The sequence below is a fragment of the Actinomadura sp. NPDC048021 genome, from assembly GCF_040653135.1.
GTDB classification, from domain to species: domain Bacteria; phylum Actinomycetota; class Actinomycetes; order Streptosporangiales; family Streptosporangiaceae; genus Spirillospora; species Spirillospora verrucosospora.
This window is the reverse complement of sequence record NZ_JBEZJQ010000004.1, coordinates 227,900-341,081: the sequence shown is the minus strand read 5'-3', so window position 1 is coordinate 341,081 and position 113,182 is coordinate 227,900. Positions and strand designations below refer to the sequence as shown.

Annotated in this window: 108 protein-coding genes, 3 pseudogenes and 1 other annotated feature (2 of these 112 cut by a window edge); of the genes and pseudogenes, 62 read left to right on the top strand and 49 right to left on the bottom strand. The window is 70.4% G+C overall.

Features of this window, described 5'->3' with window-relative positions; genetic code table 11:
* Positions 1-1,166 carry the 3' portion of an FUSC family protein gene (locus AB0C87_RS09745; RefSeq protein ID WP_360577104.1) on the top strand. Its footprint begins 280 nt before the window's first position, so the window shows 1,166 of its 1,446 coding nt (coding positions 281-1,446); its start codon lies beyond the left edge, outside the window; its stop codon occupies positions 1,164-1,166.
* A 242-nt stretch (positions 1,167-1,408) separates the two neighbouring features.
* Here the strand turns inward: AB0C87_RS09745 and AB0C87_RS09740 are convergent, their stop codons facing one another.
* The gene (locus AB0C87_RS09740; RefSeq protein WP_353833650.1) at positions 1,409-1,963 is read right to left on the bottom strand and encodes an NADH-quinone oxidoreductase subunit NuoB; all 555 of its coding nucleotides are present in this window, start codon (positions 1,961-1,963) and stop codon (positions 1,409-1,411) included.
* Between the two features lie 84 nt (positions 1,964-2,047).
* Between AB0C87_RS09740 and AB0C87_RS09735 the strand changes: the two genes are divergently transcribed.
* On the top strand, positions 2,048-2,974 hold the full coding sequence (locus AB0C87_RS09735; RefSeq protein WP_360577103.1) for a LysR family transcriptional regulator: 927 nt from the start codon (positions 2,048-2,050) through the stop codon (positions 2,972-2,974).
* A 254-nt stretch (positions 2,975-3,228) separates the two neighbouring features.
* Positions 3,229-5,172 carry a twin-arginine translocation signal domain-containing protein gene (locus AB0C87_RS09730; protein WP_360577102.1) on the top strand — a complete coding sequence of 648 codons (1,944 nt, stop codon included), beginning with the start codon at positions 3,229-3,231 and terminating at the stop codon, positions 5,170-5,172.
* On the opposite strand, the gene AB0C87_RS09725 is transcribed toward AB0C87_RS09730, so the two are convergent.
* The gene (locus AB0C87_RS09725; protein WP_360577101.1) at positions 5,162-7,171 is read right to left on the bottom strand and encodes a PQQ-binding-like beta-propeller repeat protein; all 2,010 of its coding nucleotides are present in this window, start codon (positions 7,169-7,171) and stop codon (positions 5,162-5,164) included. The genes AB0C87_RS09730 and AB0C87_RS09725 overlap by 11 nt on opposite strands.
* 157 nt (positions 7,172-7,328) lie before the next feature.
* On the opposite strand from AB0C87_RS09725, the gene AB0C87_RS09720 reads away from it, so the two are divergent.
* The 8 genes from AB0C87_RS09720 (at position 7,329) to AB0C87_RS09685 (ending at position 15,136) form a co-directional block, all read left to right on the top strand.
* Positions 7,329-8,072, top strand: coding sequence for an amidohydrolase family protein (locus tag AB0C87_RS09720; RefSeq protein ID WP_360577100.1), 744 nt, complete (start codon positions 7,329-7,331; stop codon positions 8,070-8,072).
* A complete protein-coding gene (locus AB0C87_RS09715) occupies positions 8,069-8,854 on the top strand; it encodes an amidohydrolase family protein (RefSeq protein WP_360577099.1) in 786 nt (261 codons plus the stop codon). The genes AB0C87_RS09720 and AB0C87_RS09715 overlap by 4 nt, the downstream gene beginning before the upstream one ends.
* Before the next feature lie 497 nt (positions 8,855-9,351).
* Complete coding sequence (locus AB0C87_RS09710; RefSeq protein WP_360577098.1) at positions 9,352-10,608, top strand: sugar ABC transporter substrate-binding protein; 1,257 nt, start codon at positions 9,352-9,354, stop codon at positions 10,606-10,608.
* Positions 10,609-10,693: 85 nt separating this feature from the next.
* Positions 10,694-11,653 (top strand): sugar ABC transporter permease, encoded by a 960-nt coding sequence (locus AB0C87_RS09705; RefSeq protein ID WP_345174191.1) that lies wholly within the window; start codon positions 10,694-10,696, stop codon positions 11,651-11,653.
* A 5-nt stretch (positions 11,654-11,658) separates the two neighbouring features.
* Positions 11,659-12,489: a carbohydrate ABC transporter permease gene (locus AB0C87_RS09700; protein WP_345174092.1), complete on the top strand. Its 831-nt coding sequence runs from the start codon at positions 11,659-11,661 to the stop codon at positions 12,487-12,489.
* Positions 12,490-12,495: 6 nt separating this feature from the next.
* Entirely contained in the window at positions 12,496-13,191 is a 696-nt protein-coding gene (locus tag AB0C87_RS09695) for an amidohydrolase family protein (RefSeq protein ID WP_345174093.1), read from the top strand.
* Positions 13,188-13,964, top strand: a complete 777-nt coding sequence (locus tag AB0C87_RS09690; protein WP_345174094.1) for an amidohydrolase family protein — start codon at positions 13,188-13,190, stop codon at positions 13,962-13,964. Before AB0C87_RS09695 ends, AB0C87_RS09690 begins: the two co-directional genes overlap by 4 nt.
* Entirely contained in the window at positions 13,961-15,136 is a 1,176-nt protein-coding gene (locus tag AB0C87_RS09685; RefSeq protein WP_360577097.1) for a DegT/DnrJ/EryC1/StrS family aminotransferase, read from the top strand. Before AB0C87_RS09690 ends, AB0C87_RS09685 begins: the two co-directional genes overlap by 4 nt.
* Here the strand turns inward: AB0C87_RS09685 and AB0C87_RS09680 are convergent.
* Positions 15,118-16,089, bottom strand: coding sequence for an LLM class flavin-dependent oxidoreductase (locus AB0C87_RS09680; protein WP_360577096.1), 972 nt, complete (start codon positions 16,087-16,089; stop codon positions 15,118-15,120). The genes AB0C87_RS09685 and AB0C87_RS09680 overlap by 19 nt on opposite strands.
* Positions 16,090-16,199: 110 nt before the next feature.
* On the opposite strand from AB0C87_RS09680, the gene AB0C87_RS09675 reads away from it, so the two are divergent.
* Positions 16,200-17,315, top strand: coding sequence for a dipeptide epimerase (locus AB0C87_RS09675; RefSeq protein ID WP_360577095.1), 1,116 nt, complete (start codon positions 16,200-16,202; stop codon positions 17,313-17,315).
* Positions 17,316-17,335: 20 nt separating this feature from the next.
* Positions 17,336-18,298, top strand: coding sequence for a dihydrodipicolinate synthase family protein (locus tag AB0C87_RS09670; protein WP_353832749.1), 963 nt, complete (start codon positions 17,336-17,338; stop codon positions 18,296-18,298).
* A 131-nt stretch (positions 18,299-18,429) separates the two neighbouring features.
* Here AB0C87_RS09670 and AB0C87_RS09665 read toward each other — a convergent pair whose 3' ends face one another.
* Entirely contained in the window at positions 18,430-19,611 is a 1,182-nt protein-coding gene (locus AB0C87_RS09665; protein ID WP_353832748.1) for a DegT/DnrJ/EryC1/StrS family aminotransferase, read from the bottom strand.
* Between the two features lie 159 nt (positions 19,612-19,770).
* On the opposite strand from AB0C87_RS09665, the gene AB0C87_RS09660 reads away from it, so the two are divergent.
* From AB0C87_RS09660 to AB0C87_RS09645, 4 genes are all read left to right on the top strand, one after another.
* A complete protein-coding gene (locus AB0C87_RS09660; RefSeq protein WP_345174101.1) occupies positions 19,771-21,000 on the top strand; it encodes an HTH domain-containing protein in 1,230 nt (409 codons plus the stop codon).
* A gap of 311 nt (positions 21,001-21,311) precedes the next feature.
* Entirely contained in the window at positions 21,312-22,241 is a 930-nt protein-coding gene (locus AB0C87_RS09655; protein ID WP_360577094.1) for an alpha/beta fold hydrolase, read from the top strand.
* Positions 22,242-22,272: 31 nt separating this feature from the next.
* Positions 22,273-22,728, top strand: coding sequence for a transcriptional regulator (locus AB0C87_RS09650; RefSeq protein ID WP_345174103.1), 456 nt, complete (start codon positions 22,273-22,275; stop codon positions 22,726-22,728).
* A gap of 9 nt (positions 22,729-22,737) precedes the next feature.
* Entirely contained in the window at positions 22,738-23,550 is an 813-nt protein-coding gene (locus AB0C87_RS09645) for a class I SAM-dependent methyltransferase (RefSeq protein ID WP_360577093.1), read from the top strand.
* A gap of 353 nt (positions 23,551-23,903) precedes the next feature.
* Here the strand turns inward: AB0C87_RS09645 and AB0C87_RS09640 are convergent, their stop codons facing one another.
* The 5 genes from AB0C87_RS09640 to AB0C87_RS09620 form a co-directional block, all read right to left on the bottom strand.
* The gene (locus AB0C87_RS09640) at positions 23,904-24,509 is read right to left on the bottom strand and encodes a response regulator (protein ID WP_353832744.1); all 606 of its coding nucleotides are present in this window, start codon (positions 24,507-24,509) and stop codon (positions 23,904-23,906) included.
* Positions 24,506-25,636 (bottom strand): histidine kinase, encoded by a 1,131-nt coding sequence (locus AB0C87_RS09635; RefSeq protein ID WP_360577144.1) that lies wholly within the window; start codon positions 25,634-25,636, stop codon positions 24,506-24,508. The genes AB0C87_RS09640 and AB0C87_RS09635 overlap by 4 nt, the downstream gene beginning before the upstream one ends.
* A 5-nt stretch (positions 25,637-25,641) precedes the next feature.
* A complete protein-coding gene (locus tag AB0C87_RS09630; RefSeq protein ID WP_360577092.1) occupies positions 25,642-26,652 on the bottom strand; it encodes a hypothetical protein in 1,011 nt (336 codons plus the stop codon).
* Positions 26,653-26,750: 98 nt separating this feature from the next.
* Positions 26,751-27,335 (bottom strand): dihydrofolate reductase family protein, encoded by a 585-nt coding sequence (locus tag AB0C87_RS09625; protein WP_360577091.1) that lies wholly within the window; start codon positions 27,333-27,335, stop codon positions 26,751-26,753.
* A 336-nt stretch (positions 27,336-27,671) separates the two neighbouring features.
* Positions 27,672-28,280: an XRE family transcriptional regulator gene (locus tag AB0C87_RS09620; protein WP_360577090.1), complete on the bottom strand. Its 609-nt coding sequence runs from the start codon at positions 28,278-28,280 to the stop codon at positions 27,672-27,674.
* A 112-nt stretch (positions 28,281-28,392) separates the two neighbouring features.
* Here AB0C87_RS09620 and AB0C87_RS09615 point away from each other — a divergent pair, with 112 nt between their 5' ends.
* Together AB0C87_RS09615 and AB0C87_RS09610 are read left to right on the top strand one after the other, a co-directional pair.
* Positions 28,393-29,211 (top strand): MBL fold metallo-hydrolase, encoded by an 819-nt coding sequence (locus AB0C87_RS09615; protein WP_360577089.1) that lies wholly within the window; start codon positions 28,393-28,395, stop codon positions 29,209-29,211.
* A 48-nt stretch (positions 29,212-29,259) separates the two neighbouring features.
* The gene (locus tag AB0C87_RS09610) at positions 29,260-29,556 is read left to right on the top strand and encodes a hypothetical protein (RefSeq protein ID WP_360577088.1); all 297 of its coding nucleotides are present in this window, start codon (positions 29,260-29,262) and stop codon (positions 29,554-29,556) included.
* Positions 29,557-29,824: 268 nt separating this feature from the next.
* Here AB0C87_RS09610 and AB0C87_RS09605 read toward each other — a convergent pair whose 3' ends face one another.
* Complete coding sequence (locus tag AB0C87_RS09605) at positions 29,825-30,187, bottom strand: hypothetical protein (protein ID WP_360577087.1); 363 nt, start codon at positions 30,185-30,187, stop codon at positions 29,825-29,827.
* Between the two features lie 866 nt (positions 30,188-31,053).
* Here AB0C87_RS09605 and AB0C87_RS09600 point away from each other — a divergent pair.
* From AB0C87_RS09600 to AB0C87_RS09590, 3 genes are all read left to right on the top strand, one after another.
* Positions 31,054-32,115 carry a YihY/virulence factor BrkB family protein gene (locus AB0C87_RS09600; RefSeq protein WP_360577086.1) on the top strand — a complete coding sequence of 354 codons (1,062 nt, stop codon included), beginning with the start codon at positions 31,054-31,056 and terminating at the stop codon, positions 32,113-32,115.
* Between the two features lie 765 nt (positions 32,116-32,880).
* Positions 32,881-34,215 carry a multicopper oxidase family protein gene (locus AB0C87_RS09595; RefSeq protein WP_360577085.1) on the top strand — a complete coding sequence of 445 codons (1,335 nt, stop codon included), beginning with the start codon at positions 32,881-32,883 and terminating at the stop codon, positions 34,213-34,215.
* A gap of 27 nt (positions 34,216-34,242) precedes the next feature.
* On the top strand, positions 34,243-34,413 hold the full coding sequence (locus AB0C87_RS09590; RefSeq protein WP_360577084.1) for an FAD-dependent oxidoreductase: 171 nt from the start codon (positions 34,243-34,245) through the stop codon (positions 34,411-34,413).
* A gap of 16 nt (positions 34,414-34,429) precedes the next feature.
* Here the strand turns inward: AB0C87_RS09590 and AB0C87_RS09585 are convergent, their stop codons facing one another.
* A complete protein-coding gene (locus AB0C87_RS09585; RefSeq protein ID WP_360577083.1) occupies positions 34,430-36,784 on the bottom strand; it encodes a LuxR C-terminal-related transcriptional regulator in 2,355 nt (784 codons plus the stop codon).
* 337 nt (positions 36,785-37,121) lie between these two features.
* Entirely contained in the window at positions 37,122-37,523 is a 402-nt protein-coding gene (locus AB0C87_RS09580; protein WP_360577082.1) for a histidine kinase dimerization/phospho-acceptor domain-containing protein, read from the bottom strand.
* A 349-nt stretch (positions 37,524-37,872) separates the two neighbouring features.
* Here AB0C87_RS09580 and AB0C87_RS09575 point away from each other — a divergent pair, with 349 nt between their 5' ends.
* A complete protein-coding gene (locus tag AB0C87_RS09575; protein WP_360577081.1) occupies positions 37,873-39,285 on the top strand; it encodes a PLP-dependent aminotransferase family protein in 1,413 nt (470 codons plus the stop codon).
* A gap of 25 nt (positions 39,286-39,310) precedes the next feature.
* Here AB0C87_RS09575 and AB0C87_RS09570 read toward each other — a convergent pair whose 3' ends face one another.
* The 8 genes from AB0C87_RS09570 to AB0C87_RS09535 form a co-directional block, all read right to left on the bottom strand.
* Positions 39,311-39,676: a cupin domain-containing protein gene (locus AB0C87_RS09570; protein ID WP_345174124.1), complete on the bottom strand. Its 366-nt coding sequence runs from the start codon at positions 39,674-39,676 to the stop codon at positions 39,311-39,313.
* A 25-nt stretch (positions 39,677-39,701) separates the two neighbouring features.
* Positions 39,702-40,664 carry an MBL fold metallo-hydrolase gene (locus AB0C87_RS09565; RefSeq protein ID WP_345174126.1) on the bottom strand — a complete coding sequence of 321 codons (963 nt, stop codon included), beginning with the start codon at positions 40,662-40,664 and terminating at the stop codon, positions 39,702-39,704.
* A gap of 1 nt (position 40,665) precedes the next feature.
* Positions 40,666-42,264, bottom strand: a complete 1,599-nt coding sequence (locus tag AB0C87_RS09560) for an FAD-dependent monooxygenase (RefSeq protein ID WP_360577080.1) — start codon at positions 42,262-42,264, stop codon at positions 40,666-40,668.
* Entirely contained in the window at positions 42,261-42,671 is a 411-nt protein-coding gene (locus AB0C87_RS09555; protein WP_345174129.1) for a Rid family hydrolase, read from the bottom strand. The genes AB0C87_RS09560 and AB0C87_RS09555 overlap by 4 nt, the downstream gene beginning before the upstream one ends.
* A complete protein-coding gene (locus tag AB0C87_RS09550; protein ID WP_360577079.1) occupies positions 42,668-44,293 on the bottom strand; it encodes an NAD(P)/FAD-dependent oxidoreductase in 1,626 nt (541 codons plus the stop codon). The genes AB0C87_RS09555 and AB0C87_RS09550 overlap by 4 nt, the downstream gene beginning before the upstream one ends.
* 23 nt (positions 44,294-44,316) lie before the next feature.
* The gene (locus AB0C87_RS09545; RefSeq protein WP_360577078.1) at positions 44,317-45,882 is read right to left on the bottom strand and encodes an amidohydrolase; all 1,566 of its coding nucleotides are present in this window, start codon (positions 45,880-45,882) and stop codon (positions 44,317-44,319) included.
* 125 nt (positions 45,883-46,007) lie between these two features.
* Positions 46,008-46,793, bottom strand: a complete 786-nt coding sequence (locus AB0C87_RS09540; protein ID WP_360577077.1) for an SDR family oxidoreductase — start codon at positions 46,791-46,793, stop codon at positions 46,008-46,010.
* A complete protein-coding gene (locus tag AB0C87_RS09535; protein WP_345174134.1) occupies positions 46,793-47,503 on the bottom strand; it encodes an SDR family NAD(P)-dependent oxidoreductase in 711 nt (236 codons plus the stop codon). The genes AB0C87_RS09540 and AB0C87_RS09535 overlap by 1 nt, the downstream gene beginning before the upstream one ends.
* A gap of 193 nt (positions 47,504-47,696) precedes the next feature.
* On the opposite strand from AB0C87_RS09535, the gene AB0C87_RS09530 reads away from it, so the two are divergent.
* Genes AB0C87_RS09530 through AB0C87_RS09505 form a run of 6 tightly spaced genes read left to right on the top strand, consistent with a single transcriptional unit; the run spans position 47,697 to position 54,455 of the window.
* Positions 47,697-48,743: an ABC transporter substrate-binding protein gene (locus tag AB0C87_RS09530; protein ID WP_345174137.1), complete on the top strand. Its 1,047-nt coding sequence runs from the start codon at positions 47,697-47,699 to the stop codon at positions 48,741-48,743.
* Positions 48,740-49,579 carry an ABC transporter permease gene (locus AB0C87_RS09525; protein WP_345174138.1) on the top strand — a complete coding sequence of 280 codons (840 nt, stop codon included), beginning with the start codon at positions 48,740-48,742 and terminating at the stop codon, positions 49,577-49,579. The genes AB0C87_RS09530 and AB0C87_RS09525 overlap by 4 nt, the downstream gene beginning before the upstream one ends.
* A complete protein-coding gene (locus AB0C87_RS09520) occupies positions 49,576-50,370 on the top strand; it encodes an ABC transporter permease (protein WP_360577076.1) in 795 nt (264 codons plus the stop codon). The genes AB0C87_RS09525 and AB0C87_RS09520 overlap by 4 nt, the downstream gene beginning before the upstream one ends.
* Before the next feature lie 5 nt (positions 50,371-50,375).
* Positions 50,376-51,533 (top strand): polyamine ABC transporter ATP-binding protein, encoded by a 1,158-nt coding sequence (locus AB0C87_RS09515; protein WP_353832754.1) that lies wholly within the window; start codon positions 50,376-50,378, stop codon positions 51,531-51,533.
* The gene (locus AB0C87_RS09510; protein ID WP_360577075.1) at positions 51,526-53,736 is read left to right on the top strand and encodes a N,N-dimethylformamidase beta subunit family domain-containing protein; all 2,211 of its coding nucleotides are present in this window, start codon (positions 51,526-51,528) and stop codon (positions 53,734-53,736) included. Before AB0C87_RS09515 ends, AB0C87_RS09510 begins: the two co-directional genes overlap by 8 nt.
* Positions 53,733-54,455, top strand: a complete 723-nt coding sequence (locus AB0C87_RS09505) for an FCD domain-containing protein (protein WP_353832722.1) — start codon at positions 53,733-53,735, stop codon at positions 54,453-54,455. Before AB0C87_RS09510 ends, AB0C87_RS09505 begins: the two co-directional genes overlap by 4 nt.
* Here AB0C87_RS09505 and AB0C87_RS09500 read toward each other — a convergent pair.
* Positions 54,407-56,362 carry a primary-amine oxidase gene (locus tag AB0C87_RS09500; protein WP_360577074.1) on the bottom strand — a complete coding sequence of 652 codons (1,956 nt, stop codon included), beginning with the start codon at positions 56,360-56,362 and terminating at the stop codon, positions 54,407-54,409. The genes AB0C87_RS09505 and AB0C87_RS09500 overlap by 49 nt on opposite strands.
* Positions 56,363-56,484: 122 nt before the next feature.
* On the opposite strand from AB0C87_RS09500, the gene AB0C87_RS09495 reads away from it, so the two are divergent.
* Genes AB0C87_RS09495 through AB0C87_RS09480 form a run of 4 tightly spaced genes read left to right on the top strand, consistent with a single transcriptional unit; the run spans position 56,485 to position 61,887 of the window.
* Positions 56,485-58,197: a thiamine pyrophosphate-binding protein gene (locus AB0C87_RS09495; protein WP_360577073.1), complete on the top strand. Its 1,713-nt coding sequence runs from the start codon at positions 56,485-56,487 to the stop codon at positions 58,195-58,197.
* A complete protein-coding gene (locus AB0C87_RS09490) occupies positions 58,197-59,639 on the top strand; it encodes a hypothetical protein (protein WP_360577072.1) in 1,443 nt (480 codons plus the stop codon). Before AB0C87_RS09495 ends, AB0C87_RS09490 begins: the two co-directional genes overlap by 1 nt.
* The gene (locus AB0C87_RS09485) at positions 59,636-60,493 is read left to right on the top strand and encodes an arginase family protein (protein ID WP_360577071.1); all 858 of its coding nucleotides are present in this window, start codon (positions 59,636-59,638) and stop codon (positions 60,491-60,493) included. The genes AB0C87_RS09490 and AB0C87_RS09485 overlap by 4 nt, the downstream gene beginning before the upstream one ends.
* Positions 60,490-61,887 (top strand): aldehyde dehydrogenase family protein, encoded by a 1,398-nt coding sequence (locus tag AB0C87_RS09480; RefSeq protein ID WP_360577070.1) that lies wholly within the window; start codon positions 60,490-60,492, stop codon positions 61,885-61,887. Before AB0C87_RS09485 ends, AB0C87_RS09480 begins: the two co-directional genes overlap by 4 nt.
* Positions 61,888-62,295: 408 nt before the next feature.
* Here AB0C87_RS09480 and AB0C87_RS09475 read toward each other — a convergent pair whose 3' ends face one another.
* Entirely contained in the window at positions 62,296-63,159 is an 864-nt protein-coding gene (locus tag AB0C87_RS09475) for an SDR family NAD(P)-dependent oxidoreductase (protein WP_353832717.1), read from the bottom strand.
* 147 nt (positions 63,160-63,306) lie between these two features.
* Positions 63,307-64,092, bottom strand: a complete 786-nt coding sequence (locus AB0C87_RS09470; protein ID WP_360577069.1) for a helix-turn-helix domain-containing protein — start codon at positions 64,090-64,092, stop codon at positions 63,307-63,309.
* A 376-nt stretch (positions 64,093-64,468) separates the two neighbouring features.
* On the opposite strand from AB0C87_RS09470, the gene AB0C87_RS09465 reads away from it, so the two are divergent.
* Entirely contained in the window at positions 64,469-64,675 is a 207-nt protein-coding gene (locus tag AB0C87_RS09465; protein ID WP_345174159.1) for a hypothetical protein, read from the top strand.
* Positions 64,672-64,848 carry an LLM class flavin-dependent oxidoreductase gene (locus AB0C87_RS09460; protein WP_360577068.1) on the top strand — a complete coding sequence of 59 codons (177 nt, stop codon included), beginning with the start codon at positions 64,672-64,674 and terminating at the stop codon, positions 64,846-64,848. Before AB0C87_RS09465 ends, AB0C87_RS09460 begins: the two co-directional genes overlap by 4 nt.
* Before the next feature lie 351 nt (positions 64,849-65,199).
* Here the strand turns inward: AB0C87_RS09460 and AB0C87_RS09455 are convergent, their stop codons facing one another.
* Both AB0C87_RS09455 and AB0C87_RS09450 read right to left on the bottom strand, forming a co-directional pair.
* Entirely contained in the window at positions 65,200-65,643 is a 444-nt protein-coding gene (locus tag AB0C87_RS09455; protein WP_345174164.1) for a group II truncated hemoglobin, read from the bottom strand.
* A gap of 85 nt (positions 65,644-65,728) precedes the next feature.
* Positions 65,729-65,980 (bottom strand): hypothetical protein, encoded by a 252-nt coding sequence (locus AB0C87_RS09450; protein WP_360577067.1) that lies wholly within the window; start codon positions 65,978-65,980, stop codon positions 65,729-65,731.
* A 73-nt stretch (positions 65,981-66,053) separates the two neighbouring features.
* Between AB0C87_RS09450 and AB0C87_RS09445 the strand changes: the two genes are divergently transcribed.
* A complete protein-coding gene (locus AB0C87_RS09445; protein WP_345174167.1) occupies positions 66,054-66,179 on the top strand; it encodes a hypothetical protein in 126 nt (41 codons plus the stop codon).
* A gap of 12 nt (positions 66,180-66,191) precedes the next feature.
* Here the strand turns inward: AB0C87_RS09445 and AB0C87_RS09440 are convergent, their stop codons facing one another.
* Entirely contained in the window at positions 66,192-66,854 is a 663-nt protein-coding gene (locus AB0C87_RS09440) for a TetR/AcrR family transcriptional regulator C-terminal domain-containing protein (protein WP_360577066.1), read from the bottom strand.
* A 247-nt stretch (positions 66,855-67,101) separates the two neighbouring features.
* Between AB0C87_RS09440 and AB0C87_RS09435 the strand changes: the two genes are divergently transcribed.
* The 6 genes from AB0C87_RS09435 (at position 67,102) to AB0C87_RS09410 (ending at position 74,874) form a co-directional block, all read left to right on the top strand.
* On the top strand, positions 67,102-68,478 hold the full coding sequence (locus AB0C87_RS09435) for an MFS transporter (RefSeq protein ID WP_360577065.1): 1,377 nt from the start codon (positions 67,102-67,104) through the stop codon (positions 68,476-68,478).
* 362 nt (positions 68,479-68,840) lie between these two features.
* Positions 68,841-70,406, top strand: coding sequence for an ABC transporter substrate-binding protein (locus AB0C87_RS09430; protein ID WP_360577064.1), 1,566 nt, complete (start codon positions 68,841-68,843; stop codon positions 70,404-70,406).
* Entirely contained in the window at positions 70,403-71,587 is a 1,185-nt protein-coding gene (locus AB0C87_RS09425; RefSeq protein WP_360577063.1) for a hypothetical protein, read from the top strand. The genes AB0C87_RS09430 and AB0C87_RS09425 overlap by 4 nt, the downstream gene beginning before the upstream one ends.
* Position 71,588: 1 nt before the next feature.
* On the top strand, positions 71,589-72,521 hold the full coding sequence (locus AB0C87_RS09420; protein WP_360577062.1) for an ABC transporter permease: 933 nt from the start codon (positions 71,589-71,591) through the stop codon (positions 72,519-72,521).
* Positions 72,518-73,324: an ABC transporter permease gene (locus AB0C87_RS09415; RefSeq protein ID WP_360577061.1), complete on the top strand. Its 807-nt coding sequence runs from the start codon at positions 72,518-72,520 to the stop codon at positions 73,322-73,324. The genes AB0C87_RS09420 and AB0C87_RS09415 overlap by 4 nt, the downstream gene beginning before the upstream one ends.
* The gene (locus AB0C87_RS09410; protein WP_360577060.1) at positions 73,321-74,874 is read left to right on the top strand and encodes an ABC transporter ATP-binding protein; all 1,554 of its coding nucleotides are present in this window, start codon (positions 73,321-73,323) and stop codon (positions 74,872-74,874) included. Before AB0C87_RS09415 ends, AB0C87_RS09410 begins: the two co-directional genes overlap by 4 nt.
* A gap of 12 nt (positions 74,875-74,886) precedes the next feature.
* Here AB0C87_RS09410 and AB0C87_RS09405 read toward each other — a convergent pair whose 3' ends face one another.
* Entirely contained in the window at positions 74,887-75,729 is an 843-nt protein-coding gene (locus tag AB0C87_RS09405) for an alpha/beta hydrolase (RefSeq protein WP_360577059.1), read from the bottom strand.
* The gene (locus tag AB0C87_RS09400) at positions 75,713-76,597 is read right to left on the bottom strand and encodes an alpha/beta fold hydrolase (protein WP_360577058.1); all 885 of its coding nucleotides are present in this window, start codon (positions 76,595-76,597) and stop codon (positions 75,713-75,715) included. The genes AB0C87_RS09405 and AB0C87_RS09400 overlap by 17 nt, the downstream gene beginning before the upstream one ends.
* 144 nt (positions 76,598-76,741) lie before the next feature.
* Here AB0C87_RS09400 and AB0C87_RS09395 point away from each other — a divergent pair, with 144 nt between their 5' ends.
* The 4 genes from AB0C87_RS09395 to AB0C87_RS09380 are packed head-to-tail and all read left to right on the top strand — an operon-like array spanning position 76,742 to position 81,202.
* Positions 76,742-77,917: a CoA transferase gene (locus tag AB0C87_RS09395; protein WP_360577057.1), complete on the top strand. Its 1,176-nt coding sequence runs from the start codon at positions 76,742-76,744 to the stop codon at positions 77,915-77,917.
* The gene (locus AB0C87_RS09390) at positions 77,914-78,936 is read left to right on the top strand and encodes an NADPH:quinone oxidoreductase family protein (protein WP_360577056.1); all 1,023 of its coding nucleotides are present in this window, start codon (positions 77,914-77,916) and stop codon (positions 78,934-78,936) included. Before AB0C87_RS09395 ends, AB0C87_RS09390 begins: the two co-directional genes overlap by 4 nt.
* A complete protein-coding gene (locus tag AB0C87_RS09385) occupies positions 78,933-80,321 on the top strand; it encodes an MFS transporter (RefSeq protein ID WP_360577055.1) in 1,389 nt (462 codons plus the stop codon). Before AB0C87_RS09390 ends, AB0C87_RS09385 begins: the two co-directional genes overlap by 4 nt.
* Positions 80,322-80,365: 44 nt before the next feature.
* On the top strand, positions 80,366-81,202 hold the full coding sequence (locus tag AB0C87_RS09380) for an IclR family transcriptional regulator C-terminal domain-containing protein (protein ID WP_353832977.1): 837 nt from the start codon (positions 80,366-80,368) through the stop codon (positions 81,200-81,202).
* Here the strand turns inward: AB0C87_RS09380 and AB0C87_RS09375 are convergent.
* The 7 genes from AB0C87_RS09375 to AB0C87_RS09345 all read right to left on the bottom strand — a co-directional run bounded on the left by AB0C87_RS09375 (position 81,174) and on the right by AB0C87_RS09345 (position 88,535).
* Positions 81,174-82,193, bottom strand: a complete 1,020-nt coding sequence (locus tag AB0C87_RS09375) for an amidohydrolase family protein (RefSeq protein ID WP_360577054.1) — start codon at positions 82,191-82,193, stop codon at positions 81,174-81,176. The genes AB0C87_RS09380 and AB0C87_RS09375 overlap by 29 nt on opposite strands.
* Positions 82,190-83,656: an AMP-binding protein gene (locus AB0C87_RS09370; protein ID WP_360577053.1), complete on the bottom strand. Its 1,467-nt coding sequence runs from the start codon at positions 83,654-83,656 to the stop codon at positions 82,190-82,192. Before AB0C87_RS09370 ends, AB0C87_RS09375 begins: the two co-directional genes overlap by 4 nt.
* Positions 83,653-84,174 (bottom strand): hypothetical protein, encoded by a 522-nt coding sequence (locus tag AB0C87_RS09365; protein WP_360577052.1) that lies wholly within the window; start codon positions 84,172-84,174, stop codon positions 83,653-83,655. Before AB0C87_RS09365 ends, AB0C87_RS09370 begins: the two co-directional genes overlap by 4 nt.
* Positions 84,175-84,196: 22 nt before the next feature.
* A complete protein-coding gene (locus AB0C87_RS09360) occupies positions 84,197-85,765 on the bottom strand; it encodes an amidohydrolase (protein WP_360577051.1) in 1,569 nt (522 codons plus the stop codon).
* The gene (locus AB0C87_RS09355; protein WP_353832972.1) at positions 85,762-86,178 is read right to left on the bottom strand and encodes a Rid family hydrolase; all 417 of its coding nucleotides are present in this window, start codon (positions 86,176-86,178) and stop codon (positions 85,762-85,764) included. Before AB0C87_RS09355 ends, AB0C87_RS09360 begins: the two co-directional genes overlap by 4 nt.
* A gap of 50 nt (positions 86,179-86,228) precedes the next feature.
* A complete protein-coding gene (locus AB0C87_RS09350; RefSeq protein ID WP_353832971.1) occupies positions 86,229-87,659 on the bottom strand; it encodes an aldehyde dehydrogenase family protein in 1,431 nt (476 codons plus the stop codon).
* Positions 87,660-87,761: 102 nt separating this feature from the next.
* Positions 87,762-88,535 (bottom strand): enoyl-CoA hydratase/isomerase family protein, encoded by a 774-nt coding sequence (locus tag AB0C87_RS09345; RefSeq protein ID WP_360577050.1) that lies wholly within the window; start codon positions 88,533-88,535, stop codon positions 87,762-87,764.
* Positions 88,536-88,690: 155 nt separating this feature from the next.
* On the opposite strand from AB0C87_RS09345, the gene AB0C87_RS09340 reads away from it, so the two are divergent.
* Positions 88,691-89,455, top strand: coding sequence for an SDR family NAD(P)-dependent oxidoreductase (locus tag AB0C87_RS09340; RefSeq protein WP_360577049.1), 765 nt, complete (start codon positions 88,691-88,693; stop codon positions 89,453-89,455).
* Positions 89,456-89,505: 50 nt separating this feature from the next.
* Here AB0C87_RS09340 and AB0C87_RS09335 read toward each other — a convergent pair whose 3' ends face one another.
* Together AB0C87_RS09335 and AB0C87_RS09330 are read right to left on the bottom strand one after the other, a co-directional pair.
* On the bottom strand, positions 89,506-89,703 hold the full coding sequence (locus AB0C87_RS09335; protein WP_360577048.1) for a tautomerase family protein: 198 nt from the start codon (positions 89,701-89,703) through the stop codon (positions 89,506-89,508).
* A 27-nt stretch (positions 89,704-89,730) separates the two neighbouring features.
* The gene (locus tag AB0C87_RS09330; RefSeq protein WP_360577047.1) at positions 89,731-91,410 is read right to left on the bottom strand and encodes an MFS transporter; all 1,680 of its coding nucleotides are present in this window, start codon (positions 91,408-91,410) and stop codon (positions 89,731-89,733) included.
* Between the two features lie 261 nt (positions 91,411-91,671).
* Between AB0C87_RS09330 and AB0C87_RS09325 the strand changes: the two genes are divergently transcribed.
* From AB0C87_RS09325 to AB0C87_RS09315, 3 genes are all read left to right on the top strand, one after another.
* Positions 91,672-92,373 carry a 4-oxalocrotonate decarboxylase gene (locus AB0C87_RS09325; protein ID WP_360577046.1) on the top strand — a complete coding sequence of 234 codons (702 nt, stop codon included), beginning with the start codon at positions 91,672-91,674 and terminating at the stop codon, positions 92,371-92,373.
* 374 nt (positions 92,374-92,747) lie between these two features.
* The gene (locus tag AB0C87_RS09320; protein WP_360577045.1) at positions 92,748-94,004 is read left to right on the top strand and encodes a histidine kinase; all 1,257 of its coding nucleotides are present in this window, start codon (positions 92,748-92,750) and stop codon (positions 94,002-94,004) included.
* Positions 93,992-94,642 (top strand): response regulator transcription factor, encoded by a 651-nt coding sequence (locus tag AB0C87_RS09315; RefSeq protein ID WP_360577044.1) that lies wholly within the window; start codon positions 93,992-93,994, stop codon positions 94,640-94,642. Before AB0C87_RS09320 ends, AB0C87_RS09315 begins: the two co-directional genes overlap by 13 nt.
* A gap of 214 nt (positions 94,643-94,856) precedes the next feature.
* Here AB0C87_RS09315 and AB0C87_RS09310 read toward each other — a convergent pair whose 3' ends face one another.
* Together AB0C87_RS09310 and AB0C87_RS09305 are read right to left on the bottom strand one after the other, a co-directional pair.
* Positions 94,857-95,216 (bottom strand): hypothetical protein, encoded by a 360-nt coding sequence (locus AB0C87_RS09310; protein ID WP_360577043.1) that lies wholly within the window; start codon positions 95,214-95,216, stop codon positions 94,857-94,859.
* Between the two features lie 400 nt (positions 95,217-95,616).
* Positions 95,617-96,972 carry an MFS transporter gene (locus AB0C87_RS09305; protein WP_360577042.1) on the bottom strand — a complete coding sequence of 452 codons (1,356 nt, stop codon included), beginning with the start codon at positions 96,970-96,972 and terminating at the stop codon, positions 95,617-95,619.
* A 62-nt stretch (positions 96,973-97,034) separates the two neighbouring features.
* On the opposite strand from AB0C87_RS09305, the gene AB0C87_RS09300 reads away from it, so the two are divergent.
* The gene (locus AB0C87_RS09300; RefSeq protein ID WP_360577041.1) at positions 97,035-97,769 is read left to right on the top strand and encodes a helix-turn-helix transcriptional regulator; all 735 of its coding nucleotides are present in this window, start codon (positions 97,035-97,037) and stop codon (positions 97,767-97,769) included.
* Here the strand turns inward: AB0C87_RS09300 and AB0C87_RS09295 are convergent.
* The 5 genes from AB0C87_RS09295 to AB0C87_RS09275 all read right to left on the bottom strand — a co-directional run bounded on the left by AB0C87_RS09295 (position 97,759) and on the right by AB0C87_RS09275 (position 99,622).
* Positions 97,759-97,869, bottom strand: coding sequence for a hypothetical protein (locus tag AB0C87_RS09295; RefSeq protein ID WP_360577040.1), 111 nt, complete (start codon positions 97,867-97,869; stop codon positions 97,759-97,761). The genes AB0C87_RS09300 and AB0C87_RS09295 overlap by 11 nt on opposite strands.
* Positions 97,842-98,105 carry a hypothetical protein gene (locus tag AB0C87_RS09290; RefSeq protein WP_360577039.1) on the bottom strand — a complete coding sequence of 88 codons (264 nt, stop codon included), beginning with the start codon at positions 98,103-98,105 and terminating at the stop codon, positions 97,842-97,844. Before AB0C87_RS09290 ends, AB0C87_RS09295 begins: the two co-directional genes overlap by 28 nt.
* A 2-nt stretch (positions 98,106-98,107) precedes the next feature.
* Positions 98,108-98,374 (bottom strand): hypothetical protein, encoded by a 267-nt coding sequence (locus AB0C87_RS09285; RefSeq protein WP_360577038.1) that lies wholly within the window; start codon positions 98,372-98,374, stop codon positions 98,108-98,110.
* Positions 98,375-98,967: 593 nt separating this feature from the next.
* Positions 98,968-99,492, bottom strand: a complete 525-nt coding sequence (locus AB0C87_RS09280; protein WP_360577037.1) for a transposase — start codon at positions 99,490-99,492, stop codon at positions 98,968-98,970.
* Positions 99,464-99,622, bottom strand: a complete 159-nt coding sequence (locus AB0C87_RS09275) for a hypothetical protein (RefSeq protein WP_360577036.1) — start codon at positions 99,620-99,622, stop codon at positions 99,464-99,466. Before AB0C87_RS09275 ends, AB0C87_RS09280 begins: the two co-directional genes overlap by 29 nt.
* Positions 99,623-99,798: 176 nt before the next feature.
* Here AB0C87_RS09275 and AB0C87_RS09270 point away from each other — a divergent pair, with 176 nt between their 5' ends.
* Positions 99,799-100,851, top strand: a complete 1,053-nt coding sequence (locus AB0C87_RS09270) for a CPBP family glutamic-type intramembrane protease (protein ID WP_360577035.1) — start codon at positions 99,799-99,801, stop codon at positions 100,849-100,851.
* A gap of 607 nt (positions 100,852-101,458) precedes the next feature.
* On the opposite strand, the pseudogene AB0C87_RS09265 reads toward AB0C87_RS09270, so the two are convergent.
* Positions 101,459-101,692: pseudogene (locus AB0C87_RS09265) on the bottom strand (hypothetical protein); the annotation flags it as partial.
* Positions 101,693-101,898: 206 nt separating this feature from the next.
* Positions 101,899-102,840: a hypothetical protein gene (locus AB0C87_RS09260; protein WP_360577034.1), complete on the bottom strand. Its 942-nt coding sequence runs from the start codon at positions 102,838-102,840 to the stop codon at positions 101,899-101,901.
* 434 nt (positions 102,841-103,274) lie between these two features.
* Here AB0C87_RS09260 and AB0C87_RS09255 point away from each other — a divergent pair.
* Positions 103,275-103,570: pseudogene (locus AB0C87_RS09255) on the top strand (IS3 family transposase); the annotation flags it as partial.
* Positions 103,328-103,459: a sequence feature (AL1L pseudoknot), on the top strand. Its footprint overlaps the pseudogene before it by 132 nt.
* Before the next feature lie 723 nt (positions 103,571-104,293).
* Here the strand turns inward: AB0C87_RS09255 and AB0C87_RS09250 are convergent.
* Positions 104,294-104,803, bottom strand: a complete 510-nt coding sequence (locus tag AB0C87_RS09250; RefSeq protein WP_360577033.1) for a hypothetical protein — start codon at positions 104,801-104,803, stop codon at positions 104,294-104,296.
* 213 nt (positions 104,804-105,016) lie between these two features.
* Positions 105,017-105,541: a hypothetical protein gene (locus AB0C87_RS09245; RefSeq protein ID WP_360577032.1), complete on the bottom strand. Its 525-nt coding sequence runs from the start codon at positions 105,539-105,541 to the stop codon at positions 105,017-105,019.
* Between AB0C87_RS09245 and AB0C87_RS09240 the strand changes: the two genes are divergently transcribed.
* The 8 genes and pseudogenes from AB0C87_RS09240 to AB0C87_RS09205 all read left to right on the top strand — a co-directional run.
* Entirely contained in the window at positions 105,536-106,063 is a 528-nt protein-coding gene (locus AB0C87_RS09240) for a glycosyl hydrolase-related protein (protein WP_360577031.1), read from the top strand. The two genes, AB0C87_RS09245 and AB0C87_RS09240, sit on opposite strands and share 6 nt — an antisense overlap.
* 280 nt (positions 106,064-106,343) lie before the next feature.
* Positions 106,344-107,159, top strand: a complete 816-nt coding sequence (locus AB0C87_RS09235; RefSeq protein WP_360577030.1) for an SDR family NAD(P)-dependent oxidoreductase — start codon at positions 106,344-106,346, stop codon at positions 107,157-107,159.
* A gap of 124 nt (positions 107,160-107,283) precedes the next feature.
* Positions 107,284-108,162 (top strand): helix-turn-helix transcriptional regulator, encoded by an 879-nt coding sequence (locus AB0C87_RS09230; protein ID WP_360577029.1) that lies wholly within the window; start codon positions 107,284-107,286, stop codon positions 108,160-108,162.
* Between the two features lie 63 nt (positions 108,163-108,225).
* Entirely contained in the window at positions 108,226-108,681 is a 456-nt protein-coding gene (locus AB0C87_RS09225) for an aldo/keto reductase (RefSeq protein WP_360577028.1), read from the top strand.
* 92 nt (positions 108,682-108,773) lie between these two features.
* Positions 108,774-109,094 carry an aldo/keto reductase gene (locus AB0C87_RS09220; RefSeq protein ID WP_360577027.1) on the top strand — a complete coding sequence of 107 codons (321 nt, stop codon included), beginning with the start codon at positions 108,774-108,776 and terminating at the stop codon, positions 109,092-109,094.
* Positions 109,095-109,135: 41 nt separating this feature from the next.
* Entirely contained in the window at positions 109,136-110,581 is a 1,446-nt protein-coding gene (locus AB0C87_RS09215) for an MFS transporter (protein WP_360577026.1), read from the top strand.
* A gap of 324 nt (positions 110,582-110,905) precedes the next feature.
* Positions 110,906-111,460 (top strand): pentapeptide repeat-containing protein, encoded by a 555-nt coding sequence (locus tag AB0C87_RS09210; protein ID WP_360577025.1) that lies wholly within the window; start codon positions 110,906-110,908, stop codon positions 111,458-111,460.
* Positions 111,402-111,602 (top strand): annotated as a pseudogene (locus tag AB0C87_RS09205) (IS5/IS1182 family transposase); the annotation flags it as partial. The gene AB0C87_RS09210 and the pseudogene AB0C87_RS09205, both read left to right, overlap by 59 nt.
* Positions 111,603-112,058: 456 nt before the next feature.
* Here AB0C87_RS09205 and AB0C87_RS09200 read toward each other — a convergent pair.
* A complete protein-coding gene (locus AB0C87_RS09200; RefSeq protein ID WP_360577024.1) occupies positions 112,059-112,862 on the bottom strand; it encodes a TIGR03619 family F420-dependent LLM class oxidoreductase in 804 nt (267 codons plus the stop codon).
* A gap of 97 nt (positions 112,863-112,959) precedes the next feature.
* Between AB0C87_RS09200 and AB0C87_RS09195 the strand changes: the two genes are divergently transcribed.
* A protein-coding gene (locus AB0C87_RS09195; protein ID WP_360577023.1) for a LysR family transcriptional regulator crosses the window boundary here: on the top strand, positions 112,960-113,182 show its 5' portion. It continues 746 nt past the right edge of the window; 223 of the gene's 969 nt are visible here — the first part of the coding sequence; it begins with the start codon at positions 112,960-112,962; its stop codon lies beyond the right edge, outside the window.

Sequence of the window (113,182 nt, the reverse complement as noted above, 5' to 3'; positions counted from 1 at the left end):
CCGCCTTCGTGCTGCTCGTCACGTCCGCCATCTGGATCCGCAGGTTCGGGCGCCATTTCGCGCGCGCGGGCACGCTGATGACGCTCCCGGCCGTGGCCCTTCTCGTCGTCCCACACATGCAAACAGCGGGAGACGTCGTGTGGGTGCCGGTCATGGCACTGATCGCGTGGCTCTGGGTGACGGCGTTCCAACTGATCGCCGACCGCGTGGCCACGACCAGACCTGCCAGCATGAAGGGACCGGCGCGACGGAGCCCGGTCAGTGGACGGATGGCCGCCCAGATGGCGGTCGCCCTGGCCGCCGCGTTCACCGCAAGCCACGTGCTCTTCCCCGGCCACTGGTCTTGGGCCGTCCTTACCGCGTTCATCGTGTGCAACGGCGCCCGCGGACAGGGAGACGCGTTGTACAGAGGCTTTCTGCGCACGATCGGAGCAGCCGGTGGCACCCTTCTGGCCACCCTCTTGGCAGGAGTGTTCGGTCCGGGGAACCGGTGGTCCGTCGCGCTCATCTTCGTCGTGCTGGGTGTCGCCGTCTGGTCGCGTCCCAAGAGCTACGCGTACTGGGCCGGTGGGATCACGGCGGCCCTGGCCCTGCTGTACGGGTATTTCGGGCAGTCCGCGATGTCCCTGCTCTGGACCCGGATGGCGGCCGTCGTCGCCGGAGCGTTCATCGGTGTCGCGTCCGCCTGGTTCGTGCTGCCGTTTCGTTCCGGAGACGTCCTGCGGCGCCGCTCAACTGCGGCACTCGCCTTCTTGCCCCGGGCCCTCCAGGGTGACCCAGGGGCGATGGAAGGGTTCGAGCGGTCCGTCGCTGACGTGGACAAGCTCTACCCACCGCTACGAGCGCATCGGGCCATCACCCGGCAGCGCCCGCACGAGGCCGACGCGGTCGACCACCTGCGCGGAATCCTGGGTCACCTCCGCGCCCTGCCCACCGACGGCACCGCCCGCGAGAAGATCGACACCGCGGTGGCCGGTATACGCGAGCTCTATGCGCCGGCTACGCGCTCGCTGGAATCTCCGGGTGCAGCCCGCCCGGACGCTCGGCGCTGGAAAGCGCCATGGTCAGCCCGGCGCCAGATGGACTGCCGATCGGCGGAAGACGGCGGCCGGGGCATCCCGGATACCGGTGACCCGAGATCCGGGCGCGCCCCCGCGCCTCGATGAGGCGGTGCCCCTCATCGACCGGCCGCACGCTCCCTACATATCCGCCGCCGCGGTCCGCTGATCGGTCAGGTGCCCGGCGTTCCCTCGGCCAGATCTGGCTTGACCTCTGCCCGGCCGACCCGGCGCCGCCGTCGAACTCCGTCCCGTGCACCCGGGTGTTCGCCGCCGGTTCTCGCGAAGAACCTGTCGCCGCCAAGGATGCGGTCATTGGAATACCAGGCCCCGAAGCGGCGGCCCGCTGTTCACTCTGCGGCGGAGCGCTCGTTGACCAGCGGAAGTCCTGTGAGGACGGCTCGTTCCTCCATCTGTACCTCGGCGCGGCGGTGCGCGCCCAGCTTGCTGTTCTCCACCTTGTCGTGCAGCTTGACGATGGCGTCGAGCAGCATCTCCGGGCGAGGTGGGCAGCCGGGCAGGTAGACGTCCACAGGCACGATGTGATCGACGCCCTGCACGACGGCGTAGTTGTTGAACATTCCGCCGGACGAGGCGCACACGCCCATCGCGATGACCCACTTCGGCTCGGTCATCTGGTCGTACAGCTGCCGCAGCACCGGCGCCATCTTCTGGCTCACCCGGCCCGCGACGATCATCAGGTCGGCCTGGCGGGGTGTTGCCGAGGCGCGTTCCATGCCGAACCGCGAGAAGTCGTGGCGCGGGTCGCCGACGGCCATGAGTTCCATGCCGCAGCAAGCGAGGCCGAAGGTCATCGGCCACATCGACGACTTACGCGCCCAGCCGGCCATCGTCTCGACGGTCGTGAGCAGGAAGCCGCTGGGAAGGTGTTCTTCGAGTCCCATAGTCCTTCCAGGCTGGCTCTGCCGGAGGAGACGATCAAGGACGGATCGCGGCACGATCGTTAAGTGGGACGACACAATGAGCACATGGAGATGCGTGAGATCGAGGCGTTCTTGCAGGTCGCCGGGGAGCTGCATTTCACTCGCGCGGCCGGGCGACTGGGCGTGTCCACCTCGCGCGTGAGCCAGGCGGTGCGCGCGCTGGAACGCCGGGTCGGCGCTCCGCTGTTCGAGCGGACGAGCCGGCAGGTCCGGCTGACGCCACTGGGCGAACGTCTGAGCGCCGAACTGCGGCCCGCGTACGAACGGATGAAACGGGCGCTGGACGAGGCACGAGAGAGTACGAGTACCCAGGTACTGCGTGTCGGTGTTGCGACCAGCCTGCTCAGCGCCGTGGTCGACGGGCCGGTCCAGGCGTTCGAACGGGCCCGGCCGCACTGCGCCGTGGTGCGTTCCGCGCATCCCAACACCGACCCGTCGCGCTGGGGGAAGGACTGGCCGGTGGACGTCTTCGTCGGCTGGCTGCCCGCCGACACCGCGGAAGTGGAGGCCATGGGCCTCGCCGTCGGTCCGGCGTGGCTCCTCCAAGAGCGGGCCGCGCTGGTGCCGACCGGGCACCCGCTGGGGCGACGCGCCGTCATCGACGCCGAGGAACTGGCCGGTCACGAGATCCTGTATCCGAGCGGCATGCGGCAGCAACTCGCCGATCTGTGGATCCCCCGCGCCACTCCTGGCGGTGTCCCACTGCGCCGGGTACCTCGGCACAGGTCCGGGTCGCTCGAAGAGGCGATCGTCCTGGTCGCCAAGGGCGATGTGATCCACCTGACGGTAGGTGGGGTGCGTCCGGACAACCCTCACGTCGTCACAGTGCCGGTGTCGGGCATGCCACCAATGATCTGTGCGCCCTTCTGGCCGACCGGTACCGACAGCGCCATGGTCCGCGACTTCGCGCAGATCTCGGGGGCGAGCAGGCTCCGATCGAACTCGCGAGGGCGCACGGCTCGATCGGAGTAAGCCCGTCTGCCGACTTCAGTGGGCGGGCGGGCCATCGCGGTGCGGGCGCCGGGAAATTTGCGCCCTCGGGGTGAGCCTGTCTTGGCCGAACGCTGGGTTCGCTCATCTCGGCGCCTTCCCAGACGGTGATGGCGAGATCCAGGGGAACACCGCGATCCATCCTCCGGCACTTCCAGGGATTTGGGCCCTGACCGAAAGACAGGTGAGCGCTAGTGTGAGGAGAGACTTCCGGTCCTGACCGAAAGGTTCTCCTCGTGATCCAGCGTCGCCAGTTCCTCCAGACGGCCGCGACGGCCGCCGTCGCGGGCGGTACGCCCCTCTTGTCCCCCCGGCTCGCAAGCGCCTCGGAACGGCCCCCGAACGAGGTGGAGGGGACCGTCACCGACCTCGGCCCGGCCAGCGTCACCACCCCGCTCGGCAACGGCGAGTTCGTGAACGGGGTGCTCTACGCCGGCACCCGCGGCCTGTCCCCCAACGTCGTCGGCGCGTACGACCTGCCCGAGGACTCCGTCACCGCCCACGTCGACATCCCGACCGGCATCGGCGTCTGGGCCATGTGCAAGGTCGGCACGGACGTCTACGTGGGCACGCACAGCCAGTCCGACCTCTACCGCCTCGACACGCTGACCGGATCGGCGTCCAAGGTGGGCGCGTACTCCTACCACTTCATCTGGAACCTCGCCGCGTCTCCCGACGGCAAGGTCTTCCTGGCCATCTCCGAGCCGGGCCGCGTGGTGGAGTACGACCCGGCCAGCGGTGAGAGCCGCGACCTCGGCGTCACGGTCGAGGGCGAGGCGTACGTGCGCAGCATCGCCGCCGACGAGACCACGATCTACGCGGGCGTCGGCGCGCACGCCCACCTCGTGACGATCGACCGCGCCACCGGCGCCAAGCGCGACATCCTCCCGGCCGCACTCGCGGGACGCGACTTCGTGGCAAGCCTCGACGTCTCCGGCACGCACATCGCGGGCGGCATCTCGTCCAACGGGGAGGTCCTGGTGATGTCCAAGGGCGACCCCGCCGACCACCGCATCATCACCACGTCCGAGAAGTACGTCCCGTCGGTGCTCCTCCACGACGGCTTCGTCTACTTCACCGGACGCCCCTCGGGCATGCTCTACCGCTGCGCACTCGACGGCGGCGAGGTGGAAGCGCTCGGCATCGCGCAACCGGAGGCCGCCACGCACCGGCTGCTCGCGCACGAGGGGAAGGTGTACGGGGTGCAGGACGGCGCGGTCCTGGTGTTCGACCCGGTCACCAAGGCGCTCGACTACGTCAACCTCGTCCAGCGCGGGTTCAGAGCCGCGCCGGAGCAGCCGATGTCGGTCCATTCCGACGGCAGGCGCGTCTATGTGGGAGGCAAGGGCGGTGCCGACGTCCACGACCTCACCGCCGGCACCCGCACGCGTCTCGGCATCCCCGGAGAGCCCAAGACCGCGCTGACCGTGCGCGACCGCACCTACCTCGGTGTCTACACCCAGGGGCTGCTCTACTCGCACCGGCCGGGCGACGCCGAGGCGACCCTGCTCGCCAAGACGGGGAACCAGCAGGACCGGCCGCGCGATCTGGCGTACGACCCGGCGACGGGCCTGATCGCGATGACGACGCAGCCGGAGCCGGGGCACGTCAACGGCGCGCTGTCGCTCTACTCGCCGCGCACCGGACGGTTCGAGACGCACCGCCCGGTGGTCGAACGGCAGAGCCTCTACGCGGTGACGTGCCGGCGGGGCGTCGCCTACATCGGCACCAACATCCAGGAGGGGCTCGGCCTGCCGCCCGTGACGACGACCGCGCGGCTCGCCGCGTACGACCTGCGGCGCCGCAGGCTGCTGTGGCAGGTGGAGCCGGTGCCCGGGGCGAAGGTCGTCCCCGGTGTCGCGCACACCGACCGGGCCGTCTACGGCGTCACCGACACCGGGGTGCTCTTCGAGTTCGACCTGCGCCGCAGGAAGGTGACCCGCACGGTGAAGGTCGGCGCGCGCGGTTCCGACCTCCACATCGTGGGCCGCAGCGCGTACACGACGGACGGCCAGGCCGTCTACAAGATCGACCTGGCCGCCCTCACCGTCAGGGCCATCGCCGGCGGACTGGCCGGCGAGTGGTTCGGCGGCGAGCCCAAGCTCGCCCTCGACCCCTCGCGCCGCGCGCTCTACGGGGTGAAGGGCCGCGATCTGGTCCGCATCGCGATCACGGAGTGACCCTGGCGGGGACCGTCAGTGCAGGGCACCGGGGATCGAGCCTGATCCGGGCCAGGTCGCGGCCGATCAGAGCCCAGGCGTCCCACGAGCCGGGCTCGAAGGCCAGTTGCGGGTCGGTGTACCACTCGTCGCCGAGGCCGGTCGCGACGAGCTTGGCCTCGGTGCCCAGTACGTGGACGTTGCCCCCGCCGAAGTAGGTCGAGGTGAACACCCGTCCGCGATGCACTTCGATCTCGCCGTACCCGGGCAGCGGGCCCCGGTGCGTGATCGTCCGGGTGGCGAGGTCCATCGCGAACCAGCTCGCGGTGCGCTTGTAGACCCCGTACAGGACGCCGTCGTGCACCTTGACGTCCTGGAACGTCCGGTAGCCGGGAACGGGGTCGACCTGCCAGAGGACCTTGCGGGTGGCGAGGTCGAACGCGGCGACCGACGCGGACGTCCTGGTCGGGGGCGTTCCTCCGCCGCCGAGCACGTCACCCCCCAGGTAGACGACACCGTTGGCGGAGTCGAGGGAGAGGCTCATCAGAGCCTGGTCGGGGATGACGTCCACGTACACCTGCTTGTCGCCGGTGTCCGGATCGACCACCGACAGCGCGCCCTTGAGGTTGGCGCCGAGCGGCGCCGTCGCGACGAGCAGCTTGTCGGTGCGGGGGTCGTACTCCAGATCCCACGGGCGCTGCTGCCCCTGCCCGAGGTAGCCGAGGCTCCGGATCCGGCCGGTTCCCGGGTCCAGTTCGATGATCTGCCCGCTCGGATAGATCGCGGCGTACACCTTGCCGCCGCGCCGGACCATCGCCTTCGGCTCGCCCGGCACCCACAGCCTCCGCTGCCCGCCCGTGCGCAGGTCGCGTACGGTCACCGAGTAGTGCCCGCCGACGTAGAGCTCACGGCGGCCCGGGTCGAGCAGGATCGACTGGGGCCGTTCCGAGCCGGTCGTCAGGCCGGCCCCGATGAGGTCGGTGTAGGTGACGGCCTTCGTGGTCAGGTCCATCGTCCACATGCCGCCGCTGCCGGCGAATCCGGTGAGCCGGTCGCCGTCCGGTACCAGCCTGCGCGTCTCCTCACCGAGCCGCGGCGTGCCGAGCTCGGTCGGCGAGGCGTCGCCGGTGCGGTAGCGGTAGACGGTGCCGTTGGGCCGGGACGCCAGGTAGGCCGTGCCGTCGGCGCCGAAGGCGATGGTGTCGAGGGTGACGCCGCCGAGGTCGACCGAGCGCGGATCGGTACCGTCCTTGCGCACGTCGAGGAGCGTCGTGCCGCTCGCGGCGAGCACGCGGTCGCCGTGCTCGGCCACCGCGCCGATCCCGGTGGTGCCCTGCGCCAGCTCGCGCACGGAGCCGTCCGAGCGGCGAATGGCGACGAGCTTGCCCTTGTCGAGCAGCCCCGCGTAGACATTGTCGGCGTCCGCCGTGACGGCCCGGACGTAGCGTTCGCCTGCGGCGAGCACGCCGAAGTCGCGCACGGCGCCGGTCGCGGGCGCGTACTCCCAGACCCTGCCGTCGGGGTAGGTGCCCGCGTAGATCGTGCCGTCGGGCGCGGTGGCCAGGCTCCAGACGAAGCCGCCGTTGCGGCCGAACGAGCGCAGGTGCTTCACCTCGCCCGTCGCCGGGTCGAAGCTGTAGAGGTCGGGCACCGGGTAGGTGCCGATGTAGATCTTGCCGCCGGACACGGTGGTGGCCCAGGCCCCCTCGGCCTCCCCGGCGGCGGGCGCGTCGGGCAGCCGGACCTCGCGGATCACCTTCCTGGTGGCGAGGTCGATCTCGGCGAGCAGCGGCGGCTTCAGGCCGCGGGTGACGACGTACGCCCTGCCGTCGTGCACCGTGGCCCCGACGATCGCGCCGGTCAGTGACGCGGGGCCGAACGTCGTGTAGCCCGGCGCCGTGCAGGACGCCGGCGAGGCGGTCGCCGCGAGGGCCCCGGGGGCAGGGGGGATCGCGGTTGCGGCCAGGAGGGCAGAGACGATCACGGCCCGGGCCCGGCGGCGGGAACGGCTGGAAGGCATGCCGTACCTCCTCAGTAGACTTATGGCCTGGACCGTAAACAGAGGTGTCGATGCTCGTCAACGGTTTCTCGCCCTTGCTCCCAGGAAGACCCCCGCTTAGGGTCATGACCGATATCGGAAAGATGGGGGTTCGATGACGGCATTCTCGACGGATCGCTTGATCGGTGAGCTCACCGTCACGCTCGATCTCGACGTCCTCGTCGGTGCCCATCCGGATCGGGACGGCCCGTCCGGCGCGCCCGATGAGGTCCTCGGCACGCTGGCCGCGCACCGGGTCACGGGCGCGGCGGTGGCGAGCCTGCGCGCCGCGCTGTTCGACATGGCCTCGGGCAACGACGAGGTCCTCGCCCTGGCGGCCGAGCGTCCCGAGGTGGTGCCGGTCGGCGCCCTCGACCTGCGCGACCCGATCGGCGCCGCGGCGGAGATCGACCGGCTGGCCGCCCTGTCGGTACGGGCGGTGCGGCTGTTCCCCGACGAGCAGAACGTCGAGGCCGGATTCCCGTCCGTCCGACACGTCGCCGAGCGCGCCGCCGCGCACGGGCTCGTCATTCTCACTGGCGGGGACGTGCGGCGGTTCTGGCGGCCGTTCGGCGGCCTCGGGGCCACCGTCGTCTTCCTCGACACGCACTTCTACCACCTGGGCGACTTCCTGGTGGCGGCGGCCGACGAGCCCGGGTTCCACACCTCCACCCGCCTCCTCAACTCCCCCGACGCGCTGGAGACCGTGGCCGCCCACCTCGGCGCGGACCGGCTGGTGTTCGGCTCGCGCACGCCGCACACCGAGACGACCGTGCCGCTGCTGCGCCTGGCGACCGGCGGCCTCGACGCCGCCGGCGTCGCCGCCGTGGCGGGCGGCACCGCCCGCCGCCTCCTCGGACTCGCCCCCGGAGCCGCCTCGTGATCATCGACGTGCACGCCCACTGGGGCCCGTGGTTCTTCACCATGGACGTGACCGGCCTGAGCCTGCGGGCCATGGACCGCTACGGCATCGACATGGCGATCGTGTCGGCGACCGAGGCCGTCATCTACGACGCGCCGCGCGGCAACCGCGCGCTGGCGGAGGTGCTGGAGACGACCGACCGGCTCTACGGGTACGTGACGGTCAACCCGCGGCGGCTCGCCGACGCCGAGAAGGACCTCACCGCCTACCTGCCCACCGGGCGGTTCGTCGGCGCGAAGATCCACACCGACTACACCGGGTCGCCGGTGACCTCGCCGCAGATGCGCGACGCCCTCGCCCTGGTCGCCTCGCTCGACTGCCCGGCGCTCGTGCACACGTGGGGGACGTCGGTGCTCGACCTCGCCGCGCTCTGCGCGCAGACCCCGGGCCTGAAGGTGATCGCGGGCCACATGGGCGCGGACGGGTACCGCCACGCGATCGAGGCGGCGAACGGCTGCGACCGGGTCTACCTCGAACCGTGCTGGTCGCAGGCTCCGGCCGGGCGGTTCGCCGAGGTGGCGGCGGCCGTCGCTCCCCGGCAACTTCTCTTCGGCACCGACTCGACTCTCATCGACCCGGCCTCGGCGTTCGGCGCGGTCGCGGCCGCCGACCTCTCCGACGAGGTGGCCGAACGGGTCGCCTGGCGCAACGCCGCCGAGCTGTTCGGCCTGCCGTCACCCCGCTCTCGGAACGCGGACGGCGTCCTGGACGATCCGGAAGACCTTTCCCCACGCCTCTCCTAGGGCTTCGCCGCGGCTCCCTATGAACGCCGTGCCGGATGCCGCCGCGCCCTCTCGGGCACGCCGCGCACCGTCGGGCGCCTGAAGGGCATGTGCGGCATGGTGCCGCGAGCGGCTCGGTCGTCATCGGCCCTGACCGAAAGCGGTGAAGTCGCCGACACGAGCCCGCACGCCCTCGATCCGGACGCCGGAAGGACCCCCCCGGCACCCGGCATCGCCGCACCCGCGCGCGCGGTTGCGTCCGCGCGCCTGGCCGGCGGCGAGATCTGCGAGCTCGCCCCGGTCACGCCCGGATCGGCGCGCCCGGTGGCTCATCCGAACCGCGGTGTCCGACGCGCGGCGGCGGACCACCGGATTCCGGTGGCGGCGCGGAGATGTTCCGGATCACTCGCAGGCATTGACACCCGAAATCCTGCACGGCTACTTTCGGCCTAGACCGTTATTGCCTCCTCGCTCGCCCCCTGCCCCCGCGTCACCTCGAACTAAGGGGTCCCGTCTCGATGAAGATCAGTCGCAGCCGCCTCACCGCGTCGATCACCCTGCTCACGCTGGCCACCGGGCTCACCGCCGCCTGCGGCGGCTCCGGAGGCTCCGACAAGTCGCTGACCCTCTGGATGTATCCGGTCATCACCGACGTCCAGGCGAACAACGCGTACTGGAAGAAGATCGAAACGGACTTCGAGGCCGCCCACTCCGGCACCGACCTCAAGATCGAGCTCCAGCCGTGGGACGGGCGCGACACCAAGGTCGCCACCGCGCTGTCCGGCGGCAAGGGCCCCGACGTCGTCCTGCTCGGCCCCGACCAGGTCCCCCAGTACGTCGCCAACGGCACGCTCAAGCCGGTCGACGACGCGGTGGCCACCACCAAGAGCGCCTTCCTGCCCAACGCGCTCAGCGCGCTCAGCGTGGACGGCAAGCTCTACGCCGTCCCGATTTACCACACCGTGACCAGCATGATCTTCAACAAGAAGCTGCTGGCGAAGGCGGGCATCAGCTCGCCGCCGCAGACGTGGGACGAGATCAGGGCGGCCGCGCCGAAGCTGAAGGCCAAGGGCTACGCCACCCTCGACTACTCGGCGTCCTCCGAGGCCTCGCTCAACATGAACTTCTACCCGCTGCTGTGGCAGGCGGGCGGCAGCGTCTTCACCCCGGACGGCGAGAAGGCCGCTTTCAACAGCCCGGAGGGACTGGAGGCGCTCACGTTCCTCACCGACCTCTACAAGGAGGGCGCGATACCGAAGAGCGCGCTCACCAACAAGAACGTGGTCGCCGACCAGGCGCTCGGCAGGCAGCAGGTCGCCGCCGGTCTGATGAACGTGCCGGCCGACGCCGAGATCGCCGCGAAGACCTGGGGTCAGGAGAACGTCGTCGTCGGCCTGCCGCTGGAGGGCAGGAAGCGCGTCGGCTTCGGCATCCCCGGCGGCCTGGCCGTCAACGCCAGGTCCAAGCACACCGCGGCGGCCGAGAAGTTCCTCAAGTTCATGATCGACCCGAAGCAGATCACCAGCCTCGGCACCGCGTCGGGCTTCCTGTCCCCGCGCACCGACGTGAAGGTCCCGCCGCCCAACCCGCGCGCCGCCAAGTTCGCCGAGGCCCTGCAGTACACCTACCCGGGGGACGCCAACCCGGCCGCCCGGCAGGTCATGGCGCTGCTGCGCACCGAGATCCAGGCCGCGCTCACCGGCAAGAAGACGCCGAAGCAGGCCCTGGAGGACGCCGCGAAGCAGGCGGACGACCTGCTGGCGAGGCAGCGGTAGCCGACCGGAGATGAACGCGAACGAACGGCCAGGTCCGGGCGGCCGCGGCGGCCCGGACCACGGACTCGTGGAGGCGTCTGTGCCCATGTCCAGCGCGGCTCCCGTCGCCCCTCCCCGAGGCGGCGACGCCGGGAGGGCCACGGCGGCGAGCGGCACGTCGCCGCCGGGCGGAGCCGGGCGGGCCCGGCGGCGCCGGCAGGCCCGGGCCGGACTGCTCTTCGCGGCCCCGATGCTCCTGCTGTTCGTGGTGTTCAGGTTCGGGCCGGTGCTCGGGGCGGTCTTCCTGTCGCTGACCGACTACCGGCTGAACGGCGAGTGGACGTTCGTCGGAATCGAGAACTACACCCGGCTCGGCGGCGACGATCTGTTCCGCGAGAGCCTCACGGTCACGCTGCTGTACGTGGTGGTCTTCGTGCCGCTGACCGTGCTGATGTCGCTGGGCACCGCGGCGATGCTGCACCGGGTGGTCTGGCGGCGCGGGCTGTTCCGCGGGATCTTCTTCCTGCCGTACGTCACCAGCATCGTGCTCGCCGCCGTGATCTGGAAGTGGATCTACGACGCCGAGGACGGGCTGGTCAACGGGCTGCTCGGGCTCGCCTCACTCGGTCCGGTCGACTTCCTCGGGAACGGCGGGCTGGTCCTCCCCTCGATCGCGCTCACCTCGGCGTGGAAGGGCTTCGGCTACTCGATGCTGATCCTGCTCGCCGGGCTGCAGGCGATCCCGCGGTCCTTCACCGAGGCGGCCATGATCGACGGGGCCGGGCCGTGGCAGCGGTTCCGGCACATCACCCTTCCCCTGCTGCGGCCGGTGCTGTTCTTCGTGATGGTGATCGAGACCATCAGCGCGTTCCAGGTCTTCGACGCGATGTACGTGATGACCGGCGGCGGCCCGGTGCGCTCCAGCTACTCCCTCGTCTACATGCTCTACGACTCGGGCTTCAAGTTCTTCGACTTCGGCTACGCGAGTGCGATCGGGCTGGTGATCTTCGTGTTCGTGCTGGGCGTCTCGCTCGTCCAGCGCCGGTTCCTCGGCAAGGAGGACTGACCGCCATGGCCTCGTCCCGCACCGCGGCGCGCACCGGGCGGCTCACGCTGCCGGTGCTGCTGGTGCTCACCGCGATCGTCACCATCACCCCGTTCGCCGCCATGGTGCTCGTCGCGTTCGCCCCCGAGAGCGGGCAGACCTTCCCGGACGCACTGCTGCCGGACAGGATCACCCTGGCGAACTTCGAGCAAGTGCTGTCCAGCTCCGACGTCCCGCGCTGGACGCTCAACTCGCTGGTCTTCTCGTTCGTGTCGGTCGTGCTGATCCTGCTGTTCGCGTCCATGGCGGGCTACGCCTTCGCCAAGAAGCGCTTCCCGGGCCGTGACGCGGTCTTCTGGGCGCTGCTCGCCACGCTGATGGTGCCGTTCCAGGCGACGCTCATCCCGTCCTACATCCTGGTCTCGCGGCTGGGCGGCGTGGACACCTACTGGGGCATGATCGTGCCGACGCTGGCCAACGTGCAGGCGATCTTCCTCATGCGGCAGTTCATCGTGCAGCTCCCGGACGAGCTCTTCGAGGCCGCCGAGATGGACGGCGCCTCGGAGTGGCGGATCTTCACCACGATCGTCCTGCCGCTGGTGCGGCCCGCGCTCGCCACCCTGGGCGTCTTCGTCTTCCTCTGGCACTGGAACGACTTCCTGTGGCCGCTGGTCATCGGGCAGTCCGGTGAGATGCAGACGCTCACCGTCGGGCTGGCGACGCTGCAGAGCGAGAACGTGCCGATCAACCAGGTCATGGCGGGCGCGACCATCACGGTGGTGCCGAGCCTCCTGGTCTTCGGCCTGCTCCAGCGTTACCTCACCGACAGCATCGCGATGACGGGTCTCAAGGGCTGACCGCCCATGGTCATCGACATCGACCGGGTACTCGGCCCGATCCCCGGGGACGACGTGGCGAGCGTGGACGAGCAGGGCCTGGTCGCCGAACTCGACAGGCTCCGCATCGACCTGGCGTGCGTCGTGCACTCCCACGCGCTCTTCTACGACCCGACCTCCCGCCAGCCGCGAACGGTGTCCGACCGGCTCGTGCAGGTGCCCGTCCTCGTGCCGGGACCGCTCGGCACCGGCGGCACCTCGGCGCGGCTGGTGCGGCTCTGCCCGGCCGAGCACCGCTTCGCGCTCACCGGCCCCCACGGACTGGCGCTGGCCGGCGACCTGTCCGACCAGGGCACGGCAGTGCTGCTGGGCTGGAATTCGGCCACGTTCGAGGAGATCCACCGGCTCGCGACGCGCTGCCCCCGGCTGCGCCTCATCCTCATCGACACCGGTTACCGAAGCCTGCGGGAGCTGGCCGACCTGATGGACGCCCACGCCGGGATCGGCGTCGACACGGCGACGCTGAACGGGCATCAGAGTGTCGAGTGGCTCGTCCGCCGTTACGGCGCGCACCGCGTGTGGTTCGGCACGGGCGCGCCGGCCGGCGACGACGCCGGGCCGCGCTTCCAGCTGGACCATCTCGACCTGCCCGACGCCGACGTCGCGCTGATCGCCGGCGGCAACGCGCGTGCCCTGCTCGGGCTCGGTCGTGACGGCCGATGAACGATCCGGACGCCTGGCGCGGCAGGGTCGTCGACGCCCACGGCCACCTCGGCGGCTGGTTCAACTTCGCCATCCCCGACACCTCGACCGAGAGTCTGGTCGCGCAGATGGACCGCTGCGGGGTGGCCGCGATGTGCGTCTCGCATCTGCTGGGCGTCGGCCCGGACGCCCGCGCAGGCAACGCCCTCCTGCTCGCGGAACTCGTCCGCTGGCCCGGCCGGTTCCTCGGTTACGCCGTTTACGACCCGCATGACCCGGAGGCTCCCGGGCGGGTGCGCGACCTCCTCGACGAGCCCGGCATGATCGGGGTGAAGCTGCATCCGGACACGCACGGGCACCCGCTCGACGGTCCCGGCTATGAGCCCGCGTTCGCCGTCGCCGCCGCGACCGGCTCGATGGTGCTGTCGCACGGCGAGTACGGCTCGCCCTGGTCCGACCCGGCGCGCTTCGCGACCGTCGCCGGACGGCATCCGGCCGTCCCGCTGCTGATGGGCCACGCCGGGCTGTGGCCGTCCGGCTTCGCCGCCGCGGCGGACGTCGCGCGGCGGTGCCCGAACGTGGTGCTGGAGATCTGCGGCTCGCGGATGACCGCCCGGCATCTGGCGCGGCTGGTGGCGGACGTCGGTGCGGACCGCATGGTGTTCGGCTCGGACGCGCTCTTCCTCGATCTGCGCGTCGGCCTCGGACGCGTGGTCCTGGCGCCGCTCGACCCGGCCGACCGCGACCGGCTCCTCTTCGGCACGATGACCCGGCTTCTGGAAGGAGCACGATGAGGCTGGCCCTTCACGGCGGTACACCCGTCCGCACCTCCGGCTGGCCCGCCTGGCCGCCGCCCGCCACCCCCGAGCAGCGCGCGCTGCTGCTGGAGGTGCTGGACGGCGGTGCGTGGGGCGCGACGGACGGGACCAAGGTCACCGAGTTCGCGACGGCGTTCGCCGCCTCCGCGGGCACGGAGTACGGCGTCTGCACGGTGAACGGCACGGTCGGCCTCTTCCTCGCGCTGCGCGCCCTCGGCGTCGGCCCCGGCGACGAGGTGATCGTGCCCGCCTACACGTTCGTGGCCAGCGCGACCTCGGTGGTTCTCGCGGGCGCCCGGCCCGTTCTCGCCGACGTCACCCCGGACACGCTGCATCTGGACCCGGCGGCGGTGGAACGCGCGATCACAGCGCGCACCAGGGCGATCATGCCCGTGCACCTGGCCGGCGCTCCCGCCGACACCGAGAACCTGGAGGCGTTCGGGATCCCGCTCGTGGAGGACGCCGCGCAGGCGCACGGCGCCGCGCGGCACGGGCGCCCGGCCGGGTCGCTCGGCGCCGTGGCCTGTTTCAGCTTCCAGTCGAGCAAGGCGATGACCGCCGGGGAGGGCGGCGCCGTCGTGACCGGCGACCGGGCGCTGTACGAGCGGCTCTGGTCGCTGCACAACGTCGGGCGGCGGCTCGGCGGCGGCTGGTACGAACATCCCGGAATCGGCTGGAACCTGCGCATGACGGAGTTCCAGGCGGCCGTGCTGGCTCCCCAGCTCGCGCTGCTCGACGGGCAGGTGGCCGCCCGCGAGCGCGCCGCCGCGTACCTGGCCGAAGAACTCGCGGCGGTCGGCGGGCTGAGCCTGCTGCCGGGACCGGAAGGGACGACGCGGCACAGCAGGCACCTCGGCATCGTGCGCTACACGCGGGCGGAGTTCGGCGGTCGTTCCAAGGCCGACTTCATCGCGGCGATGGCGGCCGAGGGCGTCCCGCTGGACGCCGGATACCGGTCGCTGTCCCGCGAGGCCGCCCTCCGCCCGTACGCGGGCGGGGCGTCCTGCCCGGCGGCCGAGGCCGCCGAAGACTCGGTGGTCTGGCTCCGGCAGAACCTGCTGATGGCGGACGACGACGCGCTCGCCGACATCGTGTCCGCCGCGGCCAAGGTCAGGCACGAGTTTCGGACTCAGCCGGAAATGATGTGACCGAAAGACTCGATGGCGCGAAGGGCGTCCGCCTGCGGCATCCCGGGCGGCTGGACGCGCAGCACGACCCCGTCCGCGCCCATCGCCGCGTAGTGCTCCAGCCGCTCCGCGCACTGGCCGGGCGAGCCGATCACGCTCCGGTCGACGATCTCGTCCCAGCCCTGCGCGTAGCGGCCCGCGTCCGAGGACGTGCGCTTCCAGCCCGTGTACGCGTCGTACAGGTCGCGCAGCGGGGCCTCCAGCGTCTTGCGCGCCTCCTGCGACGTCTGCGCGCAGTAGCCCTCGCGGCAGACGATCACCTCGGCGCCGAGCGTGCCGGGGCCTCGCTCGTACGCGCGGTACGCCTCGATCTTCCCGGGGAGGTCGGCGTTGAGCTCGTTGAACGAGGTCGTCCAGCCGTCGCACATGCGCGCCGTCCGCTCCAGCACGGCCGGGACCCGGCCGCCGTTCCAGAGCCTCGGGCGCGGCCCCTGGACGGGACGCGGGGCGAGGAACGCCTCCTCGACCTGCGTGAACCTCCCGTCGAACGTCACCTTGTCCTCCGTCCACAACCGGGTGAGGAGCTCCACGCACTCCTCGAAACGGGCGACCCGCTCGCGCTGGGCGACGCCGAAGAGGGCGAACTCCTCCGGCCGGTAGCCGAGCACGAACCCGGCCGTCAGCCGCCCGCCCGACAGCACGTCGATGTGCGCGAGCGTCTGGGCCAGCACGACCGGGTGGTAGAACGGCGCGACGATCCCGGCGGTGGCCAGCCCGATGCGCTCGGTGTGCGCCGCGATCCAGGTCAGCGAGGTGAGGATCTCGTGATAGCCGGGCCGGTGCAGGTGGCGCTCGCCCAGCACGACCCATTCGAAGCCGGCCTGTTCGGCGAGCCGTGCCTGCTCGACGGCGTCGTCCAGGGACGGGCGGTCCGCCGCGTCACCGTACAGGTTCAGATACAGGCCGAGGCGCATGGGGCCGCCCTCCAGTCGTCGGTGGCATTGACATCGACCGAGCACGCTACTTACGGTCTAGACCGTAAATCATTTGCCCTCTCATTGCGACCCCAGCAGAGGAGTCAGCCTTGAGCGTCGCCCTCCCCCGGCCCGGCGAGCGCCCGTCCGCGACCGGGGGCCCGATCACCGCGATCCGCACGCGCGTCGTCCGGGCCCCCTACCGCCGCCCGTTCCAGATCAGCAGCGGCGTCAGCACGGAGCTGATCAGCCTGGTGGCGGAGGTGGAGACGGCGGACGGAGCGATCGGCGTCGGCGAGACCTCGCCGATGACCGCCTACACGGGCGAGACGCTGGCGGGCGTCGCCGCGGCCGTCGAGGAGCACCTGAGCCCCGCCCTGATCGGCCTCGATCCCCTCGACCGGGCCGGGGCGCATGTCGCGATGGACGTCGCGCTGCGCGGCCAGCACGTCGCCAAGGCCGCCCTCGACATCGCGCTGCACGACCTGGCCGGGCGGCTCGCCGGATGGCCGGTCACCGCGCTGCTCGGCGGCCGGGTGCGCGAGCGCGTCCCGATCGCCTGGGTGGTCGGCCTCGGCACGCCGGACGAGATGGCGGCGGAGGCCGCGGACTACGCCGGGCGCGGGTTCCGGCACATCAAGGTCAAGGGCGGTCACGACCCCGAGCGCGACCTCGACCTCGTGCGCACCGTCCGGGCCGTGCTGCCCGCCGACGCCGAGTTGTGCCTGGACGCCAACGAGGGCTACGACCTCTCGGCGCTGCCCGTGCTGGCCAGGATGGCCGAGGCCGGGCTCTCCCTGCTGGAGCAGCCGCTGCCGCACTGGGACCTGGGGGGGCTGGCCCGGCTCCGCGAGCGCCTGGACGTCCCGGTGATGGTGGACGAGAGCATGCAGTCGCCGCAGGACGCGCTGGAGATCGTGCGGCGCGGCGCCGCCGACGTGCTCAACATCAAGATCCTCAAGGTGGGCGGGCTGCACCCCGCCCTGCGGATCGCGGCCATCGCGGAGGCGGCCGGGCTGGCGGTCAAGGTCGGTTCCATGCCGGAGCTGGGCGTGGCGACGCTGGCCGCGCTGCACCTGGCCTCCGCGCTGCCGGGCGCCACCGTACCCGCGGACCTGGTGGGGCCGCTGCTGGTGCGGGAGGAACCGCTCGCGCCCTCGGTGTTCACCGCCGTCGACGGATGGGTGGACGTCCCGACCGCCCCCGGCCTCGGCCACGACCTGTGACCCGGAACGGAGACCCGACGATGCACGCCCTCGTCGACCGGCTGCGCGGCACCCTCCTGCCCGCCGTGGTGACCCCGATGGACCGGCAGGGCGTCGTGGACCACGACGCCCTCGCGGCGTACGCCGGCCGGATCGCCGCGGAACCGATCGGCGGCGTGGCCGTGTGGGCCCACACCGGGCGCGGGCTCCACCTCTCCGCCGACGACCGCGCCAGGGTGCTGACGACGTGGCGGCTGGCCACCGCGGCGCCGATCGTGGCAGGCGTCGGCGTTCCGCGCTCGGTCTCCGCCCCGACCCTGGCCGCGGCCTCGGACGCGACGGTGGCGATGGCGGTGCGGGCGGCGGAGCTCGGTGCGGACGCCGTGATGGTCTACCCGCTGGCCGCGCTCCGCGAGGAGCCCGACGGGCACGACCAGGCCGTGCGGCTGCACGAGCGAGTGGCCGCCGAGAGCGGACTGCCGCTCGTCGGGTTCTATCTGCACGCGGAGGCGGGCGGCTACCCGTACCCGCCCGAGTTGATCCGCGACCTGCTGGCGCTCCCCGCGATGCTGGGCGTGAAGACGGCGACGCTCGACAGCGCCATCGGATGCCAGGAGGCGATCTGGGCGGGCCGCGGCACCGGCAAGCTGTCCATCACCGGAGAGGACCGCATGTACGGGCCCTCGTTCATGTGGGGCGCCGACACCGCGCTCGTCGGCATCGCCGCGGCACAGACCGAGCTGAGCGCACGCGTGCTGCGGGCCTGGACGGGACATGACCACGCGGCGTTCGTCGAAGCCTCCAATCGGCTCGACCGGTTCGCGGCGGCGACGTTCTACGCGCCGATCGAGGGATACGTGCAGCGCATGCTGTGGGCGGCCGTCTGGGAGGGGCTCATCCCCGAGGCCGCGGCGCACGACCCGTACGGCCCCGCGCTGCCGCCCTCGGAACGCGACCGGGTGATCGCCTGCCTGGAGGACCTGCGCGCCACCGCGGCGCACTGACCAGCCGGATCCGGCGCGGGAACGGGCGGCGGGAGGCGCAGTGGGCGCCCTGCCGCCCGTCTCCGGCCGGACGCTATGCCGCCGGAACCGTGTCGATCGTGCCCGCGGAGCCCGGCGAACGGGCCCGCCTCTTACGCGAGCCGGGCGTGCACGCGGCGCACCGCGCGGGCGATCGCCTCCACGTGGTCGGCCGTGTAGCCCTCGTTCCAGTGCAGGATGACCAGCGTCCGGTCGATGAGCCGCTCCGCGCTCGGGCAGAGCCCGGCCGGATACGACCGGCCCTCCAGCGGGAAGCGCGAGGAGCCGTAGACGGGCTCGGCCGCGAGCGCCGGATTGGCGTACAGAGGGCGCTCCAGATATCCCGCGACCGCCGGGACGCCCTCCGCGGCGAGCTCCTCCGCCCAGACGCGGTTGCCCGGGTCGTCCGGCACCGTGAACGGGAACAGCCACCACGCGTGCCCCTCCGGATCGGGAAGGCCGATTCCGGTCAGGTCCCGGAGCGAGGACAGGAGCTGCCCGGCCCGTTCGGCGCGGCGGGCGACGACCCCGGCGGCCTTGGCGAGCTGGGCGCGCGCCACCGCGGCCACGAGCTCGGTCATGCGGTAGTTGAGGCCGAGCGACAGGTGCAGCCGGCCGATCGTCCGGTCCCAGCCCTTGTCCATGAACAGCCGCATGCGCCGGGCCAGCTCGTCGTCATCGGTGCAGCACAGACCGCCGTCGCCTGCGGTGATGTGCTTGTACTGCTGGAAGCTGAAGCAGGCGATGTCGCCGACCGTGCCGAGCAGGCCACCCCCGGGGGTGGTGCCGAGCCAGGCCTGCGCGCAGTCCTCGATGAGGAGCAGGCCGTGCCGGTCGGCGACCGCGCGGAGCCCGGCGAGGTCGGCGGGCGCGCCGAAGAGGTGCACCGCGATGATCGCCCGGGTGCGCGGCGTGACCGCCGCCTCGGCCGCGGCGGGGTCCAGGTTGCCGGTGGCCGGATCGACGTCGGCGAAGACGGGCACGCCGTTCTGCGCGAGGATCGGCGCGACGGTTCCGAAGTCGGAGATGGGGGTGGTGATGACCTCGTCCCCGGGGTCGAGGCGGACCGCCGCGACGGCCAGGTGCAGCGCCGCCGTGCCCGAACTCGACGCGATCGCCGCGCGGCGGCCGTACAGCGCGGCCATCTCGGCTTCGAGGGCGCGCGCCTCGGTGCCGAAGGTGCTGCACAGCACGGCGCTGTCGAGGACGCGCAGCACCGCCCGCCGCTCCTCGGCTCCGATCGTCCGGCCGCTCGGACCCAGCGCATCGGGGAACCGCTCGCCGTCCGTGCCCATGCCTCTCCCCGTCCTCACGTCCCACCTATTTTCGGTCTGGGCCGAAAGTTATTTCACCCTAGGATGTCCGTCAAGAGGCCGAGCCAGGAAGGAACGAAGCCCGACGGGGGTGCACTAACCTGAACGGTTGAGGGCTGGACCTAAATAGAGGAGCCGAGAGTGCCCATCACCATCGGGGTCGTGGGTCCCGAAGACCTGGTCCACCGCGCCGTCGCGGTGGGCTCTGAGATGGGCGGCGCCGTCATGACCGGCCTCCCCTACCGGCACGAGGGCGAGGCCGTGGAGGTCGTCGCGACCGCCCCCGAGGAGGTCGACGCGTTCCTGTTCACCGGCGTGGTCCCTTACACCCTGGCCACCGCCGCGGGCGTGGTGACGCGGCCCTCGATGTACGTCTCCTATGACGGCGCGACACTGCTTCGGGCACTGGTGGAGCTCCTGCGCCTGGGCCACGACGTGACGCGCGTGTCGGTCGACACCCTCCGCCGCGCCGAGGTGCTGGAGACCCTCACCGAGGCCAAGCTGCCGACCGACCAGGTCCAGGTGCTGCCCTACAAGGCAGGCCTCACGTCAGAGGACATCGTCGCGTTCCACCGCAACGCGCGCGACCGGCACGGCACCCGGGTGGCCATCACCTGCCTGGGCTCCGCCTACAACGTGCTGGAGCCCCTGATGCACACGGTGCGGCTGGCCCCGTCGCGCTTCTCGATCCGCTCCACCATCCAGGCCCTCATCCTGACCGCGGTCGGGCAGCAGGTCGGCGACGCCCAGGTCGCGCTGGGCCTGATCGAGCTTCCCGGCCCGGACGACACCCTGGCGGCCGACGTGGTGACGCTGGGCGGCAGCCTCGCGCCGCTGCCCGGCGGGCGCCACCTGATGGTGACCACGCGCGGCCTCCTGGAGCAGGCCACCGAGCAGTTCACCCGGCTGCCGCTACTCGACCGGCTCGCCGCCCGGCACCCGAGCGTGCACATCGGCTTCGGCATCGGCCGCACGGCGGCGGAGGCGGAGTCCCTGGCCAAGCGGGCCCTCGGCAGGGCCGCGGCGATCGGCGCCTCGGTGGGCGTGGTCGCGATGGCCGACGACGTCGACATCGTGATCGAGCCCGCCGACGGCGACGAGCCCCCGGCCGAACGTGGCGTCGAGAGCCTGCCGCTGCTGGCCCGCCGCGTCGGCCTCAACGCCCAGACGCTGGCCCGGCTTCGCGAGCTGGTCGCAGACCGGCCGGACGGCCTGACCGCGCACGACGTCGCCGAGCACCTGGACGTGCAGCAGCGTACGGCGCGGCGCGTGCTCAAGCGCCTGGAACGAGCCGGGATCGCCACGCCGATCGGCAGCCAGCAGCAGGGCCGCACGGGCCGCCCACCGACCGTTTACCGCGTGAACCTCTAACACCGGCTCACCGGTTTCCTTTTACTCCGGCGCCCGGCCCTTAGTGCCCGCCCCCGCGCAGGCCGTCGCCCGGTGCGTCGCGAACAGCCGCTGCTGACGCGGGCGCGGACCGGGAGCCATGCCGGTCAACCGGCCCCGGTCGGTGGAGCAGGCATGCAACCGCCAGGTCGCCACAACGGGCCGAGTCCAGGATGACCTCGAAGGCCGGCCCGGACAGTGAAGGAGCTCAACGCGGAGTGGTACGAGGGTTGCGATCGCTAGTTGTTTCAGTCATAGTTGAAATAACTAGCCACCTCAATCCGGAGCAAGCTGTGGAACACGTGACTTTCAACAGCCTCGGCACCCGCTGTGCGGGCGATCTCTACCTGCCCGAGACGAGCGGCCCGGTCCCCGGGCTGGTGCTGGGGCACAGCGGGGTGATGGTCAAAGAGGCGCTGGCGTTCTTCGCGCCGTACTTCACCAAGGCCGGCTTCGCGGTGCTGGCCATCGACTACCGCACGGTCGGCTCCAGCGAAGGCGAGCCGCGCGGCCTGGACTACCCGGAGCGGCAGGTGGAGGACTTCCGCAGCGCGGTGTCCTACCTGCAGACCCGTCCCGAAGTGCAGCCGGAGCGAATCGGCGTGTGGGGGGTGAGCGTCGGCGGCTCGGTGGCCACCCAGGCAGCCGTGCTCGATCGGCGCATCAAGTGCGTCGTCGTGCAGAGCCCCAGCGTGTGGAACGGATGGCGGTACCTGGAACGCCTCCGGGGCCGTGCTGGTGTCCACGCGCTTCGCGACCGACTGCAGCAGGACTGGCAGCGGCGTTACGAAGGCGGGCAGAGCGCTCGCGTGCCGCACCTGACGCTGGAGGGCGACAGTGTGAAGGACACGCCGGACATGTCGACCCGCCTGTTCCCCGCCTACCGCAATGAGAAGACCCTCGACTCTGCCGAGCACCTGCTCACCTTCGCGCCGGAGAACCTCATCCACCGGCTCGCGCCGACCCCCCTGCTGATGATCGCCAACGGCGGCTGGGACCCGTACCACATGCTCGAAGAGGCGCAAAGCGCCTTCGCCAGAGCGGGCGAGCCCAAGCGGCTCGCGGTGCTGCCCTACGACGTGCTCGGCCTCTACACCGGCCCGGGCCTGGAGGAGGCGATGGCGCTCGCGATCGACTGGTTCGACCTCTACCTGCGCAAGACCAGGCTCCCGGGCATCACCCCGACACCCACCTATGAGTCGGTGGCCGCCATGACAGAGTGACCGCCACACGATCAACAACGGAGGTTCGACGATGAGCGCTGAGGAACAGCAGGACCGGTTGCTCCGCTGGGTGGAGCGGGTGGCCGCCTTCTGCGTCGAGGAGTGGGGGCTGCCGCCCATCACCGGACGCATCCTCGGCTGGCTCATGATCTGCGATCCGGCGGAGCAGTCCGCCGGGCAGATCGCGGAGGTCATCCAGGCGAGCCGCGCCTCCCTCACCTCGAACATGCGGTTTCTCACGGCCATCGGCCTGGTCAAGAAGGTGAGAAGGCCGGGCGATCGCGTCTCCTACTACCGCATCGAAGACGACGCCTGGCAGAAGGTCATCCAGCGCAAGCTCGAAAGCCTGAGCGCGTTCGGTGAGATCGCCGACGAAGGGATCGACATCGCGGGCGGCGAGAGGCACCGCACCGAGCGCATCAAGGCCGCCCACGAATCCCTGACGTGGCTGCAGAACCTCGCGGCCCGTCATCCGCTACGCCGTTAAGGAAGCCCCATGCAACGCTGGCAACCCAAGCTCGGGCTGATCCAGGAAACACTGCTGCTTACCCTCCACGCCAGAGCCCTGGACGCCGGACTGCCCAGCCCGATCCTCGGCGACACGCTTTCCGCCGACCTGGCCGGCAAGATCGACTACGACTTCGACAAGCTGAAGGTCAAGCCCAGCCTCGTCCTCACCACCGCACTACGCGCCAAGAAGCTCGACGACGTCGTCCGCTCCTTCATCGAAGCCCACCCCGGATGCGTGGTGCTCGACCTGGGCTGCGGCCTGGACACCAGGATGCTGCGCTGTGATCCCCCGCCCGGCGTCGACTGGTACGACATCGACTTCCCCGCAGTGGTCCACCTCAGGGCCGACTGCCTGCCCGGCCGCTCCCACCTGGTCGGAGCCGACCTCACCACCTCCGACTGGCTCACCGCCATCCCCGGCGACCGGCCAGCGATGATCGTCGCCGAGGGGCTGCTCCCCTTCATGCCCGGCGACTCCTTCCAGGAGATGACCCGCGCGTTGGCCGGCCATTTCCCTTCGGGCGAGCTCGCGCTCAACGGCTACACCCGCTTCGCCGCCTGGGCCATGAAGTACCACCCGACCATCAAGGCCCTCGGCATCAAAGCCGCCCAGGGCTTCGACGACCCACGCGAACCAGAGTCCTGGGACGCCGGCCTCGAACTGATCGAAGAGCAGATCCTCACCCGCGCACCCGAAGTAGCCCGATTCCCGCAACCCCTACGCGCGCTCACCCGTCTCACCGCCCGCAGCACGGCCCTGTCTCGGCAAGGAGCCCGCATTCTCCGCTACCGATTCTGAGCGGCGACGGTGGTGACAAGCGACGCGTTGAGACCGGCTGCGATGGCGTCCTCGCGGCGTAGGCCGCGAGGACGAGTACTGCCGCCCCGCGCACCACAAGGCCGACACTGCCGAGCTTGCACCCACCCAGACGCTGGGCGGTGAGGCGCCGTCGCCGCCACTGCCGAGGAGGCCGGCGCGGAACGGCTTCTGGAGGTCGCCGAAGCCGTCATCGCCTTGGTCACCCCCTCGGTGCCCTACCGGCCAAGCTCTTCGCCAGCGAGTTCTACGCAGCCTCGCCAGCGGTCAAGCCGTGGCCATCGCTGTCCAGCAAGGCGAGGTCGCACTCGAATTCGCCGGTCTGGCCGGCTCGTCTAGAGCCAGCCAGCGTCGCGGGAGATGCGGATGGCGTCGATGCGGTTGCGGGCTCCGACCTTGCCGATCGCGTTCGAGAGGTAGTTGCGCACGGTGGCCTGCGACAGCGACAGCTCGCTGGCGATCTGGGTCACCGGCACGCCGGTCGCGGCGACGCGCAGAACCTCGGTCTCGCGGACGGTGAGGGGGCTGCTGCCGGTTTCGAGGGCGGCGGCGACGAGGTCGGGGTCAATGACCCGTTCGCCCCGGGCGATGCGGCGGATGCCGTCGGTGAGGGTCTGGGCGGGGGCGTCTTTGACGATGAAGCCCTGGACGTGGACCTTCAGCGCCCTCAGGAGGTTGCCGGGCTGGCTGAGCCCGGTGAGCACAAGGGTGCGGCAGCCGGGCAGCTTGTCATGGAGATGCTCAGCCGCCGTCAGCCCGTCCAGTCCGGGCATGTCGATGTCCAGCACCGCGACGTCGGGCCGCACGCGCAGTGCGGTGGCGACGACCGTGTCCCCGCGCTCCAGTTCGGCGACGACCTCCATATCGTCCTCCAGCGTCAGCAGCGCGACGAGCGCACTGCGGATCATGTGCATGTCCTCGGCGATCAGGACGCGGATCACGTGGCCTCCTCGGGGACCTCGACGCGGAACCGGAACCGTCCGTCGCGGACCGTGGCCGACACTGTTCCCGAGACCGCCCGGGCCCGTTCGGCGACACCGCACAAGCCCGAGCCGTGCTCGGCGGTCCCGCGGACACCGTCGTTGATGATCTCCAGCCGTACCGTGCCCTGATGGCGCGACAAGCTGATGGCGCAGGAATGGGCCTGGCTGTGCCTCAGCAGGTTGGTGGTTCCTTCGCGGATCGCCCAGGCCAGTGCACTCTGGACGGGAACCGGAAGAGCCGGCAGTTCGGCCACGTCCAGGCGGGTGTGGACTCCCGCGGCTCCGAGCAGGGCGGCCGCCCCGTCGAGCTCAGTGCTCAACGACACGGCGTGCTCGTCACGGGCGATGGCGCGCGTGTCGCGCAGCGCCTCCCGGGCCACCTCGGTCAGGCTTTCGATCTCGGCGCCGGCCGCGGCGGGGTCCTTGGCGAGCAGCCGCAGCGCCAGGTCGCCCTTCAGGGAGATCGCCGACAGGCTCTGGCCGAGCAGGTCGTGCAGGTCGCGCGAGAGCCGCACGCGTTCCTCCCCGACGGCGCTGGCGGCCAGCTCAGTCCTGGTGGCGTACAGCTCGTTCACCAGCTGCACCAGCCGCGTCCCGCCGATCAGCGCACCCGCGTACATGGCGGGCATGGCGACGCTGTAGACGCCGATGACGACGGCCAGCGTGGTCGTGGACCCGGGCAGGGACATCGCGCCCAGCACGCCGACCAGCTCGGTGATGAGCAGCTGTACGCCTGCCACTACCCATTTGGCCCGGCCGCGCAGCAACATCGCCGAGGCGATGACGAACATGCCCAGCGCCTCCCAGTCCTGCCCGAACCACAGCAGCGGGACGTTGGCCAGAAGGACAAGCGCGGTGAGGGTCCAGGGCCATCCCCTCGGCAGCTCTCCGCGAGCGGCATGCAGGCTGTGCCGCAGCTGCAGGGCTCCGATGGTGGACGCCAGCGGGACGGCGAGGAGCGGGCTGTGCCGTGTGCCCTCGCTCAGGCCGACCGTCGTGTAGAACGGCGCCTGGGCGGTCCACAGCACGATGAGCGCGACCAGGGGCCAGTGGGGGCGCCGCATCACCCAAGCCGGCGGGATCATTCCGCTCACGCGGCCACCTCGATCGTCTCGGCCGAGTCGTCGGTGCGCAGTTCCAACTGGACCCGGCCACCGTGGGAGGAGACCGTGATCACGCACGCGCGGGCCGTGCGGTCGCGCAGCAGGCGGGTGACCGTGGAGCGCAGGGCCGCTCGCGGCCGATCGCCGATCGTCGCCTGGATCGGGCCCCGCGGCAGGTCCAGGCGAGTCGTGATGCCCGCGACCGACAGCAGCGCGGCGGCGGTCTCCAGTTCGGCGCGTAGCGAGGGCCGCCGATAGCCCCGCACGCGCTGTCTGGCCTCGGCGAGGGTGGCCCTGGCGTCCTCGGAGAGCCGGGTCATCTCTGCCTCGAGACGGTCTTGATCACTCTGCGCGAGCAGTTCGCGGCTCCGTTCTCCCCGGGCGGCGATCGCCGCCAGCGCGGAACCGAGCGTGGAGCCCAGGTCGTCGTCGATCCGGCGGCGTTCCTGCGCGACCGCCTGCTGGGCCAGCGCCTCACGGGCCGACTGCAGGCGGATGAGCGCCGCGGCCAGCCAGACCAGCAGGAGCAATGCCGTACTGCCGCACATCAGGGTGAACCACACCCATGGCGCCTCCGTCAACGCCAGCCCCATCGCGTAGCCCACAGGGGCAGACGCCAGGACCAGCGCGACACTCACCGCGTAAGACCAGCGGCTGGGCAGTACCAGGACCGCCGATACGATCAACGCCACATAGGCCCGCACCCACGTGGCCCCGGCCAGCGGTGTCGCCCCGAGAATCACGACCGCCATGGCCGCCAGCGTCCAGAGCCCGGCCGGCGGTCGGGCGCCACGGGCCGCGTGCCAAAGATGACGCAGGTGAAGCGGTAGATAGGCCGCGGTCGCGGCCAGGCTCCAGAGCGCTGCGCGGGTGCCGCCCGGATAGCCGAAGGCGAGAGCCACCTGCAACGTGGGGAACAAAGCGCTGCAGGCGACCGCGCCGCCCGGCGCCAGTCGGACGACGCGGTCGAGATGCCAGCGCTGCTCGTACCCGTCCACCACCTGGCCTCCCGTCGCGGACGACCAGGGTAGGGGCTGCGGCAGAACGGCGACGTCCACTGATGACCAGAGCCGGGCGGATATGAGCGGAAAGCTCATCAGGCGACGGACGCCTCGTATCGCAGCACGACACTGTCGGAGCCGTCGAGCCTGCGGACTCCCGCGAGGTTCAACCGGCCCGACGCGCCGGTGAACAGGGGCGTGCCCGCGCCCAGCGCCGCGGGGCCGACGACCAGGTGCAGTTCGTCTACCAAGCCAGCCTGAAGGAGCGCGTTCCAGGTGATCCGGCTGCCGAAGGTCACCAGGTCGCCTTCGGTCTGCTGCTTGAGCTCCTTGACCCGGGACTCCGCCTCTCCCCGCCCGATCACCGTGGTCTGCTCCGACCAGGGTGCGATGTCGTCACCCGTCAGAGAATCGGAGATCACGTTCACCTTGATGCGCCCGTAGATTCCGCCGAACTCCTGGTTCACCGTCGAGGCCTCGGGGTTGCCCGCCTGGGCGGGCCAGAACCCCATGAACATCCGGTACGAGTCGGCGCCGAGCAGCAGGGCCTCGGCCGCCCGCAGACGTTCCAGGTTGTAGGCGTCGAACGCGGCGTCCATCTCCAGTACGAGCGGGTTGCCGTCGTTGTCGGCGTAAAAGCCGTCGAGAGACATGATGTTGCAGACCACCAGCCTGGCCATGGGGGTACTCCTTGCAATGAGGTTTCCTGGTCCCCGTACCTTCGCCGCAATCACGGCCGGTCAGTAGATGCAAATGTCACCAGGAGCACCGTGAATCTCGCTGACCAAGCTCGCCGGGGGCTGCGGTCTCCCAGGCCCGCGCCGTCTCTGACGTCTCCAGCCGAGGTGAGCGGTCAGTCTCCAACTCGCCGTGGCACGTGCGCCAACTCGTCCCAGCCTGGCTCGTTACCCGCAGCAAGGGCGCGGTGGCTGGTGTCCGGGTCGGGGTGCCGCGACCATCTGGCCGGAATGGAACGCTTAGCCGCCTGCCGCAGGTCAGGGATGTGCTGCAGCCGATCAGGTTCTCCGCGAGATGACCATGATGTATTCGCAGGGGGCGTTCGTTCGGTTGGCGAAGCCGTGCTCTGCGTCGGCTTGGACGAACAGGGAGTCGCCTGTGTTCAGGGTCTCGCTGATCCCCCCGATCGCGACGGTCAGGGTGCCTTCGAGCACCACGATCTGTTTCTCCGTACCGGGCGGATACGCGGGCAGCAGCCCGGTCGAGACCTGCGCCGGAAGATAGTGGACGATCACCTCGGCTCCTCCCGCGCCCGGGGCCGCCGACACTATGTGCCGCTCGAAGCCGGTCTCCGGGTCACGGAAAACGGGACGGTCCTTCTTGCGCAGGGCGATGGCCACACCTGACACGGCAGCGGTCGGTGCACCGATCAGGTCCGACAGCGACGCGTCGAGCGCGTGGGCGATCCTGGACGCCACGCCGATCGTCGGGCTCTTCTCACCGCGCTCGACCTTGGACAGCATCGCCCGGCTGACCGACGACTGTGCGGACAACTGCTCCAGCGTCAGGCCCGCCTCCTCGCGACGGCGCCGCACGTTACCGCCGAACGCGCCGGCCAGGTCATCACCGTGCTGTGATTCGGCCGCGTCTCTGTCCTGCTCGACCACTGTGCTCCTCAATCGACGAGTACCTCGCCGCCGCAGTGTATGGTTTCTTCTAAAGAAGACATGAGTCTTCTATCGGAGACGCACGTCGTGCGCCCTACATGACAGAGGTTCCATGCGTTTGATCTCGAGTGGCCGGCACCACGCCACCTTCGCATTCGGCGACCTGCAGGTGGTCTCGTTGCGAGACGGGTACATCGACATGCCACCGACACGGCTCCGCGACGAGGAGGGGCGCCCGCTCGACGAGCTGCCGGCCGCCGTCCCCCTGGCCGACGACAACCTGCGGCTGTCGGTCAACGCCTTCTTCGTCACCGACGGCACGCGATCGGTTCTCATCGACACCGGTGCGTCCGACGTCTGGCACGACCCCACCATGGGATTGATCTACGACGCGCTCGACGAAGCGGGAATCGATCGTGCGCAGATCACCGACGTGGCCATCACCCACAAGCACGAAGACCATGTGAGCGGCCTGATCACACCGAACGGTTCGGAGGCGTTCACCGCACTCGAGCGTGTATGGATCGGCGCGGGCGACGCCTCGGTGTTCACGGGGCGGCTCCAGCCGATCCGTGACAGGGTCGTGCCGGTGGCGGAGAAGGTCGCGATCAACGAATGGGCCACTGCGGTCCCGACACCGGGCCACACACCCGGTCACACCGTCTACGACATCAGGAGCGGCACCGGTCACCTTCTCGTCTGGGGCGACACCGTTCACGTTCCCACGCTTCAATTCGAGCAGCCGAACGTCTCCTGGGAGCTCGACGGCGACCAGTCCCAGGCCCGCGCCGCGCGAGGGGCGCTCCTCGATCAACTGACCCGACCACACCACTTCGTGGCCGGCGCCCACCTCGACTCCCCCGGCATCGCCCGCGTAACCCCCTCCGGCGACGGTTATGCGCTGGAATACCTCGCACCACCGATCGGCTGATCGAGCCTCTCGGCTCCCGGCCGCACTCGCGATGGCGGGGTCCGATTCATGTCCGAGCAGACCAGGCCGGGAGCCGACGCCGTGGTCGCCGACCTCAAACGCCGACCGCCCCGCAAGGTCAGGCTGGGCGGGCCGAAGTTGCTGCTCGGCGTGCCATTGATGGTCTTCCAGGAAATCGCGGCAGCTGATCCGGTGATGTGGGGCGCGGTCGCAGGTGGTGACGGTGCCGCCGGGCTGGACGGTGGAGGTTGCCGCCTCGCGGGTCATGGCCAGGTAACGCACGGCTCGTTGGTCATGGGACAGGCGGGGCGGCACGCAGCAGCACGTCCCGCCATGCGCGGATGAGCGCGAAGCCGAAGTCGGTGAACGCCGTGCCGTATCAGCGGGCCTTCCCGGGCGATCAGACGGTGCGACGTAGCAGCGCTGAACGCCTCCAGACGATCCAGGTGACCTGCCAATCGCGCCGGGCCAAAGCAGGACGTGGGGCCACCCCGGGCGCCCGGCCTGTTGGGCATGCCGCCAAACAGACGACAGCTCAACCCGGCTGGTGGACCTGAGGGAACATGCAGCGAGCACGCAACCCACCTTCAACCACACAGAGTGTCCCGGGGGGTCAGAAGCCGCCCCAGCGAACATACCCAGAAAGTGAGTCGTCCGCCCGAAGCACCGAGGCCGCTGAGCCTTGCGGGGTCAGCACAAGCTTCCAGTCGCCATCCCACCTCACGGTCGTAGTCATGGCTGTATGTCCGCCGTGCGCCGGGTCGCGCGACACCGTTCCGATCACTGCATTCTGCGTGGTGTACGAGACGATCCGGAAGCCCGCAATCTGCGCCGCCTCCGCAGCCGGTACGACCTGGTGAGACCCCCGCGTCTGCGCATAGGTCGCCTTGCCCGCGTCCGAAGCAACCTGCTGTCTCAGGATCTTCTGCCAACCAGCCGCCCGCTCGAGTCGCACCCTGATTTGGACCGCGGCCATCAGTGCCCCACTGGGCGTGTGCGTGTAGCAACGCGCGACTTCTCCTTGGACCGTCATTGGCCCGGCTGACGGAGAGAACGGCACTGCAACGCCCTTGAAACGTTTCCAGAAAACCCCCGCGGGCGCCTTCCGGGGGACGCTCCGTTCGATGTCATTTTCGTTGAGAGAACATGCGCGGATATTTGCACCACTCGTGGGCGGACGTATGGGGCTCGTCGTCACAGCCTCCGTCTCCTCATTCCCCTTCTCACCACAACCGGCAGCGACCAAGACGCCAAGGCCGACGACGGTCGCCAGACAAGTCTTTCTGAACATGTGAGCGTCCATTTCGCAACGTGGACCGGAATGGTCGAATCGACATGCTAGAGCATTTGACCGGGCGGCGGTGGCGAGGCGGGAGGGCCTCGTTGCAATGTTTGGTTAGGCCAGGCCGCCGGCCGGGATCCGATATCGACATGTAAGGCGCTGGTCTTTGCCGGGCGAGGCGACGCCCACGTGCGCGTTCCTACCACTCCTGCCTGTACTGGCGGGTAGGTACTCGTTAGGCATGACGAAACGCCTGGGAGATGTTGAGGCCGGCAGACCCCCCCACCGGGCCGCGCCCTCGCTGATCAGGCAGGCGCGAGTAGGGTTCGGGCAGCTCGCGGCGGCGCTGTTCCAGGCGGCGTTCGCGAATCCACGCGGCGACCGCGCGGCCTCGCTCCTGGAACAGTTCCCCTGGCGTCCTCGCAGAGAGGCCACACCCTCAGCCATTTGCTTCTTGGGGGCGCGTCGCGTGGGCGGCCGGTGGCCGCAGGTGGCATTGACCTGAGTCCCGGGAACGCGGAGCAGGGCGGGTGATATCAGGGCAAAGGTACGGTTGCGCCGTGACATCGGTGACTCTCGTGCCCCAGACGCGGACCATGAGCGGCGAGGAGCTCTCGGCTGGCGATGCCTGGACCACCCTGCGCGAGTACGGCGTGTGGCGCCTGGCCCGGGACTCCTGGATCCGGTTCAGGTACGGGGATGGCATGAGCCATTCCAGGGCGCTGGCCTTCCAGATGTGCCTGTCGATCGTTCCCGGTGCCATCGCCCTGGTCGGGCTGAGCTCGGTCGCCCACCAGGAGCAGTTGGGCCAGGTGATCGAGCTGACGCTGAGCCGACTGGCCCCCGGCGGGGACACCGATGCCGTCCGGGAGGTGCTCGGCGAGCAGCGGCGGAGCCGCGACGCGCTGGCCCTGTGGCTGGGGCTCGCCACCGCACTGGCGTCCCTGACCAGCACGATGGCTCAGATCGAGCGCGGCGCGAACCGGATCTACGGCATGAAACGCGACCGTCCGTTCCACCGCAAGTACGGCAGAGCGGCGATGCTGGCCGTCACGGCGGGCGCGTTCATGGTCTCCGGCTTCACGGTCATGGCCGGCGGCGACGCCATCGGAGGCGCTCTCGCCGAGGTCTATGGCTGGGGTGACGGTCTGCGCACCTCATTCGACCTGGGGCGCTGGCCGCTGGGCTTCCTGCTCGCGCTGGCCTCCACCTCGGTGCTGTTCCGCGCCTCTCCCCGCCGCAGGCAACCCGGCCACACGTGGTTGGCCTTCGGCGCGCTTGTCACCATGGCGCTCTGGACCCTGTTCACATTCTGCTTGGCGTTCTACACCGGCCAGCACACCACGTTCGGCAGCACCTATGGTCCGCTCACCGCGGTGATGGCGCTGCTGCTGTGGTCGTTCCTCAGTTCGATCGCGCTGTTCTTCGGCCTGGCGTCCGCCGCCCAACTGGAGGCCTACCGCGGGCGCTGCCCCGTCCCCGCCCCACCGGACCCTGGTCCGACCGCCGAAGAGGAACGCGAGCCACTGGTGGGCGCCGTCGGCTCGGCACTCATCACCTCGATCCGCGGCCTCATCGACCTGCTCAGGCGACTCCGGCTCCGCAAAGACCAGAACCCCTGAGGGTCCTGGGCCGGTTTGCTCCCCGCATTGCATCAGTTGCGACGTCATGGTGCGGCGCGCAACTGCGAGCCGTGCTCGTTGCGGGGTGGAGTGCCGAGCCGTCGAGAAAGTGGTGATGCCGTTCGTCGATACGCCGCTGACCGTTCCGAGGGGGCGCGCGGAGCCAGGGCCTTTGGGGGGCGGCGGGTCGCCGGTGTGGGCGGCCAGCGTGCGGCGGTCAATGTGCCCTCTCGACCATGGGAGCGCAGTACGCCATCACCACGCCAGGTCGTGGTGCGTCGGATCCTGCGGCACGTAGAGAGCGGTCGCGCTGTGTACGTCGCCGCCGCCGAACATGGTGTTCTCGAACGTCATCGTGCGCCTTCCGCGGAAAGAGGAAGAGGGATCCAGTCTCAGAGTCGGGCGCTCCTGCGGCGGGCCACGCCGGAGGAGGCCAGGCGGGTCATCGGGGACGCGCCGAGGTGAGGTTCTGTCTCCGGGCTCTCCCCAGGCGATCGGGTGGTTCGGGCGCAGGCCTTTCAGCTCCGGCGGCGCGCTCGGGGCGGTGGCCGTCGCCGGCCTGACGGCGGCCAACGCGCCGGCCCGGCGTCCACCGCGCACCGGCGCGGAGCTGAGCAGCCGGGTTCGGCTGCCGCCGCCGTTCCAGGTGCCGCTGCCGCTGCCGCCAGTGCTGAAGCCGGTCGCCACGACTGGCGGCATCGATCGGTACGAGATCACCCAGCGCGAGGTGACCGCGGAAGTCCTGCCCGGCGTGCGGACGCCGCTGTGGACCTACGAGGGCACTTCCCCGGACCGACGATCGAGTCGCGACGCGGACGGCCGGTCAGCGTGCGGCACCGCAACGAGCTGCCGGTGCCGACCGTCGTGCACCTGCACGGCGGCAGGACCCCGGCCGCCTCCGACGGATATCCGACCGACCTCGTCCTGCCGGACGGATGGCCGGACGCGGTCCAGGGCGGGCACGGGATGCACGGCATGTCGGGCGGCATGGGCGGCGCGCGGGGCATGCATGACCCGCGCGCGGTGCCGTCCCGGCTCACGCGGGACTACACCTTTCCGCTGGACCAGCGGCCGACGCTGCTCTGGTACCACGACCACCGGATGGACTTCACCGCCCCCGCGATCTGGCGGGGCCTCGCCGGGCTGCACATCGTGCCCGACGACGCCGAGGAGGCGCTCGGCCTTCCGTCCGGCCCGCGCGAGCTGCCGCTCATGATCGGGGACCGGGCGTTCCACGCCGACGGCACGCTCGCCTACCCCTCCCTCGACCCGGCGCTGCGCACGGAGCCGGGGGTGGAGGAGCCCTACCTCGCGGGCGTCCTCAGGGACGTGATCCTGGTGAACGGCGCGCCGTGGCCCGTGCACGAAGTCGATGCCGCCCGGTACCGGCTGCGCGTCCTGAACGCTTCGAACGCCCGGCACTACGAGCTGGAAGCGGTCGCCGAGGACGGCCGCCGGTTGGACCTGATCCAGGTCGGCGCCGACCAGGGGCTGCTCGCCGGACCGGTCCGCCACCGGTCGCTGCCGATCGCACCGGCCGAACGCTACGACGTGGTCGTCGACTTCTCCGGCATCCCAGTCGGCGGGCTGGTCAAGGTCGTCAACCGGCTGGGTTCCGGGCGGACCCGGGACGTGATGGCCTTCCGCGTCGCGCGCAAGGCCCCGGACGACAGTCGCGTCCCCCGCGTCCTGTCGACCGACCTGCCCACCTGGAGCCGGTCGGACGCCGCGCGGGTGCGTGACTTCTCCTTCCGCGCGGGTCGCATGAACGGCGGCCACGGATGGGTGATCGGCGGGAGGCCGTTCGACCCCGCCCGCACCGACGTCACCGTCCGGCTCGGCGACGTGGAGGTCTGGTGGCTGGTCGCCGACATCCACCACCCCGTCCACCTGCACCTGGTCGGATTCAAGGTGCTTTCGCGCAGCGGGAGGGCGCCACTGCCCCATGACGCCGGACTCAAGGACACCGTCTCCCTGCGGCCAGGCGAGTCAGTGGAAATCCTCACCCGCTTCGACGGCTATCGCGGCCGCTACCTCTTCCACTGCCACAACGCCGAACACGAGGACATGGGGATGATGGCCAACTTCGAAGTGCTCTGACCCCGCCCTCCACCTACAAGGAGCGTCATGCCCGAACACGCCGGAATCGTCATTATCGGCGCGAGCCTCGCCGGAGCCAAGGCCACGCAAGCCCTGCGGCGGGATCACGGCTACGACGGTCCGATCACTCTCGTCGGCGACGAAGTTCATCGGCCCTACGAGCGCCCTGGCCTGTCCAACCACAGCAGATCCGGCTGATCGCTCCGTCTGGTCACTATCGGGAAGCGTTCCGGTGCTCAAGAATCCAGGCGGCGATCTGTACGCGAGAGTTGAAACCCAGTTTGACGAGTATGTTCTCGACGTGGCCCTCCGCGGTGCGTTGAGCGACGACGAGCCTTGCGGCGATCTCTTTATTGCTCATGCCCTCCGCGACGAGCTGGGCGACTTCCAGCTCACGTCTTGTCAGTACGGAAGGAGTGCTGGGATCCGGCGGCTCGGCTTGCGTCTGCACGGGGCTATCTGGGTCCAGCGCATAGGCAATCGCCTCGTCGAAGTCAAGACCTGCCCCAAATCGAAAGGCCGTGGCGTACTTCTCATGCCGTAGAGCAGAACGCAATTGCCTTTCGCAAGTTTCGTGGGCAAGGGCATACGGCCGGAATTTCTCCAGAGACAGACCCAAGGACCGCCGGAGGGCGTCGGCAACGCCGAGCAGGCAAGCGGAGCGTTCGTACTGCTTCTGGGCGGAGGCAGCCCAAGCCAGCGCCTCAAAACTCCAGACGGGACTGTACCGATAGCCTATTACATAGTCTATGTGGAGACTGTCCTTGAACAATGCGCCGGCCTGTTCGATGTCACCGGCTCGCCAACAGTCGATACCGACGACCCATCGCCCCATGGAAATCTCGCCTGGGGCATCCGCGGATTCGGCCATCTTCAGGCACTCGGCGGCGAGATCAGCCGAGCCGTCACACCCGAGAAATGCTGCGGAAGTAGCCAGGTAGAAAGACGCGAAGAAGGCTTCGTTCACACTTCCGTTATCGGCAAGCTTTTTCTGGTTCTCGCGATACCAGTCGCGCGCTTCAGTCAACTCGCCTATTGCACGTGGGAGATCCCCGGTCAAGAAGGAGGCCCGCCCCAAGAGCAGCTTGAGAAGGGCCTGCGACCGACCATCGTCAGAATGTGCGATTTGCTCTCGACATTCATTCATCATGGGGAGGGCGACATCGATCTCCCCTTGCATCAGCGCGAAGGTCGCATCCACGGCCAACGCTTCGAATCTCGCCGGACTCGACCGTTTATTCTTCCGGAGCGCCTGGTCGAGCCAGTGACGGGCCTCGCTGTGAGCTCCATTGAAGACCCAGTATCCGTAGAGCTTGGTGGCGATGTCCAGGCTCGCCTCAGTCCGGTCGGTATCAGCCAAGGAAAAAGCCAGTGCGGCACGCAGGTTCGGCAGTTCCTGGCGCATCATGGCAAACCAATCACCCTGCCGCTGACTGAACCAATTAAGATTTGCCCGTTCGGCGAGTTGCCGGTAGTAGTCGCGGTGGCGGCGGCGATACGCCGTTTGCGCACCGCTTTCATCCAGGCGCTCTTGGCCATAATGGTTAAGAGTTTCAAGCAGTCGATACCGTGCTATTTTGTCATCGTCTTCGCGAATAAGAATCGATTTCTCAAGGAGGCTCGTCACAAGACCGAGGACATCTTCGTGCGCGATACCGTCTCCTGAGCAGACCTGTTCGGCGGCATCGAGGTCGAATCCGGCGGGAAACACGGACAACCGCGCCCACAGCGTCTGCTCCGCCGAGGAGCACAGATCGTAGCTCCAGTCGACCGTGGCTTTCAGCGTTTGGTGGCGAGGCAGGGCGGACCGGTATCCCTGGGTCAGGAATCGGAAACGATTGTCCAGTCGGTCGACAATCTGTTCGAGTGACAGGGCCCGGAGTCGAACTGCCGCCAATTCCAGCGCGAGCGGGATGCCCTCAAGCTGGCGACACAGCCTCGCCAGCATGGAGCTGTTCTCGGAGCTGATCACAAACTCCGGCCGAACCGCCCTCGCACGTTCCATGAAGAGCATCACAGACTCGTACTGGGCCACCGTACGCGGAGTCACCTGTTCGACCCGGTCCGGTACCGACAACGGAGCGAGCGCCATCACCACCTCCTCCCTGGCCCTCAGGGGCTCCCGGCTGGTCGCCAGGATCCGCAGTCCCCCGGCCCCACCGAGGAGCTTCTCGACCAGGGGCGCACACGCTTCGAGCAGATGTTCGCAGTTGTCCAGCACCAGAAGCAGGCGCTTACCCTGCAGAAAATCCACCAGGGTCTCGGCCGAAGATCGCACTGACCGATCTCGCAGCCCCAAAGCGGCTGCGACGTTGCGCGCCAGCAAGTCACCGTCTTGCAGCGCCGCCAGTTCTACTAGCCAGACACCGTCCGGGAACGCCCGCCGGACCTCGGCTGCCACCCGTATCGCCAGCCGTGTCTTGCCGACCCCGCCGACACCGGTCAACATCAACAACCGCGTGTCGGAAAGCAGCCTCTTCGCCTCGACCACCTCCCGCCTGCGGCCGACGATGCCCATCGCGTCGGGCGGGAGGCTACCGACCACCTGCGGCGATGCGTCTTGAGCCATAGTTCATGCTAATCGGGAACCCCGAGACGAAAAGCCTCTCACCAGGAGCTTTACGAATTTTCATGGTTACTCAAGTGTGTATCGGGGCCTTGGCGGCTGGTGTGACGCATGAGACCCGTGTGTCAGCGATGACGCGTCGTACCGCTGCCGCCTCCCTATCGATGACGCCCGGCCCACCCCTCCTCCCTAGATATCGACGCCGGATGAGGCTTTGATGACGGTTGCCGACCGAGTTCGGAGTCGGGGCCGCGACCACGCATCGCCACGCGACCGAGGCGAGACTTGCTGAACCAGTGCTCAGGTTGTCGGACGAGTGAACGTGTCGTAGGCGAGGAGCTCAGGTGTCGCGCCTGGCAGCGCCATCAGGTCCCAGGTCAAGAGCTCTCCCACGACCGCCTGGGCAACCATCTTCCTGGGAAGGCACTTGCACGCCGCATCCCCGGCTGCTCGAGGACAGAAAGTCGGTCACGTTCCGCTCCAGGGCCAGCACGTAACGCATCGCCGCCCGCAAAGTGACAGAAGGATCAAGATCCTCGGGATACATCAGCGCCTCTTCCAGGTGTAGTCGAAGCGCGGTCAGCGGTGTGCGCAGGTCGTGGCTCAGGTCGCGCGAAGTTCGCCGGGCGAGGTCGTCTGCACCCAGGCATTCGAGAGGGGCCTTGGTCGTCGCAACGTCACGGATCTCGACCACCTGGCCTCCGGATGCATGGGGCGCGCTTTGCGTCTGGTGCTGGCTCATGGTTCGGCCTTCCGTCAAGCTCATCTGCTTACCGGTCCAGCGTGCCTTCAGGGCAGAGGTCGCGGCGGGGGGTGAAGTACGGGTATCACTACCTAGATCTAGTGCAAGATCGGGTGTCCGACCGGGACGGGGATCGCCTCCCGGCCCGCGGGCGCGGGCAAGCGAGCCCATCCAGCCTGATCCCGCCTTCGCATGACCGGCCGCCGCCCTCTGTTACCAGATCTTTGCGCTCACGGCCGGCCGACCGGTTCCTCGACTTGGTTCCCGCTGGCCTGTATGGACGGCCGGATCGGTCGTATAGTCCAGTATTCGCTCCTTCAGCCAGACCAGTTGTGAGGAGAGTGCGGGCATGGCGATCCGCCGGTCCAAGTTCACGGCCGATCTTGCCCTGGTCGACATCGACCAGAGGCCTGAGCGGACGCTGACCTCGCGGCTCGAGGGGTCGCTACGCGACGCGATTCGAAGCCGACGCCTGCGTGAAGGCGTTGCGCTGCCGTCATCCCGACACCTGGCGTCGGAGCTCGGATGCTCGCGGTGGGTGGTGGTACAGGCCTATGAACAGCTGATCGCCGAGGGATATCTGCAGGCGACGCAGGGCGGTGCGACGCGGGTGTGCGGACTGTCGTGGCGGGCTGCGCCGCAGGACCCAGTGATCGAGCAGCCGGTCACGCGCTACCGGATCGACCTCACCGCCGGGCAGCCGGACATCTCCGCCTTCCCCGCGAGTGCGTGGGCACGAGCGACGCAGACCGTCCTCGCCAGCACGGAGTGGGACAACCTCCACTACATCGACCCGTCAGGCATCGAGGCCTTCAAGATCAGCGTCTGCGAGCTTCTCGGCCGCACTCGGGGGGTGGTGGCCGAACCCAACCACGTCCATGCGACCGCAGGGGCCACCCACGCGATCGGGTTGGTCTGCCGGGCGGCCGCACGCGCCGGCCATACCAAGCTCGCTGTCGAGGATCCCGGCTGGCCGCCCCTGCGCGACTTCGCATCGGCCGCCGGGCTCGAGTTGGTGCCGATCCCGGTCGACGAGGACGGGATCAAGGTCGAGGTGCTCGAACGACACCCCGACGTGCGCATGGTCTTGGTCACCCCCGCGCACCAGTTCCCGACCGGGGTGGTGCTGTCAGCAGAGCGACGGCAGGCGTTGGTGCACTGGGCCGAAGCCGTCGGCGGGCTGGTGCTCGAAGATGCCTACGACGCCGAGTTCCGCTATGACAAGCGGCCGGTAGGCTGCCTGCAGGGCATGGCGCCCGCCCGCGTCGCCTTCGTGGGCTCGTCGACGAAACTCCTCGCGCCGGGGGTTCGGCTGGGCTGGCTCGTCCTGCCGGGGCGCTGGAACCGGCTCGTCGTCGAGGCACGGGAGGGGATCGACCTCGGTGTCTCCGCGCTGGTCCAACTCATCTTCGCCGAGCTCGTCGACAACGGCCAATTGGAGCGGCACCTCAACCGGTCACGACGCCTCTACCGCGCCAGGCGGGCACGGATGCTCGAGGCACTCGACAGGTACCTGCCGGCACTGGAGACTGCTGGAATCGCCGCCGGGCTGCACCTCCTGGTGCGATTGCCTGAAGGAATCGACGAGAACCGCCTGGTGAGTGAAGCGGGTCGACGGGGCGTGAAGGTTTACGGACTGGGGCGCTACGACCACGGCACGAGCGAGCGGCGCGGCCTGGTTCTCGGTTACGCCCGCGCGACCGCGACGTCGATCGAGGACGGTGTGCGAATTCTTGCCGAGTGCTGCGCCGGCCTCGAATGACTGATCCGACCCGATCCGCGGGCTGTCACTCGGCCCGGAAGACGACGTACACCTTGCGCAACCTCTCGTGCACCTCCCAGATGCCGGTCCAGCCGACCGGGAACAACGCCGTGTGCCCGGCCGTGATCTCCACGGGTTCGCCGTCGTCCTGCCGCACCGTCATCCGTCCGGAGAGGACGTGGATGAACTCCCCCCGCTCGTGGAAATCCCATCGCGACGTGCCGCGTTCGCACTCCCAGACACCCGCCAGGATCCCCTGCCGCTCGGCGGAGAACATGATCTGGCTGCGGGTCGTGATGGGCCCCGCGAGCGGCTGGGCGATCGGTGGTGCAAGCGGGGACTCCCGCAGATCCTCTGCGTTGAGGCTCGACGCCTCGAAGCTGATGGTCACGTGCGTCCTTCCGGTCGGGTCGGTGTCATGCGCCCTGGAGCAGATCCCAGATCTGCTGGTCTCGCTCCACAGTCCAAACGGTGGGGCGCTCGACCCCGTCGAGCTCCTCCCATAGGCGCGCGACGTTGAACGGCATGCAGTGCTCGAAGATGGGCCAGCGCCCGTAGTCCTCGACCAAGGCGCCGTGGGCGGCAGCGAAGGCGTCTCGCAGCGAACCCGCTGCCCGGTGCACGCCGCCCACCTCACGCAGCATCACCTGGAGGAAGTGGCGGGTCTGCTCGACCGCTTCGTCGACGGCGTCCCGTCCGCGGCTGACGGCGCCCCGGCCGCCGACGAGCACCGCGGCCTCCAGCGAGGCCACCTCGTCCAACGTGCTCACCCAGTTGCGGTGGAAGGCGTCGCCGGTGTACAGGGCGGCGCGTGACTCGACGAGGTCGCCCGAGAAGAGCACCCGCTGCCCGGGCAGCCATGCCACGATGTCGCCCTCGGTGTGACCCCGGCCCAGGTGGCAGAGGACCAGGTCGCCGCGCTCTCCGCCCAGCGGGATGGTGAGTCGCTCGGAGAAGGTCAGGTCGGGCCAGGTGAGTCCGGGTACGGTCTCGGGGTCCTTGGCCAGCCGCGGCATCCGGGTGAACTCGCTGGCCCAGTCCTCGCGACCGCGTTCCGCGACGAGATGGCGGGTCCGGTCGTGCGCGACGATGACGTCGGCCTCGAACGCGGCGGCACCGAGGGTGCGGACGGCGTGGTAGTGCGAGAGGACCAGGTAGCGCACCGGCTTGTCGGTGTGGTGCCGCAGCCGCTCGAGCCAGTCGGCGGCGGCGCTGGGCGTGGCTCGGGCGTCGAAGCACACCAGGAAGTCCTCTCCCTCGATGGCGCCGACGTTCGGGTCGCCCTCGGCAGTGAGGGCGTAGACGCCGTCGGCCACGACTTCGAGCGTCTCGGTCTTCGCGGTCGTGTCCGCGCTGGAGGCGAAAGGCTTCTGGGGCATGTCAGGCTTCCTTTCCGTAGAGGCTGCAGGCCGTGTCGGCGAGTTCGGCGACGACGTCGCCGTCGGCTCCAGAGGGCCCACGGTCCAGACGTCGCGAAACGAAGCCGTCGGGACGGACCAGGAGGGCGGCTCCGCCCTGGCAGGCACCGAGGACGCGTTCGCGGGCCACTCGCCCGCGCACGGGCAACCTGGTCGGCCCCAGCCCGCCGCCGAGGTGGTGCACAGTCACCTCCACGTCGTCGTGGTCGCCGGCCGGCTGCGGGACGTCGACGACCATCGGGTGCAGCCCGTACGCCGCCCGCAGCCGTAGCGGGTGGCCTTCGCGCGCGAGGCTGGCGGGCAGGTCCGGCATCAGCTCTCCGGACTTGACGGCCGCACGGGACTCGATCGGGTCCGGGACAGTGAGCGAAGACATCGCGACCGGTTCGGGCCGGTAGAAGTGACCCGCGTCGACCCAGCGTCGGGCCGCCGGCACCCGCGTGGCGAGTGCGAGCGTGAGGTCGCGCCGCCAGCGCCCGCGCCTGGTCGTGGGTGCCATGAACGCGGCCGTGTCGGAGGTGACGGAGAAGTGGTGCCGGGCGACGGCGTGCCGCTCTTCGCCATAGGTCGCCAGCAGGGCCGGCGCGGCCTGCCCGGTGACGACCATGCCGAGTTTCCAGGCGAGGTTGTCGGCGTCGGCCAGACCGGAGTTGAGGCCACGTGCGCCATACGGGGCGTAGAGGTGCGCCGCATCACCTACGAGGAAGCAGCGCCCGACCGAGAACCGTGACGCCATGAGCTGTTTGAAGACGTAGGACGTGGACCAGGTCACCTCGTAGTCGTGGTCCCCGATGACGGCTCGGATTCGGCGGTCGAGCGTCCCGTCTCTGGCCTCGGACTCCAGGTCGGGCGGGTGCCCGACCTGGAAGTCGAGGTGCCACAGCGAGAACGGCTGGGGGTGGATCAGTGCCGTGCGGCCGGCCCCGGCCGGGGGATGGAAGACGAATCGGCGCTCGTCGGGGAACGGCAGGTCCGCCCGCACGTCGACGATCAGGTAGTGGTCGTCGTGGGCGTGGCCCTCGAATCGGACGTCCAACTCCTTGCGCACGGTGGACCTGGCCCCGTCGCAGCCCGCGACGTAGCCGGCGTCGACGTGCACCGGGTCGCCACGTTCGTCCACGAGCTCCGCCGCCACGTGGGTCTCGTGCTGCACGAGACCCCGGAAGGTGAGTCCGAGACGCAGGTCGACCAGCGGTTCCTCGTCCACCGCGTCGAGCAGCAGACGCTCGGTCTCGCTCTGCGGGAAGTTGACCGCCATCGCGTAGCCGGCCGGGTCGGGGACGGGGAACCGGTCGTGGCGGAGCTCCTTCGTGCCGACGAAGACCCGGGATCCACTCAGCCTGACACCGGTCCGCCCGATCGCGTCACCGACGCCCACCTTGGCCAGGATCTCGAGCGACTCCCCGTGCATGAGCACGGCCTTGGAGCTGAGCCTGATCTCACGGTCGGCAGGATCGACCACCGTGCTGGCCACGCCGTACCGGGCAAGGAGCAGCGCGAGCGTCATCCCGACCGGCCCCCTGCCGACGACGAGGACGTCGGTCCTCAGCGACGCCGTCACGACCGGAGCACCGCCCGTGCGGAGATCTCCACGAGGAACTCCGGACGGGCCAGGCCGGCGACGACCAGGAGCGTGCTCGTCGGCTTCACCGCCCCGGTGAAGCAACGCACCCGGGCCTCGTTGATGGCGAGCAGGTGGTTCCGGTCGATGCAGTACGTGGTCGTCTCGACCACGTCGTCCACGCTGCCCTGGGCCGCCGCCATGATCGCGGCCAGGTTCGCGAAGACCTGCTCGGCCTGGGCCTCCGGGTCGTCCATCCCGACGATCCGGCCCTCCGGGTCGAACGGGACGAGACCGGAGACGAACAGGTCACGCCCATGCCGGACGGCGTAGGAGTAGGCGAACCGCTCGGTCGGACCCGCCGGCAGCGCGGGCGTCGCTACGGCGATCGGCTCCGGCCCGCTCACTGCTCGCCCCCGGCCAGCTCGGCCCAGATGTTGCGCACGCCCCACCAGCGCGAGATCCCCACCTCGTCGGCGATCTGCGAGGCGGCGAGGTAGCCCGGGAAGCCGGTGATGTTCCCGCCGGGGTGCGCGCTGGAGCCGGCCAGGTAGAGCCTCTCGACGCCGGGCACGGCGTGCCCCCTCATACCGGGGAACGGACGGTCGACGCCGCGCTGACCGGGACCGAACCAGCCGTGGAACAGGTCGCCGCGCTGCATGCTGGGGAACCGGCGCTCGGTGTCCAGCGGCGTGCCGGCGAACGCGCCGAGCAGGTTCGCCCCGCCCAGGTTGGGCGCGTACCCGCGCCAGAAGTCCAGGACCGTCTCCAAGTGTCTTTCCTTGTGGGTGTCCCAGTTGGCGGGGTCACCCCCTAGCGCGTACGGCGTTTTCTGCCACATGTACGCCGCGTGGTGTCCCGGTGGCGCCTGCGACGGGTCGTGCACGGTGGGACAGCCACCGATCAGCATCACCTGGTCGGACACGATGCCCCGGTCGGCGTTGTCGTACAGCCGCAGCACGTCGGCCGGGTCGTCCAGGCCGAGGAACGTCAGCCGTGCCTTGTTGATGTCCGGGTTGGCGGCGGCGGCGGTGTAGTCGGGGGCGTCCTTGAGGGCGACGTTGACCCCGAAGATCTGCCCCACCTTCTGATACTTGAAGTCCTGGGTCTTCTGGGTGAGCTCGGCAGGCGAGTCGTCACCGAGCAACTGGAGGAAGGTCTGGTGCGGGTTGAGGCTGCTGGCCACGAACTGGCGGGCGCGGATGAGCGACCCGTCCTCCAGCTCGACACCGACCGCGCGCCCGCCCTCGACGACGATGCGGCGCGGGGTGGTCTGCTCCATGATGTGGCCACCGTGCGCGTAGACGTCGTGCTTGAGCGCCCGCGCCAGCGAGTACGAGCCGCCGACCGCGATCTCGCCCGGGACCTGGGAGGCCAGGAAGGTCGGGACCACGTTGCCCTGGTCGGGGACGTTGACGTCGACCTCGCGGATGACGCAGTAGTACAGGAGCATCGCCTTGACCGCGTCGCTCTCGAAGGTGTCCTCGATGAACTGGCGCGGCGACAGCGGCGCGTACTTCAGGTAGCGCCGGCCCAGCTCGGAGCCCCGGAGGATTCGGTCCCGCTTCTCGGAGCCGACCGCGGGAGAAGACATCTCGGGGCCGACGAGCTCGCGCACCACGTCCTGATGCTCCGCGGCGATGGTGCGCCAGGTGCGGGCGTCGCGCTCGGAGAACTGGGCGATCGACTCCGCGGTCCGCTCCGGGGAGGCGTACCAGACGATGGCGCGCCCGTCGCGCTGGATGCTCGTGATCGAGGGGTCCGGGGCGACGAACCGCACCCCCCAGTCGGCGAGCTGAAGGTCCTTGAACCAGGGCGATGACGTCACGCCCTTGAGCGACACCGCATGGGTGCCGTGGAAGAAGCCCGGCAGGGCGTTGTCCTCGGGGGTCTGCAGGCCGCCACCGGCATGTTGGCCCTTGTCGATCGACAGTGTGCTCAGGCCGGTCCGGGCCAGGTAGGCCTGGGTGATGAGTCCGTTGTGCCCGGCACCGATGATGATGCCGTCGTACTCCTTCTCGTAGCCCACGGGGAGGTTCCTCTCTTCGGGCGTCAGCGGTTGTCGTAGACGGTGCGGTCGCCGACGCGGGTCTGGAGGACCCGGATCGAGCGAAGGTCCTCGGGACGGGTGGCCAGTGGATCCCTGTCGAGCGCGACCCAGTCGGCCAGCCGCCCCGGCACGAGGGCGCCGCGCTCGTGGTCCGCGAAGGCGAGCCACGCGGCCGAGGTGGTGTACATGGCGAGGGCGGTGGCCACGTCGACGCGCTGCTCCGCTCCGGCCACGCCCCTTCCGGCGACCAGCCGGGTGACGGCGTCGTGGATGCCCGCGATCGGGTCTGTCGGGGTCAGCGGCGAGTCGGAGCCACCGGCCACCACCACTCCGGCGTCGAGCCAGGAGCGCAGCGGGGATGCGGCGTCCGCCACCTCACGCCCCCACATCTCGGCGAGACGCGGGGCGATCCAGGTGTGCATCTGCGGCTGGGCGGCCAGCCCCATCCCGAGGGCGGCGGCGGTACGCATGTTGCCGGCGGTGGGTCCGAGGTAGGCATGGATCAGGGAGCAGCGCAGCCCGGCCACCCGGGTGCGCGGGGCAGCGGCCAGTGCGGCCAGTGCCGCGTCGACGGCCAGTCCACCGATCGCGTGGATGCCCAGCGACCAGCCGGCCCGGACACACTCCTGCACGATCAGCGCTAGCCGGTCGGCCGCCACGATGCGGGTGCCGTGGTCACAGGTGCCGGGATAAGGGTCGCGCACCCAGGCGGTGCCCATCGAGACGACGCCGTCGAGGAAGACCTTGATCGCGCCGTACCTCAGCCAGGAGTCACCACTGCCAGTGGGGCCCGCGAGCCCGGCCAGCCAACCGGCCACATCGTCGTCGGACAGGTCCGGCTCCAGGACCGGCATCATCGTTGTACGGACGGTGAGCGCACCACGGTCGCGCGCCGCGGCGTACGCCGCCCGCTCCGGGGCGGTCAGGGCCGGGTCGATCACAGCGGTGACACCGCGACGGTGGTACTCCTGCTGCACGTCCGTGAGCGCCCGCAGCACCTCGCGTCGCGAGGGTTCGGGCACCAGTCGCGAGACGAGGCGCATCGCAGGCGCCTCCTGGAGTTCACCTGAGGGCTCGCCGTCGGGACGACGGACGATGTGGCCGCCGGCCACGTCCGGACTGCCCGCGTGGAGGCCGGCGGCCTGCAACGCCCGCGAGTTGACCGAGGCGGCGTGCCCCAGGCGGGGCAGGTAGACCGGCACGTCGGGGCAGTACGCGTCGAGTTCCTCACGGTCGGGCATCCGGCGTTCGGCCAGGTCCTCGACGAACCATCCCTCGCTCGAGGTGATCCAGGGCAGGTCCGGATGCTGCGCGGCGTACTTTCTCAGGCGGTCGCCGATCTCGGCGATGCTCCGGCTCCCGGACAGGTCCAGGGCTCCGTGCCGCATCCCGGTCCAGAGCATGTGGTTGTGGCTGTCGGTGAATCCCGGGAGCACCGTGGCCCCGCGCAGATCCAGGAGCTCGGCCCGAGCCGAGGCGAGCCCGCGCACCTGGTCCCACTCCCCCACGGCGGCCACGCGACCGTTCCGGCACAGCAGCGCGGAGCCCTCCGGGTGCGCGGTGCTCATCGTCCGTACGGTTGCGCGAACCAGGGTCTCGGAAGGGGTCTCGCTGGGCATACGAGGACGCTAGGGCGGCGACTGGTTCGGAGCACAGACCACTGCCGCACTGTTCGACCAGACCAGTTTCGAACTCACAGGCTCATCCCACCGTCCACCGGCAGAACGACCCCGGTCAGGTAGTCCGACGGGCCGGTCACCAGGAACTCCAGCACGTCCGCGCACTCCTCGGGGCTGCACAGCCGCCCAAGGGGGATGGTCGACAGCGCCTCCTCCATCCCGACGGCACGGATCTTGGCGAGCACGCGTTCGGTGCCGACCGCCCCAGGCACCATCACGTTGGCGTTGACGCCGTACGGCGCGACCTCACGTGCGAGCGACCTGGTGTACGCGATCACCGCCGCCTTCGCGGCCGCATAGTGGGCGTAGCCGCCATCCGCCCGTGGTCGCAGCGCCGCGACCGACGAGACCGTCACGATCTTGCCGCGACCACGCGCCGCCATCCCCGCGGCGAGCGGCCCGCAGATGTTCACGACGGTGGCCATGTTGGTCTGGTAGGCACCGGAGAACGCCGGCCATCCGGTCCGCGTCGGCGAGTTCTCCCACATCTCGCCGGTGCCGCCCCCGGCGTTGCAGACGCAAACGTCGACGGGCCCCCATGCCTCAGCGACGCGTTCGAGGACGGCCTCGACCTCGTCGGCGACCGTCAGGTCGCAGTCGACCCTCCACACGTCGGCTTCTGCGACGCCGCCGGAAGGTGGGACGGGGTCGTGCGTGCGGTCGATCGAGACCACGCGGGCGCCGAGCGCCGCGAGTCGCTTGACGAAGGCCAGCCCCATCCCCCGTGCACCACCGGTCACGACCGCGATCCGTTCGTCCAGGCTTCTCGTGTCGGCGGCCGGCACGCTGCTCCCGCTCATCAGTAGGACGCCCGTCCACCCGACACGTCGAGCACGGCTCCCGACGTGAACGTGCAGGCAGGGGAGCACAACCAGGCGATCGCCTCGGCCACCTCCGCCGGCTGCCCCAGTCGCCCGAGCGGTGTCCGCTGCAGCACGTAGTCCATGAGCCCCTCGGCTCGCTTCGTCATCTCGGTCTCGATCACGCCAGGGGTCACACAGTTGACGAGCACACCCATCGGGCCCAACTCCCGCGCCAATGCCTTCGCCAGCCCGATCACACCGGCCTTCGACGCGCTGTAGGCGACGCTGCGCGGGTTGCCTTCCTTACCCGCCACCGAGGCCACGAGGACGATCCGTCCCCACCGCTGGCTCGCCATCTGCCGCGCGGCCGCGCGGGACAGGTTGAGGCTGCCGGCGAGGTTGACCGCGAGGACCTCGGCCGCCTCGTCCGGCGACGTCTGATCGAGGGTGGCGTCCGGGCCCGGGACACCGTGGCTGGCGACCACAACGCCGAGGCCGGCCGGAGACTCCGCTGCGAGCGCGACGAGGTCCTCGACCGCCTCGTGATCCCGGACGTCGACCCGATGCCCGCTCGCGCTGCAGCCGGCCTCGCGGAGTTCCTCGACGACCGCGGTGCAGTCCGCCCGGTCCGCGAGCAGGAGCCGGTGCCCCCGGGCACCGAGCAGCCGCGCGGTCGCAGCCCCGATGCCCCCGGCAGCGCCACTCACGAGGGCCACTCCCCGAGCATCGGCCGCGTCCGCCGTTTCACCCGCCATGGTTCCCACTCCCACCTGCCCGCCAACGACTCCAGAGCGATCTTGGATACATATTACATAGAGCAAGGTGAATCGTCCCTGAATCATTGACACTCAGCCCACGCGACTCCTATCTTCTGGATACATTTCATGGGAAGGACCGTCCATGCTCACCTGGCCCCTCCGCGCTCGGCGCCTCATCCCTCTCGCCTCTATCGCCGCCGCCTCCGTCGCCCTCTCCAGCTGCGGGAGCACGGGCCCCCAGTCGGCCGGTGGGTCCGCCGTCACCTTCGTCTCCAACGGCGGCAACCTCCAGGACGCGCAGGAGGCCGCCTGGCTCAAGCCCTATGCCAAGGAGACGGGCGTCTCGGTCGTCCAGGACGTCGGATCCACCGACTACGCGAAGATCAAGGCGATGGTCGACTCCGGCCGCGTCACCTGGGACCTCCTCGACGTGGCGGGCGATTTCGGAGCCGACGCCAAGACCCAGGCCCTGCTGCAGCCGCTCGACTGCGCGGTCATCACATGCGCCGACGGCGACAAGTACCGTGTGCCGCTGCACACCTGGGCCGCGGTGCTGGCCTTCAACGACAAGTCCCTCAAGGGCACTCCCACGTCCTGGAAGGACTTCTTCGACATCAGGACTTTTCCGGGCAAGCGGGTGGTCTGGAAGGAGCCGGTGGGCACCGGGTTGCTCGAGGGCGCGCTCCTCGCCGACGGGGTGGCGCCCAAGGACCTGTATCCGCTCGACGTCAACCGGGCGCTTGCCAAGCTCAGAACCATCAAGGACAGCATCATCTGGTCGGCGAGCCCCACCGAGACCATCGAGGCACTCAGCAGTGGTGAGGCCAGCATGGGCCTCACCTTCGCGAGCCAGGTGTACGCCGCCGTGAAGAACGGCTCGCCACTCCACGTCGTCTGGGACGGCTACGGCCTCGGCGGTGACTACCTCGTCGTCCTCAAGGGCGCTCCCAACACGGAGCAGGCGATGAAGCTGGCCGCCTACATCACCTCGGTCGAGCACAACGCGGACCTCTCGAAGATCTACCCGGTCGCGCCGGCCACCACCGGTGCGACCCCGGACCCGAAAGCGCCGACCTACGGCTACCTGCCCGCCGGCAAGGGCGGCACGTCCTACCGCTTCGACGACGCGTTCAACGCGAAGCAGTACGAGACCGTGTCCCACCAGTTCGTCGAGTGGCTCCAGAAGTGACCAGACGGTCAGCACGCAGGGTCGGCTGGAACTGGCTGGCCGTCCCTGCGGTCGCCTTCCTCGGGGTCGCCTTCTTCTGGCCGCTGCTCGACATGCTCCACATCAGCCTCACCGACCCGGGGCCGGAGAACTACAAGTTCTTCGGCAAGTCCCCCGTCTTCCTTCGCTCGTACCTGACGACGTTCCGGATCGCGGTCGTCGTCACGGTCCTGTGCCTGGTGATCGGCTATCCATACGCGTACGTCATGAACCGCGCGAAGGGCCACACCGCCATGGTCCTGACGTTCTTCGTCCTGCTGCCCTTCTGGTCGAGCATCCTGGTCCGCACCTATGCCTGGACCGTGTGGCTGCAGGACACCGGTGTCGTCAACTCGACACTGCGGTCCGCAGGCCTCACCACCGAGCCCGTCCAAATGATGCGCAACGACATCGGCACCGTCATCGGCATGGTGCACGTGCTGCTCCCGATCATGGTGCTGACCCTGTACGCCGGGATGCGGCGCGTCGACGCGACGCTCGTGCCGGCCGCCCACATCCTCGGGGCCCGGCCGTTCGCCGCCTTCCGGAAGGTGTTCCTGCCGCTGACGGTGCCGGCCGTCTTCTCGGGCTGTGTGCTGGTCTTCGTCATCTCGCTCGGGTTCTACCTGACCCCCGCCATCCTGGGCGACCCCGCCGACGTGATGGTCAGCCAGCTCATCGTCGAGCAGACCACGAGGCTGCTGAACTTCGGCGTCGGCAGCGCTCTGGGCATGGTCCTGCTCGGCGCCACGCTCGGCGTGCTGGCCCTCGCCAGCCGGGCGGTGTCGCTCGACCCGACCGGACGGAGCAAGTCATGAGGATCTCTGCCGGCACCGTCGCCCTGCGCACGTGGACCGTCCTGGTCGCCGCGTTCATGGTGATCCCGACCCTGGTCATCGTTCCGATGGCGTTCACCGAGAGCTCCCGGCTCAGCTGGCCGCCCAGGGGCTTCCAGATGGGTTGGTTCCAGGTGCTGCTGACCGACCCCGAGTGGCGTGCCGCCACTGCCACAAGCGTCTCGGTCGCGCTGTGGACCGCGCTGGCCGCCACCCTCCTGGGCGCGCTGCTCTCGCTCACGCTCGTGCGGGGCTCGTTCGCCGGACAGCGCACCCTGAACGTGCTGATGATGAGCCCGATGATCGTGCCCGTCGTCATCCTGGGCGTGGGCTGCTACTTCGCCTACGTCCGGCTCGGCATCGCCGGCACGACCCTGGGCCTGGTCGCGGCTCACACAGCGCTCGCGCTGCCGCTTTCGGTCGTCTCGATCTCGACGAGCCTCCGCACGATCGACCCCGACCTGGAGCGCGCGGCGGCGGGCCTCGGCGCGCGTCCCGTCACGGTCTTCCGGCGGATCACCCTCCCCCAGCTGGCCTCGGGCCTGGCGGCGAGCGCGATCTTCGCCTTCATCACCTCATGGGACGACGTGGTGGTGGCCGGCTTCATCACCAGCCCGACCGTGCGCACGCTGCCCGTCGTCATCTTCAACCAGTTGCGGACCGGCCTCGACCCCACGGTGGCCGCCGCTGCGACCCTCCTGATGCTCGTCACCACGGTGGCGCTTCTCGCGCTGGGCATCGGCTCATTCCTGCGTACGAGGAGACGAACGTGACGTCCATGCAGAGACGCACCAGTCCGGCCGTGGTCTCGACCAGCGGCGGCCACCTGCGGCTGACGGGAGTCGGGACGACCTTCGGGAACGTCACGGCCCTGCGGAACATCGACCTCGACGTCGCACCGGGGACCTTCCTCACCCTGTTGGGCGCGTCGGGCTCCGGGAAGAGCACCACGCTCAACGCGATCACGGGATTCGTACCGCCCGATCGCGGCAGCGTGACCCTCGACGGACGCGACATCACCTCGGTCCCGCCGCACCGGCGAGAGATCGGTATGGTGTTTCAGAACTACGCGTTGTTCCCGCACATGAACGTCACCGACAACGTGGCGTTCCCACTGGAGGTGCGCGGCGTCCCCAAGGCCGAGCGACGACGGCGGGCCGCCGAGGTACTCGAGCGGGTGCACCTCGACGGTTACGGGTCGCGCCGACCGCACGAGCTGTCCGGCGGCCAGCAGCAGCGCGTCGCGCTCGCGCGGGCCATCGCCTTCGAACCTCGCCTGCTGCTGATGGACGAGCCCATGGGCGCTCTGGACAAGAACCTGCGTGAGGCACTCCAGATCGAGATCGTGCGGCTCCATCGCGAGCTGGGCGTCACCATCGTGTACGTGACCCATGACCAGGAGGAGGCCCTGGCGATGAGCGACAGCATCGCCGTCTACCGGAACGGGGAGATCAGCCAGCTCGGCACCGCGGAGGAGCTCTACGAGGCCCCGAGTTCGCTCTACGTCGCCGAGTTCATGGGCGAGTCCAATGTGTTCCGCGGCTCGGTCTCCGAGCACCAGGACGGACGCGTGATCGTCTCCCCGTACGGCATCACCGGCCTTACTGCGACGTCGCCGGACGGCACCGGTCATCCCCTTCGGCCCGGTGGCCAGGTCGCGCTCATGGTCCGTCCTGAGCGGATGCGGGTCGAGCCCGACCACGGACAGGAATCCGCCCCCGGGCACAACACGATCTCCGGGCTGCTGACCAACGTGATGTACCTGGGCGCGAGCGTCAAGTACTACGTCCAGCTGAGCTCCGGCGAGCACCGCCACGTGCGCTCGGCCGCGGACACGCGCCGGGATCTCGCGGTCGGCGACCGCGTACGGCTGACCTGGCGGGTCGGTGACGACGTCTTGTTCACCGACCTGGAAGAGGGCCGGGTCCATGGCTGAACCCGCCCAGGAGATCCTCGGCTACCCGTCGGTGTGGTCGGTCACGCCGGGAGGGACCGTCGCGTTCCACGTCAGCTGCGCTTCCAGCTACCACGCGGAGATCGTCCGAATCACGCGCGGCGGCCCCCGCACGGACGGCACGCCCGACGTTCTCGACTGCCTTCCGGTCGGGGCCGACATCGACGGCGAGTACGCCGGCCGGGTGCAGCCGACCCGCCCTGGCTCGGCGATGACGGCGCCCATCGCCGTAACGACCGCGGCCGCCCTGACGCTCCAGTGTTGGGTTTACCCCACGCTGTCGACCGGTCAAGACCAGGGCGTCGTCGCGCTCCCGGGAGGCCCGGCGCTGCTGCTCGACGCCACCGGGGCGGCCACCGTCCGCTGCGGCGACCTGGTCGTGAGCACCGGCGCTCCCCTGCTGCTGCACCACTGGCACCTGCTGACCGCAAGCGTCGACCGCAGCAGTGGCACCGTGGCCGTCGTCTGCCGTCGGCTCAGAACCTACGCGGGCGTCGACGACGTCGCGCGCGCGACCGCCGAGGGGGCCACTGGGCCGGCCTGGCAGATCAAAGGCGATCTGCTGGTCGGCCGCTTGGGCGTCGACACGTCGGGCCGTGCCGTCGGCAGCTTCAACGGGAAGCTGGAGGCTCCCCGGCTGTGGGCCGGCGCCGCAGCGGTCGACGAATTCGATTCCCTGTCGGGCGATCCGGCCTCCGCCGCGGGCCTGACCTTGATCGGTTCGTGGGATCTGGGGCGCGACCCGGACAGTGCGCGCGTCGTCGACGCCTCCGGCCACGAGGCGCACGGACGCCTGGTCAACACGCCTCTGCGGGCCGTCACCGGTCACCTCTGGGACGGCACTGCGATGTCCCCGGCCGAAGAGCCGAGCCACTACGCCGCGGCGCACTTCCACGACGACGACCTGGCCGACTGCGGCTGGGAGGTGGACTTCTCCTGGCAGGTACCGGCGGACACACCGAGTGGCGTCTACGCCGCCCGGTTGCGGTCGGAGACGGCCGAACGACACGTGCTGTTCTTCGTCCGACCCGCGCCGGGCAGGCCCACGAGCGATACCGTTCTGCTGGTGCCCACCTACACCTATCTCGCCTACTCCAACTACCGCCTCGACCTCACCCGGGCGGTGGAGCTGACCGGCAAACCCGTCGGGGAGCTCCACGAGGTCGACGCGATCCTCACCGAACGTGGCGATCTCGGTCTCTCGCTCTACAACCGCCACCGCGACGGCAGTGGGACCGCCCACGTGTCGCGACTGCGTCCGGTGCTGTCGATGGAACCGAGCTATCCGTGGTCCCTGAGCGGTGGAGGAGGCTGGTGCCTCGGTGCCGACCTCTACCTGGTGGACTGGCTGACCGTGGCAGGCATCGACGTGGACGTCGTGACCGACGAGGACCTGCACCGCGAAGGCGCCGACCTGCTGAACGGCTACTCCACGGTGCTCACCGGCTCCCACCCCGAGTACGTGACCGAGCAGATGCTCGACGCCCTGTCGGGTTATCTCGACGACGGCGGGTCGCTGATGTACCTCGGCGGCAACGGCTTCTACTGGGTGACGACCGTGCTGTCCGACCGGCCCGATGTGATCGAGCTGCGGCGCGGCCTGGCCGGTACGCGTCCCTGGAGCAGTGAGCCCGGCGAGGAGCACCACACCAACGGTGAGCGTGGTGGCCTGTGGCGTCACCGCGGGCGCGCGCCCCAGCGGCTGGTCGGCGTCGGCTTCACCGCTCAGGGCGGCGACTCGGCGTCCTACCGGTTCGAACCCGACGCCCAGGACCCGCGCGTCGGGTTCATCGTCGCCGGAGTGGACATCGAGGCTCCGCTGGGCGACTACGGCCAGAACATGTCCGGCGCGGCCGGGGCGGAGATCGACCGGACCGACGTGTCGCTCGGGACCCCGCCCGGCACGTTCGTGCTGGCCACCTCGCGGGGCCGACATAGTGACATGATGCAGCGTGCGATCGAAGAGGTCCCGGCCATGAAGCCCGGTCAAGGCGGGTCCGAGTCCGCCGAGGTCCGCTCCGATGTCGTGTACTTCGAAACGGCGGCAGGGGGCGGAGTCTTCAGCACCGGCTCCGTCAACTGGATCGCCAGTCTCTCCCACCAGGACTACGACAACGGGGTCGCCCGGATCACCCGGAACGTCCTCGACGACTTTCGTCAGCGCGCCGCCGGTGAGGCCCTGTGAGTGAGTCGGCCGAGTTCCCTCCCCGCGAGCCGGGCGAGACGATGGCCACCTACGCCACGCGGGCTCTCCGCACAGCCATCCTCGAGGGCCGTCTCGCCGCCGGCGCACGGATCGGCCAGGAATGGGTCGCCGAGGCGCTCGGCGTCAGCCGCATCCCGGTACGGGACGCGCTGAGGAATCTGGAGAGCGAGGGACTGGTCCGGCTCTCCCCCAACGTCTCGGCCCGCGTAGCCGACATGGACCTCCAGGAGTTCGTCGAGGTCTACCTCATGCGCGAACGCCTCGAGCCGCTCGCGATCGAGCACAGCGCGGTCAACCTGACCGATGCCGACATCGCCGAACTCGAGGAGCACTGCCGCGAGTTCGAGCAGGCCGTGATGCCGGAGCACGGCAGCCGCGATCTGGAGCGCGCCCTGTCGAGCGACCGGGCGTTCCACCTCGCCAGCATCAAGGCTGCCGGCATGCCGCGCCTGCAGCGCCTGGTCCAGGACTTCTGGAACTCCTCGCAGCACTTCCGGCGCGCCTACATGGGGGTGGCGACGCCCATCGACCGTGAGGTCGTGATCGCCGAACACAACTTGTTGATCGACGCCCTGCGCCACCGCGACGGTGAGCGGGCCGGCACCCTGCTGCGCCAGCACATCCGCTACACCCGGGTCGCGCTGATCCGTCACCTCTCCGCCACCGGGCAACCGCAGGAGCCCTCTTCGGACGACTGACCCTCGGCGGCGTGCCGCCCGCGTCCCGATGGGACGTCCAAGGTGGGGTTTCTGTCAAAGAACCCGGCGGGTCTGAGCGCGAACCCGGTGTGGTCCACGGGCATCACCGGCCAGTCCTCGGTGCGCGGGAAGTGCGTCAGTCCGAAGGTGTGCCACACCACGATGTCCTGGCCGTCGATGTCGCGGTCGGCCGCGACGTACGCCGGCAGCCCGGCACCGCCCGGGTGCCTATTGACGAAGTCTCCGGCCGCGTATTTCTCGCCGGGCGCCGCGCGGGTCACCCACAGGTGCCTCGTCGCGAAGGCCGCTCGCCGGGCGATGGACGACGAAGGGTCGGCGAGGAGCGTCGGCTGGCCTTCGGGGTGCAGGGCGTAGGCCACCGGCTCGCCCACCCGGTTGAGGGAGTTCGGGTTCACCACGTGCCAGGTCCTGCCGGTGGAGGTGTCGGCGAACCGCTGCGCCTCGGACTCCCGCGTCAGCGGAGTGCGGGACCGGGTGAAGGCGTTGCCACGAGGGTTGTCGGGGCCGACCGGCATCCGCACGGCCTCGACCTCCTCGACCCGGTTGGTCGGCCCGTCGACCGCCATGTGGAGACGCGCGCAGAACAGGTGCTGGTGGAACGGCGCGCCCAGGCCCGGTGCGATCTGTGCCGTGTGGCGGCAGTCCGGGTCCCGCACGGCCGACGTGAACACGATGCCGGTCGCCTTGGCCTCGAACGCGATCGTCCCGTCCAGGTAAAGGTAGAAGTAGAAGCCGTAGTCGTAGTTCCCGACGGTGGTGAAGAAGGAGACGACCATCCGACGGTTCCTGCGCGTCTCGCTCGACAGGGCCCACGGGTCGCTGTGCTTCCACAGCACCCCGTAATCCTCCTCGTGGAGACAGATCGCGTTCTTGATGACGTGCGGCTCGCCCTGCGCGTCCGCCACGACCGCGTCGAGGTAAGTGATCTCCCCGAGGCAGTCGCAGCCCAGCTCGAGTGAGTTCGCGTAGCGGCCCACCAGGTACTCGCCGGTGTCGAAGTAGTTCTGCCAGGACCGGACCGGCGAGGGGTCGCCGTAGGGGACGACCATCTCGCTGATGGACGCGCGGTGCAGCACGGGTCGCAACCGGCCCTCGTCGCGGAACCCGACCTGGTGCAGGATCAGTCCCTCGCGGGCGTCGAACCCGAGCCGCAGGTCCCAGTTCTCCCACTGCAGGCGCCGGCCGGCCAGGGTGAAGCTCGGGCCTTCGGGCTGAGTGATCAGCAAAGGACGCTGTGAACTGCGCGGCGGCTCCTCGCGGAGATGGTAATTCCCGTCGTCGCCGTCGGGGACGTCGACGGCGCCCTCGTCCAGTACCTCGGTGACCCGGCGCGCGACGATGTCGACGAAGGCGACCAGGCCGTCCACCGGATGTGCCCAGGCGTGGTCGTCGGGATGCCGCTGCTGGAACGCCAGCGCACGCAGGATCCGTCGCCCCTTCTCCTCAAGATCTTCGAAGACGCCTGCGGACAGGGCCGCCGCGCGCACCTGGTCGGGTCGCAGGCCCCGGCGGGCCAGTGCCGTCACCCACCGGTCGTCCTCGGCCAGGACCCGCTCCGCGAGCTCGTACTCCTCGTCGAGCACCGGCGACTGTCCCTCCGTTGCCGCGTCGAGGATGCGCTCGCTGAGCACTTCCGCGTCGGTGACCGACACCAGCACATCGCGGTCCTCCACCCGCGTGGTCTCGTGCAGCACAACCCGTGCCCGGCGCTCGGGGCGAACCCCGGCATCGAGCTCGCCGCGCGTCGGCTCGTCGAGTCCGACGTAGGCCACGCGCACCGAGGCGGTCAGCAGGCCCGTCTCGAGCAGCGTCCGGGTGACCTCACGCAGTTCGTCCTCCGTCAGCGGGTCGAGCGGATGGGGCTGCGCCGCGTCGTGAACGGTCACGATGACCTCCTCCGGTGCGTTGGATACATTTTCGGCATCCGGTCTCGCATTCGTGCAGTTCGGACACCGAATCTCGCATCAATGTATCCAAGTTGCCAAGGCTTGGGCTAGTGTCTCTGGCCATGAGTTCCGAGACGCGACCAGCCGAACCCGCAGCCCCGCCCCCCGCGCCCACGCGTCACGGCGGGCACCTCGTGGCCGAGATCCTCGAGCGCAACGGCGTGACCCACGTGTTCGGCCAGGACTCCCCGGAGTGGCTGTTCGAGGCCCTCGGGGACAGCCCGGTCAGGGCGACGGTCATGCGCGACGAACGCAGCGCCGGCTTCGCGGCGGACGCCGTCGCCCGCGCCACCGGGCGACCGACCGTCGCCACCGGCATCCACGGGCCCGGCGCGATGAACCTTCCGATCGCCCTGCTCGAGGCGAAGGCCGCACAGAGCCCGGTCATCGCGCTCGTCAGCGGCGTGGAGACGCACCTCCACGGGACGGGCGCCTTCCAGGAGACCGACCAGGTCGGCATCGTCACACCGTTGGTGAAGTTCGCGGCACGAGCCGCCCGGCCGGAGGACGTCGAGCCGACGCTCCAGCAGGCCATCGACGTCGCCATGACCGCCCCTCGAGGCCCGGTCCTGGTCGAGCTTCCCAACGATGTGATGAAGGCCGATGCGCACCGGGCACAACCGGTCGATGAGCCGGCCGCGGCAGCCTCACCCGTGGCCGCGGCGTCCACTCTCGACCAGGCGGTCACCCTCATCGAAGCGGCTGCTCGGCCCGTCCTCCTCGTCGGCAACGGTGCGCGCCAGGCCGGCGTCGGGGCCGGTGTCACCGAGCTCGCCGAGCGGCTCGGAGCCCCCGTCTGCACGACCGCGATGGGTCGTGGCTGCTTCCCCGAGCGGCACCCGCTGTACGCCGGGGTCGCCGGCTTCATGTCGTACCGCGAGGACGGGTCCGGCTGGGTGGCCAACGAGGCCCTGCGTTCCGCCGACGTGGTCGTGGTTCTCGGCTCGGCCATGGACGGGGCCACCACCGACCTCGGCCGGCTGCCCGGCCCCGCATGCAGGGTGGTCCGGGTCGACGTCGAGGACGTCGGCTCACGATTCGCCGCGCAGGACGTGACTCTGGTGCGTGACCTCGTCGAGAAGACGCTGCCCCGGTTCCTCGAGCGGCTCGCGACGACCCCGCGCGACCCCTGGATGGACCTGCCGGCACGCTGGGACCAGGTGCGGGCCCGCCAGCAGGCCGTGGCCGCGGATCCCGTGGACGTCGGCCTCCACCCGGCCCGGCTGTTCCGTGAGCTCGGCGCCCTGCTCCGGCCCGAGGACCTGGTCGTGTGCGACGCCGCGTACAGCAGCGTCTGGGCGTTGAGCTATCTCGCCCAGGGCGAGCACTTCGACCAGATCGTCTACGGGCGCGCCGCCGGGACGCTGGGCTTCGGCTTCCCCGGCGCGATCGGCCTTGCCAGGGCCCACCCGGGCCGTCGGGTGGTCGCCCTGGTCGGCGATGGCGGGTTCGGTTTCGGCTGGGGCGAGCTCGAGACGGCCCGGCGCCACGACTGCGACGTCACCTGCATCGTGCTGAACAACGGGGCCTTCGCCTACCAGCGGCTCTGGCACGACCTCAACGAGGGCACCTCTCGCGACCTGGACTTCGTGGACGTCCGTCACGACCTGCTGGCCGAGGCCGTGGGGGTGTCCGGGCACCGCGTCGAGGCCGCGGAGGATCTGCGACCTGCCCTCGTCGCCGCACTCTCGACCGATGGACCGACGCTCGTTGACGTCGTCGTCCCGGTCGACACCCTGCCTCCCTTCGACATGATGCGCCACGTGGGGGTCTGATGACGCGCCTGACCTACGACTCCGCCTTGAGCCTCCTTCCGGCCACCGTTCCCCCGTCGGGCAGCGGCGTCACGCACATAGAGGAGACCCCGCTGGCCGACATCGCCGCGGAGTTCGGCACACCGACCTGGGTCGTCTCCGAGCGCCAGCTCGAGCACAACCACGGCGCCCTGCGCGCGGCGTACGACGCCATCGACCAGCAGGTCGAGATCGCGTTCTCGATGAAGGCGAACAACAACCGGGCCGTCATCACCACGCTTTGCCGCAGCGGTGCCCTCATCGACGCGAGCTCCGAGTTCGAAGTGATGGCGGCGCTCGACGCAGGCATCCCGGCCGCGAACATCATCGTCAACGGCAATGGCAAGTCGGCGACGTACCTCGACCTCGTCGCCCGGATCGGCGTGCACCAGGTCAACGTCGACTCCCTCGCCGAGGCCGAGCGACTCTCCGAGGCCGCACGACGCCACGGCCGCGTCGTGCCATGCGTGGTGCGCGCCAAGTTGCGGTACGGCCGCCTGCTGGCCCAGGACCCCGCGTACGAGCGCACGCTGCGGGTGGCGGAGGCCAAGTTCGGGTCGAGCATCCCGACCGGAGCGGCCGAGACCCTCGTCACCCGGATCGCGGAAGACCAATGGCTCAACTATGTCGGACTCTCCCACCACGCCGGGTTCGCCGGCTACCGCGCCGACTTCGACGCGCAGCGCCAAGTCATGCACGTCCGGGAATGCGCCCGTGAACTCGCCGCGTTCGCGGCGCACCTCAAGGCAGCGCGGGATGTCACGACCCGGCGCATCAACCTGGGGGGCGGCCTGCGCCAGGGCAGACGTGTCCTGCTCAGCACCCCGGGCAACGCAACCGATGCCGAGCTGCGCGACCTGCCGGACGTGCGTGAGCATGCGCAGGCCCTGGCCGCAGGGCTCCACGAGGGCGGCTGGCCCGACGTCGTCGTACAACTGGAGTCCGGCGGCTTTCACGTAGGTGACGCGGTCACCCTGCTGACGCGGGTCCAGGACGTCAAGGACGTCGACTGGTTCAGCAGCCGCCGCTTCGTCACCGTCGACTCCGCGGCCACCATGTTCATGACCCGGTCGCTGACCCGGGCCGGTCACGGCATCGTCGTTGTCGGGGCCACGTCGTCGGCCCCGCATCCGACGCCGGTCGAAGTCGTCGGCCCGACGTGCTCGTACGACTCCATCGCCGAGGACATCGAACTTCCCGACGTAATGCCGGGGGATCTCCTGCTGGTCCTCAACCAGGGCGCCTACTGCGAGACGGCCTCGACCCAGTTCAACGCGATCCCCCGACCCGCCACCGTCCTCGTCCGCGGAGCGAACCCGGTGCTCGCCCGTCGTCGCGAGGAGGCCGCGGACGTCTTCTCCCGCGAGCTGCTCCCCCCACTCGAACCCGACACCCACTCCATCACCCCGGGAGACCACCCATGACAGTGCTGCAGGATGAGGTCAGTGCTCGCGCCTTCGCCGTCCGCATCTCCGAGGAGACCCCGCGTGACCGGCGCGGGGTCAACCTGCTGAGCGACGCGCTCGCGGAGCGCGGGATCGTCGCCGAACGTGTGGAGGGCCGCGACGGCCCGTACGGCAAGACCGACTGGGAGGACGACCTGCGCGACTCCGCGGCCGTCTTCCAACAGGCCGCCGACCACGTCCGGACCGCGCTGACCAGTGGCCGACGCTCGGTTGTTCTGTCGACCGACTGCTCCATCGCGATCGGCACCTTTCCCGCCGTCCACGCAGCCCGCCCCGAGGCCAAGGTCGTGTGGTTCGACTCCCACTCCGACTTCGACACCCCGGTCACCACCAGCGGCGGCTTCCTGGGCTGCATGAGCCTCTCCGGTGCCTGCGGCGTGTGGGACACCGGGCACGGGGAGTTCCCGCTCGAGCAGGCCATCCTCGTCGGTGCCCGCTCGCTCGACGACGACTTCGACATCGCGGGCCAGCGCCAAGCGGAGGCGAGCGCGCTCACCATGGTCCCGGTCGCCGAGGACACGGCCGAGAGGGTCGTGGCTGCGATCGGCGGTGCTCCCGTCTACGTGCACATCGACCCGGACGTGCTCGACGTGAGCGTCAACCCCATCTGGTACGGCCGCGACCGGGGCTTCGACTACGAACAGGTCCTCACGGTGCTCCGGGGGATCGCCGACGCCTCGGACGTCATCGGGGTCGAGATGACCGCGCTGCACAGCCCGGACGACGTGGGGTGGCGGCGTCGGGTGACCGAGTTCGAAGCCGACTGCGTCTGCACCCTCCTCGGCGTCGACGCCCCGGGCGGTGTGGCATGAACTCCACGTTCGCGACCTTCAACCCCGCCACCGGCGAGCACCTTGCAGACGTGGCCCTCACCTCTGAGAACGACCTGGACAACGCGGTGGACGCCGCGACCGAGGCGCTGAGGCACGGTAGCGCCTGGCGCATCATGACACCCGCCGCGCGAGCCCGGGTGCTCTGGCGGATCGCCGAGCTCGTCGAGGCCCACGCCGCTGAGCTCGCCGAGCTCGAGACCCGTGACCAGGGACAGCCCCTCGGCATCGCTCGACACGTCTCGGTCGCCGCGACCGCCGAGCACTTCCGCTACTTCGCGGGCTGGGTCACCAAGATCACCGGCGAGACCAACCCGGTCTCCATTCCCGGCGTGCTCAACTACACGACGCGCGAACCGGTCGGAGTCTGCGGCCTCATCACCCCGTGGAACTTTCCGCTGATGATCGCGGCGTGGAAACTGGCTCCGGCGCTGGCCTGTGGCAACACCTGCGTCATCAAGGCGGCGGAGCAGACCCCGCTCACCACGATGCGGCTGGTGGACCTGATGGCCGAGGCCGGCGTGCCGACGGGCGTCGTCACCGTCGTGTCCGGAGGCCCGGAGGTGGGCAGGGCGATGGTGAGCCACCCCGGCATCGCCAAGATCTCGTTCACCGGATCGACCGATGTCGGCCGCGAGATCGTCCGCGCGAGCGCCGACCACTTCAAGCGCGTCTCACTCGAACTGGGCGGCAAGACGCCGGTAGTCGTCTTCGACGACACGCCGGTGACCAAGGCCGTGACCGGAATCGCGCAGGGCGCCTTCTTGAACTCCGGCCAGGTGTGCGCGGCATACTCCCGTATCTACGTCCAGCGCAGGATCGTCGACGAATTCGCCGATGGCCTGGCAGCGGTTGTCTCTGCCATGCGGCTGGGCGACGGCATGTCGCCCGAGACCGACCTCGGGCCCCTGGTGTCCGCGGACCACCTCACCCGGGTAGAGAAGTATGTCCGCAACGGCCTTGAGGACGGGGCGACCCTGGTTGCCGGTGGGGAGCGCCCTGACCATCTCTCCGACGGCCATTTCCTGACCCCTGCGGTCTTCACCGACGTCACCGACACCATGCGGATCGCGCGTGAGGAAATATTCGGCCCCGTCGTGGCCGTCCTCCCGTTCGACGACGCCGACGAGGTCACCGCTCGCGCGAACGACTCCCGCTACGGCCTGTCCGCCTCGGTGTGGACCCGCGACGTCGGCCGGGCCCACCGGACGGCTGCGGCGCTGGAGGCCGGCACGGTGTGGATCAACATGCCCAACCCGCCCGACGCCGCGGCCCCCTGGGGCGGCTTCAAGTCCTCCGGCTGGGGACGCGAGATGGGGGCCGCGGCCATCGACCTCTACACCGAAACCAGGAGCGTCATGCTGAACACCCAGTGACCACTCCCCCACCCCTGGCCTCGTGCGGCGCCAACCAGCTTTGTCCTCCTCGCGTGCTCGAACCCGCCCACCTCCGCCCCCACCTGAACGGCGCCGTCGGCAGGATCGCCGCCCGAGATGGCGAGTGCTTTGCGTCCGGGCGTCGCGGCGGGACGGGCTTCGTTCTCCAGGTCGTGGTAGCCCGTGTGGTTGAACGCCTTGATCACACGGATTCGGGCAGGAATGCCCGCACGGTCTCGCTGGAGGAGGTGCGCGGGTCGGTGAGGTCGTCGCGGATGCCGTCGGTCTCCATCAGTAGTTCATCGCGTCGACGACGAGCTTGCCGCGCAGAGCGGCGGGGATGTGTAGAGCGTCAGCCGGAAAGCGCGGCAGGGCGACTGGGAACGACGCGGCTCAGGTCTCGTGGGATCAGTGCCGGGGGTCAGCGGCGGGTTGATCGAGGTTGCCGTGGGCTTCGGCCGAAAGGTCCTGGCCGTCGGCCCAGGTGTTGAGCCGGTCGGCGTAGGCCTGCTGGATCATCGGATAGAAGCCCTGGCCGAACAGCACCCGCAGGGGCGGGGCGTCGGAATCGACGATCTTGAGGAGGGTACGGGCAGCGGCGGCCGGGTCGCCGGCGGGCTGCTTGCCCGCGACCTGGGCGAGGTGCCGGCGGAGGCTCTCGTAGGCCGGGTCGGGCTCGGCCATGTGACCGTTGGCGAGAGGGTCGGGGTTCTTACCGGCCCTGGTGGCGAACCCGCCGGGCTCGACCACGGTCACCTTGACGCCGAAGCCGGCGACCTCACTCGCGAGAGCTTCGTTCAGGCCCTCCACCGCCCACTTGGAGGCGTGGTAGGCGCCGCCGAGCGGCATCGCGATGAGGCCGGCGGCCGAAGACAACTGAATGATGTGCCCCGAGCCTTGCTCGCGCAGGTAGGGCAACGCGGCCTGGACGACCCACACTGCGCCGAAAAGGTTGGTCTCCATCTGGTCGCGCAGATCCTGCTCGGTCAGCTCCTCGACCGCGCCGACCTGGGCGTACCCGGCGTTGTTGACGATGACGTCCAGGCGACCGAAGTGCTCCGCGGCCCGCTTCACCCCCGCGAAGACCGCGGCCCTGTCGGTCACGTCCAGCGCGACCGGCAGCACCGCGTCGCCATAAGTGGCGACCAGCCCTTCAAGGCTCCCGGTGTTCCGAGCGGTCGCAGCGACCCTGTCACCGCGGGACAGTGCGGCCTCGACGAAGTTGCGGCCCAGACCACGGGACGAACCGGTGACGAACCATACCTTGCTCATGATGACGTTCCGTTCCTTCGATGTGTCTGTCGGCCACCAGACACCGACAACCCGGTCCCCGTTACGCGGCGACAGTGTGACCTGCGCCACCACGCTTTACCTGCGGGCAGTATTCGCGTTCGTGTGCGCGAGCGCACCGAGGGATGCTCAGAGTGGGCGGGTGGCCGTCAGGACGGCCGCCGACCGGTTGCCGTCGAGCCGGTCCCGGCTGGTGACGATCACCAGGCAGTGGCCGGCGCCGGGCAGCAGCGGCCGGACCTGGTCGGACGACCTCGCGTCGTCCAGCACGACCAACATCTTCCGGTCGGCCAGCAGGGTGCGGTAGAGCGCGCTCTTGCCGTCCAGGTCGTCCGGAATCGCCTCCGGGGCAGCACCCAGAGCGTGCAGGAACCGATGCAGCGCCTCGCCCGGGTCGAGCGGTCCATCCTGCTCGAAACCGTGCAGGTCGACGTGGAGTTGGCCGTCCGGGTAGCGCTCCTTCAGTTGGTGCGCCCACCACAAGGCCAACGTGGTCTTCCCGACCCCGGGCGCTCCATCGATGGCGACGATGACCGTCGCCACGCCGCCGGGCTTCTCCAGGAGGTGCGCAAGCCGGTCGAGTTCGGCGCCGCGCCCGGCGAACCGTTCCGTCACGCACGGGAGCTGGCGCGGTGCGGGAGGCACGGCACCGCGCGCTCCGCGCTGCGGCACCGCCTCGATGTCGTCGCGCAGCGTGCTCAGCCGGCGCTGCCGCTCGGCATCCGTGCCCAGCGCGGTGAGCAGCTGGTCGAAGACGGCGGTGGACGGCAGCGTCGTGCCGTTCAGGTAGGCGTAGAGGCTGCTCCGGGAGACGTTGATCCGCCGGGCCAGGTCCGCGCGGTCCACCGCCCGCCCCTGCCGGTGCTCCCAGTCGATGAGGAGGAGGGCCAACTGCTTGACCAGATCGCGTCGCATCGCCACAGGATCATCGGCGTGTCCGTGGGAGAACATGTCCCTCCGTACGCTGGTCACCTCACAACGGGACTCAGCGTATTTACGGCCGACATCGGGGACCACCGTGCCATCACGGAGTCCGCTGGCCGGATCAGGCCCACTCTAGGCACGCCGAAGAGCAGGTCAGGGACGGCGGCGGCCTGCCGCACCTTGGGCGTGGTCCAGCCGATGGGCGGAACCGGGTGCGCGTCGGACAACGTTGCCGGCGAGGCGTTCAACTCCACCCGAGGGGCGAGCCCGGCCTCTTCCCGCCGGCTCGCTTGGGGGCGAAGCTTGTTGCGGCGTCCTCGACCCTCACCGGTGAACACTCGGCTCTGCGCGGAATGGAGATCGGCCAGTGAAGCTGGATGTGCAACTGAACGGGCCGCCGGACGAGGCGGCGCAGCGCACCCGCACGCTGATCGCCGCCGGGGTGGACGGCCTGTTCACGTTCGAGGGCCCGCACGATGTGTTCCTGCCGCTGATCGTCGCGGCCGGCTCGTCGGACCTACCGCCGCCCGACCTGATGACCACCGTCGCGATCGCGATCCCCGCAGCCCGATGAACCTGGCCAACATGGCCTACGACCTGCAACTGCTCAGCAAGGGCCGGTTCCGGCTCGGGCTGGGCTCGCAGGTCAGGTCGCACATCGAGAACCGGTACGGCTCGACCTGGAGCAGGCCGACCGCCCGGATGCGCGAGTCGGTCCTCGGGGGGAAGGCGATTCTGAGCGCCTAGCAGGACGGCACCCCGCTCGATTTCAGCGGCGAGTTCACCAGGCACACCATGATGGGTGGCGATGAGGTCCGAGGGACGGCACTCGGAATCGACGTGCCAGGTCTGCCACGAACTAAGTCGATCGGCTGCCCTGAAGAATAGGGCGATCCGAGCAAACGCCGCGCCTGGCGAAATTGCAATCTTATTCTCCTGATCTCCATGGCCCTTCCCTGCTGCTGGTCTTCGTCCGGATCGAGGTGCGGACGAAGGCGGCGGGGCGCGGGGCCGCGGAGAATCACGGTGTCTCTAGCGTCAACCTGGCATGCGGTCACGATAACCGGGCGTGTTTCGGATGCCCATGGCCGCCGGCTGTCAGGGGGTGGGCCAGTCCCAGCGGGGGACCTCGCGCAGCGGGTGCAGTTCGTCGTCGGTACGGGCGTGGGAGTTGCGCATGGCGACCTCGGTGCCGAACTCCACGTGCTCGCGCAGCGCCTGCCGGAAGGGGGCGTCGGCGGGGAGCCCGGCGGCGTCGGCGGCCGCCATGTACAGCTCGACGAACCGGAGCCGCTGCTCCTCGGTGATCTTCAGGTGGCGGTGGACGTCGATGAGGTGGGAGAAGCCGCCCATCTCGCGCGTGAAGGTGTCAGGGCCGCCGAAAGTCTCGGCGGTGAAGGCGGTCAGGCGATCGACGTGGGTCGGCTGGCCCTCGCCGAAGAGGGGCTGGAGCAGGGGGTCGGCCAGGAGGCTGGAATAGAACAGGTCGATGAACCTGCGGAGGCCTTCGTGCCCGCCGGCGTGCTCGAAAAGGGTTTCCATGATTACACCATTACTTGCTTGACGACGGTCGGGTTCGTTTATCGCAGGCGGCCGCCGGCCTGTCGAGGCCCAGTGCCGGTTGTGGTCATGGGGCCGGGTCGGTGATGTAGTCGTGCAGGCGGCCAGATCCTTCGAGCATCGCAGTGGCGCGGGCGGTCAGGTTCGCGACCACACCGCCGAGTACAAGGAGCTCGCGATGCAGGTCGGCCTCACCGTGGCCAAGGTCGACCCGATCGGCTGGTCCGACACCGACGTCCCCGACAGCACCGCCGTCGAGTACGCGCTTGAGATCGAACAGCTCACCGGCGCGATCCGGGCGCCCCGCCGCTCCGAGCACACGGCCCGCATCGCCGCCACGGGCGGCACCGGTGAGGAGCGCTGGTGGATGGATCCGAACCGGACAAGACCAGGTGATCGCCGGTGTCCTGGCCCGTCACGCCCGCGCCGCCGAGCAGCGGGAGAAGGCGGCGCCTCCACCGCCCGCGCCCGGCTGCGACCCGCAGGCGTTGAGTGTGCTGTTCGGGAGGAGCCCGTGACCGTCGACGTGCTCAGGCTGTGGCGGCGCGGTAGGCGTAGTAAGCCAGGAACATGTCGACTCCGGAGTCGATCAGTCGTTCGGTCGTGTGCGGGTCGAGCGTCGTTCCGTAGGTGCCGTGGACCAGATGCGGATAGAGCACGAGCGAATAGAGCTGGAGTATGGCGGTCTCCACGTCCGGCATGGTCAGCCGACCGGCGGCGATGAGGCGTTCGAACGCCGCCACCAGGGCAGGGCGAGCGCGGTCGGGGCCGTGATGGCGCCAGGCTTCGCCGAGTTCCGGGAATCGGCGGACTTCGCCGGCGACGAGGCGGCGCAGGGCCACCATGTCGGGGGAGGTCATGCTTTCCACCCATGCCCGGGCGGTCCATTTGAGTGCGCTCCGCAGGTCATCGGACTCTCCCAGCCGCTGCGCGGTGCCTGAGATGGCGTCGGCGAGGGCTTCCTGCAGGGCGTCGCCGATGACGGCGATGAAGAGGGTCTCCTTGCTGCCGTAGTGGTTGTAGACGGTGACCTTGGAAACACCCGCCTCGGCGGCGATGGCGTCCATCGCCGCATCGAACCCATCCCGGACGAATGCCGACCGGGCCGCCTGAATGATCACCTGTCGCTTGCGCGCCGCCCGGTCCCCGGTGAGAACGCGCGGAGACTCGCTGCGCTGAGAGGGTGCTGGCATCGTCGCTCCTTCGTCGTCGACGTCCAGCCTACCGAAATATGAACTGTACGGTTGAGTTCAACTGAACTGGTGCGTACAGTACAGGGGATCGACCGCACCGCGTCACCACCCGTGATCGTGGGCGACCAGAGCGGACCACGGGAGTGCCGCCATGCATGACACCTTTGATCGACCACAAGTCCGCGACCGGAACGCTCGGCGTCCTGGTCGCTCCAAGACGGCTGCGCTGGCCTTGCTGTCGTTCGCGATGCTGATCGTTTCTCTCGATCAGTACATCGTCGTCGTCGCGCTGCCGGATATCGGCCGCGAGCTCGGGTACTCGGCGCAGACACTCCAGTTGGTGGTCAGCGCTTACGCCGTCGCCTCCAGCGGATTCCTGCTGCTGGGCGGGCGCGCCGCCGACCTGCTCGGCAGACGCCGGATGCTGGCCACCGGGCTCGCGCTGTACGCGGTGGCCTCGCTGGCGGGCGGGCTCGCCACCGGTCCAGGGCCGCAGTTGGCGGCCCGAGCCGTTCAGGGGCTCGGCGGGGCACTGGTCTTCCCCAGCACGCTGGCGATCATCAACACCGCCTTCGCGGAGGGGCGCGACCGCAACCGCGCGCTGGGCGTCTGGGGCGGCTCCGGCGCAGCCGGGCTGGTAGTCGGTGTGCTGCTCGGCGGGGCGCTCACCCGCATGCTCGGGTGGGAGGCGGTGTTCTTCGTCAACGTCCCCCTGGCGGGTGGAGCGCTCATCGCGGCCTTTCGGCTTCTCGCACCGGACGGGTCGCGGACGGTGGGACGGGTGTTCGATCTGCCGGGAGCTCTGGGCTCCACCGGCGCGGTCACGCTTCTGATGTTCTCCCTGGTCCAGGGACCGGCTCTCGGCTGGGACTCGCCCTGGACCGTCGGCATGGCGGCCGCGGGGCTCCTGCTATTCGCGGTGTTCGCCGTCGTCGAGCGGCGCAGTCCCGACCCCCTTGTCCCCGTGAAGCTTCTCGCCAACCGCGTTCTGGGCGTGGCATTGGTAGTCGCTTTCATGTTCACGGCGACATTCGGAGCCCTCCTGTACTTCCTGTCCATCTACTTCCAGGACGTCCGCGGCTATGACCCTCTGCAGACCGGCGCGGCCTTTCTGCTCCCCACCGCGGTGGTGGTGGCGGGTTCGACGTTCGCCGGTCAGACGGTGACGCGCTTCGGGCTGAGGCGTACTCTCGTCGCCGCGCTCGCGATCGGTGCGGCCGGGGCGGTCGGCGTCGGCCTGGCCCTGTCGGCCGACGGCTCCTATGTCGCGCTCGTGCCGGGTCTCGTCGCGGTCAGCCTGGGGGACGGTGTCGTATTCACCCTGATGTTCATCGCCGCCGGTACGGGGGTGGCCGACCACCGGCAGGGGGTCGCCTCCGGTATGGCCTCCACCAGTTCCGGGGTCGGCGCCGTCGTCGGCCTCGCCGCACTTGTTCTCGTCGCCAACGCCGGTACCGAGGGGCTCAGCGGAGAAGAACTGCGCGTCGCCACCGCCGAAGGCATACGCACCGCCGTTCTCGTCATCGCCGGCGGGATCGTCCTCACCCTCCTCGTCGCGCTCAGCCTTCGCGACTCCTCCGACCGCCCCCACCGATCCCAGGCCGACTCCACCGCGTCGAGGTAGTCGGATGGCGAGCCGCACGTATGCGCCCCCCGTCGCACCTTGGAGGCGACCCCGGTCGGGCCGTAGGCGGCTAGGAAGCAGTGGAGGCACCTTTCGGGCGGCCCTGGATGGGGCTGAGTGCCAGCGTCCAGCACAGATTGGGGCGAGCCCATCAAGGTTGCGCTGCGGGGAGTCTGGTATTGGCCGACCCGGTGTTGTCAGGCAGCAGGGCCAGGAGTTGATGTTCGTGGCCGGGAAGCTCACCTTCGGTGAGGCCGTTGAACCTGAACGCTCGGGTTCCATTGGGCGGAAATCCCGCCCGCTTCCCGTCCAGCGGGAACGAGGATGCCGGGATCACGGCGGCGGGTTCGCAGACTGATCCCGTGCTTCGACTGACCTCTCTCCTCGCAAGCGGCACCGTCCTGCTCGCAGCCTGCGCGACGGCGGACGCCGGGCGGCCTCCGGACTCCTTCACGGCAGGGCTCGCCGCCCCGGTGAGCTGCCTCGACCCGCACCAGACCCCGCAGACGCCCAACCTGCAGGTGTCACGCCAGTTCGTGGACTCGCTCACCGACCAGGATCCGCGCACCGGAAAGATCGTGCCGTGGCTCGCGACGTCATGGAAGGTCGACAAGCGGGCCGAGCGGTTCACCTTCACTCTGCGCGACGGCGTCACGTTCAGCGACGGCGCGCCGCTGGACGCCGCCGCGGTCGTCGCCAACCTCGACGACATCTCCAGGCTCGGCGCGCGGTCCCCACTCGGTTCGGGCTACCTGGCCGGGTACGAAGGGGCCTCCGCTCTTGACGCGAAGACCGTCGAGGTCCGGTTCGGCGCCCCGAGCGCGCAGTTCCTCCAGGCCACCTCGATGGTCACGCTGGGCATCCTTTCTCCGGGCACGCTCAAGAAGACTCCCGAGCAGCGCTGCGCGGGTGCTCTCGCCGGCTCCGGGCCGTTCGTGCTCGGCCGGGTCGCGCTCAATGAGGAGGTGCGGCTCTCCGCGCGCACCGGATACGCCTGGGCGAGCCGGCTGGCCGCGCACAAGAGCGTCCCGCGCATACGCGAGCTGACCTTCGCCATCGTCACCGACCCGAGCGCCAGGCACGGCAGCCTCTTCTCCGGGCAGCTCGACGCCGACCTGCAGGTGCTCCAGCAGGACCAGCGTTCCTTCGGCAGGAAGGGACCCCAGCTGCTGTCCGCCGCCCGTCCGGGCATCGTGTTCACGCTGCTGCCGAACGAGTCGCGGCCCGCGCTGCGCGATCCCGGCGTGCGCCGGGCGATCGGCGCCGCCCTCGACCGGTCGCGGTTCGCGGCGCTGCTCGCAGCGGGTGAACGTCCGGCGACCGACGTGCTCGCCAGCACCACGCCCGGCTACGCCGATCGCTCCGCCGATCTGGCGTACGCGCCTGACGAGGCGGCCCGGCTGCTCGACGCGGCCGGTTACCGGCGCGGTCCCGGCGGCGTGCGCGCCAAGGGGTCGCAGCGGCTGTCGTTCACCCTGGTCTACTCGGCCAACGAGCCCTACGGCTCGGTGTACCAGCTCATGGCCCAGCAGCTCGCCGACGTCGGGATCGAACTGCGGCCGACACCGCTCGACGACGCCACCAACAGCGCCCGGCAGTCCTCGGGCGACTACGACTTCGTCTCCTGGGCGGTGACCAGGGGCGACCCCACGGTCCTGGCCAGCGTGTACCCGGTGGAAAGCGCGAACCCGCTCCGGCGCACCCGGCCGGACCAGGTGGACGGCAGGATCGCCCGGATCGCCACGGTGCTCGATCCCACCGAGCGCTCCCGCGCCGTGGAGGCCGCGGCCGAGGCGATCCTTTCCGGCGGGCACGGCATCCCGCTCTTCGAGCAGGCCTCGTCGGTGGGCCTGGCGGAGCAGGTGAGAGGGGTTCGTCTCGACGCGTCCGGGCGGCCGATCTTCCAGGACGCGGAGGTGCGGGCATGACCTGGAACGACTTCGCCGGGGGCCGCGCGGTGGACCCCGCGACCTTCGTCGCCGCCGCGAGCACGCTGCTGGAGTCGGCGGTCGCCGCCGCGGGCGGCGCCGAGGCCGCCAGGACCGACTTCATCGCCGGGCTCGAGGCCAGCATGAGCACCTCCGGCCCCTACGCGACGCTGCGGCTGGACGCCGGACTCGCCGACCAGGGCGTCAGGGGCGAGCTGCGGGAGAACGCCGTCGCGGTGTCCGAGATGATCCTGGACCTGGTGCGGAGTACGTCCGGAACACCCGGCGTAACGGACATCCACAGCAGCTGCGTGGGTTACGCCTGGACTCCCCCGGTGGTCGAACGCCTCATCAACGGTTCCGGCATGCACGCTGCGCGCAATCTCTACAACGAGTGGCTGTGGCAGCTCGTGCTCCTGCGGGACGCCCTCATCCCGTTCACAGATCCGTCCCAGGTGCGGGTGCTCGCCGACGCCGACGGACTGACCAGGCTCCAGGAAGCCCGCGACTGGTTCGCCGTCCAGGTGATGACCCGGCGGATCGCCCACGCGGCGATCGTGCGGTTCGCCGCCGAGGCGGTGACGGGCGGGCACGCCGAGGGGGCCTACGGGTTCCAGCACGAGGGCGCGGTGGTCCTGCCGCCGGTCGCCCTCGGCGGCGAACTGCTCGGACCGGCGTATCTGCTGAGCCGGCACGAGGGGACCCTGGTCGCCGAGGACACGGTGTACTTCGTTCAAGGACAGGAGGACGGGGAGCCGACGAACACGCTGTCCGTCCCGGCGCGAGCGATCGGCGACGTCGAGGTGGTCGGCCTCACCGACCGGCTGGTGCCCGGACCCCCCGGACCATCCGGTCCGCGCACGCTCAGCCTGGTGGTGGGCTTCGACGGCCACGAGTGGACGGCCGACCTCGGACGTGCGCTGCGCGGCCACCGCTACGCCGCCCGGCCCGCCGATCCGGGAGGCTCGCGCCCCGCAGCCGCCACGGCCGACGCCTGGTCGGGATGCGCGGTGCTCCGGCAGGACGGCGAGGTGGCGGTGCCCGAAGGCGGCGTCATCCCGACCGGCGGGCAGCGCGCGCTGACCCTCGCGCTGCTCGGCAGGCTCCGGCCGGGCAACGTGGTGCTCTACACCGGCCAGGAGGTCGGCGGGCACCGCATCCTCCTGGACATCCGGGGCTGAGATGACCCGGTTCGTGGCGCGGCGCCTCATGCAGGCGGCGGCGGTGGTGCTGGCGGCCTACACCTTCACCTTCGCGGCCTTCAACGTCCTCCCCGCCGATCCCGTGCAGATCATGATCGGCCCGGAGAACGGCGTGGACGAGGCGCGGGTGGCCGGGCTGCGCGCCGAGTACGGTCTGGACCGCCCGGCGGCGGAGCGCTATGCCGACGGGCTGCTCGGCGCCCTGCACGGCGACTTCGGCACGTCCTTCCAGACGGGGCGGGGCGTCGGCGCGATGATCGCCGAGGCCGCTCCGCGCACGCTCGTGCTCGCGGGCGGCGCGCTGCTGGTGGCGCTCCCGCTCGGCTTCCTGATCGCCTGGTCGGCCGCGCACACCCGGCACGTGTGGCTGCGCCGCCTGCTCGGCGCGCTGCCCGGCCTGTCGCTGTCCGTCCCGACGTTCTGGCTCGGGCTGGTGCTGCTGCAGGCGTTCTCCTTCGGCCTGCCGCTGTTCCCCGCCAGGGGCGCGGACGGGCTCGCCGGCCTGGTACTGCCCGCCGCGACGCTGGCGGTGCCGTCATCGGCCTTCGTGGCGCAGGTGCTCACCGAACGGCTGGCGGTGGAGATGCGGCAGCCGTACATCGACACCGCACGGGCCAAAGGCGCGTCGCGGGCGCGGGCGGTGACGGCGCACGCGCTGCGCAACGCCGCCATGCCCGCCCTGACGATGACCGCGCTGCTGGCGGGCTGGCTGTTGTCCGGGTCGGTCGTGGTGGAGACGGTCTTCGCACGCAACGGTCTCGGCCGGTTGATCGAGTCGGCCGTCACGACCCGGGATCTGCCCATGCTGCAGGGCCTGGTCGTGGTGGCCACCGCGGCCGTCACGGTGCTCACGCTCGCGGTGGACGTGGCACACCCGCTGGTGGACCCCCGGCTGCGGGAGCGTGCCGGATGAGGTTCGTGCGGCGGCTCGGGATCGTGCCGTCGGCTCTCGTGCTGCTGGCTGCCACGGCCGCGGCGTTCGCTCCCGGCCTGTTCCTCTCCGCCGACCCGCTGCGCGGCGACGTCACGGAGCGGCTGCTGCCTCCGGGGGCCGGTCATCCCTTCGGCACGGACGAACTGGGCAGGGACGTGTTCGCCAGAGTCGTGCACGGCTCGGCCCCCTCGATTCAGGCGGCCGTCATCGCGGTGGGCGTCGCCGTCCTCGCCGGTTCGGCGATCGGGCTGGTGGCGGGAACCGCGCGGGGACGGCTGGACGGTCTGATCATGCGCGCGGTGGAGGTCCTGCTCGCCGTGCCGTCGTTCCTGCTCGTCCTCATGGTCCTGGCGATGCTCGGCCCCGGGACGCGCCAGGTGGCCGTCGCCGTCGGCGTGTCAGCGGCGGCGGTGTTCTCCCGGATCATGCGGACCGAGGTCATCCGGGTCCGCGGATCCGGGTACGTCGAGGCCGCCGCGGTGTGCGGGGCCGGGCGCCCGACCGTGCTGATGGTCCACGTGCTGCCCAACGCCGCGGGGCCGCTCGCCGCGCTGGCGACGCTCGAGATCGGCAACGCCGTCCTCACCGTCGCCGCTGTGAGCTTCCTCGGCTTCGGGGCTCCGCCGCCGGCGCCCGAGTGGGGCTCGCTGATCGCCGCGGGGCGCCCGTTCCTCGCCTCGGCGTGGTGGCTGACGACCATGCCCGGTCTCGTCATCGTCGCCGTGGTGCTGGCGGTCAACCACCTCGGGCATGTCCTGCGCACGCGATCGGAGACACGATGACGCCTCTGCTGGCCGTACGCGGCCTGACCGTGCGGTACGGGCCGTCCGGGCGGGGCCGCCCGGCGGTGGACCGCGCCGACCTGACGGTGGAGCCCGGGCAGGTCGTGGCCGTGGTCGGCGAGTCCGGGTCGGGCAAGTCCACGCTCGCCCACGCGCTGGCCGGGCTGCTACCGGACGCGGCCCGGGTGACCGGTGGCGAGGTCGCCTTCGGCGGCGAACGGGTGGACGGCATGCGGGATCGGGCATGGCGGCGACTGCGCGGACGGCGGATCGCGCTCGTGCCCCAGGATCCGGGGACCGCCCTCAACCCGCTGATGACCGTGCGCGCCCAGCTCGCCGAAGCCCTGCGCCTGACCGGAACCGCCCGGCCCGGCGCGGCTGCCCTCGAGGACGCGCTCGGACGGGTGGGGATCCCCGACCCGGCGGCCGTGCTCGACCGCCATCCGCACCAGCTCTCCGGCGGTTTCCGGCAGCGGGTGCTACTCGGCATGGCGCTGGCCGGACGGCCCGCGCTACTGATCGCCGACGAGCCGACCTCCGCGCTCGACACCACCGTGCAGAAGACCGTGCTCGACCTCATTCAGGAGGTCGCGGCCAGGGACGGCACGAGCGTTCTCCTGATCACCCATGACCTCGGCGTCGCCGCGGACCGCGCGGACCGCGTGGCCGTCATGACCGAGGGCCGCGTCGTGGAGGAAGGCCCGGCGGACCGGGTGCTCGGCAGTCCGGAGGCCGCCTACACCCGGCTGCTGCTCGACTCGGTCTCGCGGCCGCTGACCGGGCCCGCGCCGTCCACGCGGGTCCCGCGCGGCGGAGAAGCGCTGCTCGCGGTCCGCGATCTGCGCAAGGTGTACCCGGGTGGCACGGTCGCGGTCGAGGGCGCCTCGTTCACGCTGGAACGGGCGGACACCCTCGGGCTGGTCGGCGCGTCGGGGTCGGGCAAGTCGACCCTCGCCCGCATGATCACCGGCCTCGTCCGGCCGACGGGCGGAAGCGTGCTCCTGGCCGGCGCGCCCGTCAGGACCGGCCGGGTGCAGTTCGTCGCGCAGAACCCGTACACGTCGCTCGACCCGCTCATGAGCGTGGGCCGGATCATCGCCGAACCGCTGCGGGCACTGCGCACGGGCACCCGGGCAGAACGCGGGGAACGAGTGCGGCACCTGCTGGAGGACGTCGGCCTGCCGACCGAGGTCGTCCGGCGGCGGCCCTCGGCGCTGTCCGGCGGGCAGCGCCAGCGCGTCGCCATCGCCCGCGCGCTGGCGTCCTCGCCCGATCTGATCGTGCTCGACGAGCCGGTGTCCGCCCTCGACGCGGTGACGCGGGCCCAGATCCTCGCGCTGCTGCGCCGCCTTCAGGACAAGCACGCGATGGCCTATCTGCTCATCTCGCACGACCTCGCCGTGGTGGCCGCCGCTGCGGGAAGGCTCGCGGTGATGCGGGACGGCAGGATCATCGAGTCCGGCCCGACCGCCGAGGTGCTCACCGCCCCGGAGGCGCCGTTCACCCGCGAGTTGCTCGCCGCCGTCCCGGGCGGCCGCCCTCCGGCGTGACCGGCTCAGTCGTCACCCCCGTGCGGGGGCACGGTGGATGATCTCGGCCACCTCGTCGGGGGCACCGGCGAAGACGGCGTGCCCCGCGTCGAGGGTCGTCCGGGCGAACGCGGTCGCGGGAGCCAGCTCGTCGGCATGCCGGATCATCACGTCCTGGAGCGCGATGGGCAACGCGCGGTCGCGGGTGGTACGGACGTAAGTCCTCGGCACGCTCCCCCAGCGCTCGGGCGTGGCCCCCGTCGGGGTGGTGAGGAACGACAACGGCTGGTCGGGGGTGAGGGAAGCGGCCATGGCCAGGAAGCCAGAGCGGTCGAGGTCGGAGAAGTAGGCCGCGTGCAGCTCGTCCTGGTAGGCGGCATCGGTGCTGCGCGGGTCGATCCGCACCGCGCCGAGCGCGGCGGGGTCCCCCAGGTAGAGCCCGGCGCCGAGCGCGGTCTTCGCCTCCGGCAGAGCCAGGTAGGCGCCCGCGGCCCCCAGCGAGGTGGGGACGAACGCGGTCATGTACACCAGCCCTGCCACCAGCTCGGGGGCCAGTTCCGCGACCCGGGTGGCCACCGCCCCGCCCATGCTGTGCGCGGCCAGGACCGGCGGCGCGGTGAACCGGCGCAGCGTGGCCACCACGTCCGCCGCCACGTCGTCCAGACCCAGTTCCGCCAGTGGCGACACCTCCGTGCGCAGTGCGGCGACGTCCCTGGCGAGGTAGCTCGCCGGGAAGCGGGCCCGGGTGCCGTGGCCCGCCAGGTCGAGCGCCAGGACGCGGTGGCCCCTGGCGGTCAGCGCCGCGGCGAGGGCCGCGAAGTGCCCGGCCCCGTGCCACGCCCCGTGGACCAGTACCACGTCACTCGTGTCCATCATGTGCCTCGACTTCCTGCCACGTCTCCGTCAGCAGCCGAGCCAGCTCGGCGGGGCGCTCTTCGGGCACGTAGTGCCCGCAGTCTTCCACCCAGCGCGCCGACACGTCCGTGACGGCCTCCTGGACGGTGTCCAGCCAGCCGAGTCCGACGCCGTGGCGCGCGCCCACGACCAGCGCGGGAACCCGTAGCCGCCCGGCGGCGCACAGCTCCCGGTTGTCGGCGATGTCGACCGGCAGCGCCCGGTAGTAGCCCATGGTGGCCCGCACCGCTCCGGGTGCGGCCAGGGCGCGCGTGTAGACGTCCATGGCCGCGTCGTCGATGGCCTCGGTGACGTACAGGCCGACCGTGTCGCGGCGGAACATGAACTCCAGATAGCCGCGCTCGCGGCCGGCCAGCAGGAACTCCGGGAGATCGGGCACCATGTTGAAGCCGAAGTGCCAGGACCCGCCGGTCAGGGGGTTCGCCGCCGCGAGGCTCTCGCCGAGCCCCGGGATGCCCGCCTCGACGAACGTCAGGCTGCGCACCGACTCCGGGCGCAGCGCTGCGAGCGGGTAGGCGACTTGGCCGCCGACGTCGTGACCGACGAGGTGGTAGCGGGTCAGCTCGAGGGCGGCCATGAGCTCGGCGAGGACACCCGCCACCGTGCGTTTGTCGTAGCCGCGGTCCGGCCGCGAACTGGCCCCGAACCCTGGCAGGTCGGGGACCACGACGGTGTACCGGTCGGCGAGCAGCGGCACCACCTCGCGCCAGGCGTGGGCGGTCTGCGGCCACCCGTGCAGAAGCAGCACCGCGGGGCCCTGGCCCACGACGACGCAGTTGATCGCGTGCCCCGGAAGCCGGACGCGGATCGGAGAGAACCCTCGTGCCATGGTGACCATCGTGTCGGGCCGGCGGCCCGCGCGGGCATGCGCGCTTTCCATCCAGCGGGAACGCGCCGTTGGGGGCCGGAACCGTTCGTTCCTACGGTCGCACTGCCGGAGTCGCCGCTGCTGGGAGGTCACATGATCGGCTCGATGAGGGTGCTGAGTTTCTCGCACTTCGTGCAGGGGCCCGCGGCCTCGCAGTACCTGGCCGACCTCGGCGCCGACGTCGTCAAGGTCGAGCCGCCCGCCGGGTCGTGGGAGCGCAGGATCGGCAGCGCGGGAATCCGGGTCGCCGGGCAGAGCGTGACGTTCCTCGCGGTCAACCGGAACAAGCGGTCGATCGCCATCGACCTCAAGCACCCGGACGCCCGCACCGTGCTGCGGCCGCTCATCGAGCGGGCCGATGTGCTGCTGGAGAACTACCGGGGCGGCGCCCTGGAGCGGCTCGGCCTCGGGTACGAGGCGGTGCGCGCGATCAAGCCGGACATCATCTACGCCTCGGCCAGCGGCTGGGGCTCCCGCGGCCCGATGGCCGGGCGGCCGGGGGTGGACCTGCTCGTGCAGGCGCGTACCGGGCTGGTGGACGTCACCGGCGACCGGCCCACCGCGGCCGGCGCGCCCGTCGTGGACCAGCACGGCGCGGCGCTGCTCGCGATGGGCGTGCTGGCCGCCTACGCGCGCAGGCTCACCACCGGTGAGGGCACGCGGGTCGAGTCCAGCCTGCTCGGCGCGGGGCTCGACCTGCAGGCGGAGGCGCTCGCGCTGTACCGCTCCGGACGCAGAACGCGGGCGGACGTCCGCCGCCCCGCCGAACTGGCCTGCTGGTCGATCGACGCCCCCTACGGGGTGTACCGGCTCCTGGACGCGTCGATGGTGATCGCGCTGAGCGGGTCGGAGGACGACCTCGGCGACGCGCTCGGCTCCCCCGCGCTGACCGGCTACGACCAGGATGCCAGGCGTTCGCGGCGGGAGGAGTACACGGCGGCGGTGGCAGAGGTGCTCGCCGGGATGACCTACGCGGAGGCGGCCTCCCGACTGGAGCCGCGCGGGTTCTGGTTCGAGCGGGTGGCCGGTTACGACGACGTGCTCGCCGACCCCCAGGTGGCCGCCGAAGGGCTGCTCGCCGAGTTCCCGGTGGGCGAGGAGCGGGCGACCGTACTGCGGCACCCGGTCCGCTACGACGGCGAGTTGCCCGGCCTGCGCACGGCGCCTCCCGAACTCGGCGCGGACACCGGGGACGTGCTGCGCGCGGCCGGCTTCTCCGCGGACGAGGTGGACGCCTTCCTGGCGGCGGGCGTCGTGTTCGCCCCCGGAGGCGGGAAGTGAGCGGGCGCGCCCTGATCTGCACCCGTCTCGGCGGCCCGGAGGAGCTCGAGGTGGCCGACGTGCCGGAGCCCGCCCCCGGGCCGGGCGAGGTCGTGGTCGCGGTCAGCCACGTCGGGCTGAACTTCCATGACACGCTGATCATCGCGGGCACGCACGTGGTGAGGCCGGAGCCGCCGTTCTCCCCCGGCAGCGAGTACGCGGGGACGGTGGTGGCCGTCGGCGACGGAGTCACGTCCGTGGGGGCCGGCGACCGCGTGGCGGGCAACGAGGAGTACGGATGCGCCCGCGACACAGTACTGGTCCGGGCGGACCGCGTCACCGTGCTGCCCGAGCACGTCACCGACCGGCAGGCGGCGGCGATCCTGGTGGCCTACTCGACCGCCTACCACGCACTCGTCCAGCGGGCGGGGCTGCGCGCGGGCGAGACGCTCGCCGTGCTCGGCGCCGCGGGCGGGGTCGGCTCGGCCGCCGTGGACGTGGGGAACCTGCTCGGTGCCCGGGTGATCGCGGGCGCTTCCACGCCGGAGCGGGCGGAGTCAGCCCGCCGGTACGGCGCGCACGAGGTCTTCTCCTACGGGGGCACCGGCGAGGCCGGCGCAGCCGGGACCGGTGACGCCAAGGCCGCGATCAAGGAGCTGACCGGCGGTGCGGGAGCGGACGTGGTGTTCGATCCGGTGGGCGGCGCGGTCGCGGAGTCGGCGGTGCGCGCCGTCGCCTGGGGCGGCCGGTACCTCGTGGTCGGGTTCGCCTCTGGCGGCATCCCGCGAGTCGGGCTGAACATCCCGCTGGTCAAGGGCTCCTCGGTGGTCGGGGTGTTCTGGGGCGAGTTCGTGCGGCGGGAACGCGAGGCCCACGAGCGGAACCTGCGCCAGATCTTCGACTGGGCCGCGGCCGGACGGTTGCGCCACCACGTTCACGACGTGCTCCCGCTCGACCAGGGGCCGCGTGCCCTGCGTGAGTTGGCCAACGGCCGCGTCCGGGGCAAGCTGCTGCTGCGGGCCGGCGGTCCAGGGGGATGACGACCGCCGTCCGGCCGGCGCGCGGGACGAGGACGGCGCTGGCGGCGCTGCTCTGCGGCACCATGCTCGCCCCCCTCAACTCCTCGATGGTCGCGGTGGCGCTCGCACCCATCCAGCGCGACCTGGGCCGGCCGCTGGCCACGACGACGTGGGTCGTCACCGTCTTCTACCTGACCGCGTGCGTGTGCCAGCCGGTGCTCGGCCGGGTGGCGGACCGCGTCGGCCCGCGCAGGCTGTTCTCGGCCGGGCTGCTGGTGGCGGCGCTCGCCTCCGCGGGGGCGGCCATGGCCGCGTCGCTGCCGCTGCTCGTGCTGTGCCGGTCTCTGCAGGCCGCCGGCGTGTCGGCCGCGTTCCCGTGCGCGATGGTCGTCATCCGCCGGCATGGCGGCGCGGCGCGGCTGTCCGCCGTCGCGACGGTCAACACGACCGCGGGGGCCGTCGGCCCGGTGCTCGGCGGGCTTCTGGTCTCGTGGGCCGGATGGCGGGCCGTCTTCTGGGTCAACCTGCCGATCATGCTGGGGGCGCTGGCCCTGGCGTGGCGCGCGATCGGCCCCGACGAGCACCTGATCGGCTCCGGTGAGCGGCGGGCCGCGCCGGGGGTCCTGGTCCGCGCGCTCGATCCGGTGGGGATCGCCCTCTTCGCGGCGGCGGTGGTCGGGCTGCTGCATCTGATGCTCACCGTCCCGGGGGTCTCGGTTCCGGGCGCGGTCGCGGTGGTCGTCGCCGGGACCGGGTTCCTGTGGTGGGAACGACGCGCCGCCGCACCGTTCGTGGACGTCCGCGCGCTCGGCGCGGCACGCGGGCTGGTGCCGGTGCTCGGCACGTTCGTGCTGTTCAACCTGGCCTACTACGGCGCGTTCTACGGGCTGCCGCCGTGGTTGCAGACCGCGCTCGGGTTCGACGCGGCGCGGGCCGGGCTGCTGATCATGCCGATCGCGGCCACGAGCGTCCTGGCGACCGTTCTGGGCGGGCCCGTCATGCGGCGGCTCGGCGTCGGGCGGCCCCTGCTGGCAGGGGGCGGGCTCCTGCTCGCCGGCGTCGCCGCGATCACCACGTTCGGTACGTCGACGCCCGTGTGGGCCATCGTCCTCGACGGTGTGGTGCTCGGGGTGCCGTACGGACTGTGCAACCTCGGCCTGCAGAGGCTGATGTTCGAGCGCGCACCCGCCGGAATGGCCGGGGTCGTCGGCGGCGTGTTCCAGTCCGCCCGCTATGTCGGCGCGATCCTCGCGGTCGGACTGGTCGGCGCGTTCGCCCCCGGCGACCCCGGCGCGCCCACCGACCCGCGGGCGCTCGCGGTGGCCATGACCGCCGTCGCGGCGGTCGTGATCGCCGTACTCGTTCGTGACCTGCGGAGATACCGAAACGATGAGGTACCATCATGAACCGGACGGCCGATTCCACGATGACCGGGTCCGTGATTCTCGCCATGACCGCGCCTCGAGATGCCCGCAAACCCGGCCGCACAGTGTCCAGCCGGGTCTTCGCTCTGCTCGACGCGTTCTCACCGGAACGGCCGGCGCTCCGCCTCATCGAGCTGACCGCCATCACCGGGCTGCCGGTCTCGACGGTGCACCGCATCGCGGCCGAGCTGGTCGAGCTGGGGGCGCTGAAGAAGGACCGCGACGGGGTCTACCGGATCGGGCTGCGCATGTGGGAGCTGGGCTCCCTGTGCCCGCAGCCGCGCACGCTGCGCGACGTGTCGCTGCCGTTCATGCACGACCTCAACGAGACCACGGCGGAGAACGTCCACCTCGCCGTACTGGACGGCGACGAGGTCCTCTACGTCGAGCGCGTGTGGGGACGACGCTCGGTCGGCGTGGTCAGCCGCGTCGGCGGGCGCTCACCGCTGCACGCCACGGGGGTAGGCAAGATCCTTCTGGCCCACGCGCCGCGTGAGCTCCAGCAGGCCGTGCTCGCGGCCGGGCTGAGGAGGTACACGCCCCACACGATCGTCATGCCCGGCCTGCTGATGCGGTCGCTCCAGGAGGTCCGTGCGACCGGCATCGCCCGGTGCGCGGAGGAGCTGTCGCCGGGCACCGTGTCCGTCGCGGTCCCCATCCACGGGCCTGACCGCCGTGTCGTGGCCGCGCTCTCCGTCGTCTCCCACACCGTCGTCCATTCCCGGTCCCTGGCGGCGGTGGAGCCCGCGTTGCGGCTGGCGGCGAGGTCGATCTCCCGCGAGCTGGCCAACGGCTACGCGGGCGGGCCGGAGTCCGGCGACCCGCCCGGCACCGTCACTCCGTTCCGGTCAGCAGCCGAGTAGCCGTCCCCGCCCGGACGTTCACGGCGTCCCCGGGCGCGAGCCCGAGCGCCGCGACCGTGCCGAGCGGGTCGGTGTCGGCGAGTTCGAACGGGTAGTCCGTGCCGACGAGTACATGGTCCGCACCGAAGTCCTCGACGAGCCGCAGCAGCAGCGGGGTGGAGAAGGTCGCGGTGTCGTAGTAGAGGCGGCGCAGGTAGTCGCTCGGCGGGCGGGGCGTGGTGCGGGCGACCGGCTTGCGCGACCAGCCGAGGTCCAGCCTGCCGAGCAGGGACGGCAGGCATCCGCCGCCGTGCGCCAGGCACAACTTCAGGTCGTGCCGTTCCAGGACGCCGCCGAGAACGAGCCGCGAGACGGCGAGCGCGGTCTCCATCGGGAATCCCGCGAGCTGGGGCAGCCAGTAGTCGGCGAGCCGTGAGCCGCCAGGGACGCTGTTGGGGTGCAGGAAGACGAATGCCCGGCGGTCCGCGAGGAGCTCCCACAGCGGCTCGTGCACGGGATCGTCCAGCTCCGCGCCGAGGCCACGGGTGCCGATGGCGATGCCCGCGCACCCCAGCTCGTCCAGGCAGCGGCGGGCCTCGTCCGGCGCGGCCGGCGTGCCGAGCGGCACGTATCCGAGCGGGTCGAGCACCCCGCGGTGCCCGGCGAGGAGGTCGGCGAGCGCGTCGTTGCCGTGGCGGACCACGGCGAGAACGTCCTTCTCGTCGGTGGCGTCGGCGCACGTCACGAACGGGGGTATCGACACGAGCTGGCGGGTGACGCCCGTACGGCGCATGTCCTCCAACCGCCTGGCGACCTCGTACTGGGCGGGGGGCAGCGGAATCGGCGCGCCCGCCGGTATCCCGGACACCAGAGGCTCGATCCTGACCACGCCGTCGGCGAGGCCGGACAGGTCGGCGAGGCCGCGGCCGGAAAGCCAGGTCAGCAACGGCAGCGGCAGGGCATGGGCGTGCACGTCGATCACCGGCCCCGCCGGCGGCGGAGTGTCGCTCATCCGGCCACCCCGGCGAGCCGGGCCCGGTCGAGCCGCCCCATGACGTCGCGGAGCAACCGCTCCACGGGGACGACCTCGTCGACCGTGACGGGCGCGTCGCGGAGCACGTCGCGCACGGCTTCCTCCACCGTGCCCCCCGGCGTGACACCCTCGACGAGAACGGCGACGCTCGCCGGGCCGGTCGGGGCGACCGCCACCGGATGCCCAATGCGCTGCGACACGACGGCCTCCAGATCGCTCGGGCATAGGTAGGCGTCCGCGATCCGCAGCGCGTGATGGACGCGGTTGACGTAGTGAAGGCGGCCGTCGGCGTCGCGCCGGCAGACATCGCCGGTGCGCAGCCACCCGTTCTCGACCGGTGTGCCCGAGGGGAAGGCGTAGGCGTGCGCGGTGGTCGCGCCCCGCACCCACAACTCCCCCGCCTGCCCCGCAGGGAGGTCACGGCCGCCGGGACCGCAGACGCGGACCTCGGTCCCGGGGAACGGCATGCCGAGTGAGGAGCGCGAGCGCGGGTCCAGGTGGTCGGCGGGGCGGGTCCACGCGATCGTCTTGGGCACCTCGACCTGGCCGAAGACCCCGCACAGCACCTCGCCGAACAGCGCGTGCGCGCGGCCGATCTCCTCGTCGGTAAGCGAAGCCCCGCTGTAGACCACCAGCGCCATGGACGACCAGTCCTGCCCGGCAGCGTCCGGATGGGCCAGGAGAGCGCGCAACGCGGGCGGCATGGCCATCAGCACGGTCGGATCGTGCGCCGCCGCTGCGTCCAGAAGCGCGTCAGGGCCGGAACGCTCCGGGATGATGAACGTTCCGCCCAGCATCAGCGTCGGCAGCACCATGTTGCCGAAGCCGCCGGACACCGACTCCGCGCACAGCACGCGCGGCCGTGCCGGCCACGGCAGGGTGTCGCGCAGCGCGGTCGCCACCGCGCCGAGAGCGCCGCCGGAAAGCTCGACGCCCTTGACCGGCCCGGTGGTGCCGGAGGTGAACGCCAGCCGCACCACCGCACTCGCGGGCGCTTCCGCGATGTTTCCGGTCTCCCGTGCAACGGCCCCGGACTCCCGCAGGACCGCCAGGTCGCGATCGGTCAGCGCGCGCACCTCCGGACGGGCTCGTAGCCACGCGTCCAGATCCGGATCGCCCGGCTCGGCGAGCACGGCATCCGGGGCGACCAGGCGCAGCCTTTCAGCCAGCGCGGGGCCGCGCAGGCCACCCGGCGGCAGCGCGGCCGAGCAGTGTCCCGCCACGTAGCAGGCGGCGTTGACCAGCCACTGCAGCGGATCGTTCGGCCGGATCTGCAGCACCGTGTCTCCCGGCCGCAGGCCGGCCTCGGCCAGCGTTTCCACCACGCCCAGTACCAGTCGCTCAGCCTCGCGATAGGTCAGCTCGGCGCTCCCCTGCCGGAACGCGACGCGGTCGGGCCACGCGCGCAGCGCGTCGAGCACCAGCCAGCCGATCGCCGTCACAGCCGCTCGTCCGGCATGACCGTGCCGCAGGACTTGCAGGTCCGCGCGGCGACGTCGCCATAGAACCGCTGGTAGGCGCCCGCCACCGGATCGGTGCGGTAGTCGCTCACGTGCACGGCCTCCTCATGCAGGAACTCATCGCAGTTCGGACAGAACCAGTGGAAGCGGTCCAGCTCGCCCGGCCGCCGCAGCCGTTCGATGACCAGCACGAAAGCGTCCGGGGCGAACCGGGGCGAATGGGCGATGCCGGTGGGCGTGAAAATGGTCCCGCCCTCGGGGATCACCGCGATGTCCGAGCCGCCCTCCGGCTTGCGGTAGTGCAGGTCTATGGAGCCCCGCACCATGAACATCACCTCGTCGCTCGGGTTGAGGTGGAACTCGCTGCGGTATTCGCGACCACGGGCGATGAAGGCGAGGGACTCGCTCTCCTGCCACAGCACCTTGACCCGCTTGCCGCTCTCCCGCAGCTCGTCCGCCGCCTTCCGCAGTTCGACGATGGGCATCTGGCTGGGGTGCATGGTTGCCTCCTGGGTGTGCTGCTCAGTCGAGCAGACCGGTGTCGTGCACGATCTGGCCGTCGACGACGGTCATCAGGACCTCGGTGGCGCGGAGCCGGTCGTCGGGCGCGGTGAGCGGGTCGGCATCGAGCACGGCCAGGTCGGCGAACGCGCCCGCGTCGAGCCGGCCCTTCACCTCCTGCTCGCCGGTGTGCGCGGCGCCGGACGTGGTGTAGAGGCGCAGAGCCTCCGACCGTGTGACCCCCTGCGCGCCGCCCACGACGTCACCGGCCGCGTCGCGCCTGGTCGTCATGGCGTAGATGTTCTGGAACGGGTCGAGGGCGTTGATCGGATAGTCGGTGCCGGCCGAGACGCCGTCGAGTCCGAGGCCGTCCACGAGGTCGCGCAGCGGGACGGCGGCCTCGGTGCGGGCGCCACCGAGGTGGCCGGCGATGGCCGCCCGGTTCCGCCACAGGAACGGCATCTGGGCGGCCACCTGGACACCCAGCGTGCGGGCGCGGGCAATCTGGTCGGGCCGGATCAGACTCGCGTGAATGAGCACATCCGGAGGAAGGCGCCGGTTCCGGGTCGCGGCATAGACATCGAGGGCGACATCGATCGCGGCATCGCCCACCACGTGCGTTCCGACCGGCCAGCCCGCACGGTGCGCCGCGCCGACCAGCCCGGCCAATCGGTCCCGGTCGGTGACCATCTCCCCGTGGTAACCGGGACGGGTGAGGTACGGCTCGCGCATGGCCGCCGTGCCGAGCGTCATACCACCGTCCACCTGCAGCTTTATACCGCGTGTGACATAGTGCCCGCCGATGGGCGCGGGCGGGCCGCAGGCCAGGAGCGCCTCCCAGTCCGCGAGCGGCACCGACGGGTTGAGCTCGCCGGTCGGCGTGACCATCGCGGCCACGCGGATGGTGGAGCGTCCGTCCTTGATCAGCCCGCGCACCGCCTCGACGTCCCCCGGCGGCAGCGCGCCCGCCACCACCGATGTGATGCCGCTCCGGTTGAGCACCCTCATGGCCGTGGTGAGCTGGGCGGCGCGCTCCTCCCGGGTCCATTCGGGGATCACCCGCGCGACGGCGTGCATGGCGCCCTCGACCAGCCTGCCGTCATGCCCGTCCGGGCGGATGCCGGCCCTTTCCAGCGCGGCGGTGCTGGCCGTCGCGGCGTGGCCCTCCGGCAGGTACACCGGCCGTCCGCCCGCCGCGCGGTCCAGCTCGCGCCGGTCGGGACCCCGGCCTTCGGCGAGCTGGAGCGCCGGGTTCCACGGCTGCCCCTGCACCCATGCGCCGGGCTCGCGGGTGGCGGCCAGCGCGGCGAGCCGGTCCAGTGCCGCGTCGAGCGTGCGGACGCCCGCGAACGACACGGTGTGCCCGTCCATACCCGCGTTCTCGAAGTGGCAGTGCGAGTCGTTCAGCCCGGGGACGACGGCGCGGCCCGCGAGCCGCACCACCCTGGTGGACGGGCCGGCCAGGCGTGCGACGTCGGCGTCCGAACCGACCGCGGACACCCGGCCACCGGTCACCGCCACCGCCTCGGCGACCGTGCCGCGCGCGTCCAGCGTGTGCACCCGACCGCCCAGGAGGACCAGGTCGGTCATGACCCGCTCACGGCGGCGACGCATTCGACCTCGACCTGCACGCCGGTGCGGTGCGGGGTCGCGATGACCGTCGTCCGCGCGGGAAAGTGCGGGTTGCCCTCGAAGAATTCGCGGTAGACGGCGTTGAACACCGGGAAGTTCTCCACATCGCGCACGAAGCAGGTGCACTTGAGGATGGTCTCCCGGCTGCCGCCCGCCGCCTCGACGACCGCGAGCAGGTTGGCGAGCGTCTGCCTGGCCTGCTCGGCGAAGTCGTCGGAGACGATGGTGCGGGTCTCCGGGTCCAGCGGCCCGGTGCCCGAACAGTAGATGGTGCCGCCGTGCACGATCGCCTGGGAAAGCGGCGCGGCCGTCCCCGTGGAGAAGCCCACGGTGGGCGCGTTCCGGGTGCTGACGGCCTGGATGTCGGTCATTGTCTGCTCCTTGCGGGTCGGACGTGCCGGCGCGATGCGACTACGTTCCGTCACGAGATCTCCATGATGACGGCCTTGGGCTCGGTGAAGAACTCCCGGCTGTACGTTCCGCCCTCTCGGCCGACGCCGGAGTCCTTGGCGCCGCCGAAGGGGGCACGGAGGTCCCGGACGAAGAAGCAGTTCGCCCAGACGGTGCCGACCCGCAGCGCGCGTGCGACGCGGTGTGCGCGGGACAGGTCCTGGGTGAAGAGCATGGCGTTCAGGCCGTACGGCGTGTCGTTGGCCGCAGCCACCGCCTCCGCCTCGTCGTCGAACGGGAGCACGACCGCGACCGGTCCGAAGATCTCCTCCTGGGTGACCCGGTCGCGCTGCCCGGCACCGACCACCACCGTCGGCCGCACGGCCCATCCCTCCCCGACACCGCCGGTGTGCAGCCGCGCGCCGGCCGCGGTCGCGATGTCGAGGTAACCCGCCACCTTCGTGAAGTGTTCCCGCGAGGACAGCGGGCCGATCTGCGTCGCCGGGTCCTTGGGGTCGCCGAGCACGAGCTCGTCGGCCGCGGCGGTGAACCTGGCCAGGAACTCGTCGTAGACCTCGCGCTGCACGTACAGCCGGCTGCCCGCCAGGCAGACTTGCCCGCTGTTGCGGAACACCGCCTGGATGGACCAGCGGACCGCCTGCTCAATGTCCGCGTCGGCGAAGACGATGTTCGCGCCCTTGCCGCCCAGTTCCAGGCTCACCGGCGTCAGGTTGGCCGCAGCGGCCTTGGAGATCAGCCGGCCGGTGGCCGACTCCCCGGTGAAGGTGATCCGGTCGACCAGCGGCGACTCGGTCAGCGCCTGGCCCACCGAGTCCGGCCCGAACCCGTGGACGACGTTGAGCACGCCGGGCGGCAGTCCCGCCTCGATCGCCAGCCGGGCCAGGATGGTGGCCGAGGCGGGCGACTGCTCGGCGGGCTTGAGCACGACCGTGTTGCCCCACGCCAGCGCGGGTGCCACCTTCCAGCTCGCCATCATCAGCGGGAAGTTCCACGGCGCGATGGCCGCCACGACGCCCGCGGGGTCGTACTGGGTGTAGGCGTGGTGCCCGGCCGGCATGGGGAACGTCTCAGCAGGGGTGATCTGGGCGTGGTCGGCGAAGAACCGGAAGTTCTGTGCGGCTCGGGGGACGTCGTGGCCCGCGGTCTGGGTGATCGGTTTGCCCATGTCCGCGGTGTCGGCGGCCGCCAACTCGTCGGCGTGCTTCTCCAGCAGGTCGGCGAGGCGGCGCAGGGTCGCGCCGCGCTCGGCGAAGCTCATCCGCGGCCACGGGCCCTCGTCGAAGGCCGACCGCGCGGACCGCACGGCGCGCCCCGCCTCGTCGGCCGAGCCGAGCGCCACCGTGGCCCATGGCCTCCGCGTCCACGGGTCCACGGACTCGAACGCCGTCCCGTCGGCCGAGGCGACCTCTTCGCCCCCGATGACGTGCCCGAACGATTCCACCGCTGGTCCTCCTCTTCCTCGCTGTGCGTAAAATCTCGGCGTGCGACCAGCGCACGATCAACGGGCGGTTTCCACTCGGCGGGAAACACGGCGGAAACGCCGTCAGCGCCCGCGCACCGCGCGCGACCACTCGGCCCACCGCCGCCGGAACTCCGGCGAGCGCACCGCCCGGATCTGCTCGGCGATCTCCCGTTCGACCGACTCCGCGAACCCGCCGGCGGCCGCCGCCGCGATCAGGTGCTTGGTGGCCCGCGCCGCCTCGGGCGGCGCCGCGGCGAGCTGCTCGGCGCGGCCGAGTGCCTGCGCGAGGGGATCGGCCACGACCACGTCGAGCAGGCCGATCCGGACGGCCTCCTCCGCCGCGACCTTGCGTCCCGACACCGCCAGCTCCGTGGCCCGCGCCGCACCGACGGCCCGCGCCAGCAGCCACGAGACGCCGAAGTCGGGCACCAGCGCCATCTTGATGAAGGTGCTGGCGAACACCGCGCCGGGCGAGCCGATCCGCAGATCGCAGGCGAGGGCGAGGGCCATTCCGGCGCCGACGGCCGGACCGTCCACCACGGCGACGGTCGGCGCACGGAAGTCCAGCAGCAGTTCGGCGATGGAGAACTCGCGGGTCATGCGCTCCCGCGCCTCCTGCGGCGTCTCGTTCCCCAGATCGCCGATCGCGTCCAGGTCGCCGCCCGCGCAGAACGCACCGCCGCGCCCGGTCACCACCAGAGCCCGTACGGCGGCGTCGCCGTCCAACCCGGTCAGCACTCCGGGCAGCCCGTCGAGCAGCGCACGGTCCAGTGCGTTGCGGCGGTGCGGCCGGTCCAGTTCCAGCAGCGCGATCCCCTCGGCGGGGAAGGTGACCCGTAGTCCACGTACGTCCATGGCCCAAAGCCGACCGGAGGCGGGCCTCGGCCACCAGCAACGGTTCTCATTGAGCGGAAGCCCGCAGGTGGCCGGGCACCGTGCCACCACGCATGATCGGAGCTCATGACGTCGCGTGCACACCGGGTGCACATCGAGGTTCGGGAGGAAGACTGGTGAACGGGCAGCTGCGCGGCAAGACGGCGATCGTCACAGGGGCGGCGTCGGGCATCGGACGCGCGACCGCCGCGCTGTTCGCCGCCCGCGGTGCGGCGGTGCTAGCCGTGGACCGCGACGAGGAGGGTCTGCTGGAGCTGCGGGACGAGGTGGCGGCGGCGGGTGACGAGGTGGCCGTGCTGGCCGTCGACCTCACCGCCGCGGGCGCGGCGGAACGGGTCTTCGACGAGTGCGCCCAGGCCGTCGGCGCGCCCGACGTGCTGGCCAACATCGCCGGCAAGGCCGGGGACCGGCCGGTGGCCGACACCACGGACGAGGACTTCGAGTTCTTCCTGCGCACCAACCTCGGCACGACGTTCGCGCTCAGCCGCCGCGCGGTGATCGCGTTCGGCGACGCGGGCGGGACGATCGTCAACACGTCGTCGACGTTCGCGCTGACCGGGGTCGCCGGGTCCGCGCCGTACTCGGCGGCCAAGGGCGCGGTCTCCAGCCTCACCCGCCAGATGGCGGCCGAGTACGGCCGGCGCGGCATCCGGGTCAACGCGGTGGCGCCGGGCCTGATCGAGACCCCGGCGACCCGCGCGAAGGTGGCCGCGGGCGTCTTCGACGACCTGGTCACCCGGTCGCGCCCCCTGGCGAGGGTCGGGCAGCCGATCGACGTCGCGCGGGTCATCGCGTTCCTGGCATCCGACGAGGCGGCGTTCGTCACCGGCCTCACCATCCCGGTGGACGGGGGTTGGAGCAGCACGCACTTCCGGGGCTGACCGAGACGTGGAAAGGCCGGGGCCGACATCGGCCCCGGCCTTCCGTGTTCCTACGAGCGCGCCCTGCGCTCCGCGATCGTCTCGCCGGCCGCGGCCCAGTGAGTGGGCGGCAGCTCGCGTACCAGGATCCGCACCGACTCGGCCGGCACCCCGAGGCTGCCCACGACCGCGTCGTGGACGGCCGAGATCATCTCGCGCACCTCGGACTCGGTGCGGCCCGTCAGCAGCGAGACATCGATGATCGGCATGAGAACTCCCTTCCGGAGGGCCGGCGGTCAGCTGCCCTGGCTTACGACGGGCTCCTCAGGGGCGGCCTCGTCGTCGGGGGCCGTGTCACCGTCCAGGCGGACCTCGGCGAGGTCCACGCCCTTGGTCTCCGGCAGGGCGAACACCAAGATCAGCAACCCCAGCGCGATGGCGCCCACCGGATACCACAGGGCGGTGGTGGTGCTGCCCAGCTCGGCCCCGATCGCGACCATCGTCGCCGGCAGGAGCCCGCCGAACACGCCGACGCCGAGCTGGTAGGGGATCGAGAGCGCGGTGGCCCGGATACGGGTCGGGAAGACCTCGGCCATGGCCGTCGCGGCCGGTCCTTGTGCCATCTGCGCGAACGCGACCAGCGCCAGCAGGAGCAGCCCGACGCCGATGACGCGCCCGCCGAAGACGTCGCCGATGCCGCTGATCTTGATCGTGTCGCTCGATCCCCCGACCGGGTACCCGGCCGTCTTGAGCGCCGCCAGCAGGTCCTCGCTCATCCGAGGACCGCCGGACACTTCTGTGCCGTTCACCAGGACCTTGGTGGGGCCGGCGGTGTCCTGCCGGTCGAAGGTGACCGAGTTGGTCTGGAGCGTGTTCCGCGCCCGGTCGCAGTCGGAGGTGAAGGTGGCGGTGCCCGCGGGGTTGAACTGGAAGGAGCACTCGGCCGGGTCGGCCTGGATGGTGACCGACACGTTCTTCTGCGCGCGGGCCAGATCCGGATTCGTGGTCGAGACGATGGCGCCGGTCACCGGGAACGCGAGCAGCGCGGCCAGCCCGAGCCCGATGAACAGCACCGGCCGCCGTCCGATCCGGTCGGCCACCCAGCAGGCGAGCACGCACAGGAAGAACCCGATCAGCATGACCACCATGAAGATCGCGTTGACCGTGAACGAGTCGGCCTTGAGGTAGGTCTTCATCGTGGTCACCATGTACACGGTGGACAGGTAGCCGATGAACGACTGCGTCGCGGCCATCACGAACACGATCGCCATCATGCGCACCCGCGCCCGCGAGCCGAACGCCTCACGCAGCGGCGCCTTGCTCAGGGCGCCGCCTTCCTTCATCCGCAGGAACAGCGGGCTCTCGTTCAGCTTGGTGCGGATCCACACCGAGAGCGCGAGCGGGAAGACGGAGATGAGGAACGGCACCCGCCAGCCCCACTCCTCGAAGGCGGCCGCGCCCACGATGGCCTGCACCAGCAGCTGCACGCCCAGCGAGAGGCTGAAGGCGAGCGCCGTGGTGCCGGTCAGCCAGCCGAGGAAGAACCCGCGCTGCCGCGGCGGGGCGTACTCCGACACGTAGGTGACCGCGGCGCCGAACTCACCGCTGACCGCCATTCCCTGCAGGATGCGGCAGGTCACCAGAAGGATCGGTGCCAGGATGCCGATCTCGTCCGCGGTGGGCAGCAGACCGACGGCGACCGTCGAGACGCCCATCAGCACGAGCGTGATCAGGAACACGATCTTGCGGCCGACCCGGTCGGTGATCCGCGCGAACACCAGCGCGCCGATCGGCCGGACGACGAACCCGGCGGCGAAGGTCAGCAGCGCGAACACGGTCTGCGCCGCCGAGCCGTAGTCGCTGAAGAACTTGCTGCCGATCACGGGTACGAGCGCGCCGTACAGAAAGAAGTCGTACCACTCGAACGCCGTGCCGACGGCCGACGCGCCGACGACCTTGAGTTCCTGTCTGTTCATCGACGGTTTCCTCCAGCCTGGAAGGGTTTCCCCACCTCGGAGCCCTGCGGCGGGTTGGAGAGAACGTAGGACCGGCAGTGACGGAAGCCACCACCCGGTTTCCGGTATGCGGGAATGCCGAATGGAAGTCGTGCTCGCCTCGGTCCACGGTTGGCCACCATGACGGCGAACACATGGACGGTCGATCGGGCCGTAGAAGCGCTGCGCGCGGCGGAGTCGGACCGTACCGCGCGCCATCCCCTCACTGAAGACTGGCCGGGCTTGGACCTCGAGACCGCCTACCAGGTGCAGTCGGGACTGGTGGCGGCCAGGGTCGCCGCGGGCGAGAGGATCGTCGGTGTCAAGCTCGGCCTCACCTCGCGGGCCAAGCAGCAGCGGATGGGCGTGTCCGCGCCGCTGACCGGCTGGCTCACCGACGGCATGCTGCTCGAACCCGCCGCACCCGTGCCGGTCGAACAGCTCATACACCCGCGGGTGGAGCCCGAGATCGTCTTCACCCTGGGGCGCAGACTGGAGGGCCCCGGGGTCACACCGGCCTCGGCGATGGCGGCGGTGCGGAGCGTGTCCGCGGGCCTGGAAGTGATCGACAGCCGTTACCGCGACTTCCGGTTCACCCTCCCCGACGTGGTCGCCGACAACGCTTCGTCCGCCCTCTTCGTCCTGGGAGACAAGGAAGTGGAGCCCACCGACCTGGACCTCGCCGTCGAAACCTGCGTGCTCAGCGTGGGGAGCACAGTGGTCGACACCGCGACAGGCGCGGCCGTCCAGGGCCACCCGGCACGGGCACTCGCGCTCGCCGCCAACTCCCTCGCCGAGCGAGGACTGGCCCTGGAAGAGGGCTGGATCGTCCTCACCGGCGGGATGACCGACGCCGTCCCCCTGGAACCGGATCGCCCGGTCACCGCCGAGTTCACCCACCTCGGCGGGGTAACCGTGTCCTGCGGCGAAGCTCGCCCCATGTGATCGCCTACGGGCCTGGTCAACGCCGACTGCTGCCATTCATGCACGACCCCGACTCCTGGACGACCCGCCTCCGGCCGGGTCGCAGGGGGAGTTGGGAGCCGGCGCAGACGTGGAGGACCTCGCCGGTGATACGGGCTACGCCGCTTCGAAGGCCAGCCTGGTCGGCCTCACCCTTCTTCATCGCACAACGCCAGTTGACGCATCCTCTTTCCCCGCTCCCCGTCGGCTGCCCCATTCACGTACTCCGGCCTCCGGCGTGCACTGGGGCGCCGTCAGTCACGCAGGGTTCCGACCTGGGCTGGAGCAAAGTGCACCCCCGAAGCGGGCGGCAGCGTCATGGCATGGGGATGGCCTGCGGCTTTACCGTTTGACGCATGCAACTCACGACGTGGCTGCAGCTGGTGCTGGGCCGGCCGTTCCGCGGGACGGGACACCGGACCGCGCTCGTCGCCGCCGGCCTGCCGCTCCACCTCGCCGTGGTGCCACTGTGGCTCTGGCTGGCCGGCGCGATGGCGGGGGCGCCGGCCGTGATCGCGCTGCCCGTACTGCTCACGCTCGTGGTGACACCCCTGCTGACCGCCGGGCAGCGGCGGCGCTACCGGGCACTCGTCGGCGAGGACCTCCCGCGCCCCGCCGCACCCGGGCCCGGACGCAACTGGAGGTCGGCGGTACGCCGGCTGACCACGCGGGCCCTGTGGCGGCAGGTCTGCTACCACGCCGTGGCGGGCCCGCTGCTGGCCGTCCTGGACCTCGCCGTCCTCGCCGTCTGGGCCGCCGCTCTCGTGGCCGCCTCCCTCTACGTGTGGATCTGGGCGCTGCCCCCGCAATGGCGGATCACCGACCTCGGGTACACCACGCAGGCCGCGTACATCACCGCCGGCGGCCTCGCCCTTCTGCTCCTCGGGCCCCGGCTGACCGGCGCTCTGGTGCGGCTGGACACCCGGGCGGCCGAGGTCCTGCTCGGCCCCAGCCGCACGGAGAAGCTGACCCGCCGGGTCGCCGACCTCGCCGAGAGCCGGGCCGGCGTGCTCGACGCCGCCGACGCCGAGCGGCGGCGGATCGAGCGCGACCTGCACGACGGCGCGCAGCAGCGCCTCGTCTCACTCGCCGTCAACCTGGGGCTGGCCAGGGCCACCCTCGGCGACCTGCCGGCCGATGCCCGCAAGGTGATCGACGAGGCGCACCGCGAGGCGAAGGAGGCGATCGCCGAACTGAACAACCTGGTGCGCGGCCTGCATCCGGCCGTCCTTGAGGATCGCGGTCTCGACGCCGCGCTGTCCGGGGTCGCCGCCCGCCTCCCGATCCCGGTGCGCGTGGCGGTGGACCTGCCGCGGCGCCCGTCACCCACGGTCGAGGCCGTCGCGTACTTCGTGGTCTCCGAGGCCCTGACGAACGTGGTCAAACACGCCCAGGCGACCCGGGCGGATGTGACCGTGGAGCGGATCGGGGAGACACTGTTGGTGGTCGTCGCGGACGACGGCGCGGGCGGCGCGGATCTCGCAGCGGCCGGCGGCGGCACCGGGCACGCCGGGCTCGCCAAGCGCGTCGCGTCCGTCGACGGCACGTTCTCCTGCCACAGCCCCGCCGGGGGCCCGACCGTCATCACCGTGGAGCTGCCGTGCGCGCCGTGATCGCCGAGGATTCCCTCTTGCTGCGCATCGGCGTGGTCAAGGTGCTGGAATCGGCCGGCTTCGAGATGTGCGCGCAGGTCACCGACGCAGAAGGGCTGCTGGCGGCCGTCGAGGAGCACCGTCCCGACATCGCCGTGGTCGACGTGCGGATGCCGCCCGGCTTCACCGACGAGGGAGTACGTGCCGCGCTGGTGATCCGCCGCCAGTATCCGCGTACCGCCGTGCTCCTGCTGTCGCAGTACGTGGAGGAGCGGTACGCCGCCGATCTGCTCGCCGCCAACACTTCGGGCGTCGGCTATCTGCTCAAGCAACGGGTCGCCGACGTCGAGGAGTTCGCCGAGGCGGTACGCCGGGTGGCGGCCGGCGGCACCGCGCTCGACCCGCAGGTCGTCGCCCAGCTGCTGGTGCGCCGACACAGCGATCCGCTCGACCGGCTGACACCGCGCGAGCGGGAGGTGCTGGAGCTGATGGCGGGCGGCCGGTCCAACTCCGGCGTCGCGACCGAGCTGGTGGTGAGCGAGAGCGCCGTCGCCAAGCACATCAACAGCATCTTCACCAAGCTCGACCTGCCCAAGGCCGACGCCGACCACCGCCGCGTCCTGGCGGTGTTGCGCTTCCTGGGCCTTGCGACCGCATAGTACGCGGCCCTTCCCGTATGCCGAGTCGACATCGGCGCTGATCGCCATTTGGCGGGGAATGCGGCACCTTCGGACGTTCGCTCTCCACCGGGCTTTGCCGCCCTGGGAGTCGAAGGCGGTGGCCGTCATGCGCAGGGCCAATGGCATGGGTGGGGCTCGCGCTGGTCGGTCGGCTGTTGTCCGGAGCAGATGCGATGTCAGGGCGGTCGTCGCGTCAGCGCCTTCGTCCCGGTTCGGCGGTGCGGGGGCGGGGAGTCGGCCGGAGCCGGGATTGGCCGGGAGCGGCCGAGGCCGCCTGCGAGCTGCGCTTTCGGGCGGCGAGAACGCGCTGCTCGGTTAGGTCCGCGCTCGTGGCGGCGCTGCCCAGCATGCCGGTGGCTTCGGCCAGCACGGTGCGAGCGGCGGTGAGGTGGGTGGCGATCCGGCTTCGGGCGAAGTCGGCGTTGGCGCGCGGGTTGGCGTAGGCCAAGGTGAATGGAGAGCCAGCCACTCTGCGGATCGGTGACTCCGGCACCGGCAAGTCCCACAAGCTCATCGCGCTGGGTACCGAGGCGGCGATGAACGCGTCCGCCACACACGCCACGAAACTGCTGAACGAGCCGAGGGCGCGTCGCTGGTTGGCCGGACGGGCTGTTATCCGCGCCTCCCGGTCACGCGCCGTACAGGCGCACGATCCTGCACGGACGTTCCCCAGCCCCCTGGTGATGAGATCTGGTAGTCGGGTGCTGGACGAAAGCCTCGCCGGTGGCCTGGCTGAGCCGGTCGACGTCGACACACTCGGTGTCCAGGACGGTCAGCAGCGCAAGGGCCTGCTCGCCTATCGCGTCTTCGACCAGCGACGGCTAGTGGAACGGAGGCGCTCGCAGCACCTGCTGGATCTGGCGGGCCAGGGCGTTAATCCCGCCATGCCGTCCGGCCCTGCGCAACGCCCCCCCGGCAATGCGGATGCGCGACAGCCACGAGACCTCGAGCGGTTATCGGCGCGCTTCGGCCGCCGCCTCCATGTCGGCGGGCTGCCGCGAGCCGCCGGCCTGCGGCGGCAATAGCGCGACGATGAGCACGGCGCCGAGCGCCATGCAGACCGCGCCCGCCACGAGCCCGCTCGAGTAGCCCATGATGGCGAGCGCGGCCACTCCGACGGCTCCGCCGATCTGCTGGACGGAGGTGAACAGGGCCGAGCCGAGACCGGCGTCGTCCTCGGTGGTGCCGTCGACCGCGGCCGTGGCCATGACGGGCAGGCCCAGTCCGTTGCCCACGCTCAACACGAGCATGCCGGGCAGAACGTGGACGGGGTAGGAGTCGCCCGCCGCCAGGCCGGATAGCAGCAGCAGGCCGGCGATGTTGACCAGGAACGCCAGCAGGAGCGCCCAGCGCGTCCCGATTCTGGGGGAGATACGGGAGGACAGCCACATGCCCGACAGGATGCCGGCGCCGTAGGGCAGGTAGGCGATGCCGGCCAGGAGCGGGCTGTACCCCAAGACGGTCTGCACCTGGATCATCAGCAGGAACGACATCGCGTACATCGCCATCGAGAACAGCAGGGTCGCGCCGTTGGCCACCGCCCGCGTCCGCGAAGCCAGGAACGCCCCCGGCACCAGCGGCGCGACCGCCCGCGACTCTGCCGCCAGGAACGCCACTGCCAAAGCGGCGGACAACACGACGACGCCACCGACGACCGGATCGGTCCAGCCGGTCTCACCCGCGCGCAGCAGCCCGTACACCAGCGTCACCGCGGCACCGGTGACCAGGACCGCGCCGGGAACGTCGAGGCGGTGCCGCCCGGGGGCGCGGGACTCGGGAACCAGGCGGGGAATTAGTGCCAGCGCCACAGCGACGACGGGCAGGTTGATCAGGAAGATCCAGCGCCAGGACACAAGGTCCGTAAGCGCCCCGGAGATCACCAGCCCCGACGTTGCGCCCAGGGCCGCGATGCCGCCCCAGATGCCCAGTGCCTTGGCCCGCTCTTCCGGCCCCGGATGCAGCAACGTGATCATCGACATCGCCGCCGGACCGGCCATCGCCGAGCCCGTGCCCTGCACGAACCGCCCGGCCACGAGCTGCCATGGCTGTTGCGCGAGCCCGCACGCCAGGCTGGCCGCCCCGAACAGGGCGACACCGATGAGGAAGACGCGGCGGCGGCCCAGCAGGTCCGCCATCCGGCCGCACAGCAGAAGCAGCCCGCCGAAGGCCAGGAAGTAGGCGTTGACGACCCACGGCAACCCGGACGCGCCGAAGCCCAGGTCATCGCGGATGCTGGGCAGGGCGACGTTCACGACGGTGTCGTCGAGCACGAGCATGAACTGGACAAGGCACAACACGATCATCGGCATCTGAACGACGCTATTTTCCGCCGCATTTGGCCACAATCCGCGATGGGGCCAGACTGTGTCGCATGGAGGACATGGGCGCGATCACCGTCGGTCACTTCCCGCTGGCCTCCGGAGAGTGGATCCCCTCGCACGAGCACACCTCCCACCAACTCGCCTGGACCCGCCGCGGCGTCCTGAGCGTCGGTGTGGACGAGGTGTACTGGGTCCTGCCGCCCACCAGGGCGCTATGGCTGCCCGCCGGCGTCACCCACACCACCGGCGCGACCCGCGACGCGGTCCTGTGCAGCCTCTATCTGGCGCCTGACCACTGCCCGGTGGCCTGGTCCGAACCGACGGCGGTCGGCGTCGACGGACTGCTGGCCGAGCTCATCGGGTATCTGGACCGCGCCGACCTCACCGACGAAGCACGGTCGCGTGCCGAGGCGGTAGTGCCCGACCTGCTGCGTCCTCTGCCCACCCGACCCATCAACGTGCCGCAACCGACCGACGAGCGCGTCCAGGTAGTCGCGGCAGCCCTGCTGGCAGACCCGGCAGACCCGCGCAGCCTGGAGGCTCACGCCCGCGCGGCGGGGGTGAGCCGGCGGACGTTGACGCGGCTGTTCGTGCGCGACACGGGCATGAGTTTCGACCATTGGCGCACGCAGGTACGGCTGCGTGCCGCCCTGCCGCTGCTGGCCGAGGGGCAGCCGGTATCGCGGGTGGCCCACAGCGTGGGGTACGCCACGGCGAGCGCGTTCCTAGCGGCCTTCCGCCGCACGGTCGGCACCACACCCAAGCGCTACCTACTCAGAGTTTGACGTTCCGATCCAGTTGGACGGTGGTGCGGATCATGCGGCCGCGGCGGGCACATTGCAGACCCAGCTCGCGCATCAGCCGTTCCACCGTGCAACGCGCCACGACATGGCCCTCGCGCTGAAGCTGCCGCCAGATCTTGCGAGCTCCATAGGCCGGTAGCAGTCGGTGTAGATGCGGGTGATCTCGGTCTTGAGCCACTCGTCACGGATCGCCCAGGGCGAGGCCAGACACGACTTGGCGGCGTAATAGGTGGACAGTGCGATCTTGGTGCCGTGCGCAGACAGCACCGGGCAGTTCGGCTCGACCCCGAACACCTTACGGAACGCGTCGATGAACACGATCAGTACCTGCGTGGCCGGTCGAGCTCGGCCGCGAAGAACCCCGCCGCATTCAGGATCTCGTTCGCCCGGAGCAGCTCGGCGTTCTCCCGCTTGCGCCGCTTGAGCTCCGCCGATTCCTCGGCCGTAGTCCCCGGCCGGGCACCGGCGTCGGCCTCGGCCCGACGCACCCGGCTGCACACCGTCTCGGTCGAGGTGACTTCCAGCCTGGCCGCGACGGCCTTCGTCGCCGACCACTCACTGGGGTAGTCCGGGCGGACCTCGGCCACCCTACGGACCGCGCGCCTGCGCAGCTCAAGGGGGATAGAGGGGACGAACGTGCCCTCACGCGATCCTCTCAAGGAAACGAGCCTCAATCCGACCCGGGGCGCTTCACTTCGGAGCCGTACGGCGAGCAAGGCCGGGCCGGCACTAACGCTGGGCGTCGGTACTGGGACGGCGGTCCGCGTGGTCACCGCTCGGCACCGGTTCGCTCGCCACGAGCAACTCGACTGCAGGTCCTCCTGTGACTCCAGGTCAGCCGTCTTCCTTGTACAGCGAGCGCGGGCAGGCCTCGACATCAGCTCAGCCAGGCCAGCTGAGCGTCTCGGACAGTCATTGCGATCAGCGCTAAGGCCGCGGGCACTACTTGATCAGGCGAAGACAGCGGAAGCGATGCGGACGGAGAACGCCGATTCAGAGCGGGCCGACAAGGTTCTCAAAGCTCCCGTGGCTCCATGACTGCAGGAGAGGAACGCGTGCCGTTCCAAAACCGATGGTGATGAGGCTAACCGGCCGTTTCGCGCTCAGCGTTGTCGGTCTGTTCCTGGCTACCTCAGCCCCGGCACGAAAAGGGCTCGCGGTTGATCGGTCAGCTCGGCGGTCAATGGAGATCCGGGACGCCGGATGCGCGGGGTTGCCCATGAGATCTGTCGGGGTCGAGCCCTTGCTGATTCTGCTGCGCAGGGAATCCAGTGCGTGTCAGAGTTCGGCGTTCGATGTCCGGTTCTGCCATTCGGCCATGCCCACCATCACCTTTGTCGGTGATGGTGGAGATAGTCTGCTTGGACACACTCGCGCCATAGACCTCGGCCAGGTGCGCGCTGATCTCCGCATGCGTCAGGCCCTTCGCCGGACAGCGACAGCACCATCTCATGCCACCCCGGTCAACTGGCGCTGCCGCTTGCGGACCAGTTGTGGCTCGAACCTGCCGGCGATGTCCCGGGGCACTTTGACCCGACCAGGCGACGTCGGTGAGCACGGTCCTGGCTGGCGTCCCGTTATGGCTGTTGTCGCTCCCCCGGCCGGCAGCGTCGTGCTTGTCGTAGCCGACGTGGCCGTGATCTCGCCTTCCAGCGCGGACTCCAGCACCCGCTTGGTCAGCCGCTGCAACAGCCCGCCCCCCCACCGGTCGATTGCAGCCCCTGGGGCCGAGCACGATCCCCCAGCATCGCGATCAGCTGCTCGTCCGGCACCGCACCCTGCGGCGCCTGGACCGGCTGCTCAGCGGACTCCTCTTCGACGCCGATGTCAGTCACCGGGCGTCTCCTTGATCATCGGATCCGCCGTTCATAGACACTCCCTGGTTCCGCGGCCTGCGCATCCGCTGGGAGATCCGCGACGACATCCAATGTTCTCGCTCGGGCCGAGTGGTACATCGAAGGATGTACGAGTGATTCATCAGTCGCGACGACGCCGGCGGCGGACCGGCGGCATGAGGATGGAGCTGGACGAGGTGCCGGTGTTCTGGTCGCCTCGCCTTTCCAAGCGTGCAGGTGGACGATTGTTCGAGGATACTCAATTGGCCGATGCTCCTTTTTCTTTCGCGCGTGTCCTTGGGCGGGCTCTGTTCGGCGGGCTCGTCATGGCGACGGCGCTCGGCGTCGGTACCACCGTCGGGTCGGCGCTCACCGACAGCGCCGGGCTCGACGGTTTCCCGGGGCGGCTCGTTCCGGCCGCGCTCGTCAGCGCCATCGCCGTACCGCTCGTCGCCTTCGCTGCTCGCCGCGATCGTCGTCGCGCGGAGTGGCTGGGGTACGGCGGCGCGAGAGCGAGCGCGCGGGCGTTGCTGACCGGTGTCGCCGTGACCGCGACGGCGGCGGCCCTCGTCCTGAGCGCGGGGACGGCGGCGGGGATGATGCGCTGGTCGTCGCCCGACATCGTCACTCTCGGCTGGTTCCTCGTCTCCAACGCGGTGGTGGCGTTCCTGCTCGAAGCGTGGCCGGAAGAGACGACGCTGCGCGGCTACACCTGGGCGTCCTTGCGCGGACAGCTGGGAGGCGCGGGCGCGGCGTTCGGCACCACAATGGTGTTCCTCCTGGTCCCGGGCGCCTCGACCGTGGCCGGATCAGCGACAGCGCATCTGATCGGCGTCAAGGCCGACCCGATCGGCATCGCGCCGAACGGGCAGAACCCCGCAGACTACGCGATCTTGCTGGTGGTGTTCGGGCTGACCTTGGTCGCGGCCCGGACAGCGCTGCGCCAGGCCTCTTTGTGGACCTCCATCGGCACGCACGTCACGTTCCTGACCGCCAGCCGGATCCTGCTGGACGGCGACCGACGCGACACCGGCTGGCCGGTGGACGCGACACCGAGCGCCTCCCTGCTCGTTCCCGCGTTCCTGCTGCTCGCACTGGCCGGTTTCACCGTGTGCCGACGGGTGGGCCGGCGCGGCCCCGGCCCCCGCCTTGACGTCGCCCAGCCAGACAGAACGGGCTTTGCCCCACTTCACGGGAGAGAGCCGTCGGAGGGTGACGGTCGACTGTGAAGGATCATGGTGCAAAGCAGGTCGTGGTCGGCAGCCAGACTGCACGCCACCGAATTCAGACGAGTAGGGCGGCGATGCCGCCGGTGATCAGGCCGACGATGCAGGACGCGCCTCCGCTACCTCGCCTCGTAAGAACGGCCTCCACCTGGCCGAGCCCCTGGCGCCCGCCATCGTCGCCCGGTGAGGCAATCGTGGTGTCCGGTAAGGGACAGCGTCCCGTGACGAGTTCCGAAACGATCAGTGCCGCCACCACCGAGGCTCGGAGACGGTCAACCGTGTCGGGGTCGGCGGGATCTGGCTCAGGGGCAGCGCAAGTCAAGTCATGTGCACAGCAACTCGCGCAGACTGAGCCCCGAGCCCAAACAACACCACGACAATTGACAAGAAGACAACATTTGCAAACCTTCGCCGCCAAGGATCATCGAGGCAAAATCTCCCCAGCATTTTCAGTTCCACACTAAAAATATACCCCAATGCCGCGATCACACGAAGAGGGTCTCCTGTGACGCTATTTACTCGAGCAGGCCATCTCATAGAGTTGCCAAGCATCCGCTTCATTGGAATGAATTCGATGAGCGGCGTCGGCGTAGCAGGCGATCGCCCAGCTGGTGAGCGGGTCGCTGATGCCGTGCGTGCGGGCGGCGGTGAGATCGTGCGTCGAGCCCGGCAGCACCGCGAAGGTCTCGTTGCAGCGCAGGTGCACCAGCACCAGCAGCGCCTGGCGGCCGGGGTTCAATGCACGCCAGCGCTAGCCGATCCGGTCGCGGTGGCCGGCGATCAGCTCGGCCACGAAGGCACGGGTAGCGGGCGCCAGATCCAGCGCAGCACGGTAGAACAACACCAGAGGCTCCTGGCAGGGGCGGTTGTTTTGGTCGACTTCGCTCCTACCAGGGGCCTCGCCGCGTCACCGGCCACCTCAGCCCACCGCATCCACCTTGTGACCAGCACGATCAAGCTGGAAAGCGCTCACCTGAGATCGGCGAGCATCCGTCCCAGCGCAGCGGCTCGCCGGAAAGATCTTTCTGGACGGAGCCCGTCTCTTCCGGATCACTTCTTCTTGGGAGATCCGCAGTGCGTCAGCCAGTCGGCGCCGGTCCCGAGGTGGTTGGTCACCAGGTAGTCGGCACCGGCCGCTATCTGCAGGTTCCACCAGTCGTGCCGCTGATCGTTGTTGCAGGCCACGATGGCGCACTGGAAGAACTTCCCCGATGACAGCCCGCGCTTCGAACCGTCCGGGCCCTCATAGAGGCGCACCTTGAGGCCCGCGGCATGCGCACGATCAACCAGTTCCTGGTACTTGCGCTTCTCGTCCTCGGTGAGGGAGCCGTTCGAGGAGACGCAGTCGCTGAAACTGCCGTTGAGCACGGTGACGTGCTCCGCGTACGCGGTGAGGTGGGGATCCTTGGGAGTCACGGGGTCGAGTTGGTCCGGGACCTTGCACCTCTCGCCGTTCTCACAGCCCCGCTCGGCGGTCGACGTGCACGCCGTGAACCCCTGCGAGAACGTGATGTGCGGCGGCGGATTCTCCACCGGGTTCTGGCCGGGAAAACCCACGATGAGACTCACCGGAAGGACGACCTCCACGCTGTCGGGAAGGTCCTTCACCGCCTTGACGATCTTCTCGTAGGCTTCTTTGCGCTGCTTCACGCCATTCTTGGACTTGACCTCCACGAAGAGCTGGAACTTCCCGTTCTGCCCCGGATAGATCTGCCCGCCGTTCTTCTTCGCCCGGTCGATGAGCGGCTTGACGTACGTGGCGCGGAACTCCCTCCCCTCGGGATCGCCGATCGCCTCATGGGTCACCATGAGGCGGCCGGAGGGATCGAACGCCAGATCCACCTCCACACTCGTGGCCCCGTTGCTCAGCGCGCTCTTGAGCGGCCGGCGGTTCTGGTAGTCGTTGTGCGCGTTGAGCCCGTCGACCCACTTCGCGCCAGGGTTCGGCGCGCACACCCGCGGCGGGATCGGAGCCTTGGCCGTCAGCGGCACCCCCGGCACCGCATCCCGCGCCGCCCCGGCCCTCGGAGCACGGGGCGCCATCAAGGGACGCGGGGACGCTCCACCGGCGCTCCCGCTCACGGTCCGCGGCCTTCCGCAGTCCCCGCCGAACATCCGGCACAGCGCCGCCTGACATGCCCGGGCGGGCCTCTCGCCGACCGTTTCGACAAGGCCGGTGACGGCCACGGCGGCAACCAGAAGAAGCGCGCCGTACTCGATCGCCGACGCCCCCGAATCCCGAGAGATCATGCTTCTGAGGATGAGACCGCCCGCTCCCGGCGTCCAGGGCCCACCGGCCCAACCTCCCACCCGCCCGAGAGCCCGGCCCCAGCGCCAGGGAGCCGGGCCCCAGGGTTCGCGGGTCCAACGACTCCGGCACCGGATGCTTCTCACGTGCGCCCGCGAACCCCCTCCGAGGAAGCGAGCTCAAGCGGGAGAACGCCGAGCTGCGGCGGGCGAACGAGATCCTGAGGGCCGCTGCGGGTTTCTTCGCGGCCGAGCTCGACCGGCCACACACGTACTGATCGCGTTCATCGACGCGTTCCGCAAGGTGTTCGGGGTCGAGCCGATCTGCCGGGTGCTGTCTGCGCACGGCACCAAGATCGCACCGTCCACCTATTACGCCGCCAAGTCGCGCCCGGCCTCGGCCCGGGCGGTCCGTGACGAGTGGCTCAAGACCGAGATCACGCGCATCTACACCGACAACTACCGGGTCTATGGCGCGTGCCAGCTAGGGCACCCCATGACGGTCATCCGTGTCGGCCAGCCCAGGCTGCGAGTACCGCTCAACCAGGACGACGCGGGCCGCAACAACGTCTGCCCGGTCTGCTGGGCGGCGCCGGGCAAGCCCTGCACGGTCTCCCGGCCCTGCGAGGTCCGCGCCATGCCCCGAGGCAGACTGCCCCTGGGGGGATCGGCCTCGGCATTTACCGGGCGAGCGCCGGAAAGTCTGCCCGGCGGCGGGGAGGCGGCTACGATCGCCGCGTTCATGTCTGATCATGTTCGGGAGCGGCACATGGTGGGGATCCGGCCCTTGGCTCTTTGTCCGCTGATGGTGCCCGTGCTCGGCCTAGCGGCCTGCCCAGGCGGCGACAGACTTCATCGAGCAGTTCAGAAACAACGACCACGTCCTGGACGGCGACCCGTTCTACATCACCATCACCCCCTGACCCCTCAAACCGTCGACGGAACACAGCCGAGAGCTGTCGCGCCGGGCGATGCGTAAGTTCCGGCCGACCGCACACCGGGCTAAATTCGTGGCGGGGGTAGAGCCGGTTCTCATCGGTGTCCTCGTCCCCGGTGATCGGCTCCACGGCCAGCGCACCGGCACGTGGAGCGCTTCAGCTAGAGCAAGGACCTCGGCGAGCGGGGCCTCGGACAGGCTGCGACATCGGTAGGCCGGTACGGTTCAGACCGGTTGCGGGCGGACCGGCTGGCCGGCGGTTCAGTCGGCGAGACCGGCTCGTCGTAGCAGTTTCAGCCAGTCGTCGTACTCCACCAACTCGTCGTCGATCGCCGCAAGGCGTGCGTATTCCGGAGTGGCCAACCGCTCCAGGAAGAACGCCTCCAGCCCGGGCGCGAGCCGCTCGAAGCGCTCCGCGTCGACCCACTCCCAGTGCTCGTCCGGGATACCGAGGATGCCGCGGCCCGCGCGGTCGAGGAAGATCGGTGTGTCGCCGATCAACCCGACGCAGAACAGCTTCTCCGGGGACAGATCCAGCGGGGAGTCGACCACCGGCCCGCAGTAGAACTGGTGCTCCTCGGCCTCCTCCAAGCCGAAGAGCTGCACGGACGGCCCGCAGCTCGCACCGTCCAGCACCTGGCAGAAGTCCAGGAACTCCCGGGGCACCCCGTCGGCCTCCGCGGCGGCCGCCGTCTCCTCGTCGACGGTCCCGCCGAGCGTGGACCGGAGCAGGTCCGTGCTCTCCGCCAGCGCCGTACGCAGGGCGTCCACCGTTGCGATCAGACGGGACGCCCCCGGGCTCGCGCTAGTCATCTGGCCACCCGCCAGTTCTTGACGTTCTCGACGGCGTGGTTGCCGTCGACCTCAATGTTCGCACGCATGGTGTGACCTCTTCTTGGTGTCGCCCGGGTGGCCTCGACGCTGACTGGGCCGACCGTATTGCCGATGCAGGACCGCTGGGCCGAGATCCGGAGCGCGCGGTGGTCACGCAAGCGCCGACAGGCTCACTATCGTGACGGACCGATGCTCATCGTTCGTTTGTCGTCGCAGCGTGTGCCCGCCGCCCCTGCCCCAGATCAATCGTCTCGGCGAGCTCCACGAACTTGGCCGGCCTGTCGCCCACCGCAGGAAGATCTCGATCGCTTCGGCGTGCAGCTCCGCGTGGACCTGGTCACCGAGTACGGCGGGCCCCACCTGCCAGATGACGGCGATCAAGTCGACGGCTTCTCTTGATCCGGGCCGCCCGGCCGTCAGCGGGTCGCGTTCGATCAGCCCCTCGGCCGATGCCGCGCCGCCGGCGGGAATCCGCGACGGCTGGGTCGCCGCGATGCGCTGCTCGACGGCGTACAGTGCGGCGGCGATCGTGCCGAGAGCGAGCCGGCCCGCGTCGCGCACCAGCTCCTGCAGCCGCTCGACGTCCGCGGCGTCCGGGGCCACGACCGGCCGCACCGGCCCGTACCGCTCCTCAACCTCGGCGAGCGGCAGGGCCTGCCGGGTGTGGCCGTGCACGTACACCACAACAACGGCCCCCAGCGGCGGGTACCGCCGCTGGGGCGGGTCCGGCTCGGCCGCGCGCTGCCGATCCACCTCGGCACGCCAGGCGGCCGTGCACCGAAGTACCCCGATCCGGAAGCTGATCAGGGGATGCACGTCCTTCGCACCGTCCTCGGTGTCGCCGGCGGCGTCATCGACGCCGCGTCCGCCGGATACCGTACGAATCTGCCGGTGCGAACTCTGAAGAACGACCACCGGGGTGTGGAGCCCATCGTGACGGTCTCGGCAGCCTCCGTCTTCGTGGAAGCGGTCAAACTTGCCGAGGACCGTTCCGGCGACGTCGTCATCCGCGTCCACGAAGCGTCCGGAGCACGCCCCCGCACGACGGTGCGGCTCGACTTCGCCTTCGAAGTGGCGTGGTTGACTGACCTGCTGGAGCGCGCCCTCGGCCAGGGGACGGGGCACGCGCAAGAGACGATCGAACTCGATCTGCGCCCCGTCGAGATCGCCACATTGCGCGTCAGCAGGCACCGCTAGGCGCCACCGCCGAGGCCCTGAGTGGACCGGGGGATATTGTGCCGGGCCGGCTCAGTGCGGTGCGCGGAAGGAGACCCGCAGGGGCCGGGACCGGGGCGACCGGAGCGCTCCGGCCCCGACCCGCCCAGGGACGGTACGGAGCCGGGCCGCCTCGCCGGTGCGCCCACGGCGGCACAGCCGCACCTGGGCTCGGCGCTCGGTCGCCGCAGCGCTGCCGTAGCTCCCCGGGTGGGGGCAACGCTCCCTCCCACACCGGTCGAAGCGCCCCTAGCGTCGGCTCATGAGCACTCATTCGCACCACCCGGATTCGATCCACACACGTCCACGTCCCACGGCGGACGAGGACGCGACCCCGGGTTGGGCCGCGGTCGGTGGCCGCCCCCTCTCCGGCACGGTCGCCCTGGTGACCGGAGCCAGTAGCGGAATCGGCGAGGGCACCGCGCTCACCCTGGCCGCCCTCGGCGCACGTGTGACCGTCGTGGCCCGTCGCGCGGACCGTCTCGAGGCACTCGTCGAGAAGATCGAGAGCGTCGGGGGCCAGGCCCTGGCCGTGGGCGCCGACATCATCGACGAAGAGCAGGGCCACGCCGCCGTCGCCCGCGCCGTCGACACATACGGCCGCCTCGACACCGTCGTGGCCAACGCGGGCGTCATGATCCTCGGACCGATCACGGGCGCCGACACCACCGACTGGCGCCGGATGATCGAACTCAACACCCTCGGACTCATGTACACCGCCCACGCAGCCGCTCCGCACCTGCTCGAAGCGGCGTCCGACGGCCCCCGCGGAGTCAGCGACATCGTCCTGGTCAGCAGCACCGCGGGCCGAACGGTCCACGGCGGGGGTGGTGTCTACAACGCGAGCAAGTATGCCGTGACCGCCTTCGGTGAAGCCTTCCGCAAGGAGGTCACACAGCGCCACCTGCGGGTCTCGCTCGTAGAGCCTGGCGCGGTGGAGACCGAGCTGCCCCTCCAAAACCGTCCCGACGTCCGGGACCGGATGTACGAGCGCTACACCGCGATGGAGTGCCTGCGCCCACGGATGTGGCGGACACCATCGCCTTCATCGTCACCAGGCGGCGCCACGTCGCGGTGAACGAGATCCTGGTCCGGCCGACGGAGCAGCAGGAATGATGGGCGGGACGCCGCAGCGTCGGCACGGCCAGAGTGGGTGCAGGGCACCCACGCCAGGGGACTCGGTCCGCATTACTGTCGGCAGGGTGGACAGTGAGAACAAGCTCGGTGAGTATCTCAGGGCCCGACGAGCACTGGTCCGGCCGCAGGACGTCGGTCTGCTCGACGACGGTCCTCGGCGGGTGCCGGGCCTTCGGCGCGACGAGGTGGCCCTGCTCGCCGGAGTGAGCACGGACTACTACATCCGGCTGGAGCAGGGCCGGGAACGGCATCCCTCCGATCAGGTGCTGCGGTCGATCGCCGGCGCCCTGCGACTGGACGACGACGCCGCCGTGCATCTGTTCCGGCTAGGCCTGCCGGTGTTCGGGGCGCGGGCGGCCGCGTCGCCGACCGCCGCTCCGGAGCTGGTCCGGCTGATGGACGGCATGCCGGACGTGCCGGCCTTCCTGGTCGGCGCGGCGCAGGACATCCTGGGCGCGAACGCGATGGCGCGCGAGCTCTACCGCGGGTTCGCCCGGTACGACAACCTGTTGCGCATGATCTTCCTGGACCCGTATGCGAAGTCGTTCTACGGTGATTGGGACGCCGCGTCGCGTCTCGCGGTGAGCAATTTGCGGGCGTCGTCCTCACAGTTCCCCGCGGACGAGCGCATCCAGCAGGTCGTCGGTGAACTGACATTGCATAGCCCGGCGTTCTCGAACCTGTGGGCTCGCTACGAGGTGCGTCCGCGGACCCGTGAGAAGAAGCACTTCGTGCACCCGCGTGTAGGGGAGCTGTGGCTGCACTTCGAGACCTTCGCGGTCGCCAGTGCCCCTGGACAGCACCTGTCCGTCTACAGCGCCGAACCCAGCAGCGCCAGTCACGACGGCCTGGTCCTCCTGCGACGTCTGGCCGACCAGGCGGCCGTCGATGCGGAGGACGCCGACGAGGACACGACTCTGGAGAAGGGTGACACCCGATCATGAACACCTCCCTCGCCGACCGCGCGGGCACCTACGAGATCGCCGGGAAGAAGACGCTTCGGTGCCATGCGGCTGACCGGACTCGGCATCTGGGGCGAGCCCGAGGACCGCGCCGAGTATGTGCGTATCGTGCGGCGTGCCGTCGAACTCGGCGTGCAGCTCATCGACACCGCCAATTCTTACGGGCCCTACATCAGCGAGGTGATCATCCGGGAGGCCATCCATCCTTACCCGGACGACGTACTGATCGCGACCAAGGCGGGCCTGACGCGCAACGGCCCGGACGTCATCAAGCAGGGAAACGAGCTGGTGCGTCTCGGGCCCAAGGCCTGGCCGCCGGCCGGTCGCCCGGAGTACCTCCGCCAGGAGGCGCTGATGAGCCTGCGCCGACTCGGCCTCGACCAGATCGATCTGTTCCAGCTCCATCGCGTTGACCCCAAGGTTCCGCTTGAGGAGCAGGTCGGAGAGTTGAAGAACCTTCAGGACGAGGGCAGATCGTCGCGATCGGGTTGTCGCAGGTAACGGTCGATCAGATCGAGTAGGCGCGACGGATCGCGGACATCTCCACGGTCCAGAACCGGTACAACCTGGCTGACCGTAGCTCCGCCGATGTCTTGGACTACTGCACCCAGAACGGCATCGGTTTCATCCCCTGGGCGCCCGTGGATGCAGGCCAGTTGGCCCGCCCCGAGGGACCGGTCGATCACATCGCTGCGGCGCACGACTCCACCCCGTCCAAGGTGGCACTGTCCTGGCTGCTGCACCGTTCTGACGTCATCCTGCCCATTCCCGGCACGTCCAATGTGGCCCATCTTCCTCATGGCATCTCAACTCAGGCACGCGACGGCGTGCCCGCCGAAACGATGCAGCGTTCCGCCGACGCCCTTCTGGCCCTATGGGGGAAGACGGTCGTTGCCGAGAACAGGGGCACGTAATGACTTCAACATCAAGTACGTCCGCCCGGACCTGGGTGGGCGTGGTCACACTGCTGGCCGGCACGCTGCTGCCGCCACTCGACTTCTTCATCGTCAATCTCGCCATCCCTTCGATTCAGGACGACCTCGGCGGCGGCGCCATTCTCGGCCAGCAGATCGTGGCCAGTTACGCTGCCACCTATGCCGTGATGCTCACTCTCGGTGGCCGTCTGGGCGATCTGTACGGGCGGCGGCGAGTGTTTCTCGTCGGCCTCGTCGGGTTCGCCCTTGCCTCATTGCTGTGCGGTTTGGCCGGCGAGCCCTGGCTGCTGGTCATCGGGCGCATCCTGCAAGGTCTCACCGCCGCGCTGGTGGCGCCGCAGTCGCTGGCCCTCATCCGTGCGAGCCTCGACGGCCGGGACCAGACGATCGCCCTCGGCTTCCACGGCGCGACCCTCGGACTCGCCGCGGTCATCGGCCAGTCCTTGGGCGGACTCCTCGTCACCGCTGACATCTGGGGCCTAGGCTGGCGGTCGATTTTCTTCATCAACTTGCCAGTCGCGGCCTTGGGCCTTCTGGGCAGCCTGTTCCTGCACGACCCGCCCACCCGAGGTGTAGAAAAGCTTGACGCGATCGGCGCCGTCCTCCTCTTCACCGGTCTTGTCGGGATTGTCATCCCGCTGCTCGAGGGGCAGGCCCTGGGCTGGCCCTGGTGGTGCTTCGTTCTGTTCGTCGTCGCGGCCGGCGTGCTGCACAGGTTCTGGCGCTACGAGTCCACCTTCGACGGCAACCGGTCCCGCGGACGACACGTCATGCCATTGGTGCCGCCCCGGGCCGTCACCGCGCCGGGCGTACGGATCTCCTTGGTGGCGGTCGCCCTGTTCTACTCGATCGCTGCCTTCTTCTTCATCTTTTCCGAACACGAGCAGGCCGTCGGCCGCACTCCGCTCGAGGCGAGCCTGGACATCCTGCCCCTGGGCATCGGCTTCCTCGTCGGACCACTGACCGTTCCGCACCTCATGCGGATCATGCCGCGCCGGATCGCGGCTCTCGGCATGTGCCTGGAGACCATCGGCTTCCTCGCCTTCGCCGGACTCGTCGCCGCATTCGACCAGACCTCGTGGGCCGCCGCACCCCTGGCGCTCATCGGCTTCGGTCAGGGGCTCGCCCTGCCTTCGCTGATCCGCATCACGGTGACACACATTCCGCGTGCGTTCGCCGGCCTGGCCAGCGGTCTGGTCACCGCGACTCTTCAGATCAGCGCTGCCCTGTCAGTCGCGATCATCGGTGGCATTTTCTCCACGGCCGCCGACGCGTACGGGTCAACCCCAGCCATCACCACAGTGTCGATCCTCATCGCCGTGCTGCTGTTCGTCTCCTCTCTGCTGTCGCTACGGGCTGAGCGCGTCCCCTCCCTGGAGACCCCGTCGAAGATCGTTGACGCACATGGTTCCCAGTCGCCTGAAACCAAACAGGAACAGGCCCTCTCCCAGATGCAAGATCAGTAAATGCTGACTTTCCATGGGAGAGGTGCGCAGCGTTCCAGGGAGCGAACAGATGCATGGCCGATGCCGCAGATCCTCGGCCGCGACGATCGAAGCAGCGGCGCCCGCTCGTGCTCTGGCCCCCGGGCTGCACCTCACCTCATCCCGACTGCCATCGCCGAGGCCGGGCAGAGCGCAGGCCGACTGCCATGCCTATCGAACGGCCGATCAACGCCGCGGTCGGACGCACCGACCACGCCAAGGTCGTCCACTGCCCTGTGTCGGTCTTGGCGGAACACGGCGTCAGTCCGGCAGGCTGGCTACGGCTTCAGAAGTTGGGAGCATGCCGTGGCCCTTGTGGCTTTACGCCGTATTCGCGGGCGTCGTCGTTGTACTGGCGGTGGGTGCGGTGCTGGTGCCGTCGGTGGCGCGGCACCTGGCCAGGAAGACATTGAAGCGAAGCAGTGGAATTGCCTGTCGGAGGACAAGCAGGTCGACGGTGTCTACAAGGTGCGGAAGGCACTCATGCAGTTGGTGACCGGGGTGGCGTCGGTCGGGACTGTGGTGTTCACCGCGGCCGGGCTGAGGTACACCGCGCGCACCTTGGCTGTCACCCGGCAAGAGCAGATCACCGACCGCTACACCAAGGCCATCGAGCAGCTCGGCTCCCACAAGCCCGAGGTACGGATGGGCGCCATCTACGCGCTGCAGCGGCTGATGGACGACTCTGACCGCGACCGCGGCACCATCCTCGCGGACCTGACCAATGCCGACCTGACCGGCAGAGCGGACCTGACCGGCGCGAACTTGAGCGGCGCGAGACAAGGCGTACTCGTCTCGGGCGATCCGCGCTCACCTGAGCCGCCGCGGTATCGCGGCCACGATCCCGGTCCCGGCCGATAAGGCCGGGCACCGGTCGCGGCGGGGCAGCCGCGGCGGTCGTCCACCCGCCTTCGACCTGGCCGACTACCGGGGCCGCCATGCTGTGGAGTGCGGCATCAACCGCCTCAAGCGCCACCGGGCCGTGGCCACTCGCTACGACAAGCTCGCAGTCCGCAACCAGGCGATTCTTGAGATCACCTCCATCAACGAATGGCTCCGCCTACTTCGAACACTGCTTAGACGGGCCAGCGCCTCGGTCTCCCCCACTCCTCTGACGAAGGTCAGACAGAAGATCTCACCGAGCGACTCGCCCCACTCGACGTCCTCGTCCGTCATCTTGAGCTTGGCTCCTCCGGAGCCGGTCGCGCTCGTCCACCGTGACCTGGCCCGCCCCGTCGTTGAGCGACCCGTCGAGCGTCCCGACCCGCTCGATGGCCGGTCGCATCGTGTTCCGGTACCGGAGCTGGCGGGGGTCGGCATCGGCCGAAGAAGCAGAAAGGGATTGCGTGACACGTGTGCGGGCGGAGGACACCGGGCCGCTCGGCGAAACGCCCCCGTCACCTTCACCCCCCGGGCCTGGCGGATCCCCGTGCGCGGTGCCAGCGGCAGTTCTGCTGATTCAAGCTTCCAACGAGTTGGCGCCGGCGCGCACCGTGGCCTCCATCTCGTCGTCCAGCGGCTGGATCGTCAGCCGGTGCACGCCCATCGCGGCGTAGCGCTGGGCGCTGTCTCGATCGACGGGCCCCGGAGGGGGTGTAATGGTGATTTCCAGTGGGCCCAGGCTCGCGGGCCTGCTATGGAGCTTGGCCGCGTCCTGGAGGTCGGACAGCGCGCGAGCCGCCTCCTCCGGTGTCAGGTAGACGCCGTACCAGCCGTCGGCCGACTGAACCGCTCGGCGCATGGCCGCCCGTGAGTGCCCGCCGACGACGATCGGTGGGCGCCGTCGCGGGCGCGGGCGTTGAACGACGTCCGCGAAGCTCACGAACTCTCCGGCGAACGGCTGATCGTCCCAGAGGGCGTGCATGGCGGCTAGATACTCGTCTGTACGGGCGCCGCGGCTGTCCGGCGAGACGCCCATGGCGGCCAGTTCCCGTTCCACATACCCTGCGCCGATGCCGACGATCAGGCGGCCCCGCGACAGCAGGTCGAGAGAGGTCAGCTGCTTGGCCAGCAGCACCGGCTGGCGCTGGGGCAGCACCAGAACGCCGAAGCCGAGCCTGATTGTCCTGGTCAGGGCCGCCAGGTGGGCTATGGCGACCACGGCCTCCAGGCGGCCCTGCTCGTCCGAGGACGGTGGCATCGCGATGTGATCACCGACCCAGATCGACTCGAAGCCCGTCTCCTCGGCCAGCCGCGCCCGCGTGGCCAGCACATCCGGATCGACATTCTCGCCGCGGTGCAGCCCGTAAAGTCCGATCTCCATGGCCGATCACTGTAGGTATCCGGCGCCCATGTGACCAACGAATACTCGGCATCGCTACGATGCGACCTCCGCATATCGAATTCCCTGGGGAAGTGCCATGGATGTCTCCTGGCTGGAAGTGTTCGTCGAAGTGGCCGCCAGGAAGACCTTCACGGCGGCGGGGGAGGCCCTCGGCTACACCCAGTCCGCCGTGTCACGGCAGATCGCTTCCCTGGAAGGCGAGCTCGGCGTCGCGTTGTTCGATCGTCATCCGCGCGGCGTGGAACTCTCCGAGGAGGGCCGCCGCCTGCTGGAGCACGCGATCGCGATTCTGGCCAGGC

Coding starts and splice junctions, on each gene's coding strand:
- AB0C87_RS09690 (WP_345174094.1), top strand. CDS start 13,188: ATGAACGATCCGGACGCCTGGCGCGGCAGGGTCGTCGACGCCCACGGC.
- AB0C87_RS09200 (WP_360577024.1), bottom strand. CDS start 112,862: ATGGAGATCGGACTTTACGGGCTGCACCGCGGCGAGAATGTCGATCCG.
- AB0C87_RS09605 (WP_360577087.1), bottom strand. CDS start 30,187: ATGGCCGCGGTCCAAATCAGGGTGCGACTCGAGCGGGCGGCTGGTTGG.
- AB0C87_RS09415 (WP_360577061.1), top strand. CDS start 72,518: ATGAGGTTCGTGCGGCGGCTCGGGATCGTGCCGTCGGCTCTCGTGCTG.
- AB0C87_RS09365 (WP_360577052.1), bottom strand. CDS start 84,174: ATGCACCCCAGCCAGATGCCCATCGTCGAACTGCGGAAGGCGGCGGAC.
- AB0C87_RS09330 (WP_360577047.1), bottom strand. CDS start 91,410: ATGAACAGACAGGAACTCAAGGTCGTCGGCGCGTCGGCCGTCGGCACG.
- AB0C87_RS09515 (WP_353832754.1), top strand. CDS start 50,376: ATGCAGAGACGCACCAGTCCGGCCGTGGTCTCGACCAGCGGCGGCCAC.
- AB0C87_RS09520 (WP_360577076.1), top strand. CDS start 49,576: ATGAGGATCTCTGCCGGCACCGTCGCCCTGCGCACGTGGACCGTCCTG.
- AB0C87_RS09440 (WP_360577066.1), bottom strand. CDS start 66,854: ATGCCAGCACCCTCTCAGCGCAGCGAGTCTCCGCGCGTTCTCACCGGG.
- AB0C87_RS09530 (WP_345174137.1), top strand. CDS start 47,697: ATGCTCACCTGGCCCCTCCGCGCTCGGCGCCTCATCCCTCTCGCCTCT.
- AB0C87_RS09345 (WP_360577050.1), bottom strand. CDS start 88,535: ATGGACGTACGTGGACTACGGGTCACCTTCCCCGCCGAGGGGATCGCG.
- AB0C87_RS09375 (WP_360577054.1), bottom strand. CDS start 82,193: ATGAGCGACACTCCGCCGCCGGCGGGGCCGGTGATCGACGTGCACGCC.
- AB0C87_RS09645 (WP_360577093.1), top strand. CDS start 22,738: ATGCAACGCTGGCAACCCAAGCTCGGGCTGATCCAGGAAACACTGCTG.
- AB0C87_RS09665 (WP_353832748.1), bottom strand. CDS start 19,611: ATGGGCACGGACGGCGAGCGGTTCCCCGATGCGCTGGGTCCGAGCGGC.
- AB0C87_RS09425 (WP_360577063.1), top strand. CDS start 70,403: ATGACCTGGAACGACTTCGCCGGGGGCCGCGCGGTGGACCCCGCGACC.
- AB0C87_RS09625 (WP_360577091.1), bottom strand. CDS start 27,335: ATGGCCAGGCTGGTGGTCTGCAACATCATGTCTCTCGACGGCTTTTAC.
- AB0C87_RS09410 (WP_360577060.1), top strand. CDS start 73,321: ATGACGCCTCTGCTGGCCGTACGCGGCCTGACCGTGCGGTACGGGCCG.
- AB0C87_RS09680 (WP_360577096.1), bottom strand. CDS start 16,089: ATGCGCCTCGGCCTGTATCTGAACCTGTACGGTGACGCGGCGGACCGC.
- AB0C87_RS09385 (WP_360577055.1), top strand. CDS start 78,933: ATGACGACCGCCGTCCGGCCGGCGCGCGGGACGAGGACGGCGCTGGCG.
- AB0C87_RS09405 (WP_360577059.1), bottom strand. CDS start 75,729: ATGATGGACACGAGTGACGTGGTACTGGTCCACGGGGCGTGGCACGGG.
- AB0C87_RS09635 (WP_360577144.1), bottom strand. CDS start 25,636: ATGATCCCGCCGGCTTGGGTGATGCGGCGCCCCCACTGGCCCCTGGTC.
- AB0C87_RS09545 (WP_360577078.1), bottom strand. CDS start 45,882: ATGAGCACCGCGCACCCGGAGGGCTCCGCGCTGCTGTGCCGGAACGGT.
- AB0C87_RS09565 (WP_345174126.1), bottom strand. CDS start 40,664: ATGCCCCAGAAGCCTTTCGCCTCCAGCGCGGACACGACCGCGAAGACC.
- AB0C87_RS09705 (WP_345174191.1), top strand. CDS start 10,694: ATGTCCAGCGCGGCTCCCGTCGCCCCTCCCCGAGGCGGCGACGCCGGG.
- AB0C87_RS09300 (WP_360577041.1), top strand. CDS start 97,035: ATGGAGGACATGGGCGCGATCACCGTCGGTCACTTCCCGCTGGCCTCC.
- AB0C87_RS09455 (WP_345174164.1), bottom strand. CDS start 65,643: ATGGAAACCCTTTTCGAGCACGCCGGCGGGCACGAAGGCCTCCGCAGG.
- AB0C87_RS09380 (WP_353832977.1), top strand. CDS start 80,366: ATGACCGCGCCTCGAGATGCCCGCAAACCCGGCCGCACAGTGTCCAGC.
- AB0C87_RS09615 (WP_360577089.1), top strand. CDS start 28,393: ATGCGTTTGATCTCGAGTGGCCGGCACCACGCCACCTTCGCATTCGGC.
- AB0C87_RS09585 (WP_360577083.1), bottom strand. CDS start 36,784: ATGGCTCAAGACGCATCGCCGCAGGTGGTCGGTAGCCTCCCGCCCGAC.
- AB0C87_RS09395 (WP_360577057.1), top strand. CDS start 76,742: ATGAGGGTGCTGAGTTTCTCGCACTTCGTGCAGGGGCCCGCGGCCTCG.
- AB0C87_RS09590 (WP_360577084.1), top strand. CDS start 34,243: ATGCCCGAACACGCCGGAATCGTCATTATCGGCGCGAGCCTCGCCGGA.
- AB0C87_RS09305 (WP_360577042.1), bottom strand. CDS start 96,972: ATGCCGATGATCGTGTTGTGCCTTGTCCAGTTCATGCTCGTGCTCGAC.
- AB0C87_RS09235 (WP_360577030.1), top strand. CDS start 106,344: ATGAGCACTCATTCGCACCACCCGGATTCGATCCACACACGTCCACGT.
- AB0C87_RS09495 (WP_360577073.1), top strand. CDS start 56,485: ATGAGTTCCGAGACGCGACCAGCCGAACCCGCAGCCCCGCCCCCCGCG.
- AB0C87_RS09710 (WP_360577098.1), top strand. CDS start 9,352: ATGAAGATCAGTCGCAGCCGCCTCACCGCGTCGATCACCCTGCTCACG.
- AB0C87_RS09610 (WP_360577088.1), top strand. CDS start 29,260: ATGTCCGAGCAGACCAGGCCGGGAGCCGACGCCGTGGTCGCCGACCTC.
- AB0C87_RS09420 (WP_360577062.1), top strand. CDS start 71,589: ATGACCCGGTTCGTGGCGCGGCGCCTCATGCAGGCGGCGGCGGTGGTG.
- AB0C87_RS09320 (WP_360577045.1), top strand. CDS start 92,748: ATGCAACTCACGACGTGGCTGCAGCTGGTGCTGGGCCGGCCGTTCCGC.
- AB0C87_RS09510 (WP_360577075.1), top strand. CDS start 51,526: ATGGCTGAACCCGCCCAGGAGATCCTCGGCTACCCGTCGGTGTGGTCG.
- AB0C87_RS09485 (WP_360577071.1), top strand. CDS start 59,636: ATGACAGTGCTGCAGGATGAGGTCAGTGCTCGCGCCTTCGCCGTCCGC.
- AB0C87_RS09435 (WP_360577065.1), top strand. CDS start 67,102: ATGCTGATCGTTTCTCTCGATCAGTACATCGTCGTCGTCGCGCTGCCG.
- AB0C87_RS09685 (WP_360577097.1), top strand. CDS start 13,961: ATGAGGCTGGCCCTTCACGGCGGTACACCCGTCCGCACCTCCGGCTGG.
- AB0C87_RS09490 (WP_360577072.1), top strand. CDS start 58,197: ATGACGCGCCTGACCTACGACTCCGCCTTGAGCCTCCTTCCGGCCACC.
- AB0C87_RS09335 (WP_360577048.1), bottom strand. CDS start 89,703: ATGCCGATCATCGATGTCTCGCTGCTGACGGGCCGCACCGAGTCCGAG.
- AB0C87_RS09540 (WP_360577077.1), bottom strand. CDS start 46,793: ATGAGCGGGAGCAGCGTGCCGGCCGCCGACACGAGAAGCCTGGACGAA.
- AB0C87_RS09475 (WP_353832717.1), bottom strand. CDS start 63,159: ATGAGCAAGGTATGGTTCGTCACCGGTTCGTCCCGTGGTCTGGGCCGC.
- AB0C87_RS09460 (WP_360577068.1), top strand. CDS start 64,672: ATGAACCTGGCCAACATGGCCTACGACCTGCAACTGCTCAGCAAGGGC.
- AB0C87_RS09695 (WP_345174093.1), top strand. CDS start 12,496: ATGGTCATCGACATCGACCGGGTACTCGGCCCGATCCCCGGGGACGAC.
- AB0C87_RS09700 (WP_345174092.1), top strand. CDS start 11,659: ATGGCCTCGTCCCGCACCGCGGCGCGCACCGGGCGGCTCACGCTGCCG.
- AB0C87_RS09355 (WP_353832972.1), bottom strand. CDS start 86,178: ATGACCGACATCCAGGCCGTCAGCACCCGGAACGCGCCCACCGTGGGC.
- AB0C87_RS09360 (WP_360577051.1), bottom strand. CDS start 85,765: ATGACCGACCTGGTCCTCCTGGGCGGTCGGGTGCACACGCTGGACGCG.
- AB0C87_RS09470 (WP_360577069.1), bottom strand. CDS start 64,092: ATGCGACGCGATCTGGTCAAGCAGTTGGCCCTCCTCCTCATCGACTGG.
- AB0C87_RS09650 (WP_345174103.1), top strand. CDS start 22,273: ATGAGCGCTGAGGAACAGCAGGACCGGTTGCTCCGCTGGGTGGAGCGG.
- AB0C87_RS09735 (WP_360577103.1), top strand. CDS start 2,048: ATGGAGATGCGTGAGATCGAGGCGTTCTTGCAGGTCGCCGGGGAGCTG.
- AB0C87_RS09725 (WP_360577101.1), bottom strand. CDS start 7,171: ATGCCTTCCAGCCGTTCCCGCCGCCGGGCCCGGGCCGTGATCGTCTCT.
- AB0C87_RS09225 (WP_360577028.1), top strand. CDS start 108,226: ATGCGGCTGACCGGACTCGGCATCTGGGGCGAGCCCGAGGACCGCGCC.
- AB0C87_RS09580 (WP_360577082.1), bottom strand. CDS start 37,523: ATGAGCCAGCACCAGACGCAAAGCGCGCCCCATGCATCCGGAGGCCAG.
- AB0C87_RS09480 (WP_360577070.1), top strand. CDS start 60,490: ATGAACTCCACGTTCGCGACCTTCAACCCCGCCACCGGCGAGCACCTT.
- AB0C87_RS09400 (WP_360577058.1), bottom strand. CDS start 76,597: ATGGCACGAGGGTTCTCTCCGATCCGCGTCCGGCTTCCGGGGCACGCG.
- AB0C87_RS09740 (WP_353833650.1), bottom strand. CDS start 1,963: ATGGGACTCGAAGAACACCTTCCCAGCGGCTTCCTGCTCACGACCGTC.
- AB0C87_RS09270 (WP_360577035.1), top strand. CDS start 99,799: ATGAGGATGGAGCTGGACGAGGTGCCGGTGTTCTGGTCGCCTCGCCTT.
- AB0C87_RS09575 (WP_360577081.1), top strand. CDS start 37,873: ATGGCGATCCGCCGGTCCAAGTTCACGGCCGATCTTGCCCTGGTCGAC.
- AB0C87_RS09670 (WP_353832749.1), top strand. CDS start 17,336: ATGCACGCCCTCGTCGACCGGCTGCGCGGCACCCTCCTGCCCGCCGTG.